Origin of the sequence: Streptomyces sp. NPDC048111 (assembly GCF_043202815.1) — a bacterium.
Lineage (GTDB): Bacteria > Actinomycetota > Actinomycetes > Streptomycetales > Streptomycetaceae > Streptomyces.
Genome location: NZ_JBIDBD010000011.1, coordinates 1 through 112406 on the forward strand (window position 1 = coordinate 1; position 112406 = coordinate 112406).

The 112406-nt window shown below is 72.3% G+C and carries 106 protein-coding genes, 1 tRNA gene and 1 pseudogene (1 of these 108 running past the window's edge); 62 read left to right on the forward strand and 46 right to left on the reverse strand.

Annotated features, from left to right (window positions below):
- Positions 1 to 408: 408 nt before the first annotated feature.
- The 5 genes from ACGF3I_RS19235 to ACGF3I_RS19255 all read left to right on the forward strand — a co-directional run bounded on the left by ACGF3I_RS19235 (position 409) and on the right by ACGF3I_RS19255 (position 5164).
- On the forward strand, positions 409 to 822 hold the full coding sequence (locus ACGF3I_RS19235; protein WP_393133526.1) for a DUF3151 domain-containing protein: 414 nt from the start codon (positions 409 to 411) through the stop codon (positions 820 to 822).
- A gap of 360 nt (positions 823 to 1182) precedes the next feature.
- The gene (locus ACGF3I_RS19240; protein ID WP_393133528.1) at positions 1183 to 2040 is read left to right on the forward strand and encodes a DUF3152 domain-containing protein; all 858 of its coding nucleotides are present in this window, start codon (positions 1183 to 1185) and stop codon (positions 2038 to 2040) included.
- A 102-nt stretch (positions 2041 to 2142) separates the two neighbouring features.
- The gene (locus ACGF3I_RS19245) at positions 2143 to 3003 is read left to right on the forward strand and encodes a tryptophan 2,3-dioxygenase family protein (RefSeq protein ID WP_393133530.1); all 861 of its coding nucleotides are present in this window, start codon (positions 2143 to 2145) and stop codon (positions 3001 to 3003) included.
- Complete coding sequence (gene kynU / locus ACGF3I_RS19250; RefSeq protein WP_393133532.1) at positions 2996 to 4186, forward strand: kynureninase; 1191 nt, start codon at positions 2996 to 2998, stop codon at positions 4184 to 4186. The genes ACGF3I_RS19245 and kynU overlap by 8 nt, the downstream gene beginning before the upstream one ends.
- Before the next feature lie 111 nt (positions 4187 to 4297).
- Positions 4298 to 5164 carry an alpha/beta hydrolase gene (locus ACGF3I_RS19255; protein WP_393133534.1) on the forward strand — a complete coding sequence of 289 codons (867 nt, stop codon included), beginning with the start codon at positions 4298 to 4300 and terminating at the stop codon, positions 5162 to 5164.
- Between the two features lie 287 nt (positions 5165 to 5451).
- On the opposite strand, the gene ACGF3I_RS19260 is transcribed toward ACGF3I_RS19255, so the two are convergent.
- Entirely contained in the window at positions 5452 to 6603 is a 1152-nt protein-coding gene (locus tag ACGF3I_RS19260; protein ID WP_393133536.1) for a GDSL-type esterase/lipase family protein, read from the reverse strand.
- Positions 6604 to 6652: 49 nt separating this feature from the next.
- A complete protein-coding gene (locus ACGF3I_RS19265) occupies positions 6653 to 7222 on the reverse strand; it encodes a TetR/AcrR family transcriptional regulator (RefSeq protein ID WP_393133538.1) in 570 nt (189 codons plus the stop codon).
- A gap of 116 nt (positions 7223 to 7338) precedes the next feature.
- On the opposite strand from ACGF3I_RS19265, the gene ACGF3I_RS19270 reads away from it, so the two are divergent.
- The 3 genes from ACGF3I_RS19270 to ACGF3I_RS19280 all read left to right on the forward strand — a co-directional run bounded on the left by ACGF3I_RS19270 (position 7339) and on the right by ACGF3I_RS19280 (position 10146).
- Complete coding sequence (locus ACGF3I_RS19270) at positions 7339 to 7836, forward strand: FBP domain-containing protein (RefSeq protein WP_393133540.1); 498 nt, start codon at positions 7339 to 7341, stop codon at positions 7834 to 7836.
- 202 nt (positions 7837 to 8038) lie between these two features.
- On the forward strand, positions 8039 to 9484 hold the full coding sequence (locus ACGF3I_RS19275; protein WP_393133542.1) for a sensor histidine kinase: 1446 nt from the start codon (positions 8039 to 8041) through the stop codon (positions 9482 to 9484).
- Positions 9481 to 10146 (forward strand): response regulator, encoded by a 666-nt coding sequence (locus tag ACGF3I_RS19280; RefSeq protein WP_393133544.1) that lies wholly within the window; start codon positions 9481 to 9483, stop codon positions 10144 to 10146. Before ACGF3I_RS19275 ends, ACGF3I_RS19280 begins: the two co-directional genes overlap by 4 nt.
- Positions 10147 to 10663: 517 nt before the next feature.
- Here ACGF3I_RS19280 and ACGF3I_RS19285 read toward each other — a convergent pair.
- Complete coding sequence (locus ACGF3I_RS19285; protein ID WP_393133546.1) at positions 10664 to 11245, reverse strand: GbsR/MarR family transcriptional regulator; 582 nt, start codon at positions 11243 to 11245, stop codon at positions 10664 to 10666.
- Positions 11246 to 11398: 153 nt separating this feature from the next.
- Here ACGF3I_RS19285 and ACGF3I_RS19290 point away from each other — a divergent pair, with 153 nt between their 5' ends.
- A complete protein-coding gene (locus tag ACGF3I_RS19290; protein ID WP_393133548.1) occupies positions 11399 to 12307 on the forward strand; it encodes an ATP-binding cassette domain-containing protein in 909 nt (302 codons plus the stop codon).
- Positions 12304 to 13923, forward strand: a complete 1620-nt coding sequence (locus ACGF3I_RS19295; protein ID WP_393133550.1) for an ABC transporter permease — start codon at positions 12304 to 12306, stop codon at positions 13921 to 13923. The genes ACGF3I_RS19290 and ACGF3I_RS19295 overlap by 4 nt, the downstream gene beginning before the upstream one ends.
- Before the next feature lie 60 nt (positions 13924 to 13983).
- On the opposite strand, the gene ACGF3I_RS19300 is transcribed toward ACGF3I_RS19295, so the two are convergent.
- Both ACGF3I_RS19300 and ACGF3I_RS19305 read right to left on the reverse strand, forming a co-directional pair.
- Positions 13984 to 15216, reverse strand: coding sequence for a cytochrome P450 (locus tag ACGF3I_RS19300; protein WP_393133552.1), 1233 nt, complete (start codon positions 15214 to 15216; stop codon positions 13984 to 13986).
- 623 nt (positions 15217 to 15839) lie between these two features.
- Positions 15840 to 16643: a diacylglycerol kinase gene (locus tag ACGF3I_RS19305; RefSeq protein WP_393133554.1), complete on the reverse strand. Its 804-nt coding sequence runs from the start codon at positions 16641 to 16643 to the stop codon at positions 15840 to 15842.
- A gap of 176 nt (positions 16644 to 16819) precedes the next feature.
- Between ACGF3I_RS19305 and ACGF3I_RS19310 the strand changes: the two genes are divergently transcribed.
- A complete protein-coding gene (locus ACGF3I_RS19310; protein WP_114040723.1) occupies positions 16820 to 18103 on the forward strand; it encodes an adenylosuccinate synthase in 1284 nt (427 codons plus the stop codon).
- A 52-nt stretch (positions 18104 to 18155) separates the two neighbouring features.
- On the opposite strand, the gene ACGF3I_RS19315 is transcribed toward ACGF3I_RS19310, so the two are convergent.
- The 3 genes from ACGF3I_RS19315 to ACGF3I_RS19325 all read right to left on the reverse strand — a co-directional run bounded on the left by ACGF3I_RS19315 (position 18156) and on the right by ACGF3I_RS19325 (position 20240).
- Positions 18156 to 18332, reverse strand: a complete 177-nt coding sequence (locus ACGF3I_RS19315; protein WP_393133556.1) for a hypothetical protein — start codon at positions 18330 to 18332, stop codon at positions 18156 to 18158.
- A 136-nt stretch (positions 18333 to 18468) separates the two neighbouring features.
- Positions 18469 to 18672, reverse strand: coding sequence for an acyl-CoA carboxylase epsilon subunit (locus ACGF3I_RS19320; RefSeq protein ID WP_393133558.1), 204 nt, complete (start codon positions 18670 to 18672; stop codon positions 18469 to 18471).
- Positions 18669 to 20240: an acyl-CoA carboxylase subunit beta gene (locus ACGF3I_RS19325; RefSeq protein WP_393133560.1), complete on the reverse strand. Its 1572-nt coding sequence runs from the start codon at positions 20238 to 20240 to the stop codon at positions 18669 to 18671. Before ACGF3I_RS19325 ends, ACGF3I_RS19320 begins: the two co-directional genes overlap by 4 nt.
- Positions 20241 to 20456: 216 nt before the next feature.
- Between ACGF3I_RS19325 and ACGF3I_RS19330 the strand changes: the two genes are divergently transcribed.
- Both ACGF3I_RS19330 and ACGF3I_RS19335 read left to right on the forward strand, forming a co-directional pair.
- The gene (locus ACGF3I_RS19330) at positions 20457 to 21161 is read left to right on the forward strand and encodes a sensor histidine kinase (protein ID WP_393133562.1); all 705 of its coding nucleotides are present in this window, start codon (positions 20457 to 20459) and stop codon (positions 21159 to 21161) included.
- Positions 21158 to 21853 carry a response regulator gene (locus ACGF3I_RS19335; protein ID WP_393133564.1) on the forward strand — a complete coding sequence of 232 codons (696 nt, stop codon included), beginning with the start codon at positions 21158 to 21160 and terminating at the stop codon, positions 21851 to 21853. Before ACGF3I_RS19330 ends, ACGF3I_RS19335 begins: the two co-directional genes overlap by 4 nt.
- Before the next feature lie 34 nt (positions 21854 to 21887).
- On the opposite strand, the gene ACGF3I_RS19340 is transcribed toward ACGF3I_RS19335, so the two are convergent.
- The 8 genes from ACGF3I_RS19340 to ACGF3I_RS19375 all read right to left on the reverse strand — a co-directional run bounded on the left by ACGF3I_RS19340 (position 21888) and on the right by ACGF3I_RS19375 (position 28598).
- Positions 21888 to 22313: a nuclear transport factor 2 family protein gene (locus ACGF3I_RS19340; protein ID WP_393133565.1), complete on the reverse strand. Its 426-nt coding sequence runs from the start codon at positions 22311 to 22313 to the stop codon at positions 21888 to 21890.
- A 93-nt stretch (positions 22314 to 22406) separates the two neighbouring features.
- Entirely contained in the window at positions 22407 to 24023 is a 1617-nt protein-coding gene (locus ACGF3I_RS19345) for an FAD-dependent monooxygenase (protein WP_393133567.1), read from the reverse strand.
- Positions 24023 to 24265, reverse strand: a complete 243-nt coding sequence (locus tag ACGF3I_RS19350) for an acyl carrier protein (RefSeq protein WP_393133569.1) — start codon at positions 24263 to 24265, stop codon at positions 24023 to 24025. Before ACGF3I_RS19350 ends, ACGF3I_RS19345 begins: the two co-directional genes overlap by 1 nt.
- Before the next feature lie 83 nt (positions 24266 to 24348).
- A complete protein-coding gene (locus tag ACGF3I_RS19355; protein ID WP_393133571.1) occupies positions 24349 to 25362 on the reverse strand; it encodes a beta-ketoacyl-ACP synthase III in 1014 nt (337 codons plus the stop codon).
- Positions 25363 to 25468: 106 nt separating this feature from the next.
- Positions 25469 to 26182, reverse strand: a complete 714-nt coding sequence (locus tag ACGF3I_RS19360) for an AAA family ATPase (protein ID WP_393133572.1) — start codon at positions 26180 to 26182, stop codon at positions 25469 to 25471.
- Between the two features lie 39 nt (positions 26183 to 26221).
- Positions 26222 to 27241, reverse strand: a complete 1020-nt coding sequence (locus ACGF3I_RS19365) for an AvrD family protein (protein WP_393133574.1) — start codon at positions 27239 to 27241, stop codon at positions 26222 to 26224.
- Positions 27238 to 28167 (reverse strand): SDR family NAD(P)-dependent oxidoreductase, encoded by a 930-nt coding sequence (locus ACGF3I_RS19370; protein ID WP_393133576.1) that lies wholly within the window; start codon positions 28165 to 28167, stop codon positions 27238 to 27240. Before ACGF3I_RS19370 ends, ACGF3I_RS19365 begins: the two co-directional genes overlap by 4 nt.
- Positions 28168 to 28205: 38 nt before the next feature.
- Positions 28206 to 28598, reverse strand: coding sequence for a putative quinol monooxygenase (locus ACGF3I_RS19375; RefSeq protein WP_393133578.1), 393 nt, complete (start codon positions 28596 to 28598; stop codon positions 28206 to 28208).
- 238 nt (positions 28599 to 28836) lie between these two features.
- Between ACGF3I_RS19375 and ACGF3I_RS19380 the strand changes: the two genes are divergently transcribed.
- Positions 28837 to 29769 (forward strand): NADP-dependent oxidoreductase, encoded by a 933-nt coding sequence (locus ACGF3I_RS19380; protein WP_393133580.1) that lies wholly within the window; start codon positions 28837 to 28839, stop codon positions 29767 to 29769.
- A 22-nt stretch (positions 29770 to 29791) separates the two neighbouring features.
- On the opposite strand, the gene ACGF3I_RS19385 is transcribed toward ACGF3I_RS19380, so the two are convergent.
- Positions 29792 to 30748 (reverse strand): LysR substrate-binding domain-containing protein, encoded by a 957-nt coding sequence (locus tag ACGF3I_RS19385; RefSeq protein WP_393133582.1) that lies wholly within the window; start codon positions 30746 to 30748, stop codon positions 29792 to 29794.
- Positions 30749 to 30919: 171 nt separating this feature from the next.
- Between ACGF3I_RS19385 and ACGF3I_RS19390 the strand changes: the two genes are divergently transcribed.
- From ACGF3I_RS19390 to ACGF3I_RS19425, 8 genes are all read left to right on the forward strand, one after another.
- Positions 30920 to 31636 carry an SDR family oxidoreductase gene (locus tag ACGF3I_RS19390; RefSeq protein WP_393133584.1) on the forward strand — a complete coding sequence of 239 codons (717 nt, stop codon included), beginning with the start codon at positions 30920 to 30922 and terminating at the stop codon, positions 31634 to 31636.
- A gap of 77 nt (positions 31637 to 31713) precedes the next feature.
- Complete coding sequence (locus ACGF3I_RS19395; protein ID WP_393133586.1) at positions 31714 to 32253, forward strand: pyridoxamine 5'-phosphate oxidase family protein; 540 nt, start codon at positions 31714 to 31716, stop codon at positions 32251 to 32253.
- 125 nt (positions 32254 to 32378) lie between these two features.
- Complete coding sequence (locus ACGF3I_RS19400; RefSeq protein WP_393133588.1) at positions 32379 to 32777, forward strand: carboxymuconolactone decarboxylase family protein; 399 nt, start codon at positions 32379 to 32381, stop codon at positions 32775 to 32777.
- Positions 32778 to 32944: 167 nt separating this feature from the next.
- A complete protein-coding gene (locus ACGF3I_RS19405) occupies positions 32945 to 34144 on the forward strand; it encodes an acyltransferase family protein (protein ID WP_393133590.1) in 1200 nt (399 codons plus the stop codon).
- A gap of 46 nt (positions 34145 to 34190) precedes the next feature.
- On the forward strand, positions 34191 to 35657 hold the full coding sequence (locus ACGF3I_RS19410; protein ID WP_393133592.1) for an MFS transporter: 1467 nt from the start codon (positions 34191 to 34193) through the stop codon (positions 35655 to 35657).
- A 123-nt stretch (positions 35658 to 35780) separates the two neighbouring features.
- Positions 35781 to 36707, forward strand: coding sequence for an NADP-dependent oxidoreductase (locus ACGF3I_RS19415; RefSeq protein WP_393133594.1), 927 nt, complete (start codon positions 35781 to 35783; stop codon positions 36705 to 36707).
- A 131-nt stretch (positions 36708 to 36838) separates the two neighbouring features.
- Entirely contained in the window at positions 36839 to 37702 is an 864-nt protein-coding gene (locus tag ACGF3I_RS19420) for a thioesterase II family protein (RefSeq protein ID WP_393133596.1), read from the forward strand.
- 479 nt (positions 37703 to 38181) lie between these two features.
- Positions 38182 to 38856 carry an HAD family hydrolase gene (locus ACGF3I_RS19425; RefSeq protein ID WP_393133598.1) on the forward strand — a complete coding sequence of 225 codons (675 nt, stop codon included), beginning with the start codon at positions 38182 to 38184 and terminating at the stop codon, positions 38854 to 38856.
- A 45-nt stretch (positions 38857 to 38901) separates the two neighbouring features.
- Here the strand turns inward: ACGF3I_RS19425 and ACGF3I_RS19430 are convergent, their stop codons facing one another.
- Together ACGF3I_RS19430 and ACGF3I_RS19435 are read right to left on the reverse strand one after the other, a co-directional pair.
- A complete protein-coding gene (locus ACGF3I_RS19430; protein ID WP_393133600.1) occupies positions 38902 to 39510 on the reverse strand; it encodes a TetR family transcriptional regulator in 609 nt (202 codons plus the stop codon).
- A 280-nt stretch (positions 39511 to 39790) separates the two neighbouring features.
- A complete protein-coding gene (locus ACGF3I_RS19435) occupies positions 39791 to 40456 on the reverse strand; it encodes a ScbR family autoregulator-binding transcription factor (RefSeq protein ID WP_393133602.1) in 666 nt (221 codons plus the stop codon).
- A 154-nt stretch (positions 40457 to 40610) separates the two neighbouring features.
- On the opposite strand from ACGF3I_RS19435, the gene ACGF3I_RS19440 reads away from it, so the two are divergent.
- The gene (locus ACGF3I_RS19440; RefSeq protein ID WP_393133604.1) at positions 40611 to 41675 is read left to right on the forward strand and encodes a ScbA/BarX family gamma-butyrolactone biosynthesis protein; all 1065 of its coding nucleotides are present in this window, start codon (positions 40611 to 40613) and stop codon (positions 41673 to 41675) included.
- Positions 41672 to 42835, forward strand: coding sequence for an oxidoreductase (locus ACGF3I_RS19445; RefSeq protein WP_393133606.1), 1164 nt, complete (start codon positions 41672 to 41674; stop codon positions 42833 to 42835). Before ACGF3I_RS19440 ends, ACGF3I_RS19445 begins: the two co-directional genes overlap by 4 nt.
- A gap of 169 nt (positions 42836 to 43004) precedes the next feature.
- Here the strand turns inward: ACGF3I_RS19445 and ACGF3I_RS19450 are convergent, their stop codons facing one another.
- Together ACGF3I_RS19450 and ACGF3I_RS19455 are read right to left on the reverse strand one after the other, a co-directional pair.
- On the reverse strand, positions 43005 to 43316 hold the full coding sequence (locus tag ACGF3I_RS19450; RefSeq protein WP_393133608.1) for a DUF397 domain-containing protein: 312 nt from the start codon (positions 43314 to 43316) through the stop codon (positions 43005 to 43007).
- Positions 43313 to 44149, reverse strand: a complete 837-nt coding sequence (locus tag ACGF3I_RS19455; protein ID WP_393133848.1) for a helix-turn-helix transcriptional regulator — start codon at positions 44147 to 44149, stop codon at positions 43313 to 43315. Before ACGF3I_RS19455 ends, ACGF3I_RS19450 begins: the two co-directional genes overlap by 4 nt.
- Positions 44150 to 44304: 155 nt before the next feature.
- Between ACGF3I_RS19455 and ACGF3I_RS19460 the strand changes: the two genes are divergently transcribed.
- The 3 genes from ACGF3I_RS19460 (at position 44305) to ACGF3I_RS19470 (ending at position 45702) form a co-directional block, all read left to right on the forward strand.
- Positions 44305 to 44709, forward strand: a complete 405-nt coding sequence (locus ACGF3I_RS19460; RefSeq protein WP_393133610.1) for a hypothetical protein — start codon at positions 44305 to 44307, stop codon at positions 44707 to 44709.
- A gap of 73 nt (positions 44710 to 44782) precedes the next feature.
- Complete coding sequence (locus ACGF3I_RS19465; RefSeq protein WP_393133612.1) at positions 44783 to 45307, forward strand: cupin domain-containing protein; 525 nt, start codon at positions 44783 to 44785, stop codon at positions 45305 to 45307.
- Positions 45304 to 45702 (forward strand): VOC family protein, encoded by a 399-nt coding sequence (locus ACGF3I_RS19470; protein ID WP_393133614.1) that lies wholly within the window; start codon positions 45304 to 45306, stop codon positions 45700 to 45702. Before ACGF3I_RS19465 ends, ACGF3I_RS19470 begins: the two co-directional genes overlap by 4 nt.
- A gap of 7 nt (positions 45703 to 45709) precedes the next feature.
- Here the strand turns inward: ACGF3I_RS19470 and ACGF3I_RS19475 are convergent, their stop codons facing one another.
- Complete coding sequence (locus ACGF3I_RS19475; RefSeq protein ID WP_393133616.1) at positions 45710 to 47269, reverse strand: serine/threonine-protein kinase; 1560 nt, start codon at positions 47267 to 47269, stop codon at positions 45710 to 45712.
- Positions 47270 to 47800: 531 nt separating this feature from the next.
- On the opposite strand from ACGF3I_RS19475, the gene ACGF3I_RS19480 reads away from it, so the two are divergent.
- From ACGF3I_RS19480 to ACGF3I_RS19495, 4 genes are all read left to right on the forward strand, one after another.
- Positions 47801 to 49156, forward strand: a complete 1356-nt coding sequence (locus ACGF3I_RS19480; protein WP_393133617.1) for an aspartate aminotransferase family protein — start codon at positions 47801 to 47803, stop codon at positions 49154 to 49156.
- A 123-nt stretch (positions 49157 to 49279) separates the two neighbouring features.
- Positions 49280 to 49951: a GntR family transcriptional regulator gene (locus ACGF3I_RS19485; RefSeq protein ID WP_393133619.1), complete on the forward strand. Its 672-nt coding sequence runs from the start codon at positions 49280 to 49282 to the stop codon at positions 49949 to 49951.
- Complete coding sequence (locus ACGF3I_RS19490; RefSeq protein WP_393133621.1) at positions 49948 to 52374, forward strand: dolichyl-phosphate beta-glucosyltransferase; 2427 nt, start codon at positions 49948 to 49950, stop codon at positions 52372 to 52374. The genes ACGF3I_RS19485 and ACGF3I_RS19490 overlap by 4 nt, the downstream gene beginning before the upstream one ends.
- Before the next feature lie 580 nt (positions 52375 to 52954).
- Positions 52955 to 53605, forward strand: coding sequence for a hypothetical protein (locus ACGF3I_RS19495; RefSeq protein WP_393133623.1), 651 nt, complete (start codon positions 52955 to 52957; stop codon positions 53603 to 53605).
- 22 nt (positions 53606 to 53627) lie between these two features.
- Here the strand turns inward: ACGF3I_RS19495 and ACGF3I_RS19500 are convergent, their stop codons facing one another.
- Positions 53628 to 54368, reverse strand: a complete 741-nt coding sequence (locus tag ACGF3I_RS19500) for an SLATT domain-containing protein (RefSeq protein ID WP_393133625.1) — start codon at positions 54366 to 54368, stop codon at positions 53628 to 53630.
- 387 nt (positions 54369 to 54755) lie between these two features.
- Here ACGF3I_RS19500 and ACGF3I_RS19505 point away from each other — a divergent pair, with 387 nt between their 5' ends.
- The 7 genes from ACGF3I_RS19505 to ACGF3I_RS19535 all read left to right on the forward strand — a co-directional run bounded on the left by ACGF3I_RS19505 (position 54756) and on the right by ACGF3I_RS19535 (position 61229).
- On the forward strand, positions 54756 to 55091 hold the full coding sequence (locus ACGF3I_RS19505) for a YbaB/EbfC family nucleoid-associated protein (protein WP_393133627.1): 336 nt from the start codon (positions 54756 to 54758) through the stop codon (positions 55089 to 55091).
- A 114-nt stretch (positions 55092 to 55205) separates the two neighbouring features.
- A complete protein-coding gene (gene recR / locus ACGF3I_RS19510) occupies positions 55206 to 55805 on the forward strand; it encodes a recombination mediator RecR (RefSeq protein ID WP_393133629.1) in 600 nt (199 codons plus the stop codon).
- Positions 55806 to 55852: 47 nt separating this feature from the next.
- Complete coding sequence (locus ACGF3I_RS19515) at positions 55853 to 56512, forward strand: DUF5063 domain-containing protein (RefSeq protein WP_393133631.1); 660 nt, start codon at positions 55853 to 55855, stop codon at positions 56510 to 56512.
- Between the two features lie 237 nt (positions 56513 to 56749).
- Positions 56750 to 58030 (forward strand): aspartate kinase, encoded by a 1281-nt coding sequence (locus tag ACGF3I_RS19520; protein WP_393133633.1) that lies wholly within the window; start codon positions 56750 to 56752, stop codon positions 58028 to 58030.
- The gene (locus tag ACGF3I_RS19525; protein ID WP_393133635.1) at positions 58027 to 59085 is read left to right on the forward strand and encodes an aspartate-semialdehyde dehydrogenase; all 1059 of its coding nucleotides are present in this window, start codon (positions 58027 to 58029) and stop codon (positions 59083 to 59085) included. The genes ACGF3I_RS19520 and ACGF3I_RS19525 overlap by 4 nt, the downstream gene beginning before the upstream one ends.
- 312 nt (positions 59086 to 59397) lie before the next feature.
- Positions 59398 to 60027 (forward strand): SigE family RNA polymerase sigma factor, encoded by a 630-nt coding sequence (locus ACGF3I_RS19530; protein WP_393133850.1) that lies wholly within the window; start codon positions 59398 to 59400, stop codon positions 60025 to 60027.
- A 44-nt stretch (positions 60028 to 60071) separates the two neighbouring features.
- On the forward strand, positions 60072 to 61229 hold the full coding sequence (locus ACGF3I_RS19535) for a hypothetical protein (protein ID WP_393133637.1): 1158 nt from the start codon (positions 60072 to 60074) through the stop codon (positions 61227 to 61229).
- A gap of 90 nt (positions 61230 to 61319) precedes the next feature.
- On the opposite strand, the gene ACGF3I_RS19540 is transcribed toward ACGF3I_RS19535, so the two are convergent.
- The 4 genes from ACGF3I_RS19540 to tatA form a co-directional block, all read right to left on the reverse strand.
- Positions 61320 to 62147 carry an SURF1 family protein gene (locus ACGF3I_RS19540; RefSeq protein WP_393133639.1) on the reverse strand — a complete coding sequence of 276 codons (828 nt, stop codon included), beginning with the start codon at positions 62145 to 62147 and terminating at the stop codon, positions 61320 to 61322.
- A 692-nt stretch (positions 62148 to 62839) separates the two neighbouring features.
- Positions 62840 to 64621, reverse strand: coding sequence for a S9 family peptidase (locus ACGF3I_RS19545; protein WP_393133641.1), 1782 nt, complete (start codon positions 64619 to 64621; stop codon positions 62840 to 62842).
- A gap of 66 nt (positions 64622 to 64687) precedes the next feature.
- Positions 64688 to 65650 carry a threo-3-hydroxy-L-aspartate ammonia-lyase gene (locus ACGF3I_RS19550; protein WP_393133643.1) on the reverse strand — a complete coding sequence of 321 codons (963 nt, stop codon included), beginning with the start codon at positions 65648 to 65650 and terminating at the stop codon, positions 64688 to 64690.
- Between the two features lie 163 nt (positions 65651 to 65813).
- Entirely contained in the window at positions 65814 to 66080 is a 267-nt protein-coding gene (gene tatA, locus ACGF3I_RS19555; protein ID WP_393133645.1) for a Sec-independent protein translocase subunit TatA, read from the reverse strand.
- A gap of 216 nt (positions 66081 to 66296) precedes the next feature.
- Here tatA and ACGF3I_RS19560 point away from each other — a divergent pair, with 216 nt between their 5' ends.
- The 3 genes from ACGF3I_RS19560 (at position 66297) to ACGF3I_RS19570 (ending at position 70152) form a co-directional block, all read left to right on the forward strand.
- Positions 66297 to 67820, forward strand: coding sequence for an LCP family protein (locus tag ACGF3I_RS19560; RefSeq protein ID WP_393133647.1), 1524 nt, complete (start codon positions 66297 to 66299; stop codon positions 67818 to 67820).
- 187 nt (positions 67821 to 68007) lie between these two features.
- Positions 68008 to 69528 (forward strand): alkaline phosphatase, encoded by a 1521-nt coding sequence (locus ACGF3I_RS19565; protein ID WP_393133648.1) that lies wholly within the window; start codon positions 68008 to 68010, stop codon positions 69526 to 69528.
- 120 nt (positions 69529 to 69648) lie between these two features.
- Positions 69649 to 70152 (forward strand): hypothetical protein, encoded by a 504-nt coding sequence (locus tag ACGF3I_RS19570; RefSeq protein WP_393133650.1) that lies wholly within the window; start codon positions 69649 to 69651, stop codon positions 70150 to 70152.
- Positions 70153 to 70167: 15 nt separating this feature from the next.
- Here the strand turns inward: ACGF3I_RS19570 and ACGF3I_RS19575 are convergent, their stop codons facing one another.
- The 4 genes from ACGF3I_RS19575 to ACGF3I_RS19590 form a co-directional block, all read right to left on the reverse strand.
- Complete coding sequence (locus ACGF3I_RS19575; RefSeq protein WP_393133652.1) at positions 70168 to 71259, reverse strand: type III polyketide synthase; 1092 nt, start codon at positions 71257 to 71259, stop codon at positions 70168 to 70170.
- A 32-nt stretch (positions 71260 to 71291) separates the two neighbouring features.
- Positions 71292 to 72497 (reverse strand): cytochrome P450, encoded by a 1206-nt coding sequence (locus ACGF3I_RS19580; RefSeq protein ID WP_393133654.1) that lies wholly within the window; start codon positions 72495 to 72497, stop codon positions 71292 to 71294.
- A 186-nt stretch (positions 72498 to 72683) separates the two neighbouring features.
- A complete protein-coding gene (locus tag ACGF3I_RS19585; RefSeq protein ID WP_393133656.1) occupies positions 72684 to 74408 on the reverse strand; it encodes an IclR family transcriptional regulator C-terminal domain-containing protein in 1725 nt (574 codons plus the stop codon).
- A gap of 150 nt (positions 74409 to 74558) precedes the next feature.
- The gene (locus tag ACGF3I_RS19590; RefSeq protein ID WP_393133658.1) at positions 74559 to 75224 is read right to left on the reverse strand and encodes a DNA-binding response regulator; all 666 of its coding nucleotides are present in this window, start codon (positions 75222 to 75224) and stop codon (positions 74559 to 74561) included.
- A 144-nt stretch (positions 75225 to 75368) separates the two neighbouring features.
- Between ACGF3I_RS19590 and ACGF3I_RS19595 the strand changes: the two genes are divergently transcribed.
- On the forward strand, positions 75369 to 75908 hold the full coding sequence (locus ACGF3I_RS19595) for a GNAT family N-acetyltransferase (protein WP_393133660.1): 540 nt from the start codon (positions 75369 to 75371) through the stop codon (positions 75906 to 75908).
- Positions 75909 to 75951: 43 nt separating this feature from the next.
- Here ACGF3I_RS19595 and ACGF3I_RS19600 read toward each other — a convergent pair whose 3' ends face one another.
- The gene (locus ACGF3I_RS19600) at positions 75952 to 77352 is read right to left on the reverse strand and encodes a PLP-dependent aminotransferase family protein (protein WP_393133662.1); all 1401 of its coding nucleotides are present in this window, start codon (positions 77350 to 77352) and stop codon (positions 75952 to 75954) included.
- Between the two features lie 359 nt (positions 77353 to 77711).
- Between ACGF3I_RS19600 and ACGF3I_RS19605 the strand changes: the two genes are divergently transcribed.
- The 10 genes from ACGF3I_RS19605 (at position 77712) to ACGF3I_RS19650 (ending at position 87656) form a co-directional block, all read left to right on the forward strand.
- Positions 77712 to 79238, forward strand: coding sequence for an anthranilate synthase component I family protein (locus ACGF3I_RS19605; protein WP_393133664.1), 1527 nt, complete (start codon positions 77712 to 77714; stop codon positions 79236 to 79238).
- Positions 79235 to 79840 (forward strand): anthranilate synthase component II, encoded by a 606-nt coding sequence (locus ACGF3I_RS19610; protein ID WP_393133666.1) that lies wholly within the window; start codon positions 79235 to 79237, stop codon positions 79838 to 79840. The genes ACGF3I_RS19605 and ACGF3I_RS19610 overlap by 4 nt, the downstream gene beginning before the upstream one ends.
- A 129-nt stretch (positions 79841 to 79969) precedes the next feature.
- Entirely contained in the window at positions 79970 to 80746 is a 777-nt protein-coding gene (locus tag ACGF3I_RS19615; protein WP_393133668.1) for a B3/4 domain-containing protein, read from the forward strand.
- A gap of 25 nt (positions 80747 to 80771) precedes the next feature.
- Positions 80772 to 81986: an ATP-grasp domain-containing protein gene (locus ACGF3I_RS19620; RefSeq protein ID WP_393133670.1), complete on the forward strand. Its 1215-nt coding sequence runs from the start codon at positions 80772 to 80774 to the stop codon at positions 81984 to 81986.
- A gap of 2 nt (positions 81987 to 81988) precedes the next feature.
- Complete coding sequence (locus ACGF3I_RS19625) at positions 81989 to 83218, forward strand: MFS transporter (RefSeq protein ID WP_393133672.1); 1230 nt, start codon at positions 81989 to 81991, stop codon at positions 83216 to 83218.
- Between the two features lie 96 nt (positions 83219 to 83314).
- Positions 83315 to 84619: a TrpB-like pyridoxal phosphate-dependent enzyme gene (locus ACGF3I_RS19630; protein ID WP_393133674.1), complete on the forward strand. Its 1305-nt coding sequence runs from the start codon at positions 83315 to 83317 to the stop codon at positions 84617 to 84619.
- Positions 84620 to 84652: 33 nt separating this feature from the next.
- Positions 84653 to 85405 carry a flavodoxin family protein gene (locus ACGF3I_RS19635; RefSeq protein WP_393133676.1) on the forward strand — a complete coding sequence of 251 codons (753 nt, stop codon included), beginning with the start codon at positions 84653 to 84655 and terminating at the stop codon, positions 85403 to 85405.
- A 72-nt stretch (positions 85406 to 85477) separates the two neighbouring features.
- Complete coding sequence (locus ACGF3I_RS19640; RefSeq protein ID WP_393133678.1) at positions 85478 to 85822, forward strand: cupin domain-containing protein; 345 nt, start codon at positions 85478 to 85480, stop codon at positions 85820 to 85822.
- The gene (locus tag ACGF3I_RS19645) at positions 85819 to 86223 is read left to right on the forward strand and encodes a chorismate mutase (RefSeq protein WP_393133679.1); all 405 of its coding nucleotides are present in this window, start codon (positions 85819 to 85821) and stop codon (positions 86221 to 86223) included. The genes ACGF3I_RS19640 and ACGF3I_RS19645 overlap by 4 nt, the downstream gene beginning before the upstream one ends.
- Positions 86220 to 87656, forward strand: a complete 1437-nt coding sequence (locus ACGF3I_RS19650) for a UbiD family decarboxylase (RefSeq protein WP_393133681.1) — start codon at positions 86220 to 86222, stop codon at positions 87654 to 87656. The genes ACGF3I_RS19645 and ACGF3I_RS19650 overlap by 4 nt, the downstream gene beginning before the upstream one ends.
- Positions 87657 to 87659: 3 nt before the next feature.
- Here the strand turns inward: ACGF3I_RS19650 and ACGF3I_RS19655 are convergent, their stop codons facing one another.
- The 6 genes from ACGF3I_RS19655 to ACGF3I_RS19680 form a co-directional block, all read right to left on the reverse strand.
- On the reverse strand, positions 87660 to 89207 hold the full coding sequence (locus ACGF3I_RS19655; RefSeq protein WP_393133683.1) for a PLP-dependent aminotransferase family protein: 1548 nt from the start codon (positions 89205 to 89207) through the stop codon (positions 87660 to 87662).
- Between the two features lie 228 nt (positions 89208 to 89435).
- Positions 89436 to 90275 (reverse strand): DUF3761 domain-containing protein, encoded by an 840-nt coding sequence (locus tag ACGF3I_RS19660; RefSeq protein ID WP_393133685.1) that lies wholly within the window; start codon positions 90273 to 90275, stop codon positions 89436 to 89438.
- Between the two features lie 505 nt (positions 90276 to 90780).
- Positions 90781 to 92127: a DUF4041 domain-containing protein gene (locus tag ACGF3I_RS19665; protein ID WP_393133687.1), complete on the reverse strand. Its 1347-nt coding sequence runs from the start codon at positions 92125 to 92127 to the stop codon at positions 90781 to 90783.
- Between the two features lie 1160 nt (positions 92128 to 93287).
- Positions 93288 to 93608 carry a hypothetical protein gene (locus tag ACGF3I_RS19670; RefSeq protein WP_393133689.1) on the reverse strand — a complete coding sequence of 107 codons (321 nt, stop codon included), beginning with the start codon at positions 93606 to 93608 and terminating at the stop codon, positions 93288 to 93290.
- Between the two features lie 87 nt (positions 93609 to 93695).
- Positions 93696 to 94508: a hypothetical protein gene (locus ACGF3I_RS19675; protein WP_393133691.1), complete on the reverse strand. Its 813-nt coding sequence runs from the start codon at positions 94506 to 94508 to the stop codon at positions 93696 to 93698.
- Between the two features lie 475 nt (positions 94509 to 94983).
- Complete coding sequence (locus tag ACGF3I_RS19680) at positions 94984 to 95214, reverse strand: hypothetical protein (RefSeq protein WP_393133693.1); 231 nt, start codon at positions 95212 to 95214, stop codon at positions 94984 to 94986.
- 817 nt (positions 95215 to 96031) lie between these two features.
- On the opposite strand from ACGF3I_RS19680, the gene ACGF3I_RS19685 reads away from it, so the two are divergent.
- On the forward strand, positions 96032 to 96826 hold the full coding sequence (locus tag ACGF3I_RS19685; protein ID WP_393133695.1) for a DUF3800 domain-containing protein: 795 nt from the start codon (positions 96032 to 96034) through the stop codon (positions 96824 to 96826).
- 535 nt (positions 96827 to 97361) lie between these two features.
- Here the strand turns inward: ACGF3I_RS19685 and ACGF3I_RS19690 are convergent.
- Positions 97362 to 97750 (reverse strand): annotated as a pseudogene (locus ACGF3I_RS19690) (NUDIX hydrolase).
- 556 nt (positions 97751 to 98306) lie between these two features.
- Between ACGF3I_RS19690 and ACGF3I_RS19695 the strand changes: the two are divergent.
- The gene (locus ACGF3I_RS19695) at positions 98307 to 98516 is read left to right on the forward strand and encodes a hypothetical protein (protein WP_393133697.1); all 210 of its coding nucleotides are present in this window, start codon (positions 98307 to 98309) and stop codon (positions 98514 to 98516) included.
- Between the two features lie 77 nt (positions 98517 to 98593).
- On the opposite strand, the gene ACGF3I_RS19700 is transcribed toward ACGF3I_RS19695, so the two are convergent.
- The 3 genes from ACGF3I_RS19700 to ACGF3I_RS19710 all read right to left on the reverse strand — a co-directional run bounded on the left by ACGF3I_RS19700 (position 98594) and on the right by ACGF3I_RS19710 (position 100694).
- Positions 98594 to 98667: transfer RNA gene (locus tag ACGF3I_RS19700), tRNA-Pro, on the reverse strand.
- Between the two features lie 29 nt (positions 98668 to 98696).
- Positions 98697 to 99398: a Pr6Pr family membrane protein gene (locus ACGF3I_RS19705; RefSeq protein WP_393133699.1), complete on the reverse strand. Its 702-nt coding sequence runs from the start codon at positions 99396 to 99398 to the stop codon at positions 98697 to 98699.
- A 366-nt stretch (positions 99399 to 99764) separates the two neighbouring features.
- Entirely contained in the window at positions 99765 to 100694 is a 930-nt protein-coding gene (locus ACGF3I_RS19710; protein ID WP_393133701.1) for a metallophosphoesterase, read from the reverse strand.
- A 78-nt stretch (positions 100695 to 100772) separates the two neighbouring features.
- Between ACGF3I_RS19710 and ACGF3I_RS19715 the strand changes: the two genes are divergently transcribed.
- A complete protein-coding gene (locus ACGF3I_RS19715; RefSeq protein WP_393133703.1) occupies positions 100773 to 101237 on the forward strand; it encodes a GatB/YqeY domain-containing protein in 465 nt (154 codons plus the stop codon).
- Between the two features lie 197 nt (positions 101238 to 101434).
- Here ACGF3I_RS19715 and ACGF3I_RS19720 read toward each other — a convergent pair whose 3' ends face one another.
- Positions 101435 to 103708: a transglycosylase domain-containing protein gene (locus ACGF3I_RS19720; protein ID WP_393133705.1), complete on the reverse strand. Its 2274-nt coding sequence runs from the start codon at positions 103706 to 103708 to the stop codon at positions 101435 to 101437.
- A 415-nt stretch (positions 103709 to 104123) separates the two neighbouring features.
- On the opposite strand from ACGF3I_RS19720, the gene ACGF3I_RS19725 reads away from it, so the two are divergent.
- Positions 104124 to 104492 (forward strand): WhiB family transcriptional regulator, encoded by a 369-nt coding sequence (locus tag ACGF3I_RS19725; RefSeq protein WP_393133707.1) that lies wholly within the window; start codon positions 104124 to 104126, stop codon positions 104490 to 104492.
- 94 nt (positions 104493 to 104586) lie between these two features.
- On the opposite strand, the gene ACGF3I_RS19730 is transcribed toward ACGF3I_RS19725, so the two are convergent.
- Together ACGF3I_RS19730 and ACGF3I_RS19735 are read right to left on the reverse strand one after the other, a co-directional pair.
- Complete coding sequence (locus ACGF3I_RS19730; protein WP_393133709.1) at positions 104587 to 105981, reverse strand: ArsA family ATPase; 1395 nt, start codon at positions 105979 to 105981, stop codon at positions 104587 to 104589.
- Positions 105978 to 106940 carry an ArsA family ATPase gene (locus tag ACGF3I_RS19735; protein ID WP_393133711.1) on the reverse strand — a complete coding sequence of 321 codons (963 nt, stop codon included), beginning with the start codon at positions 106938 to 106940 and terminating at the stop codon, positions 105978 to 105980. The genes ACGF3I_RS19730 and ACGF3I_RS19735 overlap by 4 nt, the downstream gene beginning before the upstream one ends.
- Positions 106941 to 107036: 96 nt before the next feature.
- Here ACGF3I_RS19735 and ACGF3I_RS19740 point away from each other — a divergent pair, with 96 nt between their 5' ends.
- From ACGF3I_RS19740 to ACGF3I_RS19755, 4 genes are all read left to right on the forward strand, one after another.
- Positions 107037 to 107195, forward strand: coding sequence for a DUF4177 domain-containing protein (locus tag ACGF3I_RS19740; RefSeq protein WP_020129281.1), 159 nt, complete (start codon positions 107037 to 107039; stop codon positions 107193 to 107195).
- Positions 107192 to 107656 (forward strand): RidA family protein, encoded by a 465-nt coding sequence (locus ACGF3I_RS19745; RefSeq protein ID WP_393133713.1) that lies wholly within the window; start codon positions 107192 to 107194, stop codon positions 107654 to 107656. The genes ACGF3I_RS19740 and ACGF3I_RS19745 overlap by 4 nt, the downstream gene beginning before the upstream one ends.
- A 152-nt stretch (positions 107657 to 107808) precedes the next feature.
- Positions 107809 to 108693, forward strand: a complete 885-nt coding sequence (locus ACGF3I_RS19750) for an NUDIX hydrolase (protein WP_393133715.1) — start codon at positions 107809 to 107811, stop codon at positions 108691 to 108693.
- 51 nt (positions 108694 to 108744) lie between these two features.
- Positions 108745 to 109575 (forward strand): MBL fold metallo-hydrolase, encoded by an 831-nt coding sequence (locus ACGF3I_RS19755; RefSeq protein ID WP_393133717.1) that lies wholly within the window; start codon positions 108745 to 108747, stop codon positions 109573 to 109575.
- Between the two features lie 163 nt (positions 109576 to 109738).
- Here ACGF3I_RS19755 and ACGF3I_RS19760 read toward each other — a convergent pair whose 3' ends face one another.
- Entirely contained in the window at positions 109739 to 110413 is a 675-nt protein-coding gene (locus ACGF3I_RS19760; protein ID WP_017947815.1) for a Crp/Fnr family transcriptional regulator, read from the reverse strand.
- 501 nt (positions 110414 to 110914) lie between these two features.
- On the opposite strand from ACGF3I_RS19760, the gene nth reads away from it, so the two are divergent.
- Both nth and ACGF3I_RS19770 read left to right on the forward strand, forming a co-directional pair.
- Complete coding sequence (gene nth / locus ACGF3I_RS19765) at positions 110915 to 112042, forward strand: endonuclease III (RefSeq protein WP_393133719.1); 1128 nt, start codon at positions 110915 to 110917, stop codon at positions 112040 to 112042.
- Positions 112043 to 112127: 85 nt separating this feature from the next.
- Positions 112128 to 112406, forward strand: partial view of an NUDIX hydrolase gene (locus tag ACGF3I_RS19770; RefSeq protein ID WP_393133721.1) — the beginning only. Its footprint extends 588 nt past the window's final position; the window shows 279 of its 867 coding nt (coding positions 1-279); it begins with the start codon at positions 112128 to 112130; its stop codon lies off the right edge, out of view.

Genomic DNA, 112406 nt, shown 5'->3' on the forward strand with positions numbered 1-112406 from the left:
CGCCCCCTGCACCCCCCTTTCGCGCCTTAAGGGCGCTCGTCCTCAATCGCCGGACGGGCTGAGGTGGCCTGGTGCTGCCCAGCACCGAGCAGTTAAGGGGCGCGGGGAACTGCGCAAGGCAGGCCGGGCCACACGTGCTGGCCGGCACCGGTCCTGCCAAGGGGCGCGGGGAACTGCGCGAGGAGCGACCACGGTCCGCAGGCAATTGGGGGTTCAGGGGCGCGGGGAACTGCGCAAGGCGGGCCGGGCTACACGTGCTGGCCCGCACCGGTCCCGCCAAGGGGCGCGGGGAACTGCGCGAGCAAGCCAGCACGGCCCGCTGATGACCGAGGCCCAGGGGCGCGGGGAACTGCGCGAAAAGGCAGCACGGCGGCCCCCCACCCCCACCCCCGGTGGCAAACTAACCCCATGTCCCTTCACGAAAACCTCCTCGGCGGCCCCGCCCCCACCCACCTCCCCGACGACCCCGAGCCCCGCGAACTCCTCGCCTCCGGCACCGCCCCCGCCGACGTCGCCGCGAAGTACCCCACCTCCTCCCTCGCCTGGGCCCAGCTCGCCGACGACGCGTTCGACGGTGGCCGCACCGTCGAGTCGTACGCCTACGCCCGTACCGGCTACCACCGCGGCCTCGACTCGCTGCGCCGCGCCGGGTGGAAGGGCCACGGCCCGGTGCCGTGGGAGCACGAGCCCAACCGCGGGTTCCTCCGCGCCCTGCACGCCCTCGCCCGCGCCGCGCAGGCGATCGGCGAGGACGCCGAGTACGAGCGCTGCACCTCGTTCCTGCGCGACTCCTCGCCCCAGGCCGCCGACACCCTCGGCTGATCCCTTGCTGATCCTGCTGACCCCTGGCTGATCCCCGGCCGACCTCATCGGCGCCGGCCGCGGCCCAACGCGTACGGCCCCCCGGCGCCGACCCGCGGCCGAACGCCCGCCCGCACGCACACGCGGCAGCGCCCCGGGCCCGAGCGCCCCTCGGCCCCCCGGCCCCCCCCCGGATCAACCAGAGACCCCCCGAAGGGAACGCCCCACCCCGTCGGCGCATCTCTATGGCTGACACGAATCGACCGGATGCGCGCGCAGGCGACCCCCCTCCGTGCCCGCATCCGGCCGAATGGACAGGCTGGCGCAGAGGCCCCACTCCTCTCCCCCCAACCCAGCCGGGGACCAGGGGAGAACTCCGTCTTGGGCAAGCGAGGCGCCCGCAGCACCGCCGCGACCGCAGGCACCGGCCGCAGACAGACCCGGCAGCGCAGTCGGCCAGGGCGGCGCGGGCGCGTGCTGCTCGTCGGGGCGCTGGCCGGGGCCGTCCTGCTCGGCGGGGTCGCGCTCGCCCAGTGGCCCGGGGGCGGCGCGAAGTCCGCCGTGGAGCCGGGCAACACCGCGGCCAGCCCCATGGCCGAGCAGTCCCCGCGCCCCCTGGAGCCGGCCGAGCCCGCCTCCTCCGCGGGCACGGGCAGCCCGAAGCCCTCCGCCGTACCGGAGTCCGGCCCCGGCACCTTCACCACCGCCCAGGCCTCCGGCAGGACCGTCGGCACCGGCGGGCCGCTGCGGCGCTACCAGGTGCAGGTCGAGGACGGGGCGGACGTCTCCGCCAAGCAGGCCGCCCTCGACGTCCAGACCATCCTGTCCGACCCGCGCAGCTGGGCCGCGCACGGCAAGGGCCGCTTCCAGCTGGTCGCGAGCGGCGCCGACGTCGTCATCAAGATCGCCACTCCGAAGACCACCGACAAGCTCTGCGCCGCCGTCGGCGACACCGAGGGCGAGCTGAACTGCGAGGTCACGGGGGGTGTCATCGTCAATCTGAAGCGCTGGGTGACCGGCTCGCCGCAGTACGACGGGCCGCCCGCCGAGTACCGCCACCTCATCATCAACCACGAGGTGGGCCACTTGATCGGCTACCACCAGCACATGGCCTGCCCGGGCGCGGGCAGACCCGCCCCGGTGATGATGCAGCAGATCAAGGGCCTCAACGGCTGCAAGTCCAACGCCTGGCCCTATACCGCGCAGGGGACGTTCGTCACGGGGCCCTCGGTGCCCTGACGCGCCGGGCGCGGGCGTGCTTATGATGCCGGTGGGGACCGGGGCTCCGATGCCGACCAAGGAAGGGGCGGACCGCTACCCGGACACATCGAGGAGACAGCGATGTCATCAAAGATGTCCGAACCGGTCGTGCCGCCCGAGCCGGGCGACGAGCCGGAGACCCCGAACCTGGACTTCGAGGGCACGACACCGTACGAGGACTACGTCCAGGCGGACGTGCTCACCCACCTCCAGCACCTGCGCTCGGACGACCCGGGCGAGATGGTCTTCCTGGTCACCACCCAGGTCATGGAGCTGTGGTTCACGGTCATCGTGCACGAGTGGGAGACCGCGTCCCGGGCGCTGCGCGAGGACCGGGTGCCGGTCGCGGTCGACGCCCTGAAGCGTTCGCTGCGGGAGCTGGAGGCGCTGAACGCCTCGTGGACGCCGCTGGCGCAGCTGACCCCGGCCCAGTTCAACTCCTACCGCTCCGCGCTCGGCGAGGGCTCGGGCTTCCAGTCGGCGATGTACCGGCGCATGGAGTTCCTGCTCGGCGACAAGTCCGCCTCCATGCTGGTGCCGCACCGCGGGGCGCCGCGCGTGCACGCCGAGCTGGAGAAGGCGCTGGGCGAGCCCAGTCTGTACGACGAGGTGCTCGGGCTGCTCGCGCGCCGCGGGTACGCGATCCCGGAGGCCGTCCTCCAGCGCGACCTGACCCGCAGGTACGAGCCGGACGCCGAGGTCGAGGCGGTCTGGACCGAGCTGTACGCGGGCGACCAGAACGGTGAACTGGTGCGCCTGGGCGAGGTGTTGACCGATGTCGGCGAGCTCGTGTGGCGCTGGCGCAACGACCACCTGGTGGCGACCCGGCGGGCCATGGGCGCGAAGGCCGGCACCGGCGGCTCGGCCGGGGTCGCCTGGCTGGAGAAGCGGGCCACCAAGAACGTGTTCCCCGAGCTGTGGACGGCGCGCAGCCATGTCTGAGGCCCTGGCCAAGAAGGCCGCGGCGCTGGACGCCGCCGACGAACTCGCCGGGCACCGCGAGCTGTTCGCGCTCGACGACGGGGTGGTCTACCTCGACGGCAACTCGCTGGGCGCGCTGCCCCGGCACGTACCGGCGCGGATGCAGGACGTCATCGCCCGCGAGTGGGGACAGCTGCGCATCCGCTCCTGGGAGGAGAGCGGGTGGTGGACCGCCCCGGAGCGGGTCGGCGACCGCATAGCCCCGCTGGTCGGCGCCGGCCCGGACACGGTCGTGGTCGGCGACTCGACGAGCGTCAACGTCTTCAAGGCGCTGGTGGCCGCGGTGCGCCTGGCGGGCGACGGACGCGACGAGATCCTGGTGGACGCCACGACGTTCCCCACCGACGGGTACGTGGCCGAGTCCGCGGCCCGGATGACGGGCCGCCGCCTGCGGGCCCTGGCCCCCGCCGACATCCCGGCCGCCCTCGGCCCGCGCACGGCGGCCGTCCTGGTCAACCACGTGGACTACCGCTCGGGCCGCCTCAACGACCTGCCCGGTCTGACGGCGGCGGTCCACGCGGCCGGCGCCCTCGCGGTCTGGGACCTGTGCCACAGCGCGGGCGCGCTCCCGGTGGGCCTCGCCGAGCACGGCGTCGACCTCGCGGTGGGCTGCACCTACAAGTACCTGAACGGCGGCCCGGGTTCACCGGCCTACCTGTACGTGCGCGGCGACCACCAGGCCGCCTTCGACACCCCGCTGCCCGGCTGGAACTCGCACGAGGACCCGTTCGGGATGCGTCCGGCGTACGCGCCGGGCGACGGCGCGGTGCGGGGCCGGGTCGGCACCCCGGACATCCTGTCCCTGCTGGCCCTGGAATCCGCGCTCGACGTGTGGGACGGGGTGTCCGTCGAAGCGGTGCGGGCCAAGTCCCTCGCCCTGACGGACTTCTTCCTGGAGTGCGTCGAAGCCCACGTCCCGGCCGGACGGGTCACCTCGGTGACCCCGGCCGCGCACGCCGAACGTGGCAGCCAGGTCTCGCTCGGCTGCGAGGGCGCGGGCGAGGTGATGCGGGCGCTCACCGAGCGGGGCGTGGTCGGCGACTTCCGCCGCCCCGACGTCCTGCGCTTCGGCTTCACCCCGCTGTACGTGGGCTTCGCCGACGCCGAACGGGCCGCACGCGAACTGGGGACGCTCCTGAGCTGATCGGCGGCAACCCCGCCGGGCCGGGCCGCGCCCGGGTGGCCCGGGCGCCCTGATAGCGTCCGTGGCGCCCGGGTGATCAACCGGCTCGGCCTGGTGGGAAGGTGGGGAACGATGGAGCCCGCAGAGCGTGACGCGGCCGAAGAGGCGTCCGCCTTCTCCCATCCCGCCGTCGCCCCGGATGCCACCGCCGCCTACGGCGACCACCCGGACCAGCTGATCGACTTCTACGCCCCGCGGGGCGCCGGCACCGGAGTCCCCCTGGTGGTCCTCCTGCACGGGGGCGCCTGGCGGGGCCCGTACGACCGGACGCACCTCACCCCGCTCGCCGACTTCCTGGCCCGGCGCGGTTTCGCCGTCGCCAACGTCGAGTACCGGCGCGGGAGTCTGCTGCCCCAGCAGGGCGGGGACGGGCCCGTGGCGGGACGCTGGCCGGACACCTTCGACGACGTGGCCGCCGCCCTGGACGCCCTGCCCCTGCTCGTACGGGACGCCGTCGCGCAGGCCGATCCGCGCCGCACCGTCCTCGCCGGGCACTCCGCGGGCGGCCACCTCGCGCTGTGGGCGGCGGCCCGGCACGTCCTGCCCGCCGATTCGCCGTGGCACACCCCGGGGCCCCCGCCCCTGCGCGGCGTGGTGGCGCTGGCCCCCATCGCCGACTTCGCCACCGCCGTCGAGCTGGACGTGTGCGGCGGCGCGGTGCTGCAACTCCTGGGCGGGCAGCCCGAGTTGAGCGCGCGCTCCGCGCACACCGACCCGTCCGCCCTGCTGCCGACCGGCATCGCCACGGCCGTGGTGCAGGGCCGGGACGACATCGTGGTGCCGCCGGCCGTGGCGGAGGCGTACGTGGACGCGGCGGCGAAGGCGGGCGAGACGGTGGGCTTCACCCTCCTCGAGGACATCGGCCACTTCGCCCTGATCGACCCGGCGTCGGACGCGTGCGCAGTAGTGGCAGAAGAACTCGCCCAACTGGCCTACTGACCCCGCCCCCCCTCATCGACCCCCACCCGCCCGTCCCCGGTGCTGCCGGGGGCGCGGGGAACTGCGCGGGAAGCGACCACGGCCCGCAGCCGGCAGGGGTTTTGGGGGCGCGGGGAACTGCGCGAGGAGCGATCACGGTCCGCGGGTGGCAGGGGTTTTGGGGGCGCGGGGAACTGCGCGAGGAGCGACCACGGCCCGCAGGCGGCAGAGGGGTTTGGGGGCGCGGGGAACTGCGCGAGAAGCGACCACGGCCCGCAGGCGGCAGGGGGCCCCAGGAGCGCGGGGAACTACGCGAACGGCCCGCCCTCAAAGGCAAGTTGGGCGAAACGCTCACCCATGAGCCGATGGACACCCGCAGAGGGATGCAGCCCGTCGGGCAACGGCAACCCCTCAGCGTCCCCCTCCCCGTACAGCGAACGCCCGTCCAGGTAATGGAGGTTGGGATCCTCACCCCGCCGCCCCGCGACAACCGCGGCCAACTCCTCGCGGATGACGTTCAGCGTGAGCTTCCCCCCCGCCCGCTCCGCCGGATCCCCCTGCGCGTAGAAGCGCAGCCGCCCCGAGGCGAACGCGGCGCTGTCCATGGCGCAGGGTCCCGGGGTGTCCTCGTGGATGGGGCACAGGATCGGCGAGACCACGAGCAGCGGGGCCGTGGGGTGCCCCTCGCGGATCGTGTCGAGGAACCCGTGCACCGCCGGGGTGAAGGCGCGCAGCCGCATCAGGTCCAGGTTCACCACGTTGATGCCGAGCTTGACGCTGATCACGTCCGCCGGGGTGTCGCGCAGGGTGCGCGCGGTGAACGGGTCCAGCAGGGCGCCGCCGCCGAACCCCAGGTTGACCAGATCGGTGCCGGACAGCAGCGCGGCGACGGCCGGCCAGGTGGTGCTGGGGCTCGCCGCGTCCGAGCCGTGGCTGATCGAACTGCCGTGGTGGAGCCAGACCTTGCGGCCCCGGTCGGGCAGCGGCTCGACGGGGGCGTCGGTGCGCAGCGCGACGAGTTCGGTGGTCTCGTTGTGCGGCAGCCAGATCTCGATGTCCTTGTCGGCGGCGGCGAGGCCGGTGAAGCGCAGGGTGCCGGGCGGGCCCGGGCGGTGTTCGGCGGTCCCGGTGGCCAGGTCGGCGGTCAGGGTGTGGCCGCCGGAAACCGAGCCGTACCCGGCCAAACGCCCGTCCACGAGCAGGTCGTACACGCCGTCGGGGCGGGCCGGGCCGCCGACGTACTCGCGTTTGGTGGGCACGGTGTCCAGCTCGACGGTGGTGGCCCGGGAGCGGAAGGCGACGCGTACGCCGGAGGGCTGGGAGGCGGACGCCAGGATCTGCGGATCGGCGCCGCGCGTACGGGCCGACCGGGGCAGCCGGTGCGGAAGGACGCCGTGCTCCGTTTGCTCCAACTCGATGGAGCCACGCAGGAGTTGGGCGGTGATGGGGGTCTCGATCACGAGGTGTCTCCGGGGTGGGGCGGGGCGGCGCCGGCGTACGCGAACCCGCTTACGGGGTGGGCCAGTTGCGCAGCAGGACGTCGAGCCCGTCCAGGACGCGCTCCCAGCTCTGCTGACTGTCGGGGGCGCTGTGGCTGAACCCGCCGCCCAGCTCCAGGGTGATGTAGCCGTGGAAGGCGCCGCCGAGCAGCCGCACCGCGTGGTTCTGCTCGGCCTCCGGCAGGTCGTAGCCGCGCAGGATCGCCCGGGTCAGCTGGGAGTGCCGGCGCCCCGCGCTCGCGACCGCGTCCTCGGGCGTGAGCCGCAGCTGGGAGGCGGCGTAGCGGCCGGGGTGGGTGCGGGCGTAGTCGCGGTAGACGTTGCCGAGCGCGGCCAGGGCGTCCTTGCCGGAGCGGCCGGCGACGGCGTCGGAGGCGAGGTCGGCGAGTTCCTCCAGGGCGAGCAGGGCGAGCCTGGTCCTGAGGTCCTGCGAGTTCCGCACGTGCGAGTACAGGCTGGCGACCTTCACGTCGAAGCGTCTGGCCAGCGCCGAGACGGTCACCTGCTCGAAGCCGACCTCGTCGGCGAGCTCGGCGCCCGCCTCGACGAGGCGCTGCGTGGTCAGTCCTACCCGTGCCATGCCATGCCCTTCCTCTCCCGCTCCCGCTCTCGTCCTCGCGCAGCCGGTGCCGCTCGCTGCTGCCTGAAGCGATTATGCGTTTGCCTAAAAGGTTTAGGCAAATTACCGTGATGTTTATGAAGCCGCTGACCGAACAAGACATCCGCGCCGCCTTCGTGAACTGCACCAAGGGTGAGGCCAAGCGCCTGGCCGTCCCGCGTGACCTGGCCGAACGCCCCTGGGACGACCTGGACTACCTCGGCTGGCGCGACCCGCAGGCCCCCGACCGCGGTTACCTCGTCGTGGAGCTGGACGGCCGCCCGCACGGCCTCGCGCTGCGCTGCTCGACCGCGGCCGTCGGCCAGCAGCGCCGCAGCATGTGCTCGATGTGCCTGACCACCCACTCCGGCGGCGTCGCGCTGATGGTCGCCCCGAAGGCGGGCAGGCCCGGTAAGCAGGGGAACTCGGTGGGCGCCTACATCTGCGCCGACCTGGACTGCTCGCTGTACGTGCGCGGCAAGAAGGACGCGGGCATGGGGGCGCGGCTGCACGAGACGCTCACGGTGGAGGAGAAGATCGAGCGGACCGTCCTGAACGTCGCGTCGTTCGTCGCCAAGGTGACGGCGGAGGTCTGAGCGCGGTGGCCTGAGCGCGGAGGCCTGAGCGTGGAGGTCTGAGCGCGGAGGCCTGAGCGTGGAGGTCTGCACCAGGCGCTGCGGGAGGTGTGCCGGGGCCCGGGTGGTTGCCCGTACCGTCCGGGTAGTCCCTGAGGCGGACCCCGCAGGATCCGCTTCGCGCCGGACGCCGTGCCCCCGGCCGCCGCCTACGGTGGTGGATGTGAACGAGACGACCAGGCCCCGGCAGGGGAGCGGCAGCACAGCGGCGGGCGGCGGAGCCGAGCGCTCCCCGGAGTTCCGGATGGCGATGGACGCGTACGGGGGGCTGCGCAGGGACCTGTTCCACGACCCGTTCGCCTACCGGCCGCTGCGGCCGCGCCGCACCGACGGGGTCATAGCCCGCCACCTCCCGGGCCGCATGGGCCAGGCCGTGGCCTGGCTGCCGCACGCGACGGTCGGCTTCCTGGCGTTCCTCGCCATGACGTTCGGCTACCAGCGCAGCCTGTCCGGCGTCGGCGGGGGGCTGGCCTTCCTGGTGAGCGGGTTGCTCCTCGCGGTGCCGGTGCTGATGACGCTGGTGCGTCCCATCGGGGCGTTCTGGCTGTCGTGCGGGGTGACGGTCTTCGTCGGGATGCTGGGCGACCACGGCAGCATGAGCCCGTGGACGGCCGGCTCCGCCTTCATGCACTTCAGCGTCATGACGGTGGTGGCCCTGCGCAGCCGGCCGCGGGTCTCGTTCTGGATGTGGGCGGTGACCGTCGGCGTCAGCCTCGTGATGAGCGTGCTGCGCGGACGCGCGGACTCCTTCGGCAGCGTCCAGCTGGCGGTCTTCTACGGCATGGTGCTGCTGGTCATCTCCCTCGTCCACGTCCGCAAGGACGCGGAGCGGCAGGTCAGCGCGGAGAAGTCGGTCACGGCGGTGGAGCGGGACCGGCGTACGGTCCTTGAGGAGCGCACCAACATCGCGCGCGAGCTGCACGACGTGGTGGCGCACCACATGTCGGTGGTCGCCATCCAGGCGGAGGCCGCGCCCTACCGGGTGGAGAACCCGCCGCCCGAGCTGGCCCAGGCCTTCGTCACGATCCGCGAGAACGCGGTGGCCGCGCTGACCGAGCTGCGCCGGGTGCTCGGTGTCGTACGCGCCGAGGACTACGAGGCGCCGGACGCGCCCCAGCCCACCCTCGCCGACCTGGACGGCCTGCTCGCCAACGTCCGCGGGACGGGTCTCGCGGTGGAGAAGGTCATCACCGGTGCGGTGCGCGAACTGCCGCAGGGCGTCGAGCTCTCGGCGTACCGGATCATCCAGGAGGCCCTCAGCAACACCCTGCGGCATGCGCCGGGGGCGGGGGCGCGGGTGGAGATCGGGTACGTTCTGGGCGGGCTCGGGCTGCGCGTCCTCAACGGGCCCGCGCGGACCGAGCCGGGTCCCTCGCAGGGGTCCGGGCACGGGATCACGGGCATGGCCGAGCGGGTGGCGATGCTCGGCGGGGTGATGACGGCCGAGCGGACGGCCGAGGGCGGGTACGAGGTGACCGTCTTCATCCCGGTCGCCCCGGCCGAGCCGACCGGACCGGCCGGGCCGGCTGCTCCGGGTGGGTCGCGAGCGGAGTCCGGGGGCGCCCCGGGCGGCGCGGACACGACGATCAGAATGGACAAGCGGGCATGACGATCAAGGTGCTGATCGTCGACGACCAGATGATGGTGCGCGAGGGTTTCTCCGTGCTGCTCGGCGCACAGCCGGACATCGAGGTCGTGGGCGAGGCGGTCGACGGGCACGAGGCGGTGGCCCAGGTGCAGGCGCTGCGGCCCGACGTGGTCCTGATGGACATCCGGATGCCCGGCATGAACGGCATCGAGGCGACGCGCGAGATCGTGGCGGCGGACGACTCGTCGAAGGTGCTCGTCCTGACCACCTTCGACCTGGACGAGTACGTGTACCAGGCGCTGCGGGCGGGGGCGTCGGGCTTCCTCCTCAAGGACGCCTCGGCCCGCCAACTCGCGGACGGCGTACGGGTGGTGGCCTCCGGCGAGGCCCTGCTCGCGCCCTCGGTGACCCGGCGCCTGATCAACGAGTTCGCCCGGGTGGTGCCCTCGCAGCGGGGTGGGTCGGCGGGGCCGGGGCAGGTGGAGGAGCTCACCGATCGTGAGACGGAGGTGCTCGTGCTGATCGCCCAGGGGTTGTCGAACCAGGAGATCGCTGAGCGGTTGGTGGTGGCGGAGTCCACGATCAAGACTCATGTGAGTCGGGTGCTGGTGAAGTTGGGGTTGCGGGATCGTACGCAGGCGGCGGTGTACGCCTACGAGACCCGCCTGGTAACCCCCTCCTGACCCAACCCCACCCGGGGGGTCTGCCCACCCTGTGCAGGGGGTCGGCCGGCCCAGCTCCCTGGGGCTCCGCCCCAGACCCCGTCGCCGCTTGCCCACCCACCCGCCCGTGCAGCGGGTTGCATCGGCTGAGCCCTGGGGCTGCGCCCCAGACCCCCTTGAGGGGCTCCGCCCCTCGAACCCCGGCGGGGGCTGCGCCCCCTGCACCCCCTGTCGCGCCTGAACGGCGCTCGTCCTCAAACGCCGGACGGGCTGAGGATGCGCATGCGGACCAGCACCGGTCCCGCTAAGGGGCGCGGGGAACTGCGCGAGAAGCCAGCACGGTCCGCGGACGACCGGGGTTGTGGGGGCGCGGGGAACTGCGCGAGACGCGGGCACGGTCCGCAGACGACCGGGGTTTTGGGGGCGCGGGGAACTGCGCAAACCCCGGCCCGCACCGGCCCCGCCAAGGGGCGCGGGGAACTGCGCGAACCCCGGCCCGCACCGGCCCCGCCCAGGGCAACCCCACGACCCCGGGGGGTCACTGCGGCCGGGTCGGGGGGAGGGGCAGGGTTGTGCGGTGGGCGCGCCAGCGGGCCATCAGTTGGGACAGCTCCCCGTGCAGAAAGGCGAAGAACTCCGCCGTCTCCGCCATCCGGGCCCCCGCCCCCGTCCCCGTCCCCCCCGCACTCGCCACCCCGTCCAGCAGCACCTGCTCCCAGCGCGTCAGCACCCGGTCGCGGTTGGTGAAGGTCTCGTACCAGAGCTCGTTGTGCAGCACGTACCGGTCCCGGCGCGAACCGGGCTCACGCTCGCGGCCGACCATGTTGACCTGCGACAGATACCGGACCGCGCCCGACACGGCGGCCGGGCTGATGCGCAGGGCGGTGGCCAGCTCGGCCGAGGTCATCGAGCCGCTCTCCGAGACGAGCAGCGCGGCGAACACCCGGGCCGCCATCCGCTGCATACCGGCCTCGGCCAGCTCGGACGCGAACCGCTCGACAAACCGCCCGACGGCATCCTCATCACGCCCACCCGGCCCATCACGCCTCGCTTCCGGCCCACCCCCAGGCCCCTCACGCCGACCGCCCCCCGCCACATGGGGGTCACCACCGCCACGCATCACCCCTTCATCTCCCCTCGCATCTCCCCTCGCCGCACCGCCACCACCATCGCCGTCACCGTCCCAACCCAGATCCACATCTCCGAGCCTAACGGCCCCTTCGTGGCGTTCCGTATCTTCACAACTTCGTGAAAGTACAGTACGTTCAAAAACATGACGAAGGCAATCACGGTCGCCGGGCTGCACAAGTCGTTCGGGCGGACCCCCGCACTCGACGGTCTCGACCTCGCCGTGGAAGCCGGTGAGGTCCACGGCTTCCTCGGGCCCAACGGTGCCGGGAAGTCCACCACCATCCGTGTCCTGCTCGGGCTCCTGCGGGCCGACTCCGGTGCGGCCCAGCTGCTCGGGCGCGACCCCTGGGCCGACGCCGTCGAGCTGCACCGCCGGGTGGCGTACGTGCCGGGTGACGTGACCCTGTGGCGCAACCTCTCCGGCGGTGAAGTCATCGACCTGTACGGCAGGTTGAGGGGAGGAAGGCTCGACCCATCGCGCCGGCGCGACCTCATCGAGCGCTTCGAGCTCGATCCCACCAAGAAGGGCCGCACCTACTCCAAGGGCAACCGGCAGAAGGTGGCCCTGGTGGCCGCGTTCGCCTCGGACGTCGACCTGATGATCCTCGATGAACCGACCTCGGGGCTCGACCCGCTGATGGAGGAGGTCTTCCAGGGCTGCGTGAACGAGGAGCGCGACCGGGGCCGCACCGTGCTGCTCTCCTCGCACCTGCTCAGTGAGGTGGAGAGCCTCTGCGACCGGGTCAGCATCATCCGCCGGGGCCGGACCGTGGAGAGCGGCTCGCTCGCCGAGCTGCGCCACCTCACCCGTACCTCCATCACGGCCGAACTCATGGGCCCGCCACAGGACTTGGCCGGTCTGCCGGGCGTGCACGACGTGGACGTCCGGGGCGGCCGGGTCACCCTCCAGGCGGACACGGACAAGCTCGGCCCGGTGCTGCGCTCGCTCACCGACGCCGGCGTACGGTCGCTGACCGCCACCCCGCCCACCCTGGAGGAGCTGTTCCGGCGCCACTACACGGAAGCCGGGGGCGAGGTGGTGGTGCGATGACCGCCGCCGCTCTCGCGCCGCCCGCCGCCCGGACGCGTACGCGCCGCGAACTCGCGGGCACCGGCGCCCTGTTGAGGCTCGCCCTGCGCCGCGACCGCGTCATGATCCCGCTGTGGGTGGCCGGCCTCGGCGGACTGGTCGCCAGCGGCGCCAGCACCCTGGAGAAGGTGTACGCCACGGCCGCCGAGCGCGCCGACGTGGCCCGCTCGGCGGGCGGCAACGGCTCGCTGCGCGCGCTCTACGGGCCCGTTCTCGACGACTCGCTCGGCGGGCTCACCGCCTGGCGGTTCGGGGGGTTCGGCTACGTACTCGCGGCCGTGATGAGCCTGTTGATCGTGGTGCGCCACACCCGCGAGGAGGAGGAGACGGGCCGTCAGGAACTGCTGGCCTCGGCGATGGTGGGCCGGCGCGCCCCGCTCGCCTCGGCGCTGCTCGCCGCGTTCGTGGCGAACGCGGCGGTGACCTGCGTCATCACGGCGGGGCTCGCCAAGTCGACCGGAAATACGGCCGGTTCGGCCGCCCTCGGCCTCACCACCGCCGCGACCGGCATGCTGTTCGCCGCGCTGGCGGCGATCATGGCGCAGCTCACCGAGAGCGCACGCCTGGCCAAGGGCCTTGCGGGCGCGCTGCTGGGCGTGGCGTTCCTCCTGAAGGCGGCGGGTGACACCGCGAGCCGGGACGCCTCCTCGGTGCTCGTCCGGATCTCCCCGCTCGGCTGGGCGGAGAACGTCCGGCCATACGCGGGCGAACGCTGGTGGGTGTTGCTCCTGATCGCGGTGGTGGCCCTCGTCCAGGGGGCGGCGGCGTCCGTCCTGGCCGGGCGGCGCGACCTCGGGATGAGCTTCGTGCCACCGCGCCCGGGGCCGGCCGAGGGACGCGTCGCGACGGCGTACGGGCTTGCCCTGCGACTCCAGCGCGGCGGCCTGATCGGCTGGAGCACCGGATTCGCCCTGGCCGGGCTGCTGTTCGGCCACATGGCCGAGGGAGCGGCCGGCCTGGTCGGGGACAACGCGCGGACGCTGGAGATCATCCGCCGGATGGGCGGACAGGCCGGGGTGACCGAGGCGTTCCTGGCGACGATGGTCGGCCTGCTGGGGATGGTGGCCGCGCTGTACGCCACGACGTCGGTGCTGCGGCTGTACGCCGAGGAGACGGCGCAGCGCGCCGAACCGGTCCTCGCGGCCTCGGTGGGGCGGGTGCGCTGGGCGGCCGGACATCTGGTGATCGCGTTCGGCGGGGCGGCGCTGATCATGGTGGTCGGCGCGCTCGGCCTCGCGGCTGGATACGGCGGCCTGCCCGGCCCGATCCTGGGCGCCGCGCTGGTCCAACTCCCCGCGATCTGGACCCTGTCGGGGCTCGCGGTACTGCTGTACGGGGCGTTTCCCGGGCTCGCGCGGGCGGCCCTCGGCGTGGTGGGACTGTGCCTCGCGCTGGGCTGGATCGGCCCGGCCCTGAACCTGCCGGACGCGGTCCTCGGCGTCTCCCCCTTCGGTCACCTCCCGAAGCTGCCGGGCCAGGAGATGGCGTGGCCGCCGGTCCTGGTCCTGACGCTGCTCGCGGCCGCGATGGTGGCGGTGGGGCTTGCGGGGCTGCGGCGGCGGGACGTGGCGGGCTGAGGAGGCCGGGGCCGGCCGGGAGTGGGCGGGGGCGGCTCGGAGGGGGCGGGGGCGGCCGGGTCAGCACGCGAGGCGGAGTTCGGCGAGCCCACGGATGACGAACCCGGGCGCCCGCACGGGCTCGGCGGCCAGCCGCAACCCAGGTGCCTGGTCGAGCAACTCCCGGAAGGAGGCGGTCAGTTCGAGCCGGGCGAGCGGAGCGCCGAGGCAGTAGTGGATGCCGGCGCCGAAGGAGATGTGCGGGTTGTCGGCCCGGGTGAGGTCGAGGGCGGCGGGGCGGTCGAAGCGGGCAGGGTCGTGGTTGGCGGAGCCGAAGAGCAGCGCGACCTCGCTGCCGCGCGGCAGCTTCTGCCCCGCGAACTCGATGTCCTCCAGCACCCACCGCTCGAAGAGCTGGAGCGGGGTGTCGTACCGCATCAGCTCCTCGATGGCGGTGGGCAGCAGCGCCCGCGGCGCCGCCCGCAGCGCGGCGAGCTGCTCGGGGTGGCGCAGCAGCGCGAGCCAGCCGTTGGCGGTGGTGTTGACGGTGGCCTCGTGCCCGGCGTTGAGGAGCAGCACGCAGGTGGAGACCATCTCCTGCTCGCTGAGCCGCGCGGTGCGGCCGGACGCCCCCTCGCTCTCGCCGTCGTACGCGGCGATGAGCGCGGACACCAGGTCCTCGCGCGGCCGGGTCCGCCGCTCCCGGATCAACTCCCTCAGGTACGCGCTGAATTCGAGGGACGCGCGTACGGCGCGGGCGGCGGTCTCCTCGTCCGGGCCGAGCTCGTACATCCCGCAGATGGCGGCGGACCAGGGTCGCAGGAGGGGGCGGTCGGCCTCGGGGATGCCGAGCATCTCGGCGATGACGGCGACGGGCAGCGGCTCGGCGACCTCGGCCACGAGGTCGCCCCCGCCGGCGGCGACGAACCGCTCCACGAGCCCGGCGGCGAGCCGCCGCACGGTGGGCGCGAGCCGCTCCACGGTGCGCGGGGTGAACGCCTGCGAGACCAGGCGGCGGATGCGGGTGTGGTCCGGGGGCTCCAGGTCGAGCATGCCGTGGTCGTTGAGGGTGTGGAAGGGTTCGTGCGCCGGGGGCGGGGGAGTGCGGCCGAACTCCTCGTGGGTGAACCGGTGTTGGTAGCTGCGCCCGAGGCGGCGGTCGCGGAGCAGGGTGGATACGTCGGCGTGGTGGGGGATGAGCCATTGGGCTGTGGGGGGGTGGGGGATGGCTCTTCCCTGGGCTCGGAGTTCCGCGTACGCGGGGTAGGGGTTGGTGAGGAAGTCGGGTGCGGCGGGCCGAAAGGGACTGTCCATGGGCCGACCCTGGCCCCCTGAACCCCCCGAGATCAAGCCCCCCGGGGCCCCGCGCCCCTTGGCGGCCCGACCGCCCCCGGACCCGCGCAGTTCCCCGCGCCCCCTGAAACCCGCCTTCGTCCGCGGGCCGTGCGTGGCTGGTCGCGCAGTTCCCCGCGCCCCTTGGCGGGGCCGGTGCGGGCCGGGTTCGCGCAGTTCCCCGCGCCCCCAAAACCCCGGCCGTCTGCGGGCCGTGGTCGCTTCTCGCGCAGTTCCCCGCGCCCCTGACAGCACCGATGCCGACCCGCACGTGTGGCCCGGCCTGCCTTGCGCAGTTCCCCGCGCCCCTGGCGGTGCTGGGGATGCCCGGGGTTCGCGCAGTTCCCCGCGCCCCTAACAGGACCGGTGCTGGTCCGCATGCGCATCCTCAGCCCGTCCGGCGATTGAGGACAAGCGCCGTTCAGGCGCGATGGGGGTCTGGGGCGCAGCCCCAGGGGCCGGGCCCATCCAACCCCCGTCACGGGCGGGTGGGTGGGCAAGCGCCTCGGGGTCTGGGGCGGAGCCCCAGGGCTCAGCCGGGTCGACCCGCTGCACGGGCGGGTGGGTGGGCAAGCGCCCCGGGGTCTGGGGCGGAGCCCCAGGGGCTAGGGGAGGACGAGGTGCCAGGCGGCCTCGTGGACCGCCCAGGTCCGCGTCCGCACAGGCCCCACCACCACCTGATCCGCCCCATACCGAAACCCCCCCACCGCCCCCGAAACCCGCACGACCCGGGCCGAAGCCCGAACCTCCTCCCCCGCACTCCCCCGCACCACCACCTGCGCGACCCCGCCCCCCGCCACCACCGACACCCCCGCCACCGGCCGGTCCAGGTCGCTCAGGAGCACCCCGTCCGCCTCCACGCGCAGCCGATGGGCCACCGCCGCCGCCACCGGGGCCGGCGCCCCCACCAGGGTGCGTACGAGCGAGCGGGCCGCGCCCCACACCGTCGGCTGCACGGGCCGGGCGCGTACCGGGGCCGGGGCGGGGACGCGCAGCGCCCCGAGGATCACCTGGTCGCTGTCGTCCACCAGGAGGTCGCGAGGGTGCCCGCGCCCCTCCAGGGCGGCCCGCGCCGCCGCGACCGCCCCCAGGGGCACCCCGAGCGTGCGGGCCAGCTGCAGCGCGTCGGCCGTGCCGACGGGAACGAGCGCGAGTTCGCCCCGGGCGAGCTCACGCTCACGGTGCAGCAGCGTCACGGTGCGTAGCAGAGCCCGGTCGTCACCGACCACAACGGTGCGCCGCCCGCCCCGCCGGGCCAGCGCCCGCGCGAACTCCTCCGGGCCCTGTGGCCAGCAGATCTTCGCCTCTGCTCCCGCACACAGCACATCTTTCGCGATCCGCACGGACTCGCCGTCAATACGGCGGGCGACCGGGTCGATGAGCACGACGAGCTGGTGCGCAGCCGACACCTCGGTCCTTCCTCGGGTAGCATCTTTGTGCAAGAGCCCCTTGCGCTATTGCGCCAGGGGCTTCGTCTATTCCGGGGCAAGCGTTCTTCGGTTCAGGCCCATGGTGTACGCATCCACATATGGAACGCGTATGCCCCTGACCTTGGACATGCCCCGCCCGGAAGGGGTGTACGCCTGTGCCCGCACTTGTGCTGCTCGGTGCTCAGTGGGGTGACGAGGGCAAGGGAAAGGCCACCGATCTCCTCGGTGGATCCGTTGACTATGTGGTGCGCTACCAGGGCGGCAACAATGCCGGCCACACGGTTGTCGTAGGCGACCAGAAGTACGCGCTGCATCTTCTCCCTTCCGGGATCCTCTCGCCGGGGTGCACCCCGGTGATCGGTAACGGAGTCGTCGTCGACCCGGCGGTCCTGCTCTCCGAGCTGAGCGGGCTGAACGAGCGAGGCGTCGACACGTCCAAGCTCCTGATCAGCGGCAACGCCCACCTGATCACGCCGTACAACGTCACGCTCGACAAGGTCTCCGAGCGCTTCCTCGGCAAGCGGAAGATCGGCACCACCGGCCGCGGCATCGGCCCGACGTACGCCGACAAGATCAACCGCGTCGGCATCCGCGTCCAGGACCTCTACGACGAGTCGATCCTGGAGCAGAAGGTCGAGGCGGCGCTGGAGGGCAAGAACCAGCTGCTCGCCAAGGTCTACAACCGCCGCGCCATCGAGGTCGGCAAGATCGTCGAGGAGATGCTCCAGTACGCGGAGCAGATCAAGCCGTTCGTCGCCGACACCACGCTGATCCTGAACCAGGCGCTGGACGACGACAAGGTCGTGCTCTTCGAGGGCGGCCAGGGCACCCTGCTCGACGTCGACCACGGCACGTATCCGTTCGTCACCTCCTCGAACCCGACCGCGGGCGGTGCCTGCACGGGCGCGGGCGTGGGTCCGACGAAGATCAGCCGCGTCATCGGCATCCTCAAGGCGTACACGACCCGTGTCGGCGCCGGTCCGTTCCCGACCGAGCTGTTCGACGAGGACGGCGAGGCGCTGCGCCGCATCGGTGGCGAGCGCGGTGTCACCACCGGCCGTGACCGCCGCTGCGGCTGGTTCGACGCGCCGATCGCCCGCTACGCGACCCGTGTGAACGGCCTGACCGACTTCTTCCTCACCAAGCTGGACGTGCTGACCGGCTGGGAGGAGATCCCGGTGTGCGTCGCGTACGAGATCGACGGCAAGCGCGTCGAGGAACTCCCGTACTCCCAGACCGACTTCCACCACGCGAAGCCGATCTACGAGAAGCTCCCCGGATGGTCCGAGGACATCACCAAGGCCAAGACCTTCGACGAGCTGCCGAAGAACGCGAAGGCCTATGTGAAGGCCCTTGAGGAGATGTCGGGCGCGCCGATCTCCGCGATCGGCGTCGGCCCCGGCCGTACCGAGACGATCGAGATCAACTCCTTCCTGTAGGAGTGCTCGCCGAGCGGGGCTCGGGGCGGCCGGTCGGCCGCCCGGGCCCCGCTCAGTCGATTCCGGGCAGGATGTGCGGCTCGGCGAGATCCTCCTCGTATCCCGCCAGCCGGATCGGCGCGCAGTGGGCCCAGGTGTCCAGGCACCTCAACTGCCCCTGTTCCGCCGCGCGTTCGCTGGTGCCACGGGTGGTGAATGATGTGCGGTCGACCGTCCGTTCCGGTGCCATCCGCCGACTCCTTCCGTCCCGACGTTCCGACGTACTGCCGTACTGACGTTCCGGGAACGCTATCCGCCGCGCCTCGACTGCGGACCGCGGCTGCTTCGGAAGGGACAGGCGCCCGGTACCGAAGGTGTCAGCGCCGTCAGTGCCGCCACGATCCGGCCCCCGTCCGTGCGGCCAGGCGCGGGCGGCGCCAGCCGGGCCGGGGCGGCGGGGCGGCCGGTGCGGGCTGCCCGGCGGCGCGGGTGAGCCCGAGCAGCACCGCGGTCAGGGCGGCCAGTTCCCGGGGATCGGGCGCGCCCCGTACGACGTGGAAGGCGGCGGCGCGGTCGTCGGGGGCGCTCATACCGGCGGGTTCCCGTGCTTGCGGGCCGGCAGGTCGGCGTGTTTGCCGCGCAGCATGGCCAGCGCCCGGATCAGCACCGTACGGGTGTCACGCGGGTCGATGACCTCGTCGACGAGGCCGCGCTCGGCGGCGTAGTAGGGGTGCATCAGCTCGCTCTCGTACTCCTTGACGCGCTGGGCCCGGGCCGCCTCGGGGTCCTCGGCGGCCGCTATCTCGCGGCGGAAGATGACGTTGGCCGCGCCCTCGGCGCCCATCACGGCGATCTCGTTGGACGGCCAGGCGAACGAGAGGTCGGCGCCGATGGAGCGCGAGTCCATCACGATGTAGGCGCCCCCGTAGGCCTTGCGCACGATGACCTGGACGCGCGGCACGGTCGCGTTGCAGTAGGCGTAGAGCAGCTTGGCGCCGTGCCGGATGATGCCCTCGTGCTCCTGGTCGACCCCGGGCAGGAACCCCGGCACGTCCACCAGGGTCACCAGCGGGATGCTGAACGCGTCGCAGAACTGCACGAAGCGGGCGCCCTTCTCGGACGCCTCGATGTTCAGCACCCCGGCCACCGCCGAGGGCTGGTTGGCGACGATCCCCACCACCTGCCCGTCGAGCCGGGCCAGTGCGCACACGAGGTTGCCGGCCCAGCCGGAGTGCACCTCGAAGAAGTCGCCGTCGTCGACGATCTCCTCGATGACGCGCCGCATGTCGTAGGCGCGGCCGGGGTCGGCCGGCACCAGGTCGAGCAGTGCCTCGCAGCGCCGGTCGGCCGGGTCGTCGCAGGCGAGCGCGGGCGGGGTCTCGTGGTTGTTGGCGGGCAGCAGCGACAGCAGGTGGCGCACGTCGAGCAGGCAGCTCTCCTCGTCGTCGTACGCGGCGCTCGCCACCCCGGAGAGCCGGGCGTGCACATCGGCCCCGCCGAGCCCGTTCTGGCTGACCTTCTCGCCGGTGACGGCCTGGACGACATCGGGTCCGGTGATGAACATCTGGGAGATGCCGCGGACCATGAAGACGAAGTCGGTCAGGGCGGGGGAGTAGGCCGCGCCGCCCGCGCAGGGACCGAGCATCACGCTGATCTGCGGGATCACCCCGGAGGCGGCGACGTTGCGGCGGAAGATGCCGCCGTAGCCGGCGAGCGCCGACACGCCCTCCTGGATGCGGGCGCCCGCACCGTCGTTGAGGCTGACCAGCGGGGCGCCCGCGGCGGCGGCGAGGTCCATCAGCTTGTGGATCTTCTCGGCGTGCGCCTCGCCGAGGGCGCCTCCGAAGATCCGGAAGTCATGGGCGTAGACGAACACGGTGCGGCCCTCGACGGTGCCCCAGCCGGTGATCACGCCGTCGCCGTAGGGTCGCTTGTGCTCCAGGCCGAAGCCGGTGGCGCGGTGGCGGCGCAGCGACTCGATCTCGGTGAACGAGTCCTCGTCGAGGAGCAGCGCCACGCGCTCACGGGCCGTCAGTTTGCCGCGGGCGTGCTGGCGTTCGGCTGCCTCGGGCCCGGGTCCTTCGAGGGCCCGGGCCCGCAGCCGTTCGAGTTCGCCGAGCCGGGTGTGCGCGTCGGGCCGCTGGTCGAGCACGGTCATGGGTACTCCTGCCTGCGCTGTGGGGCCGGTGCCGGCCGGCCGGGGTGGTGTGGCGGGGGCGGTGAATCCGGGAATCAGCATGCCAGAGATTGATTCCTTCGTGAAGGTATTTTATTGTGGGGCCTGTTGGTGAGGGTGCGCGCACTGCCGGTGCCGCCCCACGGCCCTCCCCTGTTCATACGTACGTCGTCACGCACCCAGCGAGGAGAACGACCGATGCAGCAGCAGGAGACCCGCAGGCGCCGGCACCAGTGGACCGGCCGCGGGCGCCACCAGTGGGTGGCACGTGAACTCCACGACCGGGTCGGCAACGAACTGGCCGTGGCCCAGCGCCAGTTGGAGCTCGTCGAGCTGCATCTGACGCGCGATCCGGCGCTGGCCGCCGAGCGGATCTCCGGAGGCCTGCGGGCCCTGGCCGAGGCGATGCGCGTCACCCGCGAACTGGCCGGACACCTCAACGACGGGCGCGCCCCGCTGGGCCCGCGCACCGGAGCGGCGGGCGGCCTCCCGCCGCTCGCCCGCACCGAACTGGCCGGTGAGCTGCGGGCCTTCGCGAAGGGGGTCCTGCCGTCCGGGACGCGGGTGGTGGTCCAGGTGACGGGGGAGCCCGTGCGGCTCGGGGCCGAGCACCGCGGACAGCTGTTCCTGATCCTGTGCGAGGCGCTGCGCAATGCCGCCGCGCACGCCAAGGCGGAACACGTCGTCGTCTACGCGGACATCACCGACACGACCGCGTCCGCCGTGGTCGAGGACAACGGAAGGGGATTCGACATGAACGGCGCGCCACCGGCCGGCCGCGGTATCGGACTGGGCTCCATGCGCGAACGCGCCCGGAGCCTGGGCGGCACGCTCACCGTGGCCTCCGTGCCGGGCCGCGGCACCCGGGTCACCGCCTGGCTGCCGCTGGAGCCGCGGCCATGACCGCCACCACGGCGCCCGCGGTGCGCATCCTGCTCGTCGACGACCACGCGATCCTGCGCGAGGCCCTGCGCGAATGCCTGGAGGCGGAAGGGGACTTCGAGGTGGTCGGCGACGGCGCGGACGGGGCCCAGGCCGTCGCGCTGTGCGCACGGCTGCGGCCCGATGTCCTGCTGCTCGACGTGGAGATGCCGGGCGCCCCCGTGGGCGTCACCGTCCCCCGCGTCCTCGACGTGTCCCCGCGCACCCGGATCATCATTCTCAGCATGCATGAAAGCCCTGATCTGGTACGGGAGTTGCTGGCGCTCGGCATCCGCGGCTACCTCAACAAGCGGGTGAGCCGGCACCATCTGGCGTCGGTGATCCGCGGTGCGATGCGCGAGGGCGACGAGGTCCAGATCTCGGTGTCGCAGTTCGCCGCGCTCGCCCCGGGCGCGCACGACAGCCGCATCTCCGCGCGCGAACGGGAACTGCTCACCCTGGTCGCCCAGGCACTGAGCAACCGTCAGATCGCGGTGCGGCTCGGCATCACCGAGGGCACGGTCAAGCGCCATCTGCGCAACATCTTCGAGAAGCTGGGCGCGGTCTCGCGTATCGACGCCGTCAACAAGGCGGTCGCCGCCTCGATGATCGCACCGCTCCAGCCGCACGCGCGGTCGGGCCGCGCGCCGCTGCCCGCGGGGCGGGAGAGGTGAGTCCCCTCCCGCCCCGCGCCGGGCGGCGCGGGCGTCAGGCGGTGAACGCCTCGGCGGCCGCGGCGCCGTCCTCGAACATGTGGTAGAGCCGGATCCGGCCCCCGGACACGGCGATGTGCAGGGCGAACTCCGAGCTGAACTTCTTGCCGGTGCGGCGGATGACGTGGATGAACCGTCCGAGCGCGACACCGGTGTCGCCGTCGGCGACGATCCGGTCCACCTCGAACCGCTCGGTGGCCGCCACCTCCTCGCCCGCGCTGACGAAGAACGCCGTCAGCTCCTCCTTGGTGGTGCGCCGGCCGGTCCACGGCACGACGGCCGAGCCGGGGACGTTCCAGTCGACCTCGTCGGTGAACAGGTCGAGCAGGGCGGGCAGGTCGCCCGCGCCGAAGCGCGTGAAGAACTCCTGGATCGTGCCGGCGGTGTCGGTGCCGGCGTCGGTGATCGTCTGGGCGGTCATGGCTGTCTCCTGGTGTTGGTCGGTTGATGCAGGGTCAAGTTGCTTGTGGTGCGGGTGAGTTCGGCAGGTGCAGCTGCCGGCCGGGGCCGCTCCTCAGACGAGGGCGGGCACCGGTGTCCCGGTGGGGGCGGCCTTGCGCAGGAAGCCCTGGGTGCGGGCGGGAGCGGTCATCGGTGCGCGGTGCGCCAGATGTCCGTCGGGGCGTACGGTCGCGATGACCGGCTGCTTGCCGAAGGCCCGGCGCAGCGGCTTCGCCGCGGCGGCGCCGACCTCGCCGAGGTCCAGCACGGCCACCTGGTCGGTGAAGCGCCGCCGCAGCCCGTCGACGGTCTGCGCCCAGTCGGCCGGCGGCCGGTGCCCCGGCCACAGCACGACGGTGTACTTGTACGGGTCGAGCGCCGGAACCCCGGTGTCCTGCACGGGCGGTGCGAACAGCGGCACGCGCTGGCCGACCCGGGCCGGGTGCGGGATGCGGCGGAACAGCGGATCGTTGACCGACTCCGAGTAGTCGACGTCCGCCTGGGCGAGCAGCGGCACCAGGACGCGCTGGAGCAGCCCGGTCCAGCCGGCCGCCATGAAGAGGGCGTCGCGCACCGCGATGCGCAGGGTGGAGCGCTGCATCGCGAAGCGGGCCTGCGCGGCGGACGTCTTCGACATCCGTACGGCGCCGACACTGCGCTCGGGGTGGTAGGTCTCCAGGATCGCCTCGTCGAGCCGGCCCTGGATCACCCCGCCGAGCTTCCAGCCCAGGTTGGCGGCGTCCTGGAAACCGATGTTCATGCCCTGGCCGCCGGCCGGGCTGATCACGTGCGCGGAGTCGCCGACCAGGAAGCAGCGTCCCTGGCTGAACCGCTCGGCCATGCCGAGGCGGGGCCGGAAGGAGCGGGTCCACACCGGCTCGCCCACCCGGAATTGGGTGTGCGCGCGCTGGTTGATGACCTTCTCGATGAGCTCGCGCGACGGGTTGCCCTCGTCCGGGCCCCGGTGCGGGATGTTCGCGGCGATCCGGTAGTGCCCGCCCGCCAGCGGCACCAGGGCCACCACGCCGTCGCGGGAGTAGTAGTACTGCGCGTTGGCGGGCACCCCGCCGGTGATCGGGGCGTCCCCGATCGCGTACGTGACGTCGATGGGCTCGCCGTCGAAACGGATGCCGAGCATCTCGCGGGTGAGCGAGCCGGGGCCGTCGGCCCCCACCAGATAGAGCGGGAGCACGGTCTCGGCGGTGCCGTCGGCGCGGCTGAGCACGGCCCGCGGCAGCGTCTGCGAGGTGGTGTCCAGGTGCTCCATGGTGGTGCCGAACTCGATGGTTCCGCCGAGCTCGGCGAGCCGGTCGCGCAGCACCCGTTCCGTCTCGCGCTGCGGGAGCGTCAGGACGAACGGGTAGGGCGAGTCGGGCAGCCGGTGCATGTGCGCGGTGCCGCGCAGCCGGCCCTCCGAGTAGTAGCCCACCCCCTTGCTGCGGTGCCCCGTCGCGGCCAGGCGCTCGCTGACGCCGATCCGGCGCAGCACTTCGAGGCTGCGGGGCCACACCAGGATGCCCTTGGAGTGCGGGTCGGACTCGTCGATGCGGGTGCGGCGGTCGATGAGCCGGATGCGGACGCCCTGCTGGAGCAGCTCGCAGGCCAGGGTGATGCCGACCGGCCCGGCGCCCACGATCAGCACCTCGGGCGAGTCACCGGCCAGCGGCGCGCGTGCGGTGTCCCACTCCATCACGCCGTCACACCCTTGGTGCTGAGCAGCTCCGCCGCCTCGCCGATGGAGTCGACGGACAGCAGCTCGTCGTCGGTGACGGGGAAGCCCAGACGGCGCTCCAGGATCACGGCGAGTTCCACCATGACGAGCGAGTCGAACTCCAGGGCCTCGAAGCGCGTCTCGGCGGAGAGCTCCTCGGACGGCAGGCCGTACTTGTCGGTCAGGATCTGTATGAGGTCGTCGGCCAGCAGTTGTGACATCGACTTCTCCTTCGTCACATGCTCGAAGTTGCTTGTGGGGTAAGGGAGTTCACTGGGTTCGAGGCGGTGCGCGGGGGCGGCCGTCACACCGGGACGAGTTCGGGCCACACCAGGGCGGCCGAGCCCCAGGTCACGCCGCCGCCGAACGCGCTCATCAGGACGCGGTCGCCCGCGGCGATGTCACCGGCCGCCGCCGCGTCGCCGAGGGCGAGCGGGATGGAGGCGGCCGAGGTGTTGCCGACCTTGTCGAGGTTGATCACGGCGCGCTCGACGGGCACCCCGAGCTGTTCGGCCACGGCGTGCAGGATGCGGACGTTCGCCTGGTGGCCGACGAAGCGGTCCACCGAGTCCACCTCCCAGCCGATGCGGCCGAGCAGCGTGCCGGCCGAATCGGCCATCCGCTTCACGGCGTTGGTGAACACCTGGCGGCCCTGCATGGTGAACCAGGAGTCCGCCGGGTCGGGTGCCAGACCGCCGGCCCGCTGCCGCGAACCGCCGCCGGGGATCTTGATGAGGTCGGCCAGCGCCCCGTCGCTGCCCAGGTCGAAGCCGAGCAGCGCGCCCGGCTCGTCGGCCCGGCCGGCCCGGAGCACCACCGCGCCCGCGCCGTCGCCGAAGATGACCGCGCCCGAGCGGTCCTCGGGGTCGATGATCGAGGTGAAGGTCTCCGCCCCGATCACCAGGACGCGCTGTGCCTGCCCGGAGGCGATGGCCCCGGCAGCGCCCGAGAGCGCGTAGACGAATCCGGAGCAGACCGCGGCCATGTCGTAGGCGGGGACGGGCCCGAGGCCGAGCCGTGAGGCGACGTCCGGCGCGGTGGCCGGGCACGGGTGGTCGGGGGTGGTGGTGGCCACCACCACCAGGTCGACCTCGCTGACGCCGGCGGACTTCAGGGCCCGCTCGCCCGCCTCGACCGCGAGGTCGCTGGTGGCGACGCCCGGTCCGGCCATGCGCCGTTCGGTGATTCCGGTGCGGCTGCGGATCCATTCGTCCGAGGTGTCGAGCCGCTCGGCCAGCTCCGCGTTGGTGACGACACGGGGCGGGAGCGCGGTCCCCAGCCCCTCCAGGACAGCCGTCAGTCGGGTAGTACTATCCATGCTGGACCCTCGATGGTCTGAGCGAGACCATGCGGCGACTGACCGGCGCACGGCGTCAACTGTCTGCCGGTTGGTCGTCGGATGGCTCGTGTGGACGGGTGGGTGGTCAGGCGGCGATCGCCGGCTCGCGCCGCGTCTCGATCGTGGTGTCGATCTGCCCGTACGCCTCCCGTGCCTTCGCTATCGCCTCGTCCTCGGTCATGACCGGGGTCAGACCCGTGATGGCGACGATCTCGCGCAGCCGCTCGGGCAGCGTGCCCCCGACGATGTGCACGGGGATCTCCAGCTCGGCGAGGACCTCAAGGAGCCGCTCGTCGGCCAGGGTGCGGAAGCGGTTGTTGACCGGGCGGTGGCCGTCGGCCGACAGCGGGAGTTCGTTGCGCAGGTGCACGAAGGCGTCGAAGCTCCGCTTGACGTGCTGCTTGAAGGAGACGCCCAGTTGGCGCATCACGGCGTCGAAGAAGGCGATCTCCGCGGTGCGTTCCACGTCCTGGCCCTCGGCCAGGCCCACCGAGTCGTTCGGGTTGATGCCGACGCGGACCCGCAGCGCGCCGTAGATCCACTCCTGGAGCGAGGAGCCGTCGGAGACGAAGCCGTCGGCGAGCTGGTACTCGTACTTCACCCGCTCGGTGTGGCGCACCACGATCATCTGGAGCAGTTCGGCGGCGGTGCACTCCTCCAGGGTCTTGCCGGGGGCGGCCTCGGGAAGGATCTCGCGCATGGTCTTGGCCATGGTGCGCGGCAGGCCGGTGTAGTGGGCGAGGGCGAGCGCGGTCAGGGTCTTCCCGGACGAGTAGGTGCCGGAGATGCCAAGCCTCATGTGAGTGACTGCCTTTGCGACTAGGGGAGTTGGGGAAGCTCAGCCGGCGGCGGTGGCGGCGAGCCGGGGGATCTCATGGGTCACGGAGCACATGACGCGCACGCCGGCGCAGCTGCTCGTGATGTCGGCGGTGCGCCACTGCGCGCCGCGCACGTCGAGGAGCGTGCTGTCGGTGAGCGCGGTGGTGACCCGGAAGGGGGCCTGCGCCGGGCGGTGCGGACCCTCGCACTCCAGGACGGTGCGGCGCATCCACAGCGTGTTGCTGCGGGCGCGGTCCACGTCGTCGAGGCCGTAGAGCAGCGCCTGGCCCATCTGCAGGGCCACCACGAAGGCGTCGATGAAGGACACCGACGGCTGGTAGGAGCCTTCGAGGCCGACCGCGCTGCGGTGCGTGCCGGGCACCGGGACCACCGCGACGGTGGCGTCCGCGCGCCGGGCGGCGAGGTCGACGGTGACCTCGGTGACGGGCTGGCGGCGGTGCTTGAAGCCCTCGCCGTATACGCCCGCCGGCAGCGCGGCCAGCGCGGTGTCGTAGGCGGCGGACGCGGTCGGGGCCGGGCGGCCCGCCGGGTGGACGATGTCGCAGCGCACCCGCATCCCGCCGACCGTGCACTCCAGCACCGAGACGGCGGCCGACGGGTCGCCGTCGTGCTCGCGGGTGCTGCGCAGCCGGGCTTCGGCGGTGAGCGCTTCGAGGTGCTCCTCGTCCGGGGCGTTCCCGGCGCGGACCTCCACCCGGCGCAGCCACAGAGCGGCCCGCTCGCGCTCGCTCAGGCCGTGTCTGCGGGTCAGGAACATCTCGCCTAGGCGGGCTCCGATGACCAGGGCGTCGATGGTGCTCAGATGCGGACGCTGGTCGGTGTCGCCCTTCGTCGACCAGTCGGGCGGACAGATCACCGACGCGGTCGCGGTGATGGCGCCGCTGCCCTGCGGTCCGGGGGCGACGACCACGTCGCCGAACCGGTAGTCGACCCTGCGGTGGCCGTCACCGAAGAACCTGCGCCCCACCGGGCCCAGACGGTCGTCGATGGACGCGAGCGCGGTCGTCGCGGAATTCATGACACTCCTCTCAGCAGGGCCGGGGCTCCGGACATCCGGAAGCTCACCGGTCCCAAGGCGGCGCCCACGACGGGCAGTTGACCCTCGTACGTGTACGGGCAGACCCCGGCCGGCACCTCGATGCGGCCGAGCAGCTGGTCGGTGACCTTGCGCAGCCGGGCCAGGAACGGGCGGTCGTACGCCTCGGACAGGGCCCGGCCCGGGAAGAAGCCGTCGAAGTACTCGCCCGTGACGTGTGCCAGGCCCGGGTCCGTGATCAGGCGCAGCGTGGGTGCCGCGCCCTGCTCGACGGTGGCCAGCGGCTGGATGCGGCTCTCGCGCACCATGCCGGTGTCCATGAACCCGGCCGGATGCAGACAGTTGACGGTGACGCCGCTGCCGCGCAGCTCCTCGGCGAGGTCGAAGGTGAAGGCGACGAGCGCGAGCTTGGAGCGCCGGTAGGCCACCACCCCGCGGTAGTTGTCGTAGAAGGTGGCGTCGGCCGGGTCGAAGGGCGCCTGGCCCGCCGAGCCGATGTTGACGACCCGGGCCGGGGCCGTACGGGTCAGCAGCGGAAGCAGCGAGCGGGTGAGCGCCACCGGGGCGAGATAGTTCACGGCGAACCGGAGTTCGTGCCCGTCCCGGCTCGTCCGCCTGGCCTCGCCGGGCGGACCGAAGCCCACGGCGGCGTTGTTGACCAGGACGTCGAGCCGGGACGTGGCGGCGCGGACCTGTTCGGCCAGGTACTCCACCTCGGCGAGCGAGGACAGATCGGCCGTGCACGGGGTGGCGAGCGTGCCCAGTTCCGCGGCGAGGCGGCGGACCCGCTCGGGGTCCCGCCCGTGCACCAGCACGCGCCGGCCGCCGGCCACCAGCTGGTGCGCCAGGTGGCGGCCGAGCCCGGCGGTGGCTCCGGTGATCAGAACGGTGGGCGTGTTGTCGGTCATGTCCTGCTCCATCGAAGGGGGGCGGGGGCCGGTGCGCCTCAGATGCCGCGCGGCGGGTGGTTGACGTTGGGGATGGAGAAGTTGTTGACGTAGATGTTCGGCCCGTCGATCTTGTTGCGGGCCACCATCTCCAGGAACTCCTGTGCCGGGGCGTTGTTCTGGTGCTGGAGGTAGGACGCCTCGTCGGTGAACGTCGCCTGGAACACCACCCGCGTCGGGTCGTCCTGGTCCGGAACGATGTGGTAGCTGACGGTCCCCGGCTCGTCCCGCAGCGAGAGGTACGCCTCGCGCTGGGCGCCCTCCAGGAATTCGTCGCGGTGCTCGGCGGCTATGTTCTCGAAACTGGCGACGACGGTCAGGGTGATGCCGTCGTCGCCTTCCGAGCCGAGCGTCGCGGGTGCGGAAGTGGCGATGTCCTGCTGAATGGTCACGGGTCTTCTCCCTGAACTCCGTTGACTGCGGCAGTCATGCGGTGCGCTGCCGTCCGACAGAAATCGACAGTAGTGAGCCGCCGACCGCAAAAGAATTCCTCCATGGGCCCTCGGGAGGGTTTCGAAAGAGGCATCGGTATACCCCGTCGGAACAGTTCGCGCTTCTCCTGTGGAGCGGAAAGGGAAGGATGTGGGGCGTAGCGGTTCCTCAAGTTCCGGACACGACAGGAGAATTCACATGCGAGCGATCGTCCAGCAGGCGTTCGGCGGCCCCGAGGTGCTGACGCCGGGTGAGGCGGAGCGGCCCGTACCGCTGCCCACCGAGATCCTGGTGCGGGTCAAGGCGATCGGGGTGAACCCGGTCGAGGCGATCATCCGCAGCGGCGCCTTCCCGCTGCACGGCGAACCGCCCTTCATCCTCGGCTGGGACGTGTCGGGCGTGGTCGAGCACGTGGTGCCGGGCACCTCCCGCTTCCAGGAGGGGGACGAGGTGTTCGGCATGCCGCTGTTCCCGCGCGCGGCCGGCGCCTACGCCGAGTTCGTCGCGGCCCCCTCGCGCCACTTCGCGCGCAAACCGGCCGCGCTGAGCCACGCCCAGGCCGCGGCGGTCCCGCTGGCCGGCCTCACCGCCTGGCAGAGCCTGGTGGAGGTGGCCGAGGTCGGGCCGGGGCAGCGGGTGCTGATCCACGCGGGCGGCGGGGGAGTGGGGCATCTGGCCGTCCAGATCGCCAAGGCCAGGGGCGCCCACGTCATCACCACGGCGAGCCGGGCCAAGCACGACTTCCTGCGCGGGCTCGGGGCCGACGAGGTGATCGACTACCGCGCGGTCGACTTCGAGGACGCCGTCAAGGACGTCGACACCGTCCTCGAGCTCATCGGCGGCGACTACGCGGACCGCTCGCTGCGCACCCTGCGGCCCGGCGGCCTGCTGGTCACCGCCATCGCCCGCTCCGACACCGCGCTGGCCGCCCGCACCCGCGAGGCCGGCTTCCGGTTCGCCGGGGTCTCGGTGGAGCCCGACTACGTGGGCCTGGAGGCGATGGCGGCCCTGGCCGAACAGGGCCTGCTGCGGCCCTACGTCAGTCACGCCCTGCCGCTGGAAAGGGCGGCCGAGGCCCATGAGCTGATCGAGTCGGGCCGGGTCATGGGGAAGGTGGTGCTGGAGCCGTAGCCGTAGCCGGCGTCCGCGGCCGTCAGGCGGCGGCGGGCGTCCTGGCGCCCGCCGCGCCCGCCATACCCGCGGCCCCCGCCGCGCCCGCCCCACCCGTGGCGCCCGCCGCGCCCACGCCCTGCGCGCCCGTCCACCCCACGGCCTCGGCCGTGCGGACGAAGGACGCCGTCAGGCCCGAGCGGTCGACGGCCGCGCGGGCCAGGCAGATCTCCTGCGGAGCGAGGCCGAGCAGCGGCACGTACCGCACACCGGGCCGGGTGTAGAAGACGGCGGCGGACTGCGGGAGCAGGGCCAGCCCGCAGCCGCGCGCCACCATCTCCAGCTCCTCCTCCACCGGCCCCGCACCCCCCGCCGCCCGCAGCAGCGAGGCCTCCCCGCGCACCACGAGGGGCGCCTCGCCGGTCCGGCGCAGCAGCGGCTCGCCCTCCAGGTCCGCGCCGGTCAGCGCGCACGCCCCGGCCAGCCGGTGTCCGGCCGGCAGGACGGCGACGAGGTCCTCGCTGCCCAGGCGGGTGAGGTCGACCCCGTCGCGCGGCACCGGCGCCCGCACGAAGGCGACGTCCACCGCTCCGCGCAGCACCGCTTCCGCCTCGGCGCCCGGCGCCAGCTGGCGCACGTCCACGGTCACGTCGGGGCGCCGCGCGGCGAACTCGGCGGTGATCGCGGCCACCGTCATGCCCCAGCCGAAGCCGACGGTGAGCTGGGATTCGCCGCCCGCCGCCCGGTACATCCGGTGCCGTGCCGCCTCGGCGGTGGTCAGCAGCCCGCGGGCGTCGTCCAGGAATTGCCGGCCTGCGGCGGTGAGCGCCACCGAACGCCGGTTGCGGGCCAGGAGTTCGAGGCCGATGTCCCCTTCGAGGGAGCGGATCTGACGGCTGAGTACGGGCTGCGCGATATGCAGCGTCTCGGCGGCCCGGCCGAAATGCAGCAGATCGGCGACGGCCACGAAGTAACGCACTTTGCGAAGGTCGAGATCCATGGGCGTTCTCCCTTTCCTCTACGGGCGGTTACGGGCGGTCCGGTCATGCGGTCCGGTCATGCGATTCGGGTATTACAGGAAGCAACTTAGGTATTGGACGCGGGAGTTGTGCGGGCTGCATGGTTGACCCATCGGAATTCGTTGTGCCGAACACATGGGAAAGGTACGGAAATGAGCCTTGCAGGAAAGCGCGTGGTCCTCATCGGCGGCAGCTCGGGGATCGGGTTCTCGGTCGCCGAACTGGCCGCCGCCGAGGGCGCGCAGGTGGTCATCGCCTCCAGCAGCCAGGACAAGGTCGACCGCGCCCTCAAGCGCCTGCCCGACGACGCCCAGGGCTTCAGCCTGAACGTCACGGACGAGCAGGAGGTGCGCAGCTTCTTCGACGGGCTCGGCGCGTTCGACCACCTCGTCTACACGGCCGGCGACCCGCTGCAGATCAAGTCGTTCGACGAGACCGACGTGGCGCAGGCGCAGGAGTTCTTCAAGGTCCGCTACTGGGGCGCGTTCACCGCGGCCCGCTACGGCGCCGCCCACATCCGTGAGGGCGGTTCCATCGTGCTGAGTTCGGGCAGCGCCGGCGCCCGGCCCGCCAAGGGCTGGATGGTCGCCGCCTCCATCACCAGTGCCTCCGAGGCCCTCGGCCGCGCCCTGGCCGTCGAACTCGGCCCGATCCGGGTCAACGTGGTCCGCCCCGGGCCGACGCGCACCGAGCTGTGGGACGGCAGCGTCCCGGAGCCGGAGGAGCTCTACCAGGCGCTCGGCGACAAGCTCCTGGTGGGCCGCGTCGGCAAGGTGTCCGAGGTCGCGAGCACCTACGTGTACCTGATGAACAACGGCTTCAGCACGGGCTCGGTGGTCACCGTCGACGGCGGCCACTTCCTGTCCTGAGTCCCCGTTCCCCAGACTCCGGCGGCGGCCAATCCCCCGGGCCGCCGCCGGTACCCGTAGAGGAGGCGCGTTCCCCGATGCGCATCGACCTGGATCACGGCCCGGACCGCACCCCCGGGTTCCTTGCGGTGACGGAGTCCATCGACTGCCTGCTGGACTCCACCCGGCTGCTGTCCATGGCGACCGTCGGCGACGACGGAGCGCCGTGGTCGCACAACGCCTACTTCGCATATGACTTCGACCTCCATCTGTACTGCCTGACGCGGCCCGCCTCCGGGCACGCGCGCAACCTGGCGAACAGTGCGGGCCGGGTCGCCGTGACCGTCGCCGACACCGCACAGGCCGGGACGCCCGGCACCCGGCAGGGACTGCAGCTGCGCGGCCACTGCCAGGTGGCCCGTGGCGCCCAACTGGCGCGCGGAGCCGAGGCGTTCGGCGCGCGCTTCCCCGTCTTCGCCGCGGCCGCGCGCGCCGCCACCGAGCCCGACCCGACCGGGTCGGCCCTGCGGCTCCACGTCTTCGCCGCGCAGGAGTTCAAGGTCTTCGACGAACGGGCCTTCGGCCCCGACACCTGGATCTCCGGCCGCATCCACCGCGAGGCCGCCCGGGCCGCCTGAACCGGTCACCGAGAAACACGACGCTATGCGCTTCGCGGTCCGCCGGGTATTCCGATTGCGTGACACCGGAATACCTCCAGCGGCATGCCCGGATGCGCCCGAAGAGGTATTCCAGGAGGTTCACCATGACCATCGACGCAAGCCCCGCGCCACTCGCCCCGCGCACCGGCGAGGAGGTCTTCCGCGCGCTCGCCGCCGCGGGCGACCGTACGCCGTGGGAGTCCGTCGCCGACCTCGCGCCGGGCCTCGGCGCCCACATCGAGCACGGCCTCGGCGCCCTCGTCGGCGACCCGGGGCTCGATCTGCGCACCCGTGAGCTCGCCACCGTCTGCATGCTCGCCGCACTCGGCGACAGCGCGCCCCAACTGGCCTTCCACGCCGCGGGATCGCTGCGGGCGGGCGCCACCAAGGGCGAGGTCGTCCAGGCCGTCGCCCAGGTCGCGCTGTACGCGGGCATCCCGCGCACCCTGAACGCGCTGGCCGCCGTACGCCCGGTGCTCGACGCCCACCCCGACGCCGCATAGCGGCGAGGGGCCCCGCCCGTACCACTTTCGACACAACGGGACGCCCCCAAAGCGGAATTCCCGCGCGCAGTCGGCGCCACTAGCGTCGAAAGGGCGCCGGGAAAACACAGCAACTGCCCTTACGTAAGGCAATGCGCCTGGAGAAAAGAAAGCAGGAATCGATCGCCGTGACCACGTCCGTCGCGCCACCCAGCAGAGAAAGACTTCCCTCGCTCACCGGTCTGCGCACCGTCGCCGCCCTGATGGTCTTCGCGTTCCACATCTACGCCGTCGCCATCTTCGCCTCGCCCACGGTCAACGCGTGGATGGCGCACTCGGCGAGCCAGGGCGGCGTGGGGGTGACCTTCTTCTTCATCCTCAGCGGGTTCCTGCTCACCTGGACCGCCCGTGCGCACGACCCGGCCCGGAGCTTCTGGCGCCGCCGTGCCGTGAAGATCATCCCCAATCATCTGGTGACGTGGGCCGCCGCGTTCGTCTTCCTGTCGCTGAGCGGTCTGACGCTCACCGGTCACTTCGGCGGCATCGGCCTCGACTCGCTGCCCAACCTGTTCATGATCCAGGACTGGTTCCCCCGCGGCGGCGTGTTCTTCAGCATGAACATCCCCAGCTGGTCGCTCGGCTGCGAGGCGTTCTTCTACCTCATGTTCCCGGCGACGCTGTGGGCCGTGCGCCGCATCCGGCCCCAACTCCTGTGGCCCGCCGCGGTGTTGCTCATCGGTCTCGTCTGGCTGATGCCGGTGCTCGCCAACACCTTCTTCCACGGCGGACCGCCGGTGCCGGGCCTGCCGGTGTCCGAGGACCGCATGTGGTTCGTGTACACCCTGCCGCCGGTCAGGATGCTGGAGTTCGTCCTCGGCATCGTCCTCGCGCTCATCGTCGAGGCCGGCCGCTGGCCGCGCATCAGCCTCGGGGCCGCCACCGTGCTGTCCCTGGCCGGCTACATCGGTTCGTCCTACCTGCCGTACCTGTTCGGCCTGGTCGCCGGCGCCGTCATCCCGCTGGCCCTGCTGATCCCGACGGCCGCGGTCGCCGACATCCGGGGCAAGGCCTCGCCGTGGCGCGGGCGGACCATGGTGTGGCTCGGCAACGTGTCCTTCGCGTTCTACATGGTCCACCAGCTGGTCATGCGCTGGGTGCACTACGCGCTCGGCGCCACCCGCTCCTGGGACACCCCCCAGGCGATCGGCGTGACCGCGCTGATCCTCGCGCTCTCCCTGCTCGCCGCGACGGTCCTGTACTACGCCGTCGAGATGCCGCTGGTCCGCCTCCTGAGCCGGCCGCGCCGCCAGGCGCCCGCCGCGCCGCCCGTCCCCGCTGCCGCGGACGAGGTGGAGGTGGCACGCCCCTCGCTCACCCTCCAGCGATGAATCCCCCCACTGCCATCACCACAGCCCGTCCCGTGTAGGAGTTGCCATGTCCGCAACCGTCAGTGAAACACCGGCCATCGCCTCGGTGGCCGATCCGCCCCAGCCGCGCATGACGTCCCGTCAGCGCCTCATCCTCGTCCTGCTCCTCGGCTCGCAGTTCATGCTCGCCGCGGACTTCTCGATCCTGAACGTGGCGCTGCCCGACATCGGCACCGGCCTCGGCTTCTCGATCGGCTCGCTCCAGTGGGTGACCACCGCGTTCGCGCTCGCCGCGGCCGGCTTCACGCTCCTGTTCGGCCGCGTGGCCGACCTGTTCGGCCGCCGCCGGCTGTTCCTGACCGGCATGGGCATGCTGACCCTCGCCTCGCTGGTCGGCGGCCTCGCCACCTCGCCCGAGATGCTGCTCGTCGGCCGTGTCGCCCAGGGCCTGGCCACCGCCATCGTCACCCCGGCCGCGCTGTCGCTGCTCACCACCACGTTCTCCGAGGGCCCGCTGCGCGCCAAGGCGCTCGGCCTCAACGGGGCCATGCTGTCGGCCGGCTTCATCACGGGTGCGGTCCTCGGCGGCGTCCTGACCGACCTGCTGAGCTGGCGCTGGACCTTCTTCATCAACGTGCCGGTCGGCGCGGCCGTGTTCTTCATCGGCCTCTCCGTCATCCAGGAGAGCCGCGGCTCACGCACGGCCAAGCTGGACGTGCCCGGCGCCATCACCGTCTCCGCCGGCCTGCTCGCCCTGGTCTACGGCATCAGCACCGCCCAGGAGAAGGGCTGGACCAGCGCCGCCACGCTCGTCCCGCTGATCGCGGGCCTGGCCCTGCTCGCCCTGTTCTGGGCGATCGAGCTGCGCACCGCACAGCCGCTGGTCTCGGTGCGGGTGGTCAAGCGCCTCACCGTGCGCTGGGGCAACCTCGCGGGCATCGTCACCTTCACCATGGCGAGCAGCCTCACCTTCCTGATGACGCTCTACCTCCAGCGCGTCCTCGGCTACTCCCCGCTCGTCACCGGCCTGACCTTCGGTCTGCTCGGTGCCGCCGCGTTCGTCGGCGGCACCGTGGCCCCGCGCCTCATCGGCCGGGTCGGCGGTCCCGGCGGCCTCGTCGTCGGCCTCACCATCCAGGCGTCGGCCAGCTTCATGCTGTTCTTCGTCGGCGACACCAAGAGCTGGCTCACCCTGGTCCTGGTCGGCACCGCCGTGTCCGGCTACGGCCACATCACCGCGGTGGTCTCCTACATGGTGACCGCGACCTCCGGCCTCCCGGACGAGGAGCAGGGCCTGGCCACCGGCCTGACCACCCTGACCCAGCAGGTAGGCCTGACCCTGGGCGTCCCGGTCCTCAGCACCATCGCCACCGCCCACGCCGGCGAACCGCACCCCGGCCGCACCGACGCGCAGGTGGTCCTCGACGGCGTGCGCACCGCGACGCTGGTCAACGGCGGCGTGCTGCTCGCCGGAATGATCCTGCTCGCCGTGTTCTTCCTGCCGAAGTCACGCCGGGCCACGGCCGACGCGTAACCGGCCCCCTCCGCGGCGGGGCCGTGCCACCCCCCGGACACGGCCCCGCCGCGAGGCGACCGCACCACGCGGCCGTCCTCCCCCTGCACCCCCAACCACCCTGATACGAAAGGCGATCGAGTCATGCGCGCGATTGTTGTGAAGGCCTTCGGAGAGCCGGACGTCCTGGAGGTCGCCGAGGTGGCGCTCCCCGAGCCGGGCGCCGGACAGGTACGCATCCGGGTCGGCGCCGCCACGGTCAACCCCGTGGACGTGGCCACCCGGGCCGGCGCCCTCGCCCCGTTCCTGCCGGAGCTCGACCAGTACCCGCTCGGCTGGGACGTGGCCGGCACCATCGACGCCGTCGGCGAGGGCGTCACCGACTTCACGCCCGGCGAGGCCGTGATCGGCCTGTCCGACTGGTTCGCCACGATGGCCGGAGCCCAGGCCGAGTACGTCGTCCTGAACGCCTCCGCCGTGGCCATCGCCCCCACCGGCGTCCCGGTCGCCGAGGCCGCCACGCTGCCGCTCAACGGGCTCACCGCCCTGCAGGCGCTCGACCTGCTCGGCCTGTCCGCGGGGCAGAGCCTGGTCGTGACGGGCGCGGCCGGTGCGGTCGGCGGTTACGCCCTCCAGCTCGCCGCGCGCCGCGGCCTGCGGGTCTTCGGAGTGGCCGGCCCCGAGGACCGCGCCTTCGTCACCGAGGCGGGTGCCACCTTCATCGCCCGTACCGACAACGTGGCCGAGGCCGTCCGGGCGGCGCTGCCCGAGGGCGCGGACGGCGTCCTGGACACGGCGGTGCTCGGCGCGGACGCGCTGGCAGCGGTCCGCGACGCCGGCGCGTACACCGGGGTGTTCGGGCCGGCCGCGCCGGAGTCCGAGCGCGGCATCCGGGTCGGCGCCGTCTCGGTCCAGAGCAACGCCGACCAGCTCGCCGAGCTGGTGTTCCTGGTCGAGTCCGGCGCGCTGACGCTGCGCGTCGCCCGCACCTTCGGCCTCGACGAAGCCGCTGAGGCGCACGCCCTGTTCGCCAAGGGCGGCACGCGCGGACGGCTGGTCCTGGTGCCCTGAGGCACCCCCCTGGTCCGGTGCGGCGGGGCGAGCGGCGGCGGCCGCCCGTCCCGCCGCACCTCGGTACGGGCGTCGATCCGGAGGAGGGGACAGAGGTGAGGCAGATGGTGGGTGTGGCTGGTGTGGCTGGTGTGGCTAGTGTGGTCGGTTCGGTCGGTTCGGTCGATGCTGTCGACGTGGCCGGCGTGATGGGCACGGGTCGGGCGGGACCGGCGCCGGGCACGGACCCGGGGCCGCACGCCCTGTCCGTGGTGCGGCCTCGGCCGGTGGCCGACCCGGTGATGCGGATCTTCCTGTTGCACCACGCCGCCGGTTCGCACCGGGTGTTCGCGGACTGGGTCCAGCACTTCCCGCCCGACTGGGAGGTCTGCCTCCTGGAGGCACCGGGGCGCCGACGGCTGAGCGCCCTGCCCGCACTCCAGGACGCACGGGCCCTCGCGGCGTACTTCGCGCAGGCCATCGCGCCGAGCCTGGACCGCCCCTACGCCCTCTTCGGCCACAGCATGGGAGCGGCCGTTGCCTACGAACTGACGCACCGGCTCGACGAGTTGGGCAGCCGGATGCCGCACTGGCTGGGTGTGTCCGCCTGCCGGGCCCCGCTGCTCGCGGCGGAATCCTGGCGGGGGCGCCCCGTCCACAGCCTGCCGGACCGTGAACTGCGTACGGCCCTGGCCGAGATGGGCGGGATGCCGGAGCGGGCGCTGTCCGACGACGACGTGTGGCGGCGCATCGCCCCGCGCGTCCGGGACGACTTCCGCCTCGCGGAGGGGTGGCGGCCGCGGGCGGCTCGGCTGCCGGTGGGGCTCTCCCTGTTCGGGGGGGTGCGGGATCCGGTCGTCTCCGCGCGGCAGTTGGGGGCCTGGTCGCAGGCGACGACCCGGCCCGGGGGGCAGCACTTCTATCGGGGTGGGCACTTTTATTTTCGGGGGTGGGTTGGGGGGGTTGTGTCTCGGGTGGTCTCCGAGGCGCGCCGCCATGGTGCTCCGCCCCCGTAGCGGGCGCGCCCCGGGCCGCTCGCCGTTCCCCGCGCCCCTGGGTGGGCCGGTGCCGGGCGGCTTGCGCAGTTCCCCGCGCCCCTCGAACCCCCTCGGTCGGGTGCGGACCGTGGTCGCTTTTCGCGCAGTTCCTCGCGCCCCTGAACCCCCTGTTGTCTGCGGGTCGTGGTCGCTTTTCGCGCAGTTCCCCGCGCCCCTCAAACCCCCTGTTGTCTGCGGACCGTGGTCGCTTCTCGCGCAGTTCCCCGCGCCCCTGAACCCCCTGTTGTCTGCGGGGCGTGGTGGCTTCTCGCGCAGTTCCTCGCGCTCCTCAAACCCCGGTCGGGGCACCCCGGTTTTGCGTGGGGTTGATTGCTTCTTGGGGTTGGCCACACCCCCTGTACCAACCCCTGGAACCGGGGTGCCCACCCCCGCCCCCTCGTCCGATGATCTGCCGCGCCCAGCGCGCACCCCCCCTTCACGTCGACCAAGGAGTCACCATGGCCCAGCGTTCCGCACCGGCAGCCGCCTTCTTCGACGTGGACGAGACCCTGGTGACGCAGAAGACGCTCTTCGACTTCCTGCGCTTCCACTACGAGTCCACCGGCCGCCCGCCGACCGCTCACGCGCGGGCCCGCGCGGCCCTGACGCGTCTGCGTGAAAAAGGTGCTCCCCGCGAGGAGGCGAACCGTGCCTATTACGCGCTGTACGCCGACGCCGTCGAGCAGGACCTCACCGTGCAGGGAAGCGCCTGGTTCCAGGAGCAGTTGAGCGTCGGCGGGTTCTTCCACCCGCCCGGTGTCGCGGCCCTGCGGGCGCACCAGAAGGCCGGGCACGCCACGGTCCTGGTGTCGGGGTCGTTCTTCCCGTGTCTGCTGCCCATCGCCCAACACCTGGGCGTGGAGGACGTGTTCGGCACGGCACCGCTCGTCGTGGACGGCCGGCTCACCGGTGAGGTCGTACGCCCGATGATCGGCGCGGCCAAGGCGGAGGTCGCCCTGGACTGGGCGGCCGGGTACGGCGTGGACCCGGCGGACTGCTTCGCGTACGGCGACCATTCCTCGGACCTGCAACTGCTGAGCGCCGTGGGCCACCCCGTGGTCGTGGGCGACGATCCGGCCCTGCGGGCGCACGTGGCCCGGGCGGGGGGCCGCACGCTGCCCGGCGTTCCCTAGGGGCGTAGCGTACCGGGCCCCAACTGCCCTGCTGGAAAAGCCGGTTCAGGGCGCCGTCCGTTCGCGGCCGATCATCGACAGGACCAGGTCCCACACCCGGTCGAGCCAGGGCTGCAAGGACTCCTCGGGGTCGGGCGCCAGCGTGGCCGCCGACTGCGCGCCCAGGACCACCGACAACAGCAGCTGGGCGATGGCCTCGGCGCGGTACGCGGTGGTCACCGCACCCCTGTCCTGGCCATGGCGCACCCGCGCCACGATGGCCCGGCGCACCTCGCCGAGCAGGCACCCCGCGCCGGGGCCGTCCCCGGTCAGGAGCTCGTCGTTGGCCAGGCGGAAGGCCGCCCGCAGCCGGGTGTCCTCGTGCAGCGCGTGGGCCAGGCCGACGGTGAGGGTGCGCAGTGCGGCCATCGGGGAGATGCCGGGCCGCTCGGCGTCCTGGAGCAGCCGCGTCCAGCGCTGGGAGCCGGCGGCCAGGAGCGCGTCCGCGAGCTTCTGCTTCGAGGGGAAGTGCCCGTACAGCGCGCCCTTGGTCATCCCGGTGTGCGCCGCGACGACCTGTACGGCGGCGTCGGCGTACCCGTGCCGGGCGAACTCCTGCGCCGCGGCGTCCAGCACCCGCTCCCGGGTGCGCCGGGATCGCTCCTGCTGGTTCATCGGTCACCCTTCCGGCGAGCTGCGCACTTTTCCCAAAAGATACCCTCTGGAAGGAATCTTTTTAACCGCGAAAAGTTGCCACTTCCGATGCATCGGACCCGATGCATCGGTGGCGGCGCGCCGGGTCCGGGCCCGGACCGGCGACGGCCGGTACGGACCCGGACAACGATGTCCTGCCGGGGGCGTCAACCCGCTGGTCGGCGCGCTGTGTTGGGCCCCGGCGTGAAGGCGAACGGCGTGAAGGCGAACGGCCTGAAGGCGAACGGCGTGAACGGGCGCCTCAGTTCGCCGCGTCCGACACGGCCGACTCCTGCGCCACCTCCGACGCCTGCGACAGCCCCGGCAGGACCGTGGCCAGGATCTCGTCCACCCGCTGGGTGATGTCCGCCCGGTCGTTCATCACCCACGACATGTGCTGGGCCCCGAAGAAGGCCGCGACCAGCACCCGGCCCACCGCCTCCGGATCGCTTCCGGCCGGCAGCGCGCCCTGCGCCGCGGCGGCCCGCAGCAGATCCGTGACCATCGCGGTGTAGCCGAGGAACGGGGTCGGCAGGTCCGCGTCGATGAGGGAGTGCTCGATCTGGAGCCTGGCCCCGGCCCGGATGACGTGGTCGTCCCGGAACATCACGCCCGTGCGCATGAGGAGCTCGCAGACGGCGGCCCCCGGGGGCAGTTCGCGGTCCGCCACGTCCTGCGCGGCGGACCGCAGACGGACGTAGAACTCCTCGGTCACGGCCGCCGCGAGGGCGTTCTTGTTGGCGAAGTGGAAGTACACCGCGCCCTTCGTCGCCCCCATCAGCTCGGCCACGTCGAGGATGGTGGTCGCCGGATAGCCCTTGTCCGCGAACGCGCGTGCCGCCGCGTCCAGGATCAGGGCGCGGGTCCGGATCGCGCGCTCCTGTTTGAGCTCGGAGGCGGCGGGTTTGCGGCGGGCCCTTGTGCTCATGCCCAGTCCCTTCTGTTCTCTGTGCGATGCCCGGCGCCATGGATCCGCGCCGATAAGGCTTTCCCACAATACCTTCTTGAAGGTATGTTCTTGGAAGGCCTGGGGCGCGGATTCCCGCACTCTGGCTGGTTCACTCACTTCATTGGGGGATTTTGTGAGGAAGACGATCAGCGCGCCAAGACCGGTCCTGGAGCTCGCGGAACCGGCTCTGACCAGCCCGTACGTCACGGAGGGCGCGCAGGCGCTCGCCTTCCAGCAGCCCGTGCCCCGGCACCTGGTCCACCGGGCCTCGGTGGCCGAGGTGCTGCTCACCGACAGCGTCCGGCTCGACGACGGACGCTTCCTGGTCGCCGCCCAGTGGCCCCGCGACCACGCCCTGCACAACCCCGACGCGGCCGGCCGCACCGATCCGCTGCTGTTCGCGGAGACCATCCGGCAGATGTTCGTCTACCTGCCGCACACCTACTTCGGCATCCCGCTGACGCACCGCTTCATCGGCGACCGGCTCACCTTCGACATGGACGACGCCGCGCCGCTCCGCGTCGGCGCGGCCCCGCTGAACCTGGTGCTCGAAGCCGAGTGGACCTGGGAGGGCAACCGCCCGCCGAACCGCTACGGAATGCGCCTCGACGTGACGCTCACCATCGACGGCAGGGTGTACGGGCGGGGCATGATCAGCGGGATCGCCGTCGACGACCGCCGCTACTCACTGCTGCGCCGCCGCACCACCCGCGGCCTCGCCGCCTCCGACCTGGCCCACCGTTCGCCGGTAGCGCCGTCGGCGGTGGGCCGGCTTCGCGACAAGGACTGCGTCCTGGCCCGGGGTTTACTCAACAGCGGTGCCTGGGACGGCAGTTGGTGGCTGCGGCTCGACACCGAACACCCCATCTTCTTCGACCACCCCAGCGACCACGTGCCGCTGATGGTCGCGATGGAGGGTGCCCGCCAGCTCGGGCACGTCCTGGTCCACGAGAGCAATCCGGGTGCCCCGCTGGCCATGGTGTCCGCCCAGGTCGAGTGCCTCGCGTTCGGCGAGCTGGACCTGCCGAGCCGTCTCGTGGTCGAGGAGGCCGACGAGCCGACCGGCGACCCGTCGCTACGCCGGCTGCGCATCGCCGCCCACCAGAACGGACGCCCCTTCGTCAGCGTCACCACCCTGTGGTCGCGCCCCCTCGCCCCCCGGCTCGCCTTCGTCCCCCAGCAGAAGGGGCGGGCATGACCCTGAGCATGCCGAAGCAGGCCGCGACGGTCGACCGTCGGCAGCCGAGCCCGTTCCCGGGCCCCCTGATGGAGCGCGCCCTCGCCACAGCCGCGCGAGGGGCCGAAGTGGCCGAACAACAGCGGCAGTTGGGCGCGGACACCGTCGAGGCCCTCACCGTGGCCGGGTTCCCCGCCCACTTCGTGCCGCGCCGCTGGGGAGGGGCGGAGGGTGGCTTCGCCCCGCTGCTCAGGGCCGTCGCCGAGGTGGGTGAGGCCTGTGCGTCGGCCGCCTGGTGCGCCGGCCTCTGGGCCGCGCACGGCAGGTTCGGCGCGTACCTGCCGCCCGAGGGGCAGCGCGAGCTGTGGGCGGACACGCCCCAGGTGCGCATCGCAGCGGCCCTCGCGCCGCACGGCGCCCAGGGGGTACGCACCGGGCGCGGCGACTGGACGGTGAGCGGAACGTGGGACCTCGTCAGCGGCATCGACCACGCCCAGTGGGTGCTGCTCGCCGCCGCCGTGCCCGAGGCGCCGCAGGAACGGGGCGGGGTGCGCGTCTTCGCCGTGCCGTACGAGGACGTCCAGGTCGTGGACACCTGGCACAGCACCGGGCTGTGCGGAACGGGCAGCAACTCCGTTGTTCTGAAGCCCACTTCGGTGCCGCACCACCGCACCTTCCTGCTCGCCGACCTGCTGGCCGGCCGGGCGGGCGAGGGCGCCGCACGCTGCCACGCGGCCCCCGCGCAGCTGGCCGGCGGGCTCATCTTCGGCGCCCCCGCGGTGGGCGCTGCCCGCGCCGCCCTGCGCGCCTGGACCGCATGGGCCGCCCCGCGTGCCGCGGCGGGCGCGGCGGCGTCCCGCGGCCCGCTGCACCGCGGCCTCGCCCGGTCCTCGGCCGAGGTCGACGCGGCCGGGCTGATGCTGGCGGAGGCGGCCCGGCGCGCGGACGAGGACCCCGTCACCCGGCTCGGCGTCGCCCGCAACCACCGGGACGCGGCGGTGCTGGTGGACCTCGTGGTGACGGCCGTCGAACGGCTCTTCCGCACCGGGGGACTGCACGCCCGGGACGGCGCGGGCACGGTCCAGCGCTGCTGGCGCGACGTCCACAGCGTCGCCGCCCACGCGGTCCTGCAGTTCGAGGAGGCGGCCACGCACTACGGGACCGAGGCGCTGGCCCGCTAGACCCGCCCGGCGCGCGCCGCCGCCCCGCCCAGCTCGGCCCGGCCCGGCGCGCGCCCCGGCCCCGGCCTGCCCGGGCGGCTGGGCGAGTGCGGGGTCGTGTGCTTTTCCCCACCCCGCCCCTTCCCGAAAGCCTCCGGCGGGTGGGGTGGGGCCGGGTTCTTCGGCTCCGTCAACTACGTTCCGTACCTGTCCAGTTCAGGAAGGCTGACCAGGTGCCCGCCGTCACCATGAAGGAGGGACCGTCCGCCATCTTGGAGTCCCGCACGTGGACGGCCTGGCAGCAGGGGGTTACCTCGACGCAGTCCCCGCCCCCGCTGTCGCTGTAGGAGGACTTGCGCCAGGGGAGGGCCACCTCTACGCAGTCCCCGCCCCCGCTGTCGCTGTAGGAGGACTTGCGCCAAGTGAGGGCGACCTCGATGCACTGCCCCCCGCTGCTGTCGCTGTAGCTGGACTTGAACCACCGCAGGGTGCTGCTGCTCATCTCTGCTCTCCCGCCAACTCCTCGATGAGGCCCAGTGATGCGCGAGGATCCAGGGCCTGTGCTCGGATCTTTGCATAGCGTCGGGCAAACGTACTCACCTTTGTCGGGTCAGTGATGAGCAGGCTTTCACCTTGCATTTCGAAGTACCCGACGCGGTCGTGCTCCGAGGTTTCCACCAGGGTCATCCCGCCTTGGTCGCCGGCATGCTCTCCGCCCGCCCCGCAGTCCAGCGGCAACACCGCCAGCGTCACGTTTCGCCTGCGGGCGCACGTGGCGAGGTGCCGCAGTTGATCACGCATGATCCGGGAGCTGCCGATGGGCCTACGCAGGACTGCCTCCTCCAGGATCAGCTCAATCGTGGCGATCGGCTCGCGGTCGAAGAGCGCCTGCCGTTCGATGCGTGCCTGCACCAGTTGCTCGACTCGCTGCTCGGGCAGTGGTGGGTAGCCGCCTCCGATGACGGCTCGCGCATAGTCCTCCGTCTGGAAGAGACCGTTGACGAGGAGGATGTCGTACATCTGGAGAACGACAGCACGCTGCTCCAAGGGCGCGAACCCCTTGAACTGTTCCGGATACTTCTCCAGCCGCATCGGAACGCGCGCATCCTCGAAGATGTCCAGCCCATCCCCCAGCACCCGCTCCAGCTCGACCAGCATCTGGTCACTCGCAGGCTGAGCCAGTGTCTCCATCGCGCTCACCGCCGCGCCGGAGAAGCCGATCTCACTGCCCAACTGCTCCTGCGTCCACCCCTTCCGCACCCGCAATTTGCGGGCGAGGTTGGCCACCATCTGGGCCGTGGGGCCCGCCGATTCCTTGTTTTCCGCTCGTGCCATGGCGATCACACTCCGACTCGACCGGACTCAACCGGTCATGACTCGACCCCACCGAATTCGACCCGCCTCCAAGGGCGTTGGGGCTGGTCAACGGGTGCCCGACGGTCCTTTCGAGGCCATGGAAAACGCTAGCGGGGCGGGCTGAAACTGGCCCCGTGGATACGGAAATCGGCGGGCTGAACCTCGACTGGATCCCGCTTTCGGGCATCCGGCTGGCGAAAGCGGGCGTGCAATTCGACGCGGTACGGATCGACGGGGACGCGGGGCGGTGCGTGGCCGACGCGATGGAGGAGCTGACGGGGGGCGACCCGGGGCCGATCGTCGCGGACGCGCTGGGCAGCAGGGCGGTGTACTTCCTGGTGCCGCCGCGCAGCACCTCGCACCGGTCCTGGCCGGCCGTCGCCGTGCCCTTCAACTCGGGCCCGAGGTACGCGAGTTACGTGCCGGTGCCCGCGCTGAGCGGGCGGACCTGGCCGTTGTCGTGGCGGTTCCCGCCCTCGGGGCCGGATCGGTTCGTGCACACGCCGTTGCTGAACTCGGTGGTCCAGCAGCTTCGTTGAGGAGCAATTGGCCCAGGATGCCGGTGCGTAAATGGCCTGGTGGGGTGGACGCTCATGATCGTAAAGTCGAGCCATGACCACTCAGGAGAACGCCTCCCCGTCCATCCCCGCCGCCCCCTTCGCCCCGGTGCTCACCCGCCACGACGAGGCCGAGACATGTGCGGACCCGAGCAGTGTGATGCGGCTGTTCGCCGACTCGGACGGTACGGCCGACGGGTTCACGAGCTACCGCTCGACCTTCGCGGAGGGGGCCGTGGGGGCGCCGGCCCACTTCCACACCAAGGCGACGGAGCTGTTCTTCGTGATCAGCGGCGCGCTCCAGGTGCTGGTGGGCGAGGAGGTGACCACCCTGGAGGCGGGTGACTTCCTGGCCGTGCCGCCGCACACCCCGCACGCCTTCGCCGCCGCGCCCGGCCGCGAGGCGGACGTCCTGTTCGTGTTCACCCCGGGCATGGGCCGCTTCGACTATCTGCGCCTGCTGGGGCGCGTGATGCGCGGCGAAGCCGACCCGGCCGAGATCGCGGCGTCGGGGGAGCGTTACGACAACCACTACGTGGACAGCCCCGTGTGGCGGGCCGCCCTGGAGGCCTCCGCGTGATCGACGCCGCGACCCATGTCCGGGTGGCCCGCCCTTCGCGGGACCTGGCCGCCGCTGAACACTTCTACGTGGACGGCCTCGGCCTGGACGTCCTGTGGCGCACCACCGAGCGCGTCCCGGGGGAGCACGACCTGGTGATGGTCGGACTGCCGGGCGCCGCCTGGCACTTCGAGCTCACCCACGACCCCGAGCACCCGCTGGATCCCACCCCGACCGTGGACGACCTGTTCGTCCTCTACCTCGGCGCGCCCGTGGACGAGGCGCTGGTCGAGCGCCTGACGGCGGCCGGCGGCACCCGGGTCGCCGCGCACAACCCGTACTGGGACGAGCACGGCGTCACCGTCGAGGACCCGGACGGCTACCGCCTGGTGCTGTGCAAGCGCACGTGGGGGTGAGCGGAGGTCAGTCGCCCGCCTTCGTGTAGTCGACGTACTCACCCGTGTCGTCGGTCTCGCGGTGCAGGCGGCCGTCCGGGAGCAGGGTGAGGGTGCTCGGTTCCCCCGGGGTGCACGCGCCCGTCGAGCCGGGGCTCACCTCGGAGGGGCCCAGGTGGAGGGGCGTGGTGGGGGAGGCCGCGGCCAGGCGGGCCTCGAAGACGCAGTGGTAGTCGCGGCCGTCGGCGGTCAGGGTCAGCACCCTGTCGCCCACCCGGCCCGGCCTGATGGTCAACTCCCTCGTCGCCGTACCGCTGTTGCCCTGGATCGACGCCGACCACCTGCCCACGTACGGCCGGGGAATCGTGTTCTTCGCCGTCGCGTCGGGAGTGGCCGGTGCGTCCGGGGTGGGTATGGAAGTCGCCTGTGTGGTTGGGGAGTTGGGTGAGACCGGGGCCTGCTTGGGCGGGCCTCCGCTCATGAACGCGTACACCGAACCGCCCGCGCCCACCGCCACCACCAGGGCCACCGCGATCAGTGCCGCCGTGGACTTCGCACTGCGGGGCTGCGCGGGCTCGGGCGGGGGCGGGTCGTCGTAGTACGGGGTGTACGGGGCCGGCGGTGGCGGTGGCGGCGAGGTGGGGCGGGCGGGCGCGGGGGGCGTCGGCGCGTCCGGGCGGGCCGGGGCCTCCACATGCAGCAACTCGGCTGCCTCGCTGCCCAGTTGGGCCACCAGGGTGGCCGGGAGCCACGGGTCGGGGGCGGTGGCGGGAAGGCGTTCCAGGATGCGGTCGAGGGTGGGGCGGGCCGCCGGGTCCTTGTGCAGGCAGTCGGCGATCAGCTCCTGGAGCGACTCGGGCACGCCGTCCAGGTCCGGCGGCTCCTGGGCTATGCGGAACATCAGGGCGTGCGCGCCGCTCGCGGCCTCCCCGAACGGCAGCCGCCCGCTCGCCGCGTACGCCAGGACCGAGCCGAGGCAGAACACGTCGCAGGCGGGGGTCACCGGATCGCCCCGCACCTGTTCCGGGGCCATGAACCCGGGGGAGCCGATCAGGGCGCCGGTGCGGGTCAGACCGCCGTCGGTGCCGGCCTCCAGGGCGCGGGCGATGCCGAAGTCGATGACGCGCGGGCCGTCGATGGTGACCAGGACGTTGGAGGGCTTCAGGTCGCGGTGCACCAGGCCCACCGCGTGGATGTCCTTCAGGGCGAGGGCCAGGCCGCGGGCCAGGGCGTGTACGGAGTGCTCGGGCAGCGGGCCGTGGGGGCCGCGCACGACGGTGTGCAGGGAGGGGCCCGCGATGTAGCCGGTGGCGACCCAGGGGACGGGGGCCTCGGTGTCCGCGTCCAGGACCGGCGCGGTCCACAGCCCGCCCACTCTGCGGGCCGCGAGTACTTCCTGGCGGAAGCGGGCGCGGAAGTCGTCCTGGTCGGCGAGGTCGGGGCGGACCAGCTTGACGGCGACGGTGCGGCCGCGGGCCGAGCGGGCGAGGTAGACCTGGCCCATGCCGCCTGCGCCCAGGCGCCTGAGCAGGCGGTAGCCGCCTATTCGCTCCGGATCCGCCGGGGTGAGGTTCTGCGTGCGATCCATGGCGGGCCTCCCCCGCGGTTGGCCGTTCCAACGGGGTGAGGATAGTGCGGGGGGTCGGGGGGCGGGGTTCGCGCAGTTCCCCGCGCCCCTTTCACCCCGCTTTCGCCCGCGGGCCGTGCTCGCTTCTCGCGCAGTTCCCCGCGCCCCTGAAACCCGTCTTCGTCTGCGGGCCGAGGTCGCTTCTCGCGCAGTTCCCCGCGCCCCTGAAATGCGACCACCCCGGCCAGGAGCGCGCCCCAGGGGCGCGGGGAACTGCGCGATCAGCCCCTACGGCCCGCGGACGAAAGGGGGTTTAGGGGCGCGGGGAACTGCGCGAACGGTCCCTACGGCCCGCGGACGAAAGGGGGTTTAGGGGCGCGGGGAACTGCGCGAACGGTGCCCGCGACCGGGGGGTTGGGGGCGCGGGGAACTGTGCGGCAAGGGGGTTCGGTCTGTGGTGGGCCGAGGGGGCGACAGGGTGCCGAGGGATGGGGAGGTTGGTGGACAGGGTGGTCATGGTGGGCGGGCGGGCGGGGTACTTACCCTGGGCGTATGACCCCTCAAGGCACCCCCAAGACCGGCGCAGCCGTCAAGGCCGCGGACCGCGCGCACGTGTTCCACTCCTGGTCCGCACAGGGCCTGATCGACCCGCTCGCCGTGGCCGGCGCGGAGGGGTCCTACTTCTGGGACTACGACGGCAACCGCTACCTCGACTTCACCAGCGGGCTGGTCTTCACCAACATCGGCTACCAGCACCCCAAGGTCGTCGCCGCGATCCAGGAGCAGGCCGCGACGATGACGACGTTCGCGCCCGCCTTCGCGGTGGAGGCGCGCTCCGAGGCGGCCCGGCTCATCGCCGAGCGCACTCCGGGCGACCTCGACAAGATCTTCTTCACCAACGGCGGCGCGGAGGCCGTGGAGAACGCCATCCGCATGGCCCGGCTGCACACCGGCCGCCACAAGGTGCTCAGCGCGTACCGCTCGTACCACGGTGGCACGAACACCGCGATCAACCTCACGGGCGACCCGCGCCGCTGGGCCTCCGACAGCGGCGCCGCCGGTGTCGCGCGGTTCTGGGCGCCGTTCCTGTACCGCTCGCCCTTCCACGCCACCACCGAGGCCGAGGAGTGCGAGCGCGCGCTCAAGCACCTCGAGGACACCATCGTCTTCGAGGGCGCCGCCACCGTCGCCGCGATCATCCTGGAGTCCGTGCCGGGCACGGCCGGGATCATGACGCCGCCGCCCGGCTATCTGCCCGGCGTGCGCGCGCTCTGCGACCGGTACGGGATCGTGCTCGTGCTCGACGAGGTCATGGCCGGGTTCGGGCGCACCGGCAAGTGGTTCGCCCTGGAGCACTACGACGTGGTGCCCGACCTGGTGACCTTCGCCAAGGGCGTCAACTCCGGTTACGTCCCGCTCGGCGGCGTCGCCATCAGCGCGGAGATCGCCGAGACCTTCGAGCACCGGCCGTTCCCGGGCGGGCTCACCTACTCCGGCCACCCGCTGGCCTGCGCCGCGGCCGTCGCCACCATCAACGTGATGGAGGAGGAGGGGATCGTCGAGCAGGCCGCCCACATCGGGGCGAACGTGCTGGAGCCGGGGCTGCGCGAGATCGCCGAGCGCCACCCCTCGGTCGGCGAGGTGCGCGGCACGGGCGTCTTCTGGGCGCTGGAGCTGGTGCGCGACCAGGAGACCCGCGAGCCGCTCGTCCCGTACAACGCGACCGGGGCGGACAACGCGCCCATGGCCGCGTTCGGCGCCGCCTGCAAGAAGAACGGGCTGTGGCCCTTCATCAACATGAACCGCACCCACGTCGTGCCGCCCTGCAACGTCACCGAGGCGGAGGCCAAGGAGGGCCTCGCGATCCTCGACGAGGCCCTCACGGTGGCCGACCAGCACACCGTCTGACCCGGCCGCGGTGCGGTGTCCACCCGCGTCCTCGCAGCTCAGAGGGTGCGGCGCCCGCTCTCCTTTGTCCGGTTTCCGGGGCACCCCATAAGGTGGCCCGGAGCCGGAGGAGGGGAGCGAGCCATGCCCGCGAGCGGAGCGGTCACCCGCAGCACCCTTCGACAGCAGATCGCGGACGCACTGCGTGACGAGGTGCTCGCGGGGCGTATGCAGCCCGGCGAGGAGTTCACGGTCAAGCAGATAGCCGAGCAGTACGGCGTGTCCGCGACGCCCGTGCGCGAGGCGCTCGTCGACCTCTGCGCCCAGGGCCTGCTCGACTCCGACCAGCACCGCGGCTTCCGGGTGCGGGTGTTCACGGTCGAGGACTACCGCGGCATCGTCGAGGCCCGGGCCCTGGTGGTCGACGGAATGTTCCGGCGGGCCGCGGCCCCCGGCTCGCTCGACACGCACGGCCCGGCCCTGGTGTCGGTGCGGCGGCGCGGCGAAGAGGCCGCGCGGGCCGCCCGCTGCGGCGACCTGAACATCCTGGTCGGCTACGACCTGCGGTTCTGGCGGGAGCTGTGCGCGCTCGCCGGCAACACCTACATCTCCGACTTCCTGCACCGGCTCCGCATGCAGAGCTGGGTGTTCGCGGTGCCGCACCTGCGGGCGCACGGCGAGCTGAGCGACTGGTTGTGGACCGGCCACGGCGAGGTCGTCTCGGCGCTCGCCCTCGGCGACTTCGAGGCGGCCAGAGCGCTGATCGCCGCCTACAACGACGAATCCCTGATGTGGGCGGAGCGGCTCCCGCGGTGATCACCGATCCGGCCGGACAGGTCGAACTGAGCGTCGTCGTCCCGGCCTACAACGAGGAGCTGCGCCTCGCGCCCACCCTCGACGCGATCCGCGCCCACCTCGGCGACGGCTGCTCGTGGGAGCTGATCGTCGTCGACGACGGTTCGGCCGACGACACGGTACGGGTGGCGAAGGAGGCCGCGGCCCGCGATCCCCGCATCAGCGTCGTGGTCAGCGACACCAACCGCGGCAAGGGCCACGCCCTGCGGCTCGGGGTGCTCGCCTCCTACGGACGCCGGGTGCTGATCACCGACGCCGATCTGGCCACCCCCATCGAGGAACTCGACCACCTCGCCAAGGCGATGACCGAGGACGAGACGGCCGCCGCGATCGGCTCGCGGGCCCACCCCGAGGCCCGTATCGAGGTCCACCAGAGCCGGATGCGCGAGACGCTCGGACGGATGGGCAACCGGCTGATCCGCGCCGTGGCGGTGCCCGGCATCCGCGACACCCAGTGCGGCTTCAAGCTGTTCGACGGCGACAAGGCGCGCGCCGCGTTCTCCGACGCCCGCCTGGACGGCTGGGGCATCGACGTCGAGATCCTCCAGTTCTTCCGGCGCCGCGGCTGGCCCGTCGCCGAGGTACCGGTGCGCTGGTCGCACCAGGACGGCTCCAAGGTGGGCGCCGCCGACTACGGCAAGGTGCTGTGGGAGCTGGCCCGGCTGAAGGCGCGCGCGGTGCGCCGCGTCGACCTGGTGCTCGGCGCCCTGTTCCTGCTGTCGTCCGTCCTGCTCTACAAGAACCTGTGGGACGGCCTCGGCCGCAGCTACCTCACCGACTCGATGCAGGACCAGAACCAGTGGGAGTGGTTCTTCGCGGTCACCGCGGACAACGTGGCCCACCTGCGCGACCCCCTGTTCACCACCGTCCAGAACTTCCCCGACGGCGTGAACCTGATGGGCAACACCCCGATGCTGGGCCTCTCGGTGCCGCTGACCCCCCTCACGCTCGCCTTCGGGCCGAGCCTGACCTGGGCGCTCGTCCTGACCCTCGGCATATCGGCGACCGCGTACGCCTGGTACTGGCTCTTCGCCCGCCGCGTCACGGACAACCGCTGGGCGGCCGGGCTCGGCGGGGCGTTCGCCGCGTTCGCGCCGCCGATGATCTCGCACGGCACCGCGCACCCGAACTTCTGCGTCCTGTTCATGCTCCCGCTGATCATCGACCGGGCGCTGCGGCTCTGCGAGGGCCGTGACGTGCCCCGCGACGGGATCGTCCTCGGCCTGTTCACCACGTACCAGATCTTCCTCGGCGAGGAAGTGCTGCTGCTCGCCGCGCTCGGCATGGCCCTGTTCGCGCTCTCCTACGCCCTCGCCCGGCGCGACGTGGCGCGCGCCGCGATCCGGCCGCTGGCCCGCGGGACGGCGTACGCGCTCGGGGTGTGCCTGCTCCTCGTCGCCTATCCGCTGTACCGGCAGTTCGCGGGAGCGCAGAGCTACCACAGCGTGCTGCACGGAGACAGCGCGGGCAATTCACCGCTCGCCCTGATCGAGTTCGCCGGGCGCTCGCTGGCGGGCGACGAGGCCACCGCCGACAAGCTGGCCCTCAACCGCACCGAGCAGAACGCCTTCTACGGCTGGCCGCTGGCGGCGCTCGCGCTCGCCCTGGTCGTCCGGCTGTGGCGCCGGCCGCTGGTCAAGGCGCTGGCGTTCACCGGTGTCGCCGCGGCGGTGCTCTCGCTCGGCCAGAAGATCCGCCTCCCGTACACGGACGTGGTCTTCCCCGGGCCCTGGAAGCTGCTCGCCCACCGGCCGCTCTTCGAGTCGGTGATCGAGGGCCGGGTCGCGATGATCTGTGCGCCTGTGCTCGGCGCCCTCCTCGCGCTCGGCGCGGGCCGGCTCGCGCTCAGCCGGACGCGGGCGGTGCGGGCGGCCGGCTTCACCGCCGTCGCGCTCGCCCTGCTCCCCGTCGTGCCGACCTCCTACCCGACGAACGCGCGCCCCGAGGTGCCCGCCTTCATCACGTCCGGCCAGTGGAAGCAGTACGTGGGCCCCGGCGAATCCCTCGTCCCGGTGCCGCTGCCCGACCCCGGCTCGGCCGAGGCCCTGCACTGGCAGTCCTCGACCGGCCTCGGCTTCCCGGTGCCCGGCGGCTACTTCAACGGGCCCTGGGGACCGGACCGGATCGGCATCTACGGCGCCTCCCCGCGCTGGACGTCCAACCTGTTCGGCGACGTGCGCTCGGGCAAGCCCGTCCCCGACATCGGCACCGACTGGCAGAACCAGGCCCGCGCCGACCTCGCGTACTGGCACGCGGGCGTCCTGGTCCTCGCCCCGCAGCCGCGCGCCCCCGAGCTGTACGAGACGGTGACCCGCCTCCTGGGGGGGCGGGCCGGCACCCGGGTGGGCGGGGTCTGGATCTGGGACGTGTCCGACGTGCGGTAGGCGGATCGGCCCGGCGCCGGTCCCCGGCCCGCCCCGGCGGGGGCACGCTTCCGCGTGGGGGCGGTTCGGTGCGGGCCGGTCGCTTTTTGCGCAGTTCCCCGCGCCCCCTGACCCCGCTGTCGTGTGCGGGCCGTGGTCGCTTCTTGCGCAGTTCCCCGCGCCCCTGACCCCGTCGGTCTTGTGCGGACCGTGCCCGCTTGCTCGCGCAGTTCCTCGCGCCCCTGGCAGGGCCGGTGCTGGCCCGCACGTGTAGCCCGGCCTGGCTCGCGCAGTTCCCCGCGCCCCTTGGCAGCACTGGTGCTGGGCAGTACCAGGCCACCTCAGCCCGTCCGGCGTTTGAGGACGAGCGCCGTTCAGGCGCGACGGGGGGTTCGGGGGCGCAGCCCCCGAGGGGGGAGCGGGGCCGTGGCCATGGGACGGCGTCCGAGTAACGGACCCGCGCGTGGGTAGACCCACCCGACCGGGCCGCGGAGCGAACCGGTCACCCCGGCAAGGGAGTTGACCGGCCCTCTTCGCCGAGCGTGCCCAGCGCATTACGCTGTTGCGACCATCGCACCGAACGAGTGAGAGCGAGCCCGTCTTGGCCTGTGACCTGTGGCTGGTGCCCCTCGTCGATGTGCTCTGCCACAGCCCCGACAATCCGTTCGCGGAGGAGATCGCCTCGTACGACAAGGCGCTCGGCGAGGCGGGGCTGCCGCCCGTGCCGGTCTTCGCGTACATGCCGGGCCTGTCCGGGGACGTGGCGCCGGTGGCCGGGTTCGACTACGACGCGCTGCACTTCCTGCGCCGCGCCTACCTCTTGCAGCTGTGCGGGCTAGCGGTGACGCCCGTCGACGAGCTCGGTGGTGACTACGAGCAGCTCCTGGAGATGTTCGAGCCGACCGCCCAGCAGTCCCACCTGGTCTGGCACTACGACCACGCCGGGGCCTATGTGCCGGTCGACTTCGCGGCGCCGCTGTCCAACGAGGAGCTGCTCGCGGGCGGCGGCCCGCTCGGCTCGGCGCAGGGACTGCTGCGGGAGCTGCAGTTCGTCGGCCCGGCCATCGGCATCGATCCGGCCAATCCGCCCACCGCGCCCGCGCCCCCGGCCCGCCCGACCTCCCTGGAGGAGCCGGCCGGACCCATCCCGTACGACGAGAGCCCCTTCGCGCGCGAGCGGCACGTGTGGCTCGGTCTGCACGCGGCGGCCACCCGAAGCCTCGCCCAGGGCTCGATGATCATCTTCAGCTGAGAGCCCGCCGCCGCGGGGCGGCTCAGCGGGGCCCCTCCGGCGGGCGCTGGCGCGGCATGTTCGGGCGGGTGGCCGGGGGCATCGGGAAGCGGCCCGGGCCGGGCGCGCCGTCCGTGCGCGGGGCCGCCGTGCTCAGGCTCTGCATCACCAGCGGCGCGGGCCCCGGGCGGAACTCCACCATCCAGTCCGCCGTCTCCGAGCGCACCAGCTCCGTCACGTCCTCGGTGAAGCGGCGCAGCACCGACAGACAGCGCTCGGCCGCCTCGCTCGCGGTGCCCTCGGTCGGCCCGAGCACCTCGCGCACGCTCTCCGAGGCCCAGTCGAACTGGAGGGCCTGGAGCCGGCGCTGCACGGCCTGCGCGGTCGCCACGTCCCGCATCCAGCCCGAGGTGAGCCCGAAGTAGCGGTCACAGGCCAGGCACGCCCCGGCCAGCAGCAGGCACACATAGCCCCAGCCCGCGACCCCGCGCGCCGCGCCCGTCAGGTCGAGCAGCGGAAGCACCGCGCCCGCGATCGTGCCGCTCGCCGTGCCGCAGCGCAGGGCGCGCGCCCCGCGCCGCTTCCACAGCCGGTCCGCGAGGTACCAGTCGGCGGTGCGCAGCGCGCCCGTCTCCACCCAGCGGTACAGCTCGTAGAGGCGCTCGGCGGGCTCGCCCCAGTCGCCGAGCGGGAACGGCCGCCCGGACAGATCGCCCGTCCGCGCACCCTCGTCCCGCCGGGCCTGGCCCGGTGGCCCCTCGGGCTGCATGTCAGGCTGGCTCACCCGGCCGCTCCCTCCGCACTGCTGCTGTGACCCTCTGCGACATCGCGTGACGTACGGGCACCCGGGCATCCGCCCGCCCGCGGACGCCGAGGCGTACTGGACGTAGTAAACGACGTGCCGCCGGCCGTCACCGGCGGGGCGCCCGGGCGTCGGAACGCCCGGTGGTGCGCCCGAGCGCCATTCCTACCGCCGAATGGAGGGGCCGGGACTCGCCATCCAGGTATTTCCGCCCGGAAGTGGGCCTTGATCAGGTATACGGACACGCATCGCATCACTCGAAAGAGTCGCGGAGCAGGGGGCCTGTGGACCACGTAGGCTCGGAGTGCCGAACGCGGTGGCCCGGTGGCCGCCGCGGTGAACCCGTTCTACCGAGACCCGGAGTGAAACGTGATCCCTGGTGGTGGCCAGCCCAACATGCAGCAGCTTCTCCAGCAGGCCCAGAAGATGCAGCAGGATCTCGCCCTTGCCCAGGATGAGCTCGCGGCGACCGAGGTCGAGGGCCAGGCCGGCGGCGGCCTGGTCAAGGCGACCGTGACCGGCTCGGGCGAGCTGCGCGCCCTCGCCATCGACCCCAAGGCGGTCGACCCGGAGGACACCGAGACCCTCGCCGACCTGATCGTCGCGGCCGTCCAGGCGGCCAACGAGAACGCCCAGCAGCTCCAGCAGGAGAAGCTCGGCCCGCTCACCCAGGGCCTGGGCGGCATGCCGGGCCTGCCGTTCTAGGCCCCGGCCCCGGGCCGCGTGCGCCCCGCGCGCACGCAGCCCTGCGCCTGCCCTACTGAGGCGGACGTCCAGCAACTACCGTAGGCGTCAGAACAACCCACGAAAGGCGTTCCGTTGTACGAAGGCGTGGTTCAGGACCTCATCGACGAGCTGGGCAGGCTGCCCGGCGTCGGTCCCAAGAGCGCGCAGCGGATCGCCTTCCACATCCTGCAGGCCGAGCCGACCGACGTGCGCCGCCTCGCGCACGCCCTCCTCGAGGTCAAGGACAAGGTCCGCTTCTGCGCGGTGTGCGGCAACGTGGCCCAGGAGGAGCGGTGCGCCATCTGCCGCGACCCGCGCCGCGACCAGACGGTCATCTGCGTCGTGGAGGAGCCCAAGGACGTGGTGGCCATCGAGCGGACCCGCGAGTTCCGCGGCCGCTACCACGTGCTCGGCGGCGCCATCAGCCCCATCGAGGGCGTCGGCCCGGACGACCTGCGCATCCGCGAGCTGCTCGCGCGCCTGGCGGACGGCACGGTCACCGAACTGATCCTGGCCACCGACCCGAACCTGGAGGGCGAGGCCACGGCGACCTACCTCGCCCGCATGATCAAGCCCATGGGCCTCAGGGTGACCCGGCTCGCCAGCGGCCTGCCGGTGGGCGGCGACCTGGAGTACGCCGACGAGGTCACCCTGGGCCGGGCCTTCGAAGGAAGGCGGCTGCTCGATGTATGACGCCCCGCAGGAGTACGCCCGGGAGGGCCACGAGGAAGGTCGACCCGATGTCTGACGCAACGCTGCACGCGACCACCCAGGACCCGGACTCCTTCGCGGTCCAGATCGCCGACCAGGTCGAGTCCTTCATCGTCGCGGTCACGGAAGTGGCCAAGGGCGACGAGCCCGACAGTGCCGTGCCGTTCCTCCTCCTGGAGGTCTCCCAGCTGCTGCTCGCCGGCGGCCGGCTCGGCGCCCACGAGGACATCGTCCCCGACGAGCGCTACGAGCCCGACCTCGGTCCGGAGGCCGACGTCGACGAGCTGCGCGAGCGCTTCGCCCGGCTGCTGGAACCCATCGACGTGTACTCCGAGGTCTTCGACCCGTACGTGCCGCGCAAGGCGCCGGTGCCGTGCCGGATCTCCGACGACCTCGCCGACGTGGTCACCGACCTGCGCCACGGCCTGGCCCACTACCGCGCGGGCCGCACCAGCGAGGCCCTGTGGTGGTGGCAGTTCTCCTACTTCTCCAACTGGGGCTCGACGGCCTCCGCCGCGCTGCGCGCCCTCCAGTCGCTCGTCGCCCACGTCCGCCTCAACCAGCCCCTCGAAGAGCTGGACGGCCTCGACACCGACGAGGACCTGACGGAGGACTCCCTGGAGGAGGAGGCCGGCCGCGTCATGGCCGAGGAGCTCGCGGGCCCGCTGGGCCTGCACGACCTGAAGTAGGCGCCCGCCGCCCCCGGGCGGGCGCCCCGCGGCCGCCGCGGGCTGTGACCCCGCCCACAAGTCGCGTACAACCGGACCGCTCGGGCAGGCGGACCTCGCGAGCGGTCCGGAGATCGCCCGGTGAACGTCGTGATCATCCAGTGAGCGGGACATCTCACGAAGTGATACGGCCCGGGCGATTCCGGCCCGCTCGTTAAACTGAGCCGACCGCAGTAATGAATTGAGCGAGGAGCGCACGTGGGCCTTGTCGTGCAGAAGTACGGAGGCTCCTCCGTTGCCGATGCCGAGGGCATCAAGCGGGTCGCCAAGCGGATCGTGGAAGCCAAGAAGAACGGCCACCAGGTGGTCGTCGTGGTTTCCGCGATGGGCGACACGACGGATGAGTTGATCGAGCTCGCCGAGCAGGTGTCCCCGATGCCTGCCGGCCGGGAATTCGACATGCTGCTGACCGCCGGAGAGCGGATCTCCATGGCACTGCTTGCCATGGCGATCAAAAGCCTGGGCCACCAGGCCCAGTCGTTCACGGGCAGCCAGGCCGGTGTCATCACCGACTCGGTCCACAACAAGGCGCGGATCATCGACGTCACCCCCGGCCGCATCCGGACCTCGATCGACGAGGGCAACATCGCCATCGTCGCCGGGTTCCAGGGCGTCAGCCAGGAGGGCAAGAACATCACCACGCTCGGGCGCGGTGGCTCGGACACGACGGCCGTGGCGCTCGCCGCCGCCCTCGACGCCGAGGTCTGTGAGATCTACACGGACGTCGACGGCGTCTTCACCGCGGACCCCCGCGTCGTGAAGAAGGCGAAGAAGATCGAGTGGATCTCCTTCGAGGACATGCTGGAGCTGGCCGCGTCCGGCTCCAAGGTGCTCCTGCACCGGTGCGTCGAGTACGCGCGCCGCTACAACATCCCGATCCACGTGCGCTCGTCCTTCAGCGGGCTCCAGGGCACCTGGGTCAGCAACGAACCACGTACCCCGTCGGAAGGCCAGCAGGTGGAGCACGCCATCATCTCCGGAGTCGCGCACGACGTCTCCGAGGCGAAGGTCACGGTCGTCGGCGTCCCCGACAAGCCGGGCGAGGCCGCGGCGATCTTCCGCACCATCGCCAACGCCGAGATCAACATCGACATGGTGGTGCAGAACGTCTCCGCCGCCTCGACCGGTCTCACCGACATCTCCTTCACCCTGCCCAAGGCCGAGGGCCGCAAGGCCATCGACGCCCTGGAGCGGATGAAGCCGACCATCGGCTTCGAGTCGCTGCGCTACGACGACCAGATCGCCAAGATCTCCCTGGTCGGCGCCGGCATGAAGACCAACCCGGGCGTCACGGCCGGCTTCTTCGAGGCGCTGTCCGACGCGGGCGTCAACATCGAGCTCATCTCGACCTCCGAGATCCGCATCTCGGTCGTCACCCGCGCCGACGACGTCAACGAGGCCGTGCGCGCGGTGCACTCCGCCTTCGGCCTCGACTCCGACAGCGACGAGGCCGTCGTCTACGGAGGCACCGGGCGATGACCCGCAGACCGGCGCTCGCGGTCGTCGGAGCGACCGGGGGCGCCGGTGCGGTGATGCTCCAGATCCTGTCCCAGCACGCGGACGTCTGGGGCGACATCCGGCTGATCGCCTCCGCGCGCTCGGCCGGCCGCAAGCTGCTCGTACGGGGCCAGGAGTGCGAGGTGCTCGCGCTCGGCGAGGAGGCCCTGGAGGGGGCCGACGTCGTCGTGTTCCTGGTGCCCGCCGAGACCGCCGCCCAGTGGGCGCCGGTCGCGGCCGCCAAGGGCGCGGTGGTGGTGGACAGTTCGGCCGCCTTCCGGATGGACCCGGACGTCCCCCTGGTGGTGCCCGAGCTCAACCCGCACGCCGTGCGGATGCGTCCGCGCGGCATCGTCGCGAGCCCGCACGCCTCCACCCTCGCGATGATCGTGGCGGTGGGCGCGCTGCACGCCGAGTTCTGTCTGACCGAACTCGTCGTCTCCACCTACCAGGCCGCCAGCGGCGAGGGCCAGGCCGGCGTCGAGGCGCTGCGCCGGCAGATCTCGCTGGTCGCCGGGACCGGGCTCGGCACCAGCCCGGGCGATGTGCGCCGGGCCGTCGGCGACGACCTCGGGCCCTTTGCGGCGCCCATCGCGCTGAACGTGGTGCCCTGGGCCGGTGAACTCGCCGACGACGGCTGGTCCTCGCAGGAACTCGGGCTGCGCGCCGAACTGCGCAAACTGCTCGACCTGCCGCGCCTTCCGGTCGCCGCGACCTGTGTGCGGGTCCCGGTGGTCACCACCCACTCCGCCTCCGTGCACGCCCGCTTCGAGAACGAGGTGGACGTGGCGCGGGCCCACGAGATCCTGGCGACCGCGCCGGGCGTGGTGCTCTTCGACGACCCCGCCGCCGGCGACTTCCCCACCCCCGCCGACGTGGTGGGCACCGACCCGACGTGGGTCGGCCGGGTCCGCAGTTCGCCGGACGACCCGCACGTGCTGGAACTCTTCGTCTGCGGCGACAACCTCCGCAAGGGCACGGCCCTGAACGCCGCGCACATCGCCGAGTTGGCGGCCCGCGAATTCACCGGACGCTGAGTCCCGCCGGTTTGTAGGATCTGTGAACGCTCTGTGAGCAAGTCGCTGGTCTGTACCACTTGAAGTGCGCCAATGCCTTGTTACACGATTCATGTCCGTGTCCCTGCAACCGCAGACCGGCATGGAGCGTCTATGCGGTCGCCCCTCAAGGTGCCGTGACAATCGGGGCATTGGGGAAGAGCGGGTACGGATGAGGGCATTTTTCGCACCGCCAAAAACAGTGTCGTACGCGTACAACCCTGACGGGGAGGAACGTGTCCAACAGGCGTGGCAGAGGTACTCGACTTCAGAGCGGTACCGGCACGCGGCGCCATGGCAGTGCGCCCGCGCCGGCGCCTCGGTGCGCCCGGCGGCATGCCGGTGATCGCGCCCATGCCCGCCACCCGTCCCGCCGCCCTCGTCCCCTCCCCGGCGACCTCCCGCGGGAGCGCTGACGAGGTCATGGCGGCCGGCACCACCGTGGACCATCTGACCGAGACCTACCGCGCGCACTACCGCTCGCTGCTCGGGCTCGCCGCCCTGCTCCTCGACGACACCGCCTCCTGCGAGGACGTCGTGCAGGAGGCGTTCATCCGGGTCCACTCCGCGCGCAGCCGCGTGCGCGAGCCGGAGAAGACGCTCGCCTACCTGCGCCAGACCGTGGTCAACCTGTCGCGCTCGGCGCTGCGCCGCCGCATCCTCGGGCTCAAGCTGCTCTCCAAGCCCATGCCCGACATGGCCAGCGCCGAAGAGGGCGCCTACGACCAGCTGGAGCGCGACGCCCTGATCAAGGCGATGCGCGGGCTCCAGCGCCGCCAGCGCGAAGTGCTCGTCCTGCGCTACTTCGCGGACATGACCGAGGCCCAGGTCGCCGAGACGCTCGGCATATCCCTGGGCTCGGTCAAGGCGTACGGCTCGCGCGGCATAGCCGCCCTGCGCGTCGCCATGGAGGCGACGGCATGAAGGGGCCCGACAGGAACGGCGACAGGAGGCCGCGGGATCACGGGGTGAACGGGCCGGACCAGCGGCCCGGGAATGACCTGAACGACCTGACTGGATACGGATTCGTGGACAAGACGCCGGAAAAGAACAGCGCCGGCAGCCCTCTCCCCGGCGCTCCCGCCGAGGGGAGCCCCGACGCGGCCGACGAACGGGCCCTGCGCGCGCTCCTGCACGGCGCGGTCGGTGAACTGACGCCGTCGGAGGGCGCGCTCGAACACCTGCGGGCCGCGGTGCCCGCGCGACGGGCCCGCAAGCGGCAGGCCGTCGTCGGCTCCGTCGCCGCCGCCCTGCTGGTGGCCACCGCGGTGCCCGCGTTCCTGCACGTCGCCAACACCTCGGGCAGCGCGGGCGACCAGCCCGCCGTCGCCGGGCACGGCGAGCGCACGCACGGCACCCCCGGCACCGCGTCGGACACCGTGGAGGGCACCGACGAGAGCGGCCGGCCCGCCCACCCGGGCAACGCCCCCGGCACGCCCGGCGCCAAGGGCCCGGTCCCCACGCCCAGCAAGGACGCGACCGGCGGCACCGCCGGCGGCGCGACCGGCCCGGGCAGCGGGCCCGTGAAGGCCGACTCGCCGGCCTGCGAACCGGGCGAGCTGAGCGTGAAGTCGGCGAAGGTCGGCAAGCCCGACGCGACCGGCAAGGTCTACGGTGCCTTCCGCATCGTCAACGCCTCCGCCAAGCGGTGCGCGATCGGCGGGGTGGGCCGGTTCAACGTCCGGGCGCAGGGCGCGGCCGACCCGGCGAAGATCACCGTCGTCGAGCACGCGGCGGGCGACCCCGCCCCCGGGCTCCCCGACCCCTCGCAGGACACCGCGCACCTGGTCCTCGCCCCGGCCGGCGCGTACGAGGTGCGATTCGCCTGGGTCCCCTCGGACACCTGCCCCAAGGCCACCCCGACACCCGACCCGACCCCGTCGACCGGCGGCTCCGGCAGCAACAGCGGCATCGTCGCCCCCACCACGGGCGGCGGCGCCGGCCCGAACCAGCCCGTCACGGATGCCGGGCCCCCGGCCGACACGGCCAACGGCACGATCGCGGTGACCCACGTCGCCGAGCCCGGCGCGCCGTCGGCGGAGGCGAAGATCCCGAACGCGTGCGCGGGAACGATCTACAAGACGGGCGTCCTGGACGCGAGCGCCCAGCCCTCGACAACGCCGTAGGGCGGGGGAGGGGCCGGGGCCGGCGGGCCTTGCGCGGGGAGGTGCCGTGGGGCCGGGGTGGCTGGCCGGCCCGGCCCGGCAGGCGCAGTCCTAGGTGGTCTTGGTCTCGGCCAGGGGGGCGGACGCGGCGCCGTCCTCCGAGCCGGGCTCGCCCGACTTGGCGGGCCCGTCCGGCTCGACGAGGCCCAACTCGGCGTCCTCCAGGGCCTCGGCCTCGCGGCGCACCAGACGGAACCACATGAACACCACGAACCCCGCGAAGACGAACCACTCGCCGGTGTAGCCGAGGTTCTGGAACGCCTTGAGGTCGAGCCCGCTGTTCTGCGGCGCGCTGGCCGGCACCGGAGTCATCCCGGAGTCGGCGCTGGGCAGTGTCACCCACGCGTCGTACACCGGATACGGCACGAGGTTGACCAGTGCCGCCGCGCTGATCATGCCGACCTGGCCCCGGGGGAGCCCGCCCTGCGCGTGCACCCCGGCCGCGCCGACCGTCTCGGACGCCTGCAGAACACCGGTCACCGATACCTCGCCCGCGGGCGGGGCCGGGGCGGCGGCGCCCCGCGGGATCCAGCCGCGCACCACGGGCAGCGCCTTGCCGCCGTCGGTCCGCAGCAGCGTCAGGACGTAGCTGCCCGGCCGGCCGTCGACCTCGCGGTCGGGCACCAGGAACTGGTCGGCGTACCGTCCGCGCGCGGAGGCCGGCCGGCCGGAGGTGCGCTGGTCCACGGGCAGCAGCGAGGCGAGGGGTTCGGCCGCGCGGGTGGCGGGGTCGGGGGCCTTCGCGGCGGCGTCGTGGGACTGCACGCGGTCCTCGAAACGGCCCAGCTGCCAGGAGCCCATGAAGACGCATACGGGGATGGCGAGGAGGACGAAGAGGTGGATTCCCCACCAGCGGGGGGTGAGCAGGAACCGGTACACACCACCACGGTACGGAATCCCGCCCCCACCCCGCCCACAGGGTCCCCCTCCACCCCCGCAGCGCCCCTCGCCGGGGCGGCCCGGGGGAGGGCCGGGGGTGGCCGCCTTTGCGCAGTTCCCCGCGCCCCTGGGGGTGCTGGGGGCGCCCCGGGGTTCGCGCAGTTCCCCGCGCCCCTGGCAGGACCGGTGCGGGCCGGCGCGTATGGCCCGGCCCGCCTCGCGCAGTTCCCCGCGCCCCTCAACCCGCTGTCGGCCTCGCGCCGTGCGTGGCTGGTCGCGCAGTTCCCCGCGCCCCTGGCGGGACCGGTGCGGGCCAGCGCGTGTGGCCCGGCCTGCCTCGCGCAGTTCCCCGCGCCCCTCAACCCGCTGTCGGCCTCGCGCCGTGCGTGGCTGGTCGCGCAGTTCCCCGCGCCCCTGGCGGGATCGGTGCTGGCCCGCACGTGTGGCCCGGCCCGCCTCGCGCAGTTCCCCGCGCCCCTTAACTGCTCGGTGCTGGGCAGCGTCAGGCCACCTCAGCCCGTCCGGCGATTGAGGACGAGCGCCGTTCAGGCGCGATGGGGGTGCAGGGGGCGCAGCCCCCGCCGGGGTTCGAGGGGCGGAGCCCCTCAGGGGGTCTGGGGCGCAGCCCCAGGGGCCGCACCCTTCAACCCGTTGCACGGGCGGGTGGGTGGGCAAATCCCCCAGGGGGCGGGTTACGGCAAGTGGCGGGCCGCGAAGGCCAGTTCGAGGCGGACCTGCTTGATGCGCTCCTCGACCACCAACGACCCATGCCCCGCGTCATACCGATAGACCTCATGCACCACCCCCCGCTCAACCAACCGATCCACATAGTTCTCCACCTGCCGAATGGGGCAACGCGGATCATTGACCCCCGCCGAGATGTACACCGGCGCCGTCACGGCATCGACGTACGTCAGGGGAGAGGACACCCGGAACCGCTCGGGAACCTCCTCCGGCGTACCCCCGAACAGCGTCCGGTCCATCGCCTTCAGCGCCTCCATCTCGTCGTGGTACGCCGTGACGTAGTCCGCGACCGGCACCGCCGCAAGACCCAGCGCCCACGCACCCGGCTGGGTGCCGAGGCCGAGCAGGGTCAGATAGCCGCCCCAGGAGCCCCCCGCCAGGACGAGCCGCGCGGGATCGGCAAGACCCGAGGACACCGCCCAGTCACGGACCGCCGCGATGTCCTCCAGCTCGATGAGCCCGACCCGGTGCTTGAGCGCGTCCGTCCACGCCCGCCCGTACCCGGTGGAGCCGCGGTAGTTGACCCGTACCACCGCATAGCCGTGGTCGACCCAGGCCGCGGGACCGGACGCGAACGCGTCACTGTCGTGCCAGGTCGGCCCGCCGTGGATCTCGAAGACCGCCGGGAACGGGCCGTCACCCGCGGGCCGCTGCACCAGCGCGTGGACGCGCCCGCCCGGACCCTCCACCCACACGTCCTGCACCGGCACCGACCCCGGCGCCTTGAAGCCGGGCGGGTCGAGCACCACCTCACCCGTCGTGGAGCGCACCTCGGAGGGGCTCGCCGCCGACGACCACAGGTACTCCACCGTGCCGTCCGGCCGCGCCGTCGCGCCCGAGACCGAACCCGCCGGGGTGTCGATCTCGATCAGCGACCGCGTGGCCAGGTCGAATCGGAACAGGCCGCTGCGGGCCTCGAAGCTGTGCACGACCAGCAGACCCGAACCGTCCGGATACCACTCCGCCGAGACGTCGCCCGGCAGATCGAGCGCCAGGTCGCTCTCCTCGCCCGACGTCACGTCCCAGATCATCGGCTCCCAGCGGCCCCGGCGCTGGTGCGCGACGAGCAGCCGGGTGTCCCCCTCCAACGGCGCGAAGCCGAGGACTTCGAGGCCCAACTCCTCGGCGCCGCCCTTGGTGTCGTCCAGCTCGGCCACCACCGTGCCGTCCAGCCGCAGCACCCGCACCGCCGAGTGCATCGCGTCGCCGTGCTCGGTGTGCTCGACGGCGATCAGCGTCCCGTCGTGCGACAGGTCGCCCACCCCCGCCGACTCGCGGTGCCGGTAGATCTCGACGGGCCCCGCGCCGGGGCGTACGACATGGACCGTCGAACCGTCCTCGTCGGTGGAGCGGCCCACCACCGCCGTGCCGTCCCGGCCCAGCGCGAGACCGGCCGGATACGACGGGTCGAGCCCGGGCACGGCCGCCTCGTCGTCGCCGCCCGCGAACGGCTGGCGGCGCCACACCCCGAACTCGTCCCCGTCGGTGTCGTCGAACCACCAGATCCACTCACCGTCGGGCGTGAGCACCCCGTCCGTCGTGCCGTTGGGCCGGTCCGTGGCGCGGCGCTGGGCGCCCGTCGCGCGGTCCCACGCGTACAGCTCGTACGTCCCCGTCGCGTTGGACACGAACAGCGAACGGTCCGGGGCGTCCTCCGCCCAGTCGGGAAGCCCCACCCTCGGCGCCCTGAACCGCTTCTCCCACTCCGGCATCTCGCTCATGTCGCTCATGCCCCCATCATGCGCCGAACCGCCGACAGCCCGTCCGCGTCCCCCTCAGCCTGTGGAAAACCCGCCCTACGCGGACAGCAGACGAGCGAACCGCGCCATGTCCACATTGCCGCCGCTGACGATCACGCCGACCCGGCCGCCCCGGTACCGCTCGGCCAGTTCGCGCGCCGCGGCCAGGCCCAGGCAGCCCGTCGGCTCGGCGACGGTCTTCAGGCGCGACGCCAACAACCGCATCCCGTCCACCAGTTGAGCGTCGGACGCGGTCACGATGTCGGTCACCCGGTCACGGATCACCGCGAAGGGGTAGGCGCCCAGGTGCTGGGTCTGGGCGCCATCCGCGAGCGTCTCGGGGGTGTCGATGTGCACGATCCGGCCCGCCCGCAGCGAGCGCAGCCCGTCGTCGCCCGCCTCCGGCTCGACCCCGTACACCGCGCACGAGGGCGCCAGCGCACCCGCCGCCAGCAGACTCCCGGACAGCAGACCGCCCCCGCCGAGCGGCACGAACAGCGCGTCGAGCGGACCGGTCTCCTCGAACAGCTCCTTGGCGGCGGTGCCCTGGCCCGCCATCACATCGGGATGGTCGTACGGCGGGATCAGGGTCAGACCCCGCTTTTCGGCGAGCGCCCGCGCGATCTCCTCGCGGTCCTCGCTCCAGCGGTCGTAGCGGACGACCTCCGCCCCGTACCCCTTCGTCGCGGCGAGCTTCGCCGCCGGTGCGTCGTGCGGCATCACGATCGTCGCCGGAATGCCGAGCAGCGCCGCGCCCAGCGCGATTGCCTGGGCATGGTTGCCGGAGGAGTAGGCGATGACCCCCGCGCGCCGCTGCTCCGCGTCGAACCGGGACAGCGCGTTGAACGCGCCGCGGAACTTGAACGCCCCCATCCGTTGCAGGTTCTCGGCCTTGAGGAACAGGCTCAGACCCAGCTCGGCATCGGTGAGCCGCGAGGTCAGGACGGGGGTGCGGTGGGCGTGGGAGGCGATCCGCTCGTGTGCGCGGACCACGTCGTCGTACGTCGGCAGCTGCTCCATGGTCGCCGAGCCTACGGTGCCGACATGTCCATGGCACGGGTGCGCCTACGGTGCCGGCCGGTCCGCGGACCGGGTGCGCCTACAGTGCCGGCCTGTCCATGGTGCGGGCGTCCCGATGGGGCCGGCGTCGCCATCGAGCCGGCGTCCCATCGGGCTTGCGTCCCTACGGGGCGGGCCGCGGGGGAGCGTCCGCCGCCGTGCGGTCCGCCGGGTGGACCGTGGCCGCGGCCGGGGTGACCTGCGGGGCCGGGGCGGCGGCGGGCGCCGGTTCGGCGTCCTCGCGCATCGCCTTGGTCTCGCTCTTGAGGATGCGCAGGGACTTGCCGAGCGCGCGCGCCGTGTCGGGCAGCTTCTTGGAGCCGAACAGCAGGATCAGCACCACGCCTACGATCAGCAGGTGCCAGGGCTCAAGGCCGTTGCGGAGGAACATCCCGCCGTCCTTCCTCGTTCGTGTCCTACGGCCCTGTCGGCCGGCCGTTGCGGCCGGGCGACCGGGGCCGCCCAGGGTGCGGCCGGTGTGCGACCGCGGTCGCGGCCGGGCCGAAGGCTCTCAGTGAGACTTGCTACATTGCGCAACTGTACAACCAGAGGGTGCGACTCACCGTCTCCTCTACAGAAGAGGCGCGAATGAGGGATGAGGGGTCCGATGGCCGGCAGCCACAAAGCGGGGGCGTCCAGCAGGCGTGAGAGCGGTGGCTCCGCCACGCCACGGCGCCGCGAGAAGCGCAGTCGCGCCCGCCTCGCCGGGATCACCGGCCTCTCGGTCGTCGTCCTCGCGGTCGCCGGAGGCGGCTGGATCTACCTCAAGCTGAACGGCGACATCAAGACCTTCGACGACGGCGGCATCTCCGCGGACCGCCCCGCCGCCACGACCAACGGCTCCAACGTCCTGATCATCGGCTCCGACACGCGCTCGGGCGACAACGCCCGGTACGGCCACGGCGAGGGCGACATCGGCCGCTCGGACACCGCGCTCCTGATGCACGTGTACGCCGACCAGAAGCACGCCGTCGCCGTCTCCATACCGCGCGACTCCCTGGTCGACATACCCCCGTGCAAGCTCCCCAACGGCAGCTGGACCAAGCAGCAGCACAACCAGATGTTCAACTCGGCGTTCGAAGTCGGCGAAACGGTCGAGGGCAACCCCGCCTGCACCCAGAACACCGTCGAGAAACTCACCGGGCTGCGCGTCGACCACACCATGGTGATGGACTTCGAGGGCTTCTCGAAGATGACCGAGGCCGTCGACGGCGTCGAGGTGTGCGTGCCGAACAACGTCTACCAGGGCGACCTCAACCCCAAGCTCGGCCACAAGGGCAGCCTGGTCTTCGCCAAGGGCGAGCAGAAGGTCTCCGGCCAGAAGGCGCTCGACTACGTCCGCATCCGGCACGGCATCGGCGACGGCTCCGACATCGGCCGCATCCAGCGCCAACAGGCCTTCCTCAGCAGCCTGATCAAGAAGGTCAAGGGCAACGGGCTCGACCCGACCACCCTGCTGCCGCTCGCCAACGCGGCCGTAAAGTCCATGACGGTGGACCCGGGCCTCGGCTCGGCGAACAAGCTGATCTCCTTCGCGATGTCGATGAAGAACATCGACCTGCACAACACCAAGTTCGTCACCCTGCCCTGGCGGTACGAGGGCGCGCGCGTCGCCGTCGTGAAGCCCGAGGCGGACGCCCTGTTCGCCGCGCTCCGCGCCGACCGCACCGTCGACGGCCAGGACGCCGCCGCCAAGGGTGCCTCGGCCTCCCCGACTCCGGCCGCCGCGGCCTCCGCCTCGGCCCCCGCCCCCGCCTCCGGCAAGGGCATCTCCGTGGCCGTCTACAACGGGACCGTCACCAAGGGCCTCGCGGGCCGGGTCGCCGAGTCCCTCAAGACCGCGGGCTTCACGGTGACCGGCGCCACCACGGCGGCGACCCAGGACTACACGCACACGGTCATCCAGTACGGTCCCGGCGACGACGCGAAGGCCAGGACGCTCGCCACGCACTTCCCCGGGGCGCTCCTGCGCCAGGCGAAGGCGCCCGGTCTGAACGTCGTCGTCGGCACCCAGTACAAGGCGGACGACGCGTCGTCGACCCCCAGCGCCCCGGCGTCCGTGCCCCCCTCGGTGGCCGACAAGGCCCGCTCGGCCGACGACAACATCTGCTCCAACCTGTCCTACGGGTGACGGGGGAGGGGCGAGGGGTGGCGGATGACGGATGACGGATGACAAAAGTGGGACGGCGGACGGCGGGTGTCGGACGATGCCCGAGCAAAGCGCCGGAACGCAAACGTCATGCGGGAGGTAAAGGCGTTCGCCCGGCGGTCGCCTGAACCCCCCGGTCCGTTCACATGCGACTCATAGCTTCGCCGCCATGAGACAGAAGGCAATGAAGCTGCTCGCGGTCGCCGCTGCGGCCTCCGCGGTCGCCGCGGGCTCCACCGTCACCGCCAACTCCGCTCCCCGGCACGGCGACCACGGCCACGACCGCGAGATCCGCAACGTCATCTACCTGCTCGGCGACGGCATGGGCCGCACCCACGTCACCGCCGGCCGCGAGCGCTTCTACGGCGCCCAGGGCAAGCTGAACATGGAGAAGCTGCCCTACACCGGCGCGGTCGCCACGTACGCCGTCGAGAAGGGCAGCGCCCGCCCCGCCCTCGTGACGGACTCGGCGAGCGCCGCCACCGCCTGGGCCTCGGGCGTCAAGACGTACAACGCCGCGATCGGCGTGGACAGTTACGAGAAGCGCCGGGTCACGCTCATGGAGCAGGCCAAGGCGGCCGGTTTCGCCACCGGCAACGTCTCCACCGCCGAGATCACCGACGCCACGCCCGCCGCCCAGTTCAGCCACGCCCTGCTGCGCGGCTGCCAGGGCCCCACGTACTCCGACGCGGCCTGCCTGCCGAAGAACGCCGACGGCAGCTACGAGAAGGCGCCCGCCGACAAGACGCTGATCACCCCCATCGCCGAGCAGATCGCCCGCAACGGCACCGCCGACGTGGTGCTCGGCGGCGGGCTCGCCCGCTTCGAGCCGGACGACCAGAAGGCGTTGCAGAAGCAGGGCTACCAGGTCCTCGGCTCGTTCGGCGACCCCGGGCTGCCCGCGCAGACCGCCGGTTCGCAGCGGGTGGCCACCCGCGCCGACCTGGACCGGGCGCACGGCAGGAAGGTCGTCGGGCTCTTCAACCGCGGCAACCTGACCGTCGAGCAGGCGAAGGCGAACCTGCCCGCGGGCGCGCCGCAGAAGCAGGAGCCGACGCTCGCCGAGATGGCGAAGAAGTCGATCGACCTGCTCGACGGGCGTTCCAGGAAGGGCTTCTTCCTCCAGATCGAGGGCGCCCAGATCGACAAGCGCTCGCACGCCAACGACGCGGCGCAGACGCTCGCCGAGGTCAAGGCGTTCGATGACGCGGTCAAGGCGGCCACCGACTTCGCCAAGCGGGACGGCCACACCCTGGTCGTCGTGACCGCGGACCACGAGTGCGCGGGCTTCAACATCGTCGAGAAGGGCACCTACACCAACGCCGAGGCGGTGGCGCCCCCGGCGAACACGGACGGGGGCAACCCGGCCAACAACTCGGCGCCTTCGCGGTCGAGTTCGGGCGCACTCGACCCGTCCCGCTCGACGGGCATCGCCAACGGCGCGGGCGCCGGCAACACGAAGAACTTCGCCCCGGCCACCTTCCGCACCCCCGACGACCCCAAGGGCGTCAAGGACGGCAGCCCCGAGGCGAGCCTGTGGCTGACGTACCTGTCCGGCAACCACACCGGCGCCGACGTGCCGATCTTCGCCTACGGTCCGGGCGCCGACCGCTTCGCGGCCAGCCAGCTCAACACCGACCTGTACGGCAAGATGTACGGCTCGCTCTTCGGCCGCGCCCCGCGCGGCTGACCCTTACGCCCCCGCCACCTCCCCGGGCCCGGCCGGACCCCTGCGGGCCCGGGGAGTCGCGTGCGGGCGCCGCACCCCAACTCCCCCTCCGTCCACACCAGTTCGCAGGAGCCGTACGCCATGAGACGCATCGCCCCGGCCGCTCTGGCCGCCCTCGTCCTCGCCCTGGTGGCCGCGTGCGGCGGTGGTGCGGGTGAGCGGGCGAAGGACGTGCCGGAACCGGCCCCCTCGGTGAGCTTCGCCGCGCCGCGGCAGGCGGCGGCTCCGGCCGCGTTCCGCAAGCTGGCCGGTGGTGAAGTGAGCCTGGAGCAGGGCCCGTTCACCGACCGGATCAAGGTGACGGGTACCGCGCTCGCGGGCGGCGCCGTCACCGGGCACCTCGCGGTCACCTCGGACGTCAGCGAACTGATCGCCCTCGAACTGCGCGCCGCCTATTACGGCGCGGACGGGCGGCTGCTCGGGACCGGCTCGTTCCAGTACGCCGAGGAGGGCCACGACGAGCACTCCGGCGGCCACACTCCGGCCGCCGAGGGGCCCGGCATCGACTTCACGGTCCGGCCGGGGCCCCTGAGCGGGACCCCGGCCGGGGCGGTGCTGTCCGTGCCCGTGCTCGTCAACGAGTAGGGCACACGGGGGAGTTCAGACGCGGGCCGCCAGCGCGCTGAGCTCTTCGTCCAGGTGTGGGCCGGCGTTCCAGCGGCCCACGCCGATCTCCGCGGTGATGCCGGGCCCGAACCCGGCGATCAGGCCGCGCGCGCCGTCCTGCATGCCGCCCTCCTCGAAGAGCCGGTCCAGCGCGTCGAAGACCACCGAGCTCGCGATGTTGCCGCGTTCGGTGAGGGTGCTGCGGCTGAAGCGGAACATCTCCGGGCCGAGGTCCAGGAAGTGGCACAGGTCGTCCAGGATGCGCGGGCCGCCCGCGTGCACGATGTAGAAGTCGAGCGCGCCGACCTCCCAACTGTGCTGAGCCACCAGCGTCTTGAGGGCGGGTGCCAGCATCTCCATGGTGCCGGGGACGCGATTGTCGAGCTGGAAGTGGAAGCCCGTCTCGCGCACGGCGTAGGAGATCCAGTTCTCGGTGTCCGGCACCAGGTGCGAGCCGTTGCGCTCGATCCGCATGCCGGTGCCGCCCTCGCCGCGGACCACCGCGGCCGACAGGGCGTCCCCGAACAGGCCGTTGGAGAGCAAGGAGCCGACCCCGATGTCGGTGGGCTGGTAGAGCAGCGAGCAGAACTCGCAGGACACGATCAGCACGTTGGAGCCGGGATAGGCCGTGATGAAGTCGTGCGCGCGGTTGATGGCCGCGCCGCCGGCCGCGCAGCCGAGCTGGGCGATGGGCAGCTGGCGGGTGTCGGAGCGGAAGCCCATCGTGTTGATCATCCAGGCGGTCAGCGACGGCATCATGAAGCCGGTGCAGGACACGTAGACGATCAGGTCGATGTCGGCGGCCTCGACGTCGGCGTGGGCCAGCGCCCGGCGCACCACCTCGGGCACCCGCCGCTTGGCCTCGGCCTCGTACACCTGGTTGCGGATCTCGAACCCGGGGTGGGCCAGGGTCTCTTCGAGGGGCTGCACGAGGTGGCGGGTCAGGACGCCGGTGTTCTCGATGAGGCGCAGGACCAGGGGGAGCTGGGGATGTCCCGCGTGGGTCTCACGGGCGATCGCCAGGGTCTGTTCCTGGGTGATGACGTGGTCGGGCACGGCGACCGCCGGGCGGCACAGGGTGGCCATCTGACGTCCCTTCGGGGGTGGGGGTGTTGGGGTCACCAGGCGACCGGGAGGCTGAGCGGGTGGCGCCAGATGGAGTGGGTGTTCCAGGGCACGTCGCCGGGTTCTCCGGCGAGCCTGAGGTCGGGGAAGCGGGTCAGCAGGGAGGTGAAGGCCACCTCCAGTTCCATCTGGGCGAGCGGGGCGCCGAGGCAGTGGTGGGCGCCCCAGCCGAACGTCATGTGCGCCACCGTGCCGCGGTCCGGGTCGACCTCGTGGGGGCGGTCGAACTTGCGGGGGTCGCGGTTGGCGGTGAGGTACGAGACGTGGACGATGTCGCCGGCCCGGATGAGGACCCCGCCCAGTTCGACGTCCTCGGTGGCCACGCGGGGGATGCCGACGCCCTTGCGGAACGGGATGAAGCGGAGCAGCTCGTCGAGGACGGCGGGGAAGCCGGCCGGGCGCGCACGCAGCGGATCCAGGATGTCGGGCCTGGTCAGCAGCGTGTACGCGATGTTGCCGAGCTGGTAGGTGGTGGTGTCCTGGCCGGTGATGAGCAGGACCATCGCCATCACGGCGAGTTCTTGGTCGTCGAGGAGTTCCTCGCCGTCGCGGGCGGTGGCGAGGGTGGAGATCAGGTCGTCGCCGGGGGAGCGGCGGCGGGCCGCGGTGAGGTCGGTGAAGTAGGCGCGCAGTTCGGCCTTGGCCCGGACGGCGGCCTCGCGGCCCGCGGCGCCGATGTTCATCATGGTGAGCGCGTGGGCGCGCAGCCAGTCCCGTTCGCCGTCCGGGATCGCGAGGACCTCGCAGATCGTGACGAGCGGGAGCGGGGCGGCGAGGTGCTCCACGAAGTCGGCGGGCGAGCCGTGCGCGGCCATCGTGCCCAGCAGGTCGTCGACGACGCGCTGGGTGCGGTCGCGCATCCGGGCCACGTGCTTGGGCGCGAAGCTCTTGGCGACGAGGCTGCGCAGCCGGCTGCTGGCGGGCGGGTCCATCAGGTTGATCGACTCGGCCTGCACGATGGGCTCGGGGGTCATCCGCGGGAAGTCCCGGCCGATGACGGCGCTGCGGCTGAACCGGCGGTCGGTGGTCACCGTCCGCACGTCCTCGTACCGGGTGACGAGCCAGGCCTCGCCCTCCCCGTAGGCCATGCGGATCCGGGCGACGGGTTCCTCGGCCAGCATCCGCTGGAGCTGCGGGTCGAATTCGAGGGCGTCGGCGTAGTCGAACGGGCAGCTCCACGCGGTGTCGGTGGTCTCCACGAGGTGTACTCCGGTGTGTCAGGGACGGGCTGGGCAGGGAACGTGCCCTGTATCCCCGAGCGCGGTCATGGGCATGTCCGCCGTCTTCCGAATTAACCGATTAGAGGGAGAGCGCGGAGCGGAGCGGCGCGGCCCCCGCGCCGAGGCGCCCGTCCGTGCTCCGGCGCTGGTGGGAGCGGGGGAGGTTCAGGGCGCCTGGGGGTGCCGGAAGCGGTCGAGGACGTGCAGGTCGGCCTCGATGGCGGACGCGGCGGCGCGCAGTTCGGGCAGCAGCTCGGTGCGGCACTGCGCCGGAGTGCGCCGTGTGGTGTGCATGGCCACGTTCACCGCGGCGACGGCGCGTCCCTCGGTGTCCCGCACCGGTACCGCGAGGGAGCGCAGGCCCTCCTCCAGCTCCTGGTCGACCAGTGCGTACCCGTGCCGCGCGACCTCGTCGAGGACGGCCGTGAGCTGGGCCGGTGAGGTGATGGTGTGCGCGGTGAGCGCCGACAGCTCCGTACGGCCGAGCCGCGCCGTGCGCCGCGCGGCGGGCAGGTCAGCGAGCAGGACCCGGCCCATGGAGGTGGCGTACGCGGGGAAGCGGGTGCCGGGGGTGATGTTGACGCTCATGATCCGGGTGGTGGCGACGCGGGCCGTGTAGTGGATGGCGTCGCCGTCGAGGACCGCGAGCGAGGCCGAGTCGTGCACGGTGCGCACCAGGGCGGCCAGGTGCGGCACGGCGATGTCGGCGAGCGTCGTGCGCGACAGCGGCGGGCAGCCGAGCGCCAGGACCCGCGGGGTGGGGCGGAAGACGCGGCCCTCGGTGGCGATCAGGCCCAGATGGTCCAGGGTGATCAGGGCGCGCCGGGCGGTGGCGCGGGGCAGCCCGGTGGCGGCGGCGACGGCGCTGAGCGTCAGCTCGGGCCGCCCACTGCCGAAGGCGGTCAGGACGGTGAGGCCGCGGGCCAGCGACTCGACGAACCCGGCGCCCAGTTCCTGCTTGGAGGCTGCGGTCCAGGCGGCGAGGCCGGGGGCCTTCGCGGGGGCGGGGCCGGTGCCGTCGGCGCGGGCGGGGGCCTTCGCGGGGGCGGGACCGGCCGCGGCCCGAGTGTCCGCCCCGGCCCCGCCGTGTTCGTCCCCGGTGCGGGCGGGCGTGGCGCGGTCGAGTGCGGACTGCATGGTGCGGGCCGCCGCGCGCAGGCGGGGCAGTGCGCTCGCGCGCAGGGACGCGGCGCTGTGGCGGCTGGTGTGGCTGACGACGGTGAGGGCGCACAGCGGCCGGCCCGCCGGGTCGCGCAGCGGCACGGCCACCGCGACGAGGCCCGGCTCCAGGTACTGGTCGTCCACGGCGAAGCCGGTGTCCCCGGCCTCGGCGGCCCGCTCCTCGAAGCGGTCGCCCGCGCCGGGCGCCACACCGGGGAGGCCGGGGTTCTCGGGGGCGGCGGCGCGGCGCTGGTGCCAGGACCGCCACCGCTCGGGCGTCCAGCGGGCGGCGAACAGCGCGCCGGGCGCGGTGCGTTCGGCGGGCAGCAGGTCGCCGATGCGGAAGGTGAGGGACATCGTGCGGCGCCGGGTGCTCTGCTGGACGTAGCGGATCCCGTCGCCGTCCGGCACCGCGAGGCAGACCGACTCGTCCAGTTCTTCGGCGAGTCGGGCCGCGTACGGGCCGAGCAGGTCGGGCAGTGCGAGCGCGCCGAGGTAGGCGTTGGCGAGCTCCATCAGCCGCGGGGCGAGCGTGACGGCCGACTCGTGCGGGCGCACGTATCCCATGCGGGCCAGCGTGGCCACGATCCGGTCGACGGTGGAGCGGGCCAGCCCGGTCGCGCGGACCAGTTCGCCGAGCCCGAGCCGTCCGTCCGCGTCGCTGAGCGCGCGCAGGACGGCGACGCCGCGGACCAGGGGGCCGACGGCTTCGGCGGGCGCGGTGCTCATCCGGTCTCCGGGGGTGGGGCGTGGGGTGGCGTGGGCGGCGTCAACAAGCCTGCTACACACGCGAGTTGACGTGCGATGCGCGCCGCACGCACCCGCGGGCGGAGCCCTGAGCCCTGGTTCATGGGGCGGACGTCCTTGACGCGCCGGCGCTCAGACCCGGTCCTCCAGCTCCCGCGCCCGCAGCCCCGCCTGGAAACGGGACGTCGCTCCGAGGGCCGTCATCAGCTCGGCGACCCTTCTGCGGTACGTCCGCAGGGACATCCCCAGCTGCCGCGCGGCCACTTCGTCCGTGTGCCCGGCGCCGAGCGTCCGCAGGATCCGCCGGGCGTCGGCACCCAGCGCCTCGGGGCGCCGGCGCAGATGCGTGGCGAGGTCGGGCGAGGACTCCCACGCGGCGTGCACGAGCGCCCTGAGTCCGGCGACCACGTCGGGGGTGCGGATCACCGTGTAGGTGCGCGGGCCGTGGCCGGGGGCGCCCGCGAGGATGGCGGTGCGGCGGTCGAGGACGATGGTCTCCTGGGCCAGCGGCGTCGCGCAGATCCGGATGTCGGCGCCGCCCGCGGCCATCCTGGTCAGTCGCCGCTCGGCCCGCGCGTCGGGCAGGGCGTCGGGCGTGTAGAGCTTGCGCAGGGCGAGGCCGCCGGGCCCGGTCGCGGGGCGCAGTCCGGCGGCGAACGCGGTGCGGACCCCGGTGGACCAGGTCAGCGGGTCGGCGGCGGCGACCAGGAACTCCTGGCGCGCGCCCGCGAACAGATGCCCGGCCCGGTCGATGAGGGCACGCTCGCCGTGCAGCGTCACGATCGGTTCGTCGTTCATGGTCCGGTCAGTGTGGGGCGCCCGCGACATCCGGTCAACGCGCGCGGGGCGGGCTCCAGTCGGGACGCGCGCGCCCCCGGGGCCGCTGCCGCCGCCGTGCGCCCCGCCCTTCCTCCCACCGCCGTGACCTGCCACGCTGATGCGATGACAGAGGTGTTCTTGCGGCGGCTCTCGCGGTGGCAGGCCGAGCAGCAGAGGGAATCCGTCGCGGACCTGTACGCGGCGGCGTACGACGGGGTGCCGGGGCAGGAGTTCCTGGGGCGGGACGGGTTCCTGCGCCGTTTCGCCGAGGACGTCCAGCGTCCCGGCTTCGACATGGTCATCGCCGGAGACCCGTTCCTGGCGGGCTGCGCCTACGGCTATCCGCCCGGGCGCGAGGGCGAGTGGTGGCACGGCTTCCGCGGCGCGGCGACCGACGGTACGGAGGAACTGGCCACCTCCGACCGGGTGTTCGCGCTGGCCGAGCTGATGGTGCTGCCGGACAAGCGCCGTGCGGGCATCGCGACGCGTCTGCACGAACGCCTCCTGGAGCGCCAGGAGGCCGACCTCCTCACCGCTCTGGTCTCCCCCGCCAACACCGCGGCGGCGGCGGCCTACCGCTCCTGGGGCTGGACCCGCTCCCCCCGTCCGGCCGCGCCCGCCCAGGGCTCCGCCCCCGACGCCTGGACGCGCCGCCCGTCCTGAGCCCGGGCCCGCCGGCCGGGGCCCGCCCGAGCCCTCGGCCGCCTCACCCGCCCGCCTCCCGGTACGCCTCGCCCAGGGCCGGCAGGCTCTGGTTCAGGCCGGCGCAGGTCACCGTCGCGTAGCTGAGGACCAGGGCGGGCCGGCGGGTGGTGTCCGTCAGGGTGTAGAAGGCGCCGCCCCTGGTCAGGACCGAACGGCGGCGGGCCGCGCGCAGCAGGGCCTTCTCGTCGATGTGCGCGGGGAGTTCGACGTAGGCCTGGAGGCCGCTGTCGCCCCCGGTGAGGCGGGCGCCGGGCAGGCAGGCCTCCACCTGGCGGCGTACGGTCTGGCGGCGCCGGTGCAGTTCGGTGCGCAGCTGGCGCTGGTGGCGGTCGAGGGCGCCGGTGTCGATGAAGCGGGCGAACGCGAGCTGTTCGAGGCCCGAGCAGCCGATGTCCCAGCCCGCCCGCACGTACTCCACCGACGCCATCAGCTCCGAGGGCGCCGCGAGCCAGCCGAGCCGCAGCGCGGGGGCCAGCGTCTTGCTGGCGCTGCCCGCGTAGACGACCCGGTCGGGGGCGAGGCTCTGGAGGGCGGGGAGGCGGTCCGAGCGGTGCAGGAAGGCGCTGTCGAAGTCGTCCTCGATGATGTATCCGCCGACCTCGCGCGCCCAGGCGATCAGCCGTTCGCGCCGCTCCGCCGCGAGCCTGACCCCGGTCGGGAACTGGTTGGCCGGGGTCAGCAGCACCGCACGGACGCGGCTGCGTTCGAGGAGGTCGACCCGCAGCCCGTCCCCGTCCACCGGGATGCCGACCACCTTCAGGCCGGAGCTGGTGACGAACTCGCGCTCGCCCGGGTGGCCCGGGTCCTCCACCGCGAGCGTGGTGTGGCCGCGGTCGAGCAGCACCCGGCAGATCAGGGCGAGGCCCTGCGCGAAGCCCGCGGTGACCATGACGTCCTCGGGGCGGCTGCGCACCCCGCGCACCCGGCCGAGGTAGCCGGTCAGGACCCGTCGGGTCTGGGGCACCCCGGCCGGCGGCGAGTAGCCGAGCTCCTGCCGGCTCGCGTCGGCGACCACGGCCGTCATGCAGCGGATCCACTCCTGGCGCGGGAAGTCCACGACGTTGGACGTGCCGGTGCGCAGGTCCCACATCGCCTCGGGGGCCGGCTCCGGGTCGGGCGGAATCAGCCGCGAGGCCGAATCGGGTGTCCCCGCGTGCTCGGCGACCGTCGTTCCCGAACCGTGCCGGGTGCGCAAATACCCTTCGGCCACGAGCTGTTCATAGGCCTCCACCACCACACTGCGCGACACCCCTATATCCACAGCGAGTTGACGGCTCGACGGAATCCGGGTGCCCGGCCACAGCGTTCCGTCCTCCATCAGTTTGCGCAGCGAATCGCGTATTTGCAGAGCGAGCGGCAGGCGTGATTCCGGGTCCAGGGTGAGGGCCAGCTGCAGCGTCAAAGTGGTCTCCTTTCCGGAGGCCGAAGTGGTATGGCTGGGCCGGTGCCCCCTTTGATGAAGTCAGGGGGCACACACATGCGTCGCCGGGGGAACATCGGCGGGCGGGGGTGGCGCGGGGGAGTCCGGGAGAGCGGCCCGGACGGGCGTGACGTGCGGTGCCGTGCCTTCGGCGCGCCGTCGACGTGCTCATTCATTCCTCGAAGCCCCTACGGTCCAGTCGGATCAGGAAGGCTTTCGACGTGTCCTTGTTGTCAGAACTGCCAGAGCTGTCGCAGCGGTCGGATCGGTCAGAAGTCGCGGAACTCTCCGGTCCGCCAAAAGATCATGTACGGCCCGAACCACCAGCGTACGACGGGGAATTGGCGGGCGCCGAAACGGTCGCGCGCATTCCGGTCCGGGTGGACGACGCGGAACTTCCGCAGGTCGACGCGCTCGGCCTCTACGAAGCGCTCTCGCGCACCCGCGAACAGGGCGAGGTCTATCTCTTCGAAAGCCTCGACGGCCCCGACCAGGACCGCCACTACGCCGCCGTGGGCTGCGGGCGGCTGGCCGAACTGCGCGTCCACGCCACCCGGCTGGAACTCGACGCCCCCGGACCGCTCGGCGACCTGCTCGCCCGCACGGTCGGCGGCGCCCTCGGGGCGCCGGGCAGCCCGCCGGCCGGGGCGGACGACGGCGTCCGGCAGTGGACCATCGACGGCTCCGCGGCCGTGTGGCGGGTGCTGCGCGCGGTGCAGGGCGCGTTCGACCTCGACACCGACGTGCCCGCCGACACCTTCGCCTTCGGCTTCCTCGCCGCCCTGTCGTACGAGGCCGCCTGGGCGATGGAGGACCTCCCGGCGCCCAAGCCCGGCGCCGACCTGCCGCGCTGCACGCTGACCCTGTTCCGCGACACCGTCTGGTACGACCTGAAGAGCGGCAAAGTGCGTCATCTGGCCGCCCGGGGGCCACAATTGGGCAGTGAGGCGGGACAGCGTCCGCTGCGGGACGTCGTCGAGGAGGTGCGGGCGGCGGCCGGGGGCGGGGAGTCCGTACCCGAGGCACCTGTCGCCGTCTCCGTGCGCGACACCGTGGACGAGGCCACCTTCGTCGAGCGGGCCGAGCGCTGCCTGCGCCACATCGGCGTCGGCGACAGCTATCAGATCCAGATCGGCCACCGCATCGACGTCGTCACGGAGTTGACGCCGCTTCAGGTGTACCGCCGGCTGCGCCACCGCAATCCCTCGCCGTACATGTACCTGGTTCCCTGGGCGGGCCGCACGGTGATCGGGGCGAGCCCCGAGCTGTTCATCCGGATCGAGGGCGACGCCCTGTCGATGCGGCCCATCGCCGGAACGGCGCGGCGCGCCGCGGACCCGCACGAGGACGCCCGCCGGGTGGCCGAACTGCGCGCGAGCGCCAAGGAGCGGGCCGAGCACGTGATGCTGGTCGACCTGTGCCGCAACGACATCGGCCGCGTCTGCGAACCCGGCACGCTGCGCGTGGAGACGATGATGGAGGTCGAGCCCTTCGCCTACGTCCACCACCTGGTGTCGACCGTGTCGGGGCGGGTCAGGAGCGGCACCGACGTGTGGGCGGCGATCTGCGCCACCTTCCCCGCCGGCACCATGACCGGCGCGCCCAAGCTGCGCGCCATGGAGATCATCGACGGCATCGAGGAGCACCCGCGCGGCATCTACGCCGGAGCCCTCGGCCTGGTCGACGTCCGCGGCTTCGCGGTGCTCGCCCTGTGCATCCGCACCGCCGTCCACGACGGGGTCCGCTACAGCACCCAGGCCTCCGCCGGTCTGGTCGCCGACTCCGAGCCCGGCGCCGAATGGCGCGAGACACTGGCCAAGATGAGCGCCACGTACTGGGCGCTGACCGGCGAGGAGCTGCAGAAGTGAAGGTCCTCCTCGTCGACGCGTACGACAGCTTCAGCCACATCATCGACCAGTACCTGCTCAGCCTCGGCGCCGAGACCGACGTGGTGCGCTCGGGCACCCGCCCGGTGGAGCAGCTGGTCGCCTCCGCCCCCGACGCGGTCGTCCTCGGCCCGGGCCCCGGCCACCCGGCGGACTCCGGGCACGTCGAGCTGGTGCACGCCTTCGCCGGCCGGGTGCCGCTGCTCGGGGTGTGCCTGGGACACCAGGCGATCGGCCTGGCGTACGGGGCGCGGGTCGGGGTGGCCCAGCGGCTCATGCACGGCAAGACCAGTCCCGTGGCGCACGACGGGCTCGGGGTCTTCGCGGGCGCCGCCCGGCCGCTGACCGTCACCCGCTACCACTCGCTGATCGTCACCGACCCGCCGGCCGATCTGGTGGTGACGGCGACCTCCGAGGACGACGGCTACGTGATGGGGCTGCGCCACCGGACGCTGGACGTCGAGGGGGTGCAGTTCCACCCGGAGAGCGTGATGACCGAGGACGGAATGCGGCTGTTCCGCAACTTCCTCACACCCAGCGCCCCGCGCGCCCCGCGGACCCCGGTGGCTCCCGGCCCCGGCTAGCAAGTGGACTCCTGGATTTGCCGGGAATTGGCCACAGCCCGGAGCCGGTCCGCTCCCTAGGGTCGGACCGTCCTTTGGCCCGCGCCCGGCACCGGCCCCGGAACCCCACCCGCGAAGGAAGCCACGTCCATGGAGAGCTCCACCAGCGCCCCCGGCGGCGTCCACCCCCTCACCGTCACCGTCGATCCGCGGGTCCACGCGCGGGTGCCCGGCTATGTGCTCGGTCTGATCGCGGTGGCGGACATCGAGGTGGCCGGGGCGAGCGGCCCGGTGGACGGTCTGCTCACCGCCGCCGAGGACGCGCTGCACACGGCAGGTCTCGGCAAGGCCGAGGTCAGCGCGCTGCCCGCCGTCGCCGCCTGGCGCGAGGCCTACCGCACGGTCGACGTCAACCCGAACCGCTTCCCGTGCGCGGCCGAGTCGATCCTGCGCCGGGTGGCCAAGGGCGACCGGCTGCCCCGCATCAACGCCCTCGTCGACCTGTGCAACGCGGTCTCCCTGGACAGCCGCCTGCCCGTCGCCTCCTGCGACGTGGGCGACATCGCGGGGGAACTCGCGGTGCGGCCCGCCGACGGCACCGAGGTCTTCGCCCCGCTCGGCGCGCCCGACGCCACCGAGTGCCCGGACCCGGGCGAGATCGTGTACGCCGACGGCCGGGGCCGCGCCCACTCGCGGCGCTGGAACTGGCGCCAGGGCGACGTCGTCAAGACCGGCGCCGGGCGGCGCAGGCTGCTGCTCACCGTGGAGTGCGCGCACGAGGACGGCCGCCCCGCCGTCGAGGAGGCGCTGGAGCGCCTCGCCGCCGCGCTGGCCGGGCTCGGCGCCGACCAGGCACCGCCGGTGGTCCTGGACCGCACCGCCCCGTACGCGACCCTGTTCGCCCCCTCGGCCGCCACCGTCCGCTGACGCCGCCCGCCCCTAGGAGCACACCGTGAACCCCTCGATCCTGGTGGTGTACCGGCCCGCCGCAGGGCGCTACACCGCCCAGTTCCGCGCCGTCGTCGCGGCCGCCGCCGAACACGGCGTGGCCACCGTGGTGCTGCTGCCCACCGGCTGGGAGGCCCCCGAGGCCGACGGCCTCGCCCGCTACCACGCCGACCTGGACGACACGGCGGCCGTGCGCGCCGCCGTCACCGCCATCGTCGCCGAGCACCGCATCGAGCGGATCTTCCCGCTGTTCGAGGGCGACGTACTGCCCGCGAGCCGGGCCCGGCGCGACCACGGCATCCCCGGCCTCACCCCCGACCAGGCCCTCAACTTCCGCGACAAGAACGTCATGCACCGCAGGGCCGAGGAGCTGGGCGTGCGGGTGGCGCGCTCGTGCCGCCCCGACACCCTCGGCGCGGTCGCCGAGTTCGCCGAGCAGGTCGGCTACCCCGTCGTCATCAAGCCGTACGCGGGCTGGGCCTGCGGCAACACCTACCGCGTGGACGACCGGGCCCAACTCGACCGCGTCTGGGGGGAGATGGGGGACGACCGGCACGAGTACCGGGTCGAGGAGTTCATCCGCGGCGCCGAGTACCACGTCGACTCGCTCTTCCAGGACGGCGAGGCCGTCTTCGAGCAGCTCTCCCAGTACACCTACTCCGTCCTCGACTACCGCGACGAGCCCGGCGGCACCATCTCGCGCAAGCACGGCCTCACCGCGCGCGAGCGGCGCATCCTGGAGCTGAATGCGGTGGTGCTGCGCGGCTTCGGCCTGAGCACCGGCGTCGTGCACGCCGAGTTCTTCCTGCTCGACGACGGCGCCATCGTCTTCGGCGAGGCGGGCGCCCGGGCCGGCGGCGGCTCCATCGTGCCGGCCGTGGAGGCCGGGCGGGGCATCAACCTCGCGGGCGAGTGGTGCCGCCTCGAACTCGACCCCGCCCACCGCCCGGCCGCCCGCCTCGGCCCCGAGATCGGCACCGAATACCTGTCGTCCGGCGAGTACGGCACGATCACCTCGATCACCTCGGCGCAGGAACTCTGCGCCCTGGAGGGGGTGCTGGACGCCGATGTGTGGAAGCGGGTCGGCGATGTGCTCGCCCCGCCGACCGCCTCCAACGACGTGCTCGGCTGGTACGTGTGCGAGGGCGCCGACTTCGAGGACGTGAAGGCCCGCTTCAAGACCGTGCGCGACAGCTTCCGCGTAGAGACCGGGGGCTAGCCATGGCCTGGGTCGCCCGCTTCAAGGAACTCCCGCTCCCGTTACGGGTGTTGTTCCTCGCCTCGTTCGTCAACCGGGCCGGCATGTTCGTCTTCCCGCTGCTCGCCGTCTACCTGGTGCGCGGCAAGGACCTCAGCCCCGGCGAGGCGGGCCTGCTGATCTCCGTCGGCAGTACGGGGCTGCTCGTGGGCAGCCTGCTCAGCGGCCCGCTGTGCGACCTGAGGGGCCGGCGCACCGCGCTGCTCGGCGCGCTGCTCCTGAACGCGGGCGGCTACCTCGGCCTCGCCCTGCTCGACGGCGCGCCGTGGACGTACGCGGCCCTGCTGTTCGTCGCCCTGGTCGGGATGGGCATGTTCAGCCCGGCCTCCAACACCCTGGTCGCCGACCTGACCACCCCCGAGCAGCGCCCGTTCGCCTACACGATCAGCTACGTCGGCAACAACCTCGGCATGGGGGTGGGCCCGCTGCTCGGCGGGGTCGCCGCCGCGTACTCCTACCACGTCATGTTCGCGGGCAACATCGCCGCGGGCCTGCTGTGCGCGGCCATGATCCTGTTCTGGGTGCCCAACGACCGCCGCAGGCGCGACCCCGACCCGGCGTCCCGGCGCGGCCGTTCGGGACCGCTCGGCCACCGGCACGTCCTGCTGCTCGTGCTCGTCTCGTTCTTCTACGTCGTGCCGCTCATCGGCCTCGAATACGCCCTGCCGCTGGCCGTCACCACCGTCCTGCACGATTCGGCGGGGCTCGTCGGCGCCGTCTACACGATCAACAGCGTCGTCGTGGTCGGCCTCGGGCTGCTCATGGAGAAGCACATGCGCGGCCGCGGCACCAAGGCGCTGCTCCTGACCGCCGGACTGCTGTGGACGCTCGGCCTGTCCGTCATCGTCTTCGGGTTCTCGCTGCCCGCGCTGCTGCTGTCCACGGTGGTGTGGACGCTCGGCGAGATCATCGTGTCCGTCGTCGTGCCGACCTATGTCGCCGACCACGTCGACGAGCACCGCGTCGGCCGGTTCATGGCGCTCAACGGCTTCGTGCTGGGTCTGGCCCGGCTCGTCGTGCCGGCCGGGCTCGGCGCGCTGTGGACGGCCCACGGCCACCGGCCCGTGTTCCTCACGCTCCTGATCGCCCCGCTGCTCGGCATGGCCGCCTTCGCCGTGCTGCGGATCAGGCCGCCCGCAGCCGCGACCGCACGCGCCGGCACCGAGCAGGACGCCGCCCCCGCGGCCACCTAGGCCGTCCCGTACCGGCGGCCACCCGGACCACCGCACCGCCCGCACCAGCACGTCACGCGCTCCGCACCGGTTCCCTTCTCTCACAGGAAAGTTCCCATGTCGCAGACGAAGTTCCTGCTGTCCGAAGCCCAGATCCCCACCACCTGGTACAACGTGGTCGCCGACCTGCCCAAGCCGCTGGACCCGATGCTGCACCCGGGCACCCGCGAGCCGATCACCCCGGCCGATCTGGAGCCGCTGTTCCCGGCGGAACTGATAGCCCAGGAATTCTCCACCGCCCCCGAGACCGACATCCCGGGCGCCGTCATCGACGTCTACCGCCAGTGGCGGCCCAGCCCGCTGGTGCGGGCCCGCCGTCTGGAGCAGGCCCTGGACACCCCGGCCCGCATCTACTTCAAGAACGAGGGCGTCAGCCCGGCCGGCAGCCACAAGCCCAACACCGCCATTCCGCAGGCGTACTACAACAAGCAGGCGGGCGTGGAGCGCCTCACCACCGAGACCGGTGCCGGTCAGTGGGGCAGCTCGCTCGCGCTCGCCTGCCAGTACTTCGGCCTCGTCTGCGAGGTCTACATGGTGAAGGTCAGCTACCAGCAGAAGCCCTACCGCCGGGGCCTGATGGAGACGTTCGGGGCGAGCGTCACCGCGAGCCCGAGCGAGCTGACCGATGCGGGCCGCGCCGCGCTCGCCGCCGACCCCGACTCCCCGGGCAGCCTCGGCCTCGCCATCTCCGAGGCGGTCGAGGCGGCCGTCAAGAGCGGCGGCAGCGCCAAGTACGCGCTGGGCTCGGTGCTCAACCACGTGCTGATGCACCAGACGATCATCGGCAAGGAGGCCCTGCTCCAGATGGAGCTGGCCGAGGACTACCCGGACATCGTGATCGGCGCGGCCGGCGGCGGCTCCAACTTCGGCGGCCTCGCCCTGCCGTTCCTCGGCGAGCAGCTGCGCGGCGGGCGTTCGGTGCGGGCCATCGCGGTGGAGCCCTCCTCCTGCCCGACCCTGACCCAGGGCTCCTTCGAGTACGACTTCGGCGACACCGCCGGGATGACCCCGCTCACCAAGATGCACACCCTGGGCCACACCTTCGTGCCCCCGAGCATCCACGCGGGCGGCCTGCGCTACCACGGCATGTCGCCCATCATCAGCCAGCTCAAGGAGCTGGACCTGCTCGAAGCGCGGGCCGTGCCGCAGACCGCCTGCTTCGAGGCCGGCGTCACCTTCGCCCGCTCCGAGGGCATCGTGCCCGCGCCCGAGTCGACGCACGCCGTGCGCGCGGCCATCGACGAGGCGCTGGCCTGCAAGGAGTCCGGCGAGGCGAAGAGCATCCTCTTCTCGCTGTCCGGGCACGGCCACTTCGACATGCAGGCCTACATCGACTACTTCGCCGGAAAGCTCTCGGACTGATCCGGCGGGGACCCGGGGAGAGGGGGGACCGGAATGCAGGGAGCACGGAACGACCGGAACGACCGCGACGACCAAGGCGACAGACCCGTCATCGGCGACCACGACGACAGGCCCGTCATCGGCGACCACGACGACAGGCCCGTCATCCTCGGCATATCGGGGTCCGAGCGGGCGGGGGGCAACACCGACCTGGCCCTGGAGTACGCGGGGGATCTCGTGCGGGCCCGGGGGGCCGAGTTCCGCACGCTCCACCTGCGCGAGCGGCGCATCTCGCCGTGCAGCCCGTGCGGCGACTGCAACAGCCGTGTCCTGCCGTGCGCGCTGGCCGACGACATGCCGGCCGTCGTCGAGGAGATGCGGCGCGCCGACGGGATCATCTACGCGGTGCCCGTGCACGGCTTCGGGCTCGCGCACCTGATGCAGATCTTCATCGAGCGGGCGGGCGTCGGGTTCCTGCGCTTCGACCGGCCGCTCGCCAACAAGGTCGGCGGCATCATCGTCACGGGCCGGCGCTACAGCGACGCCTCCGTGCACAACCAGCTCGTCGACAACCTGCTGCTCAACCGCATGATCCTGGTGGGCAGCGGCTTCCCCGCGCTGCTGCGCAACACCACCGACAAGCCGGGCCTGAACGACACCGAGGGCCTCGACGCCCTGGAGCGGATGGCCCACCGCATGATCGACATGACCCTGCTGCTGCGCAGGCACCGCGCGGACACCGGGGAGCCGGTGCTGCCCCTGGACGACCGCAACGAGCGCGTGGAGCGCAGCCGTTCGCTGTCCTGAGCCACGCCGTCGACCGCCCCGCCCGGACCCCTCGCGTCCGGCACACCACCCGACACCATCGGAGGACCCTCTGTGAGTACGACCCCGCCCGCCCTGGTCGGCATCGACTTCGACGCCATTGCCTGGGAGAAGTGGCACAAGCCCGGCGCCGACGGCCGGGTGAAGATCGCCTACACCGGCGGTCTGCGCATCCGCCTGATGGAACTGCCCGCCGGATTCAACGAGTTGGAGTGGTGCGAACGCGGCCACCAGGGCTATGTGCTCCAGGGCGAGTTCACCATCCACTTCGACGACCGCTCCGTGCCGTGCCGCCCCGGCATGGGCTTCATCATCCCCGGCGACGAGCGCCACCGCTCGCAGGGTTCCGACGACGAGGCGACCGTCGTCTACGTGATCGACGAGGTGCCCGCCCCGTGACCACGCCCTCCACGACGCCGGCGACCCCGTCCGCGACCCCGTCCTCCACCACGCCGGCGGCCACGCCCGCCGCCGGCCCCGAACGCATCGGCGAGCTGCGCCTGTCCATCGACGCGCTCGACCGGCAGATCATCGCGCTGCTCGCCCGACGCACGGCGGTGGTGCGGGAGTTGACGACGTACAAGAACGACGAGGAGACCGTGCGCTCGCCCGGCCGGGTGGCCCAGGTCATCGACAAGGTGCGCGCCATCGCCGAGGCGGAGGGCATGCCGCCGGGCATCGCCGAGAGCGTCTACCGCACCCTGATCGGCGAACTGACCGACCTCCAGATGGAGCTCCTCGCCGAGCGGCGGGCCGCGGCGCGCACGGGCCCGGCCGGCGCCCCCGGGGGCGCGGCATGACAGGGCGCCGGCTCGCCGACCTGCGCACCGCGCTCGCCGGGCTCGACCCGATGCCCGGCGAGCTGGTGCGGGAGCGGGCCGAGGTGCCGGCCCGCTACGGGGTCTCGGCCCGGTACGCCAAGTGGGCCGGCACGCCCGCCCCGCCGCCGACCGGGCCGGGCCCCGCGGTCCTGTTCGAGCGGGTCGTCCCGGCGGGCGGGGGCGCCGCCCGCGCCGTGCTGATCGGCCTGTACGGCACCCGGCGCCGGGCCGCCGCCCTGCTCGGCACCACCCCGGCCCTGCTGCCGCACCGCATCCTGGACGCGGTGCGGCGGCCGGTGGCCCCGGTGCGCGGCCGGGGCGCCCGGGAACCGGTGCGCACCCTGCTCGCACCGGACCTCACCGCGCTGCCGGTGCCCGTCCTCACCGACGAGGACGCGGGCCCCTACCTCACGCTCGGCTCCGTCCTCGCGACCGATCCCGACACCGGGGTGCGCAACCTGTCCGTCCACCGGATGTGCGTCCAGGGCCCCGACCGGCTCTCGCTGTGGATGGTGCCGGGCCGCGACCTGGAGGCCGCGCACCGGGCGGCCACCCGCCGCGGCGAGAGCCTGCCGGTCGCGATCCACCTCGGCCTCGGGCCCGCGGTCCTGCTCGCCTCCTGCTGCCCGGCCTCCCTGGTGCCGCCCGACATCGACGAACTGGCGGTGGCGGGCGCCCTCGGCGGAGCGCCGGTCGAACTCACCGGCTGCCGGACCGTGGACGCGGAGTGCGTGGCGCACGCCGAGTACGTCATCGAGGGCGAACTGCTCGCCGACACCGCCCCCGAGAACCCTCAAGGCCCGTACGCCACACCGGAGTTCCTCGGCTACCGGGGCCGTGCGCACCCCGCCCTGCCGACCGTGCGGGTCACCGGGATCACCGCGCGCGAGGGCGCCATCCTCCAGACGGTCTCGGGGCCCGGGTACGAGCAGTCGGTGCTGCTCGGCTTCGGCATGGAGGCGGCGGTGCTCGCCCGGCTGCGCGAGCTGGACGCGCCGGTGGCGGGCGTGCACTGCCACACCGCGGGCGGCGGCCAGCTCATGGTCGTCCTCCAGTGGCGGGCCAAGCGTTCGCCGGCCGACGACGAGACCGTGCGCAAGGCGGCCGAGTCGGTCCTGGAGGAGTTCCGGATGGCCAAGCTCGCGGTCTCGGTGGACGAGGACGTCGACATCGAGTCGGACGCCGACCTGTGGTGGGCGATGACCACCCGGCTCCAGGCCGACCGCGACCTGAGCGTGCTGCCCGACCGGCTCGGCTTCCCGCTCGACCCGACGCAGTCCACCGCGTACGCGCCCGGCCTGTCCGCCGACGGCCGCACCGCGAAGGCCCACTTCGACTGCACCGTCCCGTACGGCCACGGCCCCCGCTTCCACCGCCCGCGCTTCACCGAGCCGTCCCAGCAGGGGAGTTGAGGCCTAGGTATCCGTCCCGGCGGACGCCGTCGGCCCGCCGCCGCGCCCCGTCGCCTCCCGCACCGCGTCCGCGAGCAGGGCGACGCCGCGGGTGATGCGCGGGGCGGGCAGCGCCGCGTAGCCCATCAGGAACGTCGGGCCGTCCGGCGGGTCCTCGACGAAGTAGCCGGACGCGGGGTAGATCCGCACCCCACGCCCGGCCGCCACCTCGGCGATCCGCTCCTCGGCCGTGTCGCGCGCACCGGTCAGGGTGACCAGCACGTGCAGGCCGGCCGCCTCGCCCGAGATGCGCACCTCCGCCCCGAAGTGCTCGTACAGGGCCTCCAGGAGCCGGCCCCGGCGCTGGCGGTACAGCCGGGTCATGCGGCTGATGTGACGGGCGTAGGCGCCGGTCGCCACGAAGTCGGCCAGCGCCTCCTGGGCGACCGTCGGGGTGAGCCGGTCGGTGATCCACTTGATCCCCAGGAAGGGCTGCACCAGCTGCGGGGGCAGCACCGCGTAGCCGATGCGCAGCGCCGGGAAGAGCGTCTTGCTGAAGCTTCCGACGTACACCACGGTGTCGCGGTGCCGCTCGGCGGCGAGCGCGGGAAGGCGCTCCCCGGTGAAGGTGAACTCGTTGTGGTAGTCGTCCTCCAGGACGGTCGCACCGCGCCCGTACGCCCATCGCACCAGCGCCCGGCGGCGCTCCCCGGACAGGATGACGCCGGTGGGGAACTGGTGCGAGGGCGTCACGTACACCAGCTTCACGCCCTGCGGGTCGTGGCCGTGGGCGCGGACGGCGGCGTCGATGTCGCCGACCCGCAGCCCCTGTTCGTCCACCGGCACCGGCACGACGTGCGCCCGCGAGCAGCCGAAGACCTGGCGCAGGACGGTGTGGCTCGGGTCCTCGATCACCACCACGTCACCGGGCCCGACCAGCATGCGCACCAGGATGTCCAGGGCCTGCGTGGCGCCGCTGGTCACCATGATGTGGTCGGGCGAGGCGTCCAGGGCCCGGCTGCGGCGCAGCAGCGTGGCGATCTCGGTGCGCAGGGTCGAGGACCCCTCGGCGGGCCCGTACCCGAGCGCGGCCACATCGGCCCGCCCGTACGCGTCGTGCAGCGACTGGCGCCAGCGGGCCACGGGGAACTCGGCGAGCGCCGGCGTGCCGTGCCGGAAGTCGAGCGCGCCGCTCGGCCGGTGCGAGGGCGCCGGCTCCCAGGGCTGCCACAGGGCGCTGCTGCCGTCAGTGGGACGCGGCGGCTGCGGAGCCAACTCGGCTCGTTGTGCGGGGGGTTGAGCGATGCCCCGCTCAGCGGCCCGGGGCGCGATCCGGGTCCCCGAACCGCGCTTGGCCACGATGACGCTGTTCGCGCGCAGCAGTTCGTAGGCGCGGGTGACGACGGTGCGGGACACATCGAGCTGCTGGGCCAGCTCACGGGAGGCGGGCACGCTGTCCCCCGGCCGTAGCCGGCCCGCGCGCACCAGGGCCGTGATCTGATCACAGAGCTGTTGCTGCAACGGCGTGCCGCCGTCCCGGTCGAGGACGATGAGCAACTCCGACGACCCCACGCCGTTCCCCCTTCGGCAGGCACCCCTGCTTCGGCAGGCACCCCTGCCGAGTGTGCCACGAGGAGGGGGTGGTTCTGCGGGGGTGGGTGGGCGGTGGGTGGGTGCGGTCCGTGGGGGTCGGGTGCGGGCGGGGTGGCGCTGGCGGGGCCGTGTGGGGTGCGAGGGGGCGTCGGCCGTCCGGACCGCCATGCCTGCGGTCTGGGACCGGTACGGCGGGGGCCCCGTGGGCTACGAGGGAAGGTCGGCCAGCCAGCGCGCCACGCCGCCGTGGTGGGAGCAGGTGCCGCGGCGGTGGGCGGAGTAGCTGTACGTGCCGTCGACGCACTGGGCGGTGGCGCCGGAGGGGGCGTGCTGGGAGCCACTGGAGGAGCTGCCTCCGGATGTGGTGCTGCCTCCTGTCGAGGAGTGGCCGGAGCCGCCGGTGGAGGAGGTCGAGCTGGAGGAGTGGCCGGTCGACGGGGTGGAGCCGCTGCGGCCGGTGGACGGCGAGCTGCCGGTGGTATCGCGGTGCCCGCCTGCGCCTGCGCTTGTGCCGGAACCGGCTGCCGGGCGGCGCGAACTGCCGTCACTGGAGGCAGAGTTGGTGCCATCTCCGCCAGGGCTTCCGGTGGCGGTGGCGGTGGGGGTGGGGGTGGCAGCGGAGGGCGACCCGGCGGGGGTGGAGGCCGTGCAGGTCTCGCCCTCGCTGGACTTGACCGTGTCGAAGCGGAGGGTGTCGGCGGCGGTCATGGTGGTGCCGGCCGCGGGGGTCTGGGCGCAGACGGTCCAGTTGCGGTCCCACAGCTGGCTGCGGTGCCGGCCGGTGGCGTCCGTGGAAGCGAGCTTGGAGATGCCGTCGCTCTGGGCGGCGTCCTGGGCGGCCTGGAGCCCCATGCCGACGTAGCTCTTGACGGCGATGGCCGCGGAGGCGCCGGTGGACGCGGGTGCTGGGCCGCCTCCGCCGCCCCCGTTGATGAGGGCGCCGCACCCGCCGATCCCGAGCAGCGCGGCGAGCAGGATGCCGCACCCGACGAGCGCGTTCCGCTGGTCTCGCGCCGTGGGCCGGGGCCTGCGCTGTGGTGGTGCCATGTGGGTCCCCCTAGTTGCGCCACCCGCGGCCCACTCCCCGGCACGCGCGCACGCACGGTCCGGCCGTAGAGCGGGGAGCAGGTGTTTGCCAGGGCGATGACTTTAGGGCGGTGCTGGGTAATAGGTGAGCGTTCAATGAAATTGGGGGCGTGCGCCGGCGCTGTGGTGGTCCGGGGGTACTCCGAAGGGCGGTCCGGGTGCGGATCGTGCTCGCTTCTCGCGCAGTTCCCCGCGCCCCTGGCGGCGCTGGAGTGGCCGAGGTTTGCGGAGTTCCCCGCGCCCCTAAGCAGCACCGGTGCTGGCCAGCATGCGCACCCTCAGCCCGTCCGGCGTTTGAGGACGAGCGCCGTTCAGGGGCGAAGGGGGGGCCGGGGGCGCAGCCCCCGAGAGGGGTGCAGGGGGCGGAGCCCCCGCGTGGGCCCCCGGGAGCCGAACCACGGCCGGCCCGCCCGTCCCCACTTCGGCAGCGTCAACGGTGTTGAGGTGTCAACGGGCATAAGCGGCGTCAGGCGGCGGCAGCCCCGCCCCCACGCTGCCCGGCCCGCCACTCCAGGGCCTGCGGCTCCTCGGTGAACTCGATCAGGTGCTGCCCGGCGAACCGCTGGAGCGCCTGGCGCACCTCCGCCGGGGTGACGTAGAAGAACTCCTTGCGACTGTTGACCTGATTGACCCGCCGCGAGGCGAACTGACGGTGCAGGTCCGCCTCCAGGCCGACGGCGTCCTTGCTGAAGATCAGCGCATGGACGTCGAAGCGGAAGGGCACGGCCGCGCCGCTCAACTCGTAGACGCGCTCCAGGGGTTCGAGACGCCGCGTCATGCCGATCTTCACCATGCGATCGCCGAAGGCGCCGATGTTCGAGATGACATAGACGTAGCCGGCGCGGATGTTGGCGGCCCGGGAGTCGACGTCCCGCAAGGCGTCGTCGATCTCGGCCAGTTTGGCCTCCATCTCCGCGACGGCCGCCGCGTCCCCGCGCTCGCGCAGACGCTCAAGGGCCGCCTGGTAGTGCCCGAGCTCCTTGTTCAACTTCTCGCGCTGCCGGTCGAGTTCCCGCTGGACGGCGGCCTCCTCGCGCTCCCGGGCCCGCACTTCGCGCTGCGCCTCCTTCTCCTCCTCCTTCTTCTGCAGGAAGTCGGCGGTGAGCTCCAACTCCCGTACGCGCGCGTTGTGGTACTCGTCGGTGATCCGGATGTGCATGGTGGCGCCGAGCCTGGCGATCGTCTCGCGGCTCTTGAAGAGCCGGTCCACGAGGGAGCTGAGCCGGTGCGGACGCATGGACCGTACGGCGTAGTCCGCCTCGGCGTTGTAGGCGCGCAGCATGAGCTTGGAGAAGTCGCGGACCATCTTCATGCCCTCGCGCTTGGACCCGTTGACTGTCCAGTCGGTGGCCGCCTGCACGGCACGGCCCGCGCGGGCGAGTTCCTTGATCTCGTTCTGGAGGGTGTCGAGCCGGCTGCGGTAGGCGATCGCGTCGTGCAGGGCGTGCCGGTAGGCGTAGATGCCGGCCTCCTGGAGCATCGCCGTCTCGTCGGCGTTGACGATCCGGGCCTGCAGCTCGGCGAGTTGGCGTCCCGCGTCGGCGAGTTCCTTGCGCTGCCGGTCGGCGTCCTTGCGGGTCCGTTCCGTCTCCTTCGCGGTCCGCCGGGCGTCGTCGAGGATCTCCTTCGCCGTGTCGCGGGCGTCCTTGAGCACCCCCGCAGCCACCTCGGCGGCCTCGGCGGACGCCCTCTCACGCAGCGCGCCGGCCTCCGCCTCGACCTGCCGTACGAGATCCGCGACCCGAACGGCGTCCAGCCCCTGCGTCTGCGCGATCCAGGCCCGCAGGGCATCGGCCTCGGACAGCCCGTCCACCCGCCGCCGCCCAAAGAGCCCGGCCTTGCGGGGGGAGGGGAGGGGGGTGGGAGTGCCGGGGCCGGGGGCGCTGCCGGGGCCGACGCTGGTCCACGCCCCGGGAGCGATCCCGGGGTCGGTACCGGGGCCGTTGCCGGACCACGTCCCGCTGTACGTCCCGGGTCCCGCCCCAGCCCCGGGCCCCGCGAGGGGCATGTCGACGGGGGCGCCGGCGGATCCGGCGGGCGACCCGTCCTCCAGAATCCACAGCTGCCATCCCGCGGGCGGCGGAGGCCAGGAGGGCTCGGGCCGCCAGTCCGGAGGCGGCACCCATCCCGGGGGCGGCGCGGGCCACCCGGAGGCGGATTGAACCGATAAGCACCCATGTCCCCACCTCTCATCGTCACGGCACGCGGCACACCAGCACCGCACCCCCGGACAATCCCGGCAAACGCAGAAGGACATCGTCTTACCGCGCGGGAATGTGAGCGCTGGCATATTCGGGGTTGTAACGCATTCGTGACGATGCGTGAGGAGGACGGGCGTGGACGGTCCCGCGCTCGGTCGCCCCGAGCCGGGCCTGGCTGGGCTGAGGGCCAGGTTCGGCGGGACTGCCGTCCCGAGGAGCAGCACCGAACCGAATATGCGGAGCGTCCGTCCCGAGCAGCAGCACCCGAACCGCTTATGCGGAGCGTCCGTCCCGAGGAGCAGACCCGAACCGCTTATGCGGAGCTGTCGTCCGGAGGACAGACACCCCCACACTCCGCACCTTCGCCTCACTTCCTGCGGCGCCCCCGCACCTTCTTCTTCAGCTCGGCTTGTCCGCGCTTGGTCCAGTCACCCTGGTGGAGGTGGCAGCGCGATGTGCCCTTCATCGTCTTGTTCCGGCAACGACCGCCGGCCGCGGTCGGCCACCGGCAATACCCTTGCTTCCACTCACCCATGGTGAACCCCCAGCGCCCGCCGGCCAGTTGTCTCCTGTCGACAATCAGCGTGAGGGCAGGCCCGGACTCGCGGCAGGGCGCATGGGAGGCGCCACCCGGCCCGGCGCGCACGCGGTCAGTACGTTCGGCGCGTCTACGGGAGCGAGGGCGGCCAAGGAGAGCGCGCCAGTGTTGACCGGTACCCCGGAGTCGACCGGTACCCCGGAGTCGACCGGTGCCCCAGAGCCGACCGGTGCCTCAGACCGGGCCTGCCATGAGCCGTTGCCGAGCATCAACCCAAACCACCTCGAACTCCCGCAACGTCAGCGGCACTTCGACGTGCCCCTCCCAATCGGTGACGGGCGACTCGGCAGTGAACCCGTATCGAGCATCGTCGTCTTCGGCGGTCGCGGCTGCGACGGGGCGCAGCGCGGGCCCCTCAAGTTCGATCTGCCGACGGACCCAACCGTCGTCACCCACCTCGAAGTAGAACCAGGTGTCTGCTTCGCCCCAGTAGCTACGGAACCATCGCATCGATTCCCCATCCTGTGACGGCACCCCCATCTTCAGTACTTCCAAACCCAGTTGGACCTCATCCCGGGCCGGATGTTCTCCGGACGCCGCTCGCACTGCACCTCTGGGGCCCCAGGAGGATGCCATGGGCAGCTATGAGCCCGCGTGGGGAGGCCAAGCCGCTGCATCGCCCGACGGCGGCTCGGGACAGGAGCCGTCCATCTCATCCGGTTCGGGCGCTGGTGTCGCGTCGAACTGGCCACCCACCAGTTGTAGGGCCATCTGGGCACGCACCTGATTGCGCAGCGCTCCGTCAGTGATGTTGTCGGACAGGACGCCGGCAGCCTTCAGGCTGCGATCGAACCTGCTGTCGTCGCGGAGCATGACGCCCTGCGCCCCCATGTCGCGGCGCGTGCGATTCGATTGCAGGAAGAAGACCCCGGCCAGCAGGTTGATGACCGCTCCAGCAGTCTGCGTCACGATCGCCCCGTACCGACTCCCGTCGCTGTCTGCGTGCATGATCGCCAGGGCGACCCCGGTCAGCAGAACGGCCGACCCCACCATCCCGAACACGATGCTGACGAAGAAGCTGACCTTCGCCTGAGCGAGACCGTGCGCGTAGATCTGGGTCAGCATCGAGACCTGAGGGTCGGGTTCCAGGAGCGCCGCGGTCCCGAACTGACCACTTTTCGCCGGGGAATCACGGGGCTGAAGGTAGATCTGGGCGCCGTTGCCGGTGATGTTGAAGTTGGGAACGTCGACGGCCTCGACGTGGCTCTGCGCACTGGCCGCCTCTGTGGTGAAGGCTCGATTTGCCGCCCACAGCAAGGACGCGACGACTCCGACTATGCCCACCAGTACGGCTGCGGTCGTTGTCGCCGTCTCCAACCAGGCACGCCGCTGAAGGTTGTCGTACGCCGGCCCGTTCGCCTCCACCAGCGCCCACAGCACAAAGGCGAACACCACCGACAGCACCGTTCCGAGAGCGGCGATCAGGGGTGCCTGGAGTCGGCGTACCCGTCGCGCCGCGCTCACTAAGACCGGAGGGGAGGAGCCCTGGTCCGCGTTTCGATCCGTTCCGGACAATGTGTGTTGAACCTTCCTCAAGGGAACGCCACGAGCGACGGGATCTGGTTCGACCCCCATTCTGCGCGACGCCCCCGGGCGCCCGCGACGCCAACGCCAGTCGCGACCCGCCGGGCCCTGCTTCTCCTAGGGGACGACAGTGGTTCAAGGCTGGACGGGGGTCACTGACAGCAAGTCCGTGTTGGCGACGGCCTCGTCGGCACGGTGCCTCAGTCGACGACCGACCTCTTCGTCCCGAAGCAACTCGGGATGCTCGCTCACCTTGGGCTGCTGTGCCTTCCACCTGCGCTGATAGTCCACTGGCGTCCACGGTTGTTCGCGGTTGTCACGCAGTTAGACACTCACCGCCCACCCGTCACTGGTTCGTTGGCAACTCGGAGATCTGCCGCGCAAACTCCTCGACGACCTGCGGTACAACGCGTTGGGCGTCCTCTGTTTGCAGAGCTTCAACGAGCGCCTGGTGCACTTCGGCATACGGCTGTCCACCATGCGAGGCGCGAGTGCGATCAACCGCCCGCTCGACCTTTGCGAGGTGCGCCGCAACGGCCGGCATGGACTTGTCGTACTCGCTCGGATCGGTGGCCACATGCTCAGCCGACCAGTGCGGAGCGATTGGGTCAAGGCAGGAAGACACGAGCTTGGTAAGCTCCGTAGATCTAAGGGTAGTTGGATGCCTGACCTGCGGCAGAGCGATTCGATAGGCTCGTGGTGTCGGCGCCTACCCCACCGTGCTTCCTCCGGCCGATCTGACACGGGTCTGGCACAGGCAGTTGCCCTGGTTCGGTTCGCGCTAAGCGCCGCTCAGCTATGCGGGCCCGCTCCGACTCGGTTGCGCAGCCACTCGAACCAACCCACGACGAACCAGCGCCACTTCCACCACCAGCCTCTACGTCTGCGCTTGGGTGGGGGAACAGGGGTGACAGTTACTCGTTGCGGTCTCGCCGGCGCGAAGTTTCGAGGCCTTCTAGCGCCTGCACCACCCCCGTGCACGTGGCAGAACCCGCTTCGTCCAGCCGGGTTCCCGCAGCCATGCCGTTGCCGTGTAACGCCAGCACACCGCCTCATGGACGGAGTTTGGCAGAGCTGGCGGGAGTAGGAGCCTCGATTAGGAAACCTGCTAGTTGCCCCCGTACGCCCACCCGGTCTGAGCGGAGTGGGCGTGCGGGGGCTTCTGATCCGTAGCTCTATGTGGATCGGTCGCCAGCGGTCGTACCAGTCGCCTTCGGGTTCCCGCGGGGGTCTCCCGGGACGTAGACGTTTGCTGAGGTTGCGGTACTTCGCTGCTGTACTGCAAAGCTCTCAATCACGCGTGCCCGGTCCTCGGTTCCCGCAGGAAAGCGCGAATCGGTAGTCGGCCTGCGCTGTCAGATCTACCCTGATGCCAGATCATCAGGGGGTTGCCTATGGATCTCAATGGGGTGGGTTCGGCTGGAGAGCTGCTTGCTCAGGCTGAGCGTCCGTCGTTCGAATGGGCCTACGTAGACGAGACCGGGGACTCTGGAATGTCCACTGGAGGCTCATCTACGTACATCCTGGCTTGTGTGCTCGTTCCGGCTGATGGCTGGACTCAGAGGCTGGATGTTCTCGCCAAGATGCGCCGCTCGATCGGCAAACAATACGGCGTGCGGTTGCGAGACGAGATCAAGGCTAATTACCTGCTCAGGAGCCGGGGAGATCTCAAGCGCTACGGCTTGGGGGATGGCCAAAGACGAGACATCTACCAGACGCACATGAAGACGCTGATTCTTGTTTCTTCTGGCGTTTTTGCCGTGGTCATCGATAAGCGCAAGATGACCAAACCGCGTGATCCGTCTGAGATTGCATGGAAGTACTTGATGCAGCGGCTACGCGAGCGATCTACACAGTCGAGCGTTCCGATCGCCCTCGTGCATGACGAGGGCGAGGACAAGAAGATCAAGTCCCTGCACAGGGCGTTTCGGCGGGTCAGTTGGGATGCACGCGGGGCTTTGGTTCAGGCTCCCTACTTCGTAGAAGATCCAATCTCGCGCAAGTCTGACGACTCCTACTTCATCCAGCTTGCCGACCTATGCGCTTATGCCGCGTATAGAAGGATCGTGCCACCGGAGGGGAAGTCGGGAGCGGTGTGCAACGAGAAGATGTGGGGGGAATTGGGGTCCCGGGTTTTGGCTGAAGTGTCCACAAGCCGCCCCGACGGGATCGTCCATTGGCCTCGTTGAGGCAAAAAAGAGGCCCTCCGTAAAGGAGGGCCCTGATCGCAGACCTACACCTGTCAAGGAGGACAGGTTCAGCCCGCACCTCGATAGAACTCGATTTGGGAGATCAAGTCAAGTCGGCCGTCGAGTGATTCATAGCCTGCCTCACCCCACCACTCTCCCCTGCTCCCATCCCGTCCGCCATCGACCCACACACCGTGGAGCGGACGTGGTTCATGGCGTCCAGGTGGAGCGCGCCACTGTACGAACGACCTGGACGCCATGGGCCGCGTCTGCTCGGCTCTGCCTGGGTCGACGGCGGACGGGATGGGAGCCCCCCACGCTCACCACGATGTGCCCGCGGCCGGGAACGGAGCCCCCCTCCCCCCGGTGCCGGCCGATCCCCCGCCGGAGGCATCATCTGTGACCGTGGGCCGCGTCGTCGGGGGCTCGACTCATGACCTCCGGGCCTATCCACAGTGGGCGGGCGTCGGCGCAGCCGGGAAGCCCGCCCGCCGGAGGGGAGCGCAGCCGGGTGCTTGCTGAAGTAGGGAAAGTTCTACCGTGCTGCGATCGGGCTCTTGCCGTCATGGCTCCGCACATGAGGACCGTTGCCGTCCAACGCGTCCAGGAGACGGATCGCGAAGACCTCGCCATGCGCTCGCTGACCTCTTCCAGCGTGAGCCAGCCGACCGCGGTTGATTCGCTGGACGTGCACTCGGTGCCGCCTGAGGGCTTGCAGCGGAAGACCAGGGCGACGATGCCCCTGGTGGTGTTCTTGTAGGCCCCGGTGAGCTGGTCCACCTCTACATGGATGCCCGTCTCCTCGAAGACCTCGCGGGCGACGCCGGTCTCAGGAGTCTCGTTGAGTTCGGATACGCCGCCCGGGAATTCCCAAGTGCCTTTGTCAGCACGGCGGATCGCAAGGAGTCGGCCCTTCTCGCCGATGCAAGCTGAAGGAGGTGCTGCGCGATCACGAGGACGGGCTCACCATCGCACCCACGAACTGCACAGTCGCGGATGCGGTCAACGACTGACTTGCCTACGGCCTGGCGGGGCGGGACGACCGCACGATCGAGACTATTACTGGGCTGAGTCGAACTCACGTGATCCCGAGCCCGGGAGCCGGAAGCTGCGTGATCTCAGTGCGGAGGACGTTGATCGCTGGCTGGCTATCAAGGCGAGATCGCTCAGTACGCGCACGGTGCAGAGTGTGCACTCCTGCCTGAACCGTTCGGTCAAGTGGGCCATGGCGCGAGACACGGTGAAGCGCGACGTCGTCGAGCTGTGCTCCTTCCGGCCGTCCGTCGGGGGTGTCCGTCCAGGACGTCCGTCCAAGGCGTTCACCTTGGGGCAGGCAGAGGCCGTGCTCAAGGCTGCTGAGGGGAGTTCCATGTACGTGGACATCGCCGTCGTCCTTCTGACCGGTGCTCGTACCTCTAGGGCAGGTCGGAGGCCAATCCTCCGTAGCCTCCGCACATCGCCGTGTGGCGCTCGGGCCGGCGTGGCGGGGACACCAAGGCGGGGAGGTCCCGGCGGACGCTTCGTCTCGCTGCTCTCCGACAGTGGCGTACCCCTGGAGGAGATCTCTCGACTCGTCGGCCACTCCGGTACTGCCGTGACCGAAGAGGTCTACCGGAAGCAGATCCGCCCCGTGATCCAGACCGGAGCGACCGTGATGGACGGCATCTTCAAGCAAGATCAGAAGCCGTAGTCACGCAGATGGACACGCACAACGAATCAGGGCCACCGACTCACGTGAGTCGGTGGCCCTGATCTGCTACTTAGCTGTCGGGGTGGCGGGATTTGAACCCACGACCTCTTCGTCCCGAACGAAGCGCGCTGCCAAGCTGCGCTACACCCCGATTGTCTCCGCTTGTCGCGGCGACGTCGTTTACTTTAGCCCACTGGCGGCCGGAGACGAAATCCGGTTTTCGGGGCCGTGCGGGCAGGGGCGGACGCGGTCGAGGCCGGTGATCGTCAGGGCCAGGGCGTAGAAGGCCGCGCCCAGGATCAGCGCGTTGGTCAGGACGGCCGGGTAGCCGTGCTGGGCCACGTCGAGGAAGGGGTACGGGTAGCGGCCCGCCGTGCCGGGGGTGATCAGGGCGCCCCGGATCAGGGCGAAGGCGAAGTACGCCAGGGGGTACAGGAGCCACTGCGCCGCGTGGCGGGGGCGCAGGCCGCCCGGGCGGGTCAGGAGCAGCCAGTCCAGGAGGGCGCCGAGCGGGGTCACCGTGTGCAGGAGCTGGTTCGAGGCGGTCCGCCAGCCCGTCACCAGCGCCGTCGGGTCGTCCGTCATCGAGAAGCCGCTCGCGCTGTTCGCCAGGATCAGGTGGTACACCAGACCCGTGATCGCGATGTACAGCAGGACGCCCCCGGTCACGCGCGGCGGCAGCGGCGGGGCCGCCCGCCACGCCCGCACCGCCGACCAGCCGAACGCCACCGCCACCAGTACGTTCGACTGGATCGTGAAGTAGCTCAGGACGCGCAGCGGGCTGCCGGTGACCAGGTCGATCACGATGCCCGTCAGTGCCGCCACGCAGATCAGCGCGCGGAACGCCGCCGCGTACGGGCGGCGCCGGTTCGGCAGGACCACGGATGGGGGGACGTGGGCCGTGCGGGCTGTGCGGGTGGGGCGAGTTGTGCGGGTGGCTCCGGTGGTGCCAGTGGCTCCGGTGGCTCCCGTAATCCCGGTGGTGCCGGAAATCCCGGTGGTGCCGGTGGTTCGGGATGTGCGGGGGACGAGTTTTTGGGGGGATATCTGGTCGTACCGCATCCCTTCACCGTAGGGGGTACGGGCCGCTCCTGCCGTCCCCGGCCGGCCCCGCTCAGCCCTGAGGGCGAGCCCCCGCCCAGCCCGGCCAGCCGCCCCCGCCGGCCAGCCAAGCCCCCAGGGCGAGCCCCAGCCGGGCCTCCCAGCCGGGGCCTCCCGGCCGGGCCCCGCCGGCCGGCCAAGCCCCCGCTACCCCCGCCGCCCCACCAACGTCAGCAGCGTCGCCTCCGGCGGGCAGGCGAAGCGGAGGGGGGTGTAGCGGTTCGTGCCGCAGCCCGCCGATACGTGGAGGTACGCGCTCCTGCCGTCCACCGTGTGGCTGGACAGGCCCTTCGCCCGGCCCGTGTCCAGGTCGCAGTTGGTGACCAGGGCCCCGTAGAAGGGGATGCACAGCTGGCCGCCGTGGGTGTGGCCGGCCAGGATCAGGGGGTAGCCGTCCGTGGTGAAGGAGTCCAGGGAGCGCAGGTACGGGGCGTGGACCACGGCGATCGACAGGTCCGCGTCGCGCTCCGGACCGCCGGCCACCCGCGTGTAGCGGTCCCGCTTGATGTGCGGGTCGTCCAGGCCCGTGAAGGCCAGCTCCATGCCGTCCAGCTTGAGGCGGCCCCGGGTGTTGTTCAGGTTCACCCAGCCCGCCGCGTCGAACGCGTCCCGCAGGTCCTCCCACGGGTTGTGGACCACGCCCACGGCGGGCGCGTTCCCGTTCAGGCCGTGCTTGCCCTGCGCCTTCTCGAACAGGTACCGGGCGGGGTTGCGCAGCTTCGGGCCGTAGTAGTCGTTGGAGCCGAAGACGTAGACGCCGGGGAACTCCATCAGCGGGCCCAGCGCGTCCAGCGCCTCGGGGACGCCCTCCGGGTCCGACAGGTTGTCCCCGGTGTTCACCACGAAGTCGGGACGCAGGCCCGCGAGCGACTGCAGCCACGCCCGCTTCTTGCGCTGGCCGCTCACCATGTGGATGTCCGAGACCTGCAGTACGCGCAACGGGCGCGCCCCCGGCGGCAGCACCGGCACCGTCACCCGCCGCAGCCGGAACGATCTGGCCTCGAAGCCCGCCGCATAGGCGAGTCCGGCGGCCCCGACCGCCGTGATACCCAAGGGAATTCCGTATCGCGCGCGCATGTCCCCATCGTCGCAGACCCGGCCGCGACGGCATTAATCGGCGGGCGGGCGGCCCACCGCACCTGACACACTGGGCACATGACCACGCTCAAGGCCCGACTCAAGGACGACCTCACCACCGCCATGAAGGCGCGCGACGAGCTGCGCTCGTCCACGCTCCGGCTGACCCTCACCGCCGTCGCCAAGGAAGAGGTCGCCGGTACGTCCGCGCGCGAGCTCTCCGACGACGAGGTGCTCAAGGTGATCGCCAAGGAGGCGAAGAAGCGCCGCGAGGCCGCCGAGGCCTTCGACAAGGGTGGCCGTGCCGAGTCCGCCGCGCGCGAGCTGGCCGAGGGCGAGATCCTCGACGCGTACCTGCCCAAGCAGCTCTCCGACGACGAGCTCGCGGGCATCGTCGCCGAGGCGGTCGAGCAGGCCCGGGCCGCCGGGGCCGAGGGGCCGCGCGCCATGGGCGCCGTCATGAAGATCGTGAACCCGAAGGTGGCCGGCCTCGCCGACGGTGGGCGCGTCGCGGCAGCGGTCAAGCAGCGCCTGGCCGGCTGACCCCGCTCACGCGGAACCCGGCCGCCCAGCCGGCCGAGCCCGGCGCCAAGCCCCACCCGGCCCAGCGGGCCGAGCCCGGCGCCAAGCCCCGCCCGGCGCCAAGCCCGCCGGGCCTCGCCGAATCACTCCGCACAAAGGGGCGCCCCAGGGATCCGATCCCCGGGGCGCCCCCTTGTGTTCGGCCCGTGCGGACGGGGCTACCGCGGCGGCCACGCCCCGTTGTCGCCGCCCACCACACCCGGCGGCAGCGAGATCCCCGGGAACGGGTCGTTCCCGCCCTGGCTCGGGGGCTTGTTGTCGCCGCCCGGCTTCGGCTTGTGCTTGCCCTTGTTCTTGCCCTTGTCGGTGGTGTTGCCCGGCGCCCCGGCCGTCGCCGGGTCGGCGGGCGGCTTCTGGCCGCCCGCGTCGGGGATGTTGACGCTCACGAAGGGCGGCGAACTCTGGCCCTGGAGCGCGCCGGTCATGGCGTCGCGCCAGATCGGACCCGGGACCTGACCGCCGTACACCTGCTCCTGGAACTGCCCGCCGATGGTGATGTTGTTCATCTCCACGCGCTGCGACGGGCTGCCGACCCACACCGCGGCCGACAGGTTCGAGGTGTAACCGACGAACCAGGCGTTCTTGCGGGCGTCGGTGGTACCGGTCTTGCCCGCGTTGTCACGGTCCTTGAGGCCGGCCTCGGAACCCGTACCGGAGTCGACCACGCCGCGCAGCAGGGTGTTGACGCTGTCCGCGGTGCTCTGCGACATCGCCTGCGAGCAGGCCGTCTTGGGGACCGGCACCGACGAGCCGTCGGCCTTCTTGATGGACTCGATGGCGATCGGGCTGCAGTACGTGCCCCGGTTGGCGAAGGCCGCGTACGCGGAGGCCATCGTCAGGGGCGAGATGCCGGTTGAGCCGAGGGTGAGCGCCGAGGGCACCAGGGGCAGCTTCTCGCCGTTGCCCTGACGGACATTCAGCTTGTCCGTCATCTGCGAGACGGGGCACATGCCGATGTCGCCGAGCATCTGCACGAAGTAGGTGTTGACCGACTTGGCCATCGCGTCCTTGAGCGCGAACGGTCCGACCTCGGACTCGTTCTCGTTCTCCAGGTGCGCCGGGTGCTTGGGGTCGTTCACCCACGGCTTGCCGCTGCACGTCTGGACGGAGGCGGGGTAGTCCATCTCGTACGGCGAGGGGTACTGCTGGGTCGGCGGCTTGCCGCCCTCGATGGCGGCCGCGGCCAGGAACGGCTTGAAGGTCGAGCCGACCGGGAAGCCGTAATTGGAGCCGCCCATCTGGCGGTTGACCGAGAAGTTGATCTGCGTCTCGTTGTCGCCGAAGCCGTACGGCTTCGACTGGCCCATGGCGAGGATCTTGCCGCTGCCGGGCTGCACCAGCGTGACGGCGGTCGCGACGCTGTCCTTCTGGTAGACGTGGCTCTTGATCGACTCCTGGGTCGACTTCTGGGCCTGCGGGTCGAGCGTGGTCTGGACGGTGAGCCCGCCCTGGTTCCACAGCTTGGCCCGCTCCTCCTTGGTCTTGCCGAAGACCGGGTCGGACAGGAAGACCTCGCGCACGTAGTCGCAGAAGAAGCCCGCGCCGTCGACCGCGGTGATGCAGCCGTTCTTCGGCTTGCTCACCTGCAGCTTGATCGGCGCCTGCTTGGCCTTGTCGGCCTCGGCCTGCGAGATGTCCTTCATGTCGGCCATCCGCTGGAGCACCGTGTTGCGGCGCTTCTTGGACTCCTGCGCGTCGTTGACGGGGTCGTACCGGCTGGGCGACTGCACGATGCCGGCGAGCATCGCCGACTCGTCCAGGGTGAGGTCCTTGGCCGACTTGGAGAAGTAGCGCTTGGCCGCGGCCTCGATGCCGTAGGCCTGCTGCCCGAAGAACGTGATGTTGAGGTAGTTCTCCAGGATCTTCTTCTTGCCGAGCTCCTCCTCGACCTGGATCGCGTACTTCAGCTCCTTGACCTTGCGGCCGATCGTCTGCTGAGTGGCCTCGGCGACCTTGTCCGGGTCGTCGCCGGCCTCCTCGACGAAGACGTTCTTCACGTACTGCTGGGTGAGCGTGGACGCGCCCTGGGCGACACCGCCGCTGGTCGCGTTCTTGTTCATCGCGCGCAGGACGCCCTTGAGGTCGATCGCGCCGTGCTCGTAGAAGCGCGAGTCCTCGATCGCGACGATCGCCTTCTGCATGTAGGGCGAGATGTCGGCGAGCGGCACCACCGTGCGGTCGCGCGAGTAGACCTGGGCGATCGTGCCGCCCTTGCTGTCCAGGACCGTGGTGCGCTGGCTCAGCGGCGGGGTCTTCAGATTGGCCGGGATCTCGTCGAAGCCCTCGACCGTGCCCTTGGCCGCGAGCCCCAGCGCGCCGGCCGCCGGCAGGGCGATCCCCGCGAGCACGGCACCCGCCAACACACTGACGCCGAGGAACTTGGCTGCCTGCTGGGACCCGGTCAGGCCGCCGCCCGATCGCTTCTTTGCCATGGGGGCAGCCTACGTTCTCAATCGCCGGACACGGGTGAAGGCTCTGGCCTAAGCTGCTCTCAACTGTCACAGCAGTGCGGCTGTGCATCAAGTCCCCGGCCGCGCGTGGAAGTGTTCCGCCGTCCCCGAATCCGGCAGGAAACAACCCGGTTGGCGTCCGTTTCCGCCTCATGCGTCACCTGACGTCCGTTCTGGCTCAACTGATACGTCCGGATATTCCGGATGTGTCGCGCATGTCCTCGGCTCACTCCGTTGGGTGATCTGCTGCGTACGCATAGTCCGTTCGGGCCATTCAAGATTGGGCCCGACGGGGGTGTTGCGCTGTCCCTACCTTCCGTAACGTCCTCAACTGGCAGCGGTGAATATGCCGCTGCCGCCGTGGGGGAGCCTCGATTCGGGAGAGGACGGCGCCGGCATGGGCTGGGTAACCGACTGGAGTGCGCAGGCAGCCTGCCGCACTACCGATCCGGACGAACTGTTTGTACAAGGCGCAGCGCAGAACAGGGCCAAGGCGGTGTGCACCGGATGTCCGGTGCGTACGGAGTGCCTGGCGGATGCGCTCGACAACCGCGTCGAGTTCGGCGTGTGGGGCGGAATGACGGAACGGGAGCGGCGCGCCCTTTTGCGCAGGCGTCCCACCGTCACCTCGTGGCACCGCCTCCTCGAAACCGCGCGCACCGAGTACGAGCGCAGCACGGGGATCCTGCCCGTGTGCGCGGAGGAGGAGTCGGAGTACGACTACCCGCACTCCTTCGGGGACGAGGCGTTCGCGGCGGTGGGCTGACGGGGCCGCGGGCGCCCGGGGGACAAGAGGGCGCCGGTGGACCGAGGTGCCGGTGGGACGGGACGGCGCCGGTGGGTCGGTACCGTGCGACGGTTCAGGAAGCTCCGGCCGGGGATCCACCGGCCGCGAGCCGTTCCCCGATGGTCCGCAGCCCCGTGAGGTCGTGCACATCGCCGGGCAGGGCGGCCACTTCGGTGACCCTGACCTCGGGGTGCAGAGCGGTGAAACGGTCGCGCGTCCGCTGTTCACGCGCGAGCACCTGCATCCGCTCGGCATGCAGCCGCAGCAGCCCTGCGGTCAGCCGCTGTACTGATTCCTCGGTGTCGACGTCCGGGTTCGGGTCGGTGCCCGCGTCGGTGTCGACGTGCGTGCCCGCGTCGATGTCGGTGTCGGCGTTGGTGGCGACTGCGGTGTCGATGCCGGCCTCGGCTTCGGGAGAGGGGGCGCCGGGGCCACGGTGTCCAGCTTTCCCGGGCTTCTGATCCACAATGCCGGGCTCGTCAAGATTTTCCTGCGGCCCCTCAGCGAGGCCCCGGGCGGCGTACTCCGCCGGATCCTCCTCCAGGCTCTCCGCCGCCGCGAGAGCCCGCTCGGCCGAGAGACGGGCCGCGGCACTGCCGTGCACCCGGTTCAGGACGAGCCCGGCCAGCGGCATGTCGTCGGCGGCCAGACGCTCCACGAAGTACGCGGCCTCGCGCAGCGCGTCCCGCTCGGGCGCGGCCACCACCAGGAACGCGGTGCCCGGCGCCTGCAACAGCCGGTAGGTGGCGTCCGCCCTGGTCCGGAAGCCGCCGAACATGGTGTCCATGGCCGCGACGAAGGTCTGCACGTCGTGCAGGAACGGTCCGCCGAGCAGCTTGCCGAGCGTGCCGGTCATCATCGACATGCCGACATTGAGGAACTTCATCCCGGCCCGGCCGCCCATCTTCGCGGGGGCCATGAGCAGCTTGATGAACGTGCCGTCGAGGAAGGACCCGAGCCGCTTCGGGGCGTCCAGGAAGTCCAGCGCGGAACGCGACGGCGGGGTGTCGACCACGATGAGGTCCCACTCGTCCCGGGCCCGCAGCTGGCCCAGCTTCTCCATCGCCATGTACTCCTGCGTGCCCGCGAAGCCGGCCGACAGGGACTGGTAGAAGGGGTTCGTCAGGATCGCCTTGGCGCGCTCCGGATCCGCGTGCGCCTCGACGATCTCGTCGAAGGTCCGCTTCATGTCGAGCATCATGGCGTGCAGTTCGCCCTCGCCCTCGACGTCCTTGACCCGGCGCGGGGTGTTGTCGAGCGAGTCGATGCCCATGGACTGGGCCAGTCGGCGCGCCGGGTCGATGGTCAGGACCACGACCCTGCGGCCCCGCTCGGCGGCCCGAACTCCCAGTGCCGCGGCGGTGGTTGTCTTGCCCACGCCGCCCGAGCCGCAGCACACGACGATGCGTGTCCCCGGATCGTCGAGCAGCGGATCGATCGCCAGTGCCCCGGCCGCGTCCAACGTCACTCACCCACCCCGAGCTTGCGCAGTTCCGTCGCCAGGCGGTACAGCCCGGCCAGGTCCATTCCCTCGCCGATCAGCGGCAGTTCGTGCGTCGGCAGCCCCAACTCGTCCAGGACCGACCGCTGTTCGCGCTCCAGCTCCACCCGCGCGGCGTGCTCGGCGGCCTGCTCCAGGAGCGGGGTCACCAGCTTCGCCGAACCCGTCACCCCGGCCCGCGTCAGCGTCCTGGCGACCTCCTTGCGCCGGTCCCCGGTCACCGTGCGCACCGCCGCCCCGTCCAGCAGGCGCGGACGGACCATGTTCACGATGACCCGGCCCGTCGGCAGCTCGGCGCCCCGCAGCTCGGCGATGCCGTCCACGGTCTCCTGGACCGGCATCTCCTCCAGGAGGGTCACCAAGTGCACCGCTGTTTCGGGGGACTTGAGGACGCGCATGACCGCCTGCGCCTGATTGTGTATCGGGCCGATCTTCGCCAGGCCCGCCACCTCGTCGTTCACGTTCAGGAAGCGGGTGATGCGGCCGGTGGGCGGGGCGTCCATCACGACGTAGTCGTACGCGTACGCGCCCTGCTTGTTCTTGCGGCGCACCGCCTCGCACGCCTTGCCGGTCAGCAGCACGTCCCGCACGCCGGGCGCGATGGTGGTGGCGAAGTCGATCGCGCCGAGCTTCTTCAGGGCCCGCCCCGCTCCGCCGAGTTTGTAGAACATCTGGAGGTAGTCGAGCAGGGCCCGCTCGGCGTCGATGGCCAGCGCGTACACCTCCCCGCCACCGGGCGCGACCGCGATCTTGCGCTCCTCGTACGGAAAGGCCTCCGTCTCGAAGAGCTGCGCGATGCCCTGTCTGCCCTCGACCTCGACGAGGAGCGTGCGCCTGCCCTCCGTCGCGAGGGCGAGCGCGAGTGCTGCGGCGACCGTGGTCTTGCCGGTACCGCCCTTGCCGCTGACGACCTGGAGCCTGCTCACACCTTCGAGCCTAACCAGTCCGCCCACGGCCTACGCATGTGGTCCGGGTAAGGCGCCCGCGCCAGGGGGCGGCGGCCAGCGGCTACAGTCGGGCCCATGACCAAGTGGGAATACGCGACCGTGCCCCTTCTCGTGCACGCGACCAAGCAGATTCTGGACACCTGGGGCGAGGACGGCTGGGAGCTGGTCCAGGTCGTTCCCGGGCCGAACAACCCCGAGCAGCTCGTGGCCTACCTGAAGCGGGCGAAGGCATGAGCGCCGTCGAGGCCAAGCTGGCCGAACTCGGCCTGACCCTGCCCTCGGTGGTGCCGCCGCTCGCCGCCTACCAGCCGGCCGTGCGCTCCGGGGCGTACGTGTACACCGCGGGCCAGTTGCCCATGGTGGAGGGCAAGCTGCCGGTCACCGGCAAGGTCGGCGGCGAGGTGACGCCGGAGGAGGCCAAGGAACTGGCCGCCACCTGCGCCCTGAACGCGCTCGCCGCGGTGAAGTCCGTCGTCGGTGACCTGGACCGCGTCGCACGCGTCGTGAAGGTCGTCGGCTTCGTGGCCTCCGCGCCCGACTTCACCGGCCAGCCCGGTGTCATCAACGGTGCCAGTGAGCTCCTCGGCGCGGTCCTCGGCGACAAGGGCGTGCACGCCCGCAGCGCCGTCGGCGTCGCCGTGCTGCCGCTGGACGCGCCCGTCGAGGTCGAGATCCAGGTCGAGATCGAGGGCTGAGCCCCGCCGTCCGCCCACGGGGGGCCGGTCCGTATCCGTACGGGCCGGCCCCCCGTGGCATGGGCCGTGGCGTGCCGCGCCGCGTGTGTCAAAGGGATGTCACCTACACACACCCCCTCGAACATCCGCACGTCACCCCGTAGCATCCGCCCATGCCCCATGGTCAGTGGTATCCGCCGGAATGGCCGGACCGCATCCGCGCCCTCGCCGCAGGCGAGCTCACCGCCGTCGAGCCGCGCCGCGCCTCGACCGTGATGCTGCTGCGGGACGCGGCGGGCCCGGACGCCGGCGGCCCCAGCGTCCACATGCTGCGCCGCCGCACCTCCATGGCCTTCGCCGGCGGTGCCTACGCCTACCCGGGCGGCGGCGTGGACCCGCGCGACGCCGAGGACTCCGCGCTGCGCTGGGCGGGCCCGGGCCGCGAGACCTGGGCCGCCCGGCTCGGCACCGACCCCGCCTCCGCCCAGGCCATCGTCTGTGCTGCGGTGCGCGAGACGTACGAGGAGGCGGGCGTCCTGCTCGCCGGGCCCGACGCGGACACCGTCGTCGGCGACACCACCGGCGACGACTGGGAGGCCGACCGCCAGGCCCTGGTGAGCCGCGGCCTCAGCTTCGCCGAGTTCCTCGACCGGCGCGGCCTGGTGCTCCGCTCCGACCTGCTGGGTGCCTGGGCGCGCTGGATCACCCCCGAGTTCGAGCCCCGGCGCTACGACACCTGGTTCTTCGTGGCCGCGCTCCCCGAGGGCCAGGTCACCCGCAACGCCTCGACCGAGGCCGACCGCACGGTCTGGATCCGCCCCGCCGAAGCCGCCGCCGGCTACGACCGGGGCGAGCTCCTGATGATGCCGCCGACCATCTCCACCCTGCGCGACCTCCTGCCGTACGCGACGGCCGCCGAGGCGCTCACGGCGGCGGCCGGGCGCGATCTGACCCCCGTCCTCGCCCGGGCCCGCCTGGGCGAGGACGGCGAACTCGTCCTGAGCTGGCCGGGCCACGACGAGTTCACCAAGCACATCCCGGCCGGGGGCCGGCCGTGACGGGCCGCCCCTTCCGCCCAGCACCGGCCCCGCCACCCCTGGAGACGCCGTATGAGTGAGGCAGCAGCTCTTCCCGGGCAGCCGCGCGGCGGGGTCCTCCCGGGCCCGGCGACCGCCCGCGCGACCAACGTCCTCGCGCCCAACCCGTCCGCGATGACCCTGGACGGCACGAACACCTGGATCGTCGCCGAGCCCGGCTCCGACCTCGCCGTCGTCATCGACCCGGGCCCGCTCGACGACGGGCACCTGTCCCATGTGATCGCCACCGCCGAGAAGGCGGGCCGGCGCATCGCGCTGACCCTGCTCACGCACGGACACCCCGACCACGCCGAGGGCGCGGCCCGCTTCGCCGAGCTGACCCGCAGCCCGGTGCGCGCCCTCGACCCCGCGCTGCGGCTGGGCGACGAGGGCCTGGCCCCGGGCGACGTCATCACGACCGGCGGCCTTGAGCTGCGGGTGGTGCCGACCCCGGGCCACACCGGCGACTCGCTCTGCTTCCACCTGCCGGCCGACCGGGCGGTCCTGACCGGCGACACGGTGCTCGGGCGCGGCACGACCGTGGTGGCCCACCCCGACGGGCGCCTCGGCGACTACCTCGACTCGCTGCGCCGGCTGCGCTCGCTGACCGTCGACGACGGGGTGCACACGGTGCTGCCGGGCCACGGCCCGGTCCTCGACGACGCCCAGGGCGCCGTCGAGTTCTACCTGGCCCACCGCGCCCACCGGCTCGCCCAGGTGGAGACGGCGGTGGAGAACGGCCTCCGTACGGCGGCCGACGTGGTGGCCCGGGTCTACGCGGACGTCGACCCCTCGCTGTGGCCGGCCGCCGAACTCTCGGTGCGGGCGCAGCTGGAGTACCTGACGGAGCACGGGCTCATCTGACCGTCCGGGGGCGGCAGTTGGGCCTTGGGGCGTGTCTTTCGGATCCGGCCCGGGCCGCGGGGGCCGGCACGCGCGTACGCCCGAGGGGCCGGTCTTGTAGGAGACCGGCCCCTCGGGCGTGTCACAGGCGGGCGGGCCGCCGTGGCCCTCGCGGGCCGGTGGATCAGCGCGAGCGCTTCGCCAGGCGCTCCACGTCCAGCAGGATGACCGCGCGGGCCTCCAGGCGCAGCCAGCCGCGCTGGGCGAAGTCGGCGAGCGCCTTGTTGACCGTCTCGCGGGACGCGCCGACCAGCTGGGCCAGCTCCTCCTGCGTCAGGTCGTGCACGACGTGGATGCCCTCCTCGGACTGCACGCCGAAGCGGCGCGACAGGTCGAGGAGCGCACGGGCGACACGGCCCGGCACGTCGGAGAAGACCAGGTCGGACATCTGGTCGTTGGTCTTGCGCAGGCGGCGGGCGACCGCGCGCAGCAGCGCCGTTGCCACCTCGGGGCGGGCGTTGAGCCAGGGCTGGAGGTCACCGTGGCCGAGGCCGAGCAGCTTGACCTCGGTCAGCGCGGTGGCCGTCGCGGTGCGCGGGCCCGGGTCGAACAGGGACAGCTCACCGATGAGCTCGCCCGGACCGAGGACCGCCAGCATGTTCTCGCGGCCGTCGGGCGAGGTGCGGTGCAGCTTCACCTTGCCCTCGGTGACCACGTACAGGCGGTCACCCGGGTCTCCCTCGTGGAAGAGCGCGTCGCCGCGGGCGAGCGTCACTTCACTCATCGAGGCGCGCAGCTCCGCGGCCTGCTCGTCATCGAGCGCCGCGAAGAGCGGGGCGCGCCGCAGAACGTCGTCCACGAATCTCTCCTTGTGACCGGTATCAGGGGATCCAGTTCCCCATTTTGCCGGACGGTATAAACAGTGCGATCAATCACAGGATGACGTACTGGAGTGCCGGACCGTGAGTCAGGGGGCCGATTGGGGCCGTGATTCGCGGTGGCCGGGGCGGATGTCGGTGCCGGGCTCTAGGCTGGCCGAGTGTCCAATTCGCCGGTGAGAGCGCAGGCCAGGGGGGCTGGAAGAGTGTCCGCAGAGATCGATTCCGCTGTGGGCGAACAGCCCGCGTCCACGCCGAAAGTCTCCGCGAAGAGGGCGCCGCGGGCCACCCGGGCCGCCGCCTCGCCGGAGCCCGCCGGGGGTACGGGCGCGCCGGGGAGCGCTGTCGGCGGGGACGCGGGCGCCGTTAGCTCCGGGGCCCGCCGGGCAGCCGTCAAGAAGTCCGCCGTGCCGAAGCCCACCACCAAGAGGTCAGCCGCTGTGAAGCCCGCGAAGAAGGTTGCCTCTGCGGAGGCTGGTCCGGTGAAGAAGGGGGCCTCTGCGGAGGCGGGCCCCGCGGAGGGGGCCGCCCCCGCGCAGGCCCGTCCGGCCGGGAAGGCCGCCGCCACGACGGGGGCCGCTGCGAAGAAGGCCGCTGCCGCCAAGGCCGGCTCCGCGAAGAAGGCCGCCGCCGCCAAGGCCGGCCCGGCGAAGAAGGCTGCCGCCGCGGAGGCCGGTTCCGGGAAGGCCGGCCCGGCGAAGAAGGCCGGCGCCCCGGCAGGCCCCGCCAAGAAGGGCGCTGCCGCCAAGGCGGGCCCCGGTACGAAGGGTGCCGCTGCCAAGAAGGGCGCCGCCAAGGAGACCGGTTCCGTGACGCCCGTCCCCGCCGCGAAGGTCTCGGCCCGGGGCGAGTCGCGGGTCGCCATGGTGCGGCGGGCCCGGCGGATCAACCGGGAGCTCGCCGAGGTCTACCCGTACGCCCACCCCGAGCTCGACTTCCGCAACCCGTTCGAACTGCTCGTCGCCACGGTCCTGTCCGCGCAGACCACCGACCTGCGCGTCAACCAGACGACCCCGGGCCTGTTCGCCGCGTACCCGACGCCGGAGGACCTCGCCGCGGCGAACCCGGAGGCGGTGGAGGAGCTCATCCGGCCCACCGGGTTCTTCCGGGCCAAGACCAAGTCGATCATGGGCCTCGCCACGGCCCTGCGGGACGAGTTCGGCGGCGAGGTGCCGGGCCGCCTGGCGGACCTCGTCAAGCTCCCCGGGGTCGGGCGCAAGACGGCGAACGTGGTGCTCGGCAACGCGTTCGGTGTCCCCGGCATCACCGTCGACACGCACTTCGGGCGTCTCGTGCGCCGGTTCGGGTGGACCGAGCAGCAGGACCCGGAGAAGGTCGAGGCGGAGATCTGCGAGATCTTCCCCAAGAGCGAGTGGACGATGCTCTCGCACCGGGTGGTCTTCCACGGCCGCCGCATCTGCCACGCCCGCAAGCCCGCCTGCGGGGCCTGCCCGATCGCACCGCTGTGCCCGTCGTACGGCGAGGGCGAGACCGACCCGGAGAAGGCGCGCAAGCTGCTCAAGTACGAGAAGGGCGGCTTCCCCGGCCAGCGGCTGTCCCCGCCGCCGGACTATCCGGGGCTGCCCGCGCCACCGCTGGGAGCCGGCTGACGTCACCCGGAAGACGGACATCGGGGCCGGCCGGAACGAATGTGACCGGCACGGGCGTTGTGGACGATGAACGACGGGGGTGCAGATGACGCACACGAGCGAGACCTACGACGGTGATCTGAGCGGAATCGGCGGCCCCGGCCGCACCGCCGGCCGGGCGGCGGCCGAGCGCGCCCACAGCGGCGGCCCGAGCGGGCACGGGTCGGCCGGCGGAGTGGGCGGGCACGGGCCGGGCGTCGGGGTGGACCGGTACGGGCGCGAGCGGGTCGGCGCCGACGACGACGGCGGACCGGTCGTCAGCGGCGACGGGCTGCCCGATTGGCTGGTGCCGGTCGCGCGGGCCGCCGATTCCGTGGCGCCCGAG

Excerpts from the sequence above, each read along its gene's own strand:
- ACGF3I_RS19235 (WP_393133526.1), top strand. The coding sequence starts at position 409 with ATGTCCCTTCACGAAAACCTCCTCGGCGGCCCCGCCCCCACCCACCTC.
- ACGF3I_RS19245 (WP_393133530.1), top strand. The coding sequence starts at position 2,143 with ATGTCATCAAAGATGTCCGAACCGGTCGTGCCGCCCGAGCCGGGCGAC.
- kynU (WP_393133532.1), top strand. The coding sequence starts at position 2,996 with ATGTCTGAGGCCCTGGCCAAGAAGGCCGCGGCGCTGGACGCCGCCGAC.
- ACGF3I_RS19255 (WP_393133534.1), top strand. The coding sequence starts at position 4,298 with ATGGAGCCCGCAGAGCGTGACGCGGCCGAAGAGGCGTCCGCCTTCTCC.
- ACGF3I_RS19265 (WP_393133538.1), bottom strand. The coding sequence starts at position 7,222 with ATGGCACGGGTAGGACTGACCACGCAGCGCCTCGTCGAGGCGGGCGCC.
- ACGF3I_RS19270 (WP_393133540.1), top strand. The coding sequence starts at position 7,339 with ATGAAGCCGCTGACCGAACAAGACATCCGCGCCGCCTTCGTGAACTGC.
- ACGF3I_RS19280 (WP_393133544.1), top strand. The coding sequence starts at position 9,481 with ATGACGATCAAGGTGCTGATCGTCGACGACCAGATGATGGTGCGCGAG.
- ACGF3I_RS19285 (WP_393133546.1), bottom strand. The coding sequence starts at position 11,245 with ATGCGTGGCGGTGGTGACCCCCATGTGGCGGGGGGCGGTCGGCGTGAG.
- ACGF3I_RS19290 (WP_393133548.1), top strand. The coding sequence starts at position 11,399 with ATGACGAAGGCAATCACGGTCGCCGGGCTGCACAAGTCGTTCGGGCGG.
- ACGF3I_RS19295 (WP_393133550.1), top strand. The coding sequence starts at position 12,304 with ATGACCGCCGCCGCTCTCGCGCCGCCCGCCGCCCGGACGCGTACGCGC.
- ACGF3I_RS19300 (WP_393133552.1), bottom strand. The coding sequence starts at position 15,216 with ATGGACAGTCCCTTTCGGCCCGCCGCACCCGACTTCCTCACCAACCCC.
- ACGF3I_RS19315 (WP_393133556.1), bottom strand. The coding sequence starts at position 18,332 with ATGGCACCGGAACGGACGGTCGACCGCACATCATTCACCACCCGTGGC.
- ACGF3I_RS19320 (WP_393133558.1), bottom strand. The coding sequence starts at position 18,672 with ATGAGCGCCCCCGACGACCGCGCCGCCGCCTTCCACGTCGTACGGGGC.
- ACGF3I_RS19325 (WP_393133560.1), bottom strand. The coding sequence starts at position 20,240 with ATGACCGTGCTCGACCAGCGGCCCGACGCGCACACCCGGCTCGGCGAA.
- ACGF3I_RS19330 (WP_393133562.1), top strand. The coding sequence starts at position 20,457 with ATGCAGCAGCAGGAGACCCGCAGGCGCCGGCACCAGTGGACCGGCCGC.
- ACGF3I_RS19335 (WP_393133564.1), top strand. The coding sequence starts at position 21,158 with ATGACCGCCACCACGGCGCCCGCGGTGCGCATCCTGCTCGTCGACGAC.
- ACGF3I_RS19340 (WP_393133565.1), bottom strand. The coding sequence starts at position 22,313 with ATGACCGCCCAGACGATCACCGACGCCGGCACCGACACCGCCGGCACG.
- ACGF3I_RS19345 (WP_393133567.1), bottom strand. The coding sequence starts at position 24,023 with ATGGAGTGGGACACCGCACGCGCGCCGCTGGCCGGTGACTCGCCCGAG.
- ACGF3I_RS19350 (WP_393133569.1), bottom strand. The coding sequence starts at position 24,265 with ATGTCACAACTGCTGGCCGACGACCTCATACAGATCCTGACCGACAAG.
- ACGF3I_RS19355 (WP_393133571.1), bottom strand. The coding sequence starts at position 25,362 with ATGGATAGTACTACCCGACTGACGGCTGTCCTGGAGGGGCTGGGGACC.
- ACGF3I_RS19360 (WP_393133572.1), bottom strand. The coding sequence starts at position 26,182 with ATGAGGCTTGGCATCTCCGGCACCTACTCGTCCGGGAAGACCCTGACC.
- ACGF3I_RS19365 (WP_393133574.1), bottom strand. The coding sequence starts at position 27,241 with ATGAATTCCGCGACGACCGCGCTCGCGTCCATCGACGACCGTCTGGGC.
- ACGF3I_RS19370 (WP_393133576.1), bottom strand. The coding sequence starts at position 28,167 with ATGACCGACAACACGCCCACCGTTCTGATCACCGGAGCCACCGCCGGG.
- ACGF3I_RS19380 (WP_393133580.1), top strand. The coding sequence starts at position 28,837 with ATGCGAGCGATCGTCCAGCAGGCGTTCGGCGGCCCCGAGGTGCTGACG.
- ACGF3I_RS19385 (WP_393133582.1), bottom strand. The coding sequence starts at position 30,748 with ATGGATCTCGACCTTCGCAAAGTGCGTTACTTCGTGGCCGTCGCCGAT.
- ACGF3I_RS19390 (WP_393133584.1), top strand. The coding sequence starts at position 30,920 with ATGAGCCTTGCAGGAAAGCGCGTGGTCCTCATCGGCGGCAGCTCGGGG.
- ACGF3I_RS19395 (WP_393133586.1), top strand. The coding sequence starts at position 31,714 with ATGCGCATCGACCTGGATCACGGCCCGGACCGCACCCCCGGGTTCCTT.
- ACGF3I_RS19400 (WP_393133588.1), top strand. The coding sequence starts at position 32,379 with ATGACCATCGACGCAAGCCCCGCGCCACTCGCCCCGCGCACCGGCGAG.
- ACGF3I_RS19410 (WP_393133592.1), top strand. The coding sequence starts at position 34,191 with ATGTCCGCAACCGTCAGTGAAACACCGGCCATCGCCTCGGTGGCCGAT.
- ACGF3I_RS19415 (WP_393133594.1), top strand. The coding sequence starts at position 35,781 with ATGCGCGCGATTGTTGTGAAGGCCTTCGGAGAGCCGGACGTCCTGGAG.
- ACGF3I_RS19425 (WP_393133598.1), top strand. The coding sequence starts at position 38,182 with ATGGCCCAGCGTTCCGCACCGGCAGCCGCCTTCTTCGACGTGGACGAG.
- ACGF3I_RS19430 (WP_393133600.1), bottom strand. The coding sequence starts at position 39,510 with ATGAACCAGCAGGAGCGATCCCGGCGCACCCGGGAGCGGGTGCTGGAC.
- ACGF3I_RS19435 (WP_393133602.1), bottom strand. The coding sequence starts at position 40,456 with ATGAGCACAAGGGCCCGCCGCAAACCCGCCGCCTCCGAGCTCAAACAG.
- ACGF3I_RS19445 (WP_393133606.1), top strand. The coding sequence starts at position 41,672 with ATGACCCTGAGCATGCCGAAGCAGGCCGCGACGGTCGACCGTCGGCAG.
- ACGF3I_RS19450 (WP_393133608.1), bottom strand. The coding sequence starts at position 43,316 with ATGAGCAGCAGCACCCTGCGGTGGTTCAAGTCCAGCTACAGCGACAGC.
- ACGF3I_RS19455 (WP_393133848.1), bottom strand. The coding sequence starts at position 44,149 with ATGGCACGAGCGGAAAACAAGGAATCGGCGGGCCCCACGGCCCAGATG.
- ACGF3I_RS19465 (WP_393133612.1), top strand. The coding sequence starts at position 44,783 with ATGACCACTCAGGAGAACGCCTCCCCGTCCATCCCCGCCGCCCCCTTC.
- ACGF3I_RS19475 (WP_393133616.1), bottom strand. The coding sequence starts at position 47,269 with ATGGATCGCACGCAGAACCTCACCCCGGCGGATCCGGAGCGAATAGGC.
- ACGF3I_RS19480 (WP_393133617.1), top strand. The coding sequence starts at position 47,801 with ATGACCCCTCAAGGCACCCCCAAGACCGGCGCAGCCGTCAAGGCCGCG.
- ACGF3I_RS19485 (WP_393133619.1), top strand. The coding sequence starts at position 49,280 with ATGCCCGCGAGCGGAGCGGTCACCCGCAGCACCCTTCGACAGCAGATC.
- ACGF3I_RS19515 (WP_393133631.1), top strand. The coding sequence starts at position 55,853 with ATGTCTGACGCAACGCTGCACGCGACCACCCAGGACCCGGACTCCTTC.
- ACGF3I_RS19525 (WP_393133635.1), top strand. The coding sequence starts at position 58,027 with ATGACCCGCAGACCGGCGCTCGCGGTCGTCGGAGCGACCGGGGGCGCC.
- ACGF3I_RS19530 (WP_393133850.1), top strand. The coding sequence starts at position 59,398 with ATGGCAGTGCGCCCGCGCCGGCGCCTCGGTGCGCCCGGCGGCATGCCG.
- ACGF3I_RS19545 (WP_393133641.1), bottom strand. The coding sequence starts at position 64,621 with ATGAGCGACATGAGCGAGATGCCGGAGTGGGAGAAGCGGTTCAGGGCG.
- ACGF3I_RS19550 (WP_393133643.1), bottom strand. The coding sequence starts at position 65,650 with ATGGAGCAGCTGCCGACGTACGACGACGTGGTCCGCGCACACGAGCGG.
- tatA (WP_393133645.1), bottom strand. The coding sequence starts at position 66,080 with ATGTTCCTCCGCAACGGCCTTGAGCCCTGGCACCTGCTGATCGTAGGC.
- ACGF3I_RS19560 (WP_393133647.1), top strand. The coding sequence starts at position 66,297 with ATGGCCGGCAGCCACAAAGCGGGGGCGTCCAGCAGGCGTGAGAGCGGT.
- ACGF3I_RS19565 (WP_393133648.1), top strand. The coding sequence starts at position 68,008 with ATGAGACAGAAGGCAATGAAGCTGCTCGCGGTCGCCGCTGCGGCCTCC.
- ACGF3I_RS19570 (WP_393133650.1), top strand. The coding sequence starts at position 69,649 with ATGAGACGCATCGCCCCGGCCGCTCTGGCCGCCCTCGTCCTCGCCCTG.
- ACGF3I_RS19575 (WP_393133652.1), bottom strand. The coding sequence starts at position 71,259 with ATGGCCACCCTGTGCCGCCCGGCGGTCGCCGTGCCCGACCACGTCATC.
- ACGF3I_RS19585 (WP_393133656.1), bottom strand. The coding sequence starts at position 74,408 with ATGAGCACCGCGCCCGCCGAAGCCGTCGGCCCCCTGGTCCGCGGCGTC.
- ACGF3I_RS19590 (WP_393133658.1), bottom strand. The coding sequence starts at position 75,224 with ATGAACGACGAACCGATCGTGACGCTGCACGGCGAGCGTGCCCTCATC.
- ACGF3I_RS19595 (WP_393133660.1), top strand. The coding sequence starts at position 75,369 with ATGACAGAGGTGTTCTTGCGGCGGCTCTCGCGGTGGCAGGCCGAGCAG.
- ACGF3I_RS19615 (WP_393133668.1), top strand. The coding sequence starts at position 79,970 with ATGGAGAGCTCCACCAGCGCCCCCGGCGGCGTCCACCCCCTCACCGTC.
- ACGF3I_RS19625 (WP_393133672.1), top strand. The coding sequence starts at position 81,989 with ATGGCCTGGGTCGCCCGCTTCAAGGAACTCCCGCTCCCGTTACGGGTG.
- ACGF3I_RS19630 (WP_393133674.1), top strand. The coding sequence starts at position 83,315 with ATGTCGCAGACGAAGTTCCTGCTGTCCGAAGCCCAGATCCCCACCACC.
- ACGF3I_RS19635 (WP_393133676.1), top strand. The coding sequence starts at position 84,653 with ATGCAGGGAGCACGGAACGACCGGAACGACCGCGACGACCAAGGCGAC.
- ACGF3I_RS19650 (WP_393133681.1), top strand. The coding sequence starts at position 86,220 with ATGACAGGGCGCCGGCTCGCCGACCTGCGCACCGCGCTCGCCGGGCTC.
- ACGF3I_RS19660 (WP_393133685.1), bottom strand. The coding sequence starts at position 90,275 with ATGGCACCACCACAGCGCAGGCCCCGGCCCACGGCGCGAGACCAGCGG.
- ACGF3I_RS19685 (WP_393133695.1), top strand. The coding sequence starts at position 96,032 with ATGGATCTCAATGGGGTGGGTTCGGCTGGAGAGCTGCTTGCTCAGGCT.
- ACGF3I_RS19710 (WP_393133701.1), bottom strand. The coding sequence starts at position 100,694 with ATGCGCGCGCGATACGGAATTCCCTTGGGTATCACGGCGGTCGGGGCC.
- ACGF3I_RS19715 (WP_393133703.1), top strand. The coding sequence starts at position 100,773 with ATGACCACGCTCAAGGCCCGACTCAAGGACGACCTCACCACCGCCATG.
- ACGF3I_RS19720 (WP_393133705.1), bottom strand. The coding sequence starts at position 103,708 with ATGGCAAAGAAGCGATCGGGCGGCGGCCTGACCGGGTCCCAGCAGGCA.
- ACGF3I_RS19725 (WP_393133707.1), top strand. The coding sequence starts at position 104,124 with ATGGGCTGGGTAACCGACTGGAGTGCGCAGGCAGCCTGCCGCACTACC.
- ACGF3I_RS19740 (WP_020129281.1), top strand. The coding sequence starts at position 107,037 with ATGACCAAGTGGGAATACGCGACCGTGCCCCTTCTCGTGCACGCGACC.
- ACGF3I_RS19745 (WP_393133713.1), top strand. The coding sequence starts at position 107,192 with ATGAGCGCCGTCGAGGCCAAGCTGGCCGAACTCGGCCTGACCCTGCCC.
- ACGF3I_RS19750 (WP_393133715.1), top strand. The coding sequence starts at position 107,809 with ATGCCCCATGGTCAGTGGTATCCGCCGGAATGGCCGGACCGCATCCGC.
- ACGF3I_RS19755 (WP_393133717.1), top strand. The coding sequence starts at position 108,745 with ATGAGTGAGGCAGCAGCTCTTCCCGGGCAGCCGCGCGGCGGGGTCCTC.